The sequence below is a fragment of the Pseudomonas algeriensis genome (genome assembly GCF_048847255.1).
Lineage (GTDB): Bacteria > Pseudomonadota > Gammaproteobacteria > Pseudomonadales > Pseudomonadaceae > Aquipseudomonas.
In genome coordinates this window covers 1-112,171 of record NZ_JBKKRK010000014.1, presented here as the reverse complement: position 1 = coordinate 112,171, position 112,171 = coordinate 1, and the positions used below count along the sequence as shown (strand labels likewise).

Sequence of the window (112,171 nt, the reverse complement as noted above, 5' to 3'; positions counted from 1 at the left end):
TCGCGAACGGCACAACCTCGATTCCCTCGCGGTGGAACGCGATGATGTGCGCGGCATGCTCAAATTGCTGCGCGCGGGCCGGGCGATCTGGTATGCACCGGACCAGGACTACGGCGCCAAGCAAAGTGTATTCGTGCCATTGTTCGGCATCCAGGCGGCGACGGTCACCGCCACCAGCAAATTTGCGCGCTTGGGCAAGGCACTGGTCGTGCCGTTCGTCCAGGAGCGCCTGGCTGATGGCAGCGGCTATCGTCTGGTGATCCAGGCGCCGCTGGAGGATTTTCCGGGGGAGACCGAGGAAGCCGATTGCATTCGCATCAACCAGTGGGTAGAAAAATCGGTCAGCCAATGCCCCGGGCAATATCTCTGGGCCCATCGGCGCTTCAAGACCCGTCCGCCGGGTGAGCCGAAGTTGTACGAAAAACGCGGTTGAAATGTAGCCTAATTGACTGAGCACGGAGCAACGCGATGACCCCAGCTGAACCGGTAACAGGTTTGATTCTTTCCGGCGGCGGGGCTCGAGCGGCATATCAGGTGGGCGTATTGGCGGCCATCGCCGAGCTATTGCCAGACGGCGCAGACAACCCGTTCCCGGTGATCGTCGGCACGTCGGCTGGCGCGATCAACGCGGTCAGCCTGGCAAGCGGTGCGATGGATTTCAAAAGCGCCATCGAGCGGCTGACGGCGTTCTGGCAAGCGGTGCGCAGCCACCAGGTGATGCGCAGCGATTGGCGTGGCGTGCTCGTCCAGGCGACGCGTTTCATCACGCACAGCCTGTTGGGCCTGGGGGCCAAGTTGCCGGTGGCGCTGGTCGACAGTTCACCGTTGCGCGAATTGCTCCGGGCACAATTCCATGCGTCGGGTATCGAGCAGGCGATCGCCGAGCACCAGCTGCGAGCGGTGGCGGTGACCGCGTTCGGCTACGAGTCCGGACAGGCGGTGACGTTCTATCAAGGTCGCGGCACTATAGATGCCTGGTTGCGGCACCGGCGCATCGGTGTCCCGACGCAGTTGTCGGTGGAGCATCTGCTGGCCAGTTCCGCGATCCCCTTGCTGTTCGCACCGGTCAAGATCGGCCCCCAGTACTTCGGCGACGGCGCGGTGCGCCAATCGGCGCCGATCAGTCCAGCCCTGCACCTGGGGGCCAATCGTGTGTTGGTCATCGGCGTCAGTGGCAACCCCCGCGGCGCGGGTGGGCAAACGCCCCAGGAGCGCAGCTACACCGGCCAGCAACCCACCCTGGCGCAGATCGGCGGACACATGCTCAACAGCACGTTCATCGACAGCCTGGAAAGCGACATCGAGTTGCTTGGGCGCCTCAACCAGTTCAGTCACCTCCTGCCCGAGGGCGTGCCTGCCCATACCCTCGGTGCGGCACCGGTGGAGGTGTTGGTGATTTCGCCAAGCCAACCGATCGACGAGATCGCCGCCCGTCATCGCCAGGAACTGCCCCGTGCGTTGCGGGTGTTCCTGCGCGGGCCGGGCGCGACCAAGACCAGCGGGGCTGGGGTGTTGAGCTATCTGCTGTTCGAGGCGGGGTACTGCGGCGAGTTGATCGAACTGGGGCGCCAGGATGCGTTGGCGCAGCGTGAGGCGTTGAGCCGGTTCCTGGGCTTGGCTCAGGAGTGATGCAAGCAGATCCACCGCTTTCGTCGGATCGCCGCCCGGAGCAGGCTCGCCCCCACAGGGATTTGCAGTTGATGCCAAACCTGCGGTTGGCATGCAGCCCATGTGGGAGCGAGCTTGCTCGCGATGAGGGCGGCACATCCAGCATCTGGGCAGGCTGACCCACCGCCATCGCGAGCAAGCTCGCTCCCACAATGGAACCTTCTATGTGTGTAAATCAGAAATGGTACTTCAGCAAGAAACTGGTATTGCTCTGGTTGGTCTTGAAACTACCGCTGTCTTCGATCGCGTATTTGTTTTTCCAGTAATCGTATTCCACACCGACATACAGTTGCTTGGCGCCCAGTTTCAAGGCCTTGCCCAAGTCATATTTGATCTGCGGGACGATGTGCAGGTTGGCGTGGTAGGTGCCCTTTGAGTTGGTGTCGTTGTCCACGACCCAGTCGATAAAACCATCGATCAGGATATCGGACGACCCCACGGGCACGGTGTAGGCCCAGGCCGGTGTGATCTGCCAGACGTTGTCGCCGGCACGCGAGCCTTCGGTCTGGCGGTTGTAGAAATTGAGCTGGAAATAATCGAAACCGGGAATGGCCAGGTCCAAACCCGGGCCGATCAGGTAAGACTCGTTGTCGCCTTCGCCAAACTCATAGGTCATCGCCAGCAGCACGTCCTTGATCGGACCCAGTTCGAGCTTCTGGTCAAAAATCTTGCCGAACGACAAGCGTGGGCTGAACTCGCCGTAATAGGTATTCGGGCCGGACTGGCTGTCGTCCTGGCCGTTGTAGAAGATCCGGTCGAGGAAGAAAAAGTTGTCGCCGTATTTCCACGCATCGGCGTGCTCGAACGTCACGGTCTGCTGGATACGTGGGTTGATCTGGAAATCCTTGCCATACAGGTAGCTCAGACTGTTGCTCTGCCATTGGAGCAGGTCGCCTGCCACGGCCTGTCCCCCTGCCAACAAAGATCCCGCAACGATCAGATTGGTGCACGTGCGTTTCATTCGGTTTGCTCCCAAAGGTAAGTGGTATCGCTTTTCTTGTCGTTAGCGCTCTGGTGTGGCGCTTTTTCTACGGATAAACATCCGTTCGGTCAGCTTTTTGTTTGTGACAAGAGCTGAAAACAGCGGCGTCGGTCAGGATCCGATTGTTATTTGGAGACGTCCGGATTCGAACGGCCGCGCAGGATACGGGCTTGCATGGAGGGGCTCAAGTGCGTTGCGACAGCGCATGGGCAACGGATGCGGGGCGTGAGTGTGGAACGTGTGCATGGGGTGCTTTCCTCTTGTTGTTATTGTTGAGGCGCAGGCGGCCGCTGACGGGCGACCGGCGTGTGCCGGTCTGCCTGTCTGCGGTATTGCTGTGGATCGAGGCTTGCTCGGGTGGACTAGTTGGTCCGTGCACCTTGGGTGATCCAGGCGCCAATCAGATCGCGCTCCTGCTGGGTCATCTGGGTGATATTGCCCAGTGGCATGATCTGGGTGGTCACGGCCTGGGCCTGGATGCGCGCGGCTTCCTGCTGGATCTGCTGTGGCGTATCGAACATCACCCCGCCCGGCGCCGCGCTGAACAGCGGGCTGGTGGGCTTGGCCGAGTGGCAGACCGAGCAGCGTTCCTGGATCACGCTGTGGACTTTATCGAATGACGGGCCCTGGGCATTGGCAGCCTGGGCAGGCGCGGGCGCCTGCGCCGGTAATGCGGGTTTGGCGCCGCCGCCCACCGCCGTTTCCGGCAGTGGCTGATACTCGATCACGCCGGGCACCTTCGCGACTTCCGGCGCGCCAGGCATCGGCTTGGGACCGGTGACATAAGCCAGGCAGATCATCGCCAAGGCGCCCACCGGCAACGTCCAGGCAAACCGATTGCTGTCATGACGCGTGTTGAAGTAATGCCGCACCAACACCGCCGCCACTGCGATACCCGCCAGGATCAGCCAGTTGTATTGGCTGCCGTAGGTGCTTGGGAAGTGGTTGCTGATCATGATGAACAGCACTGGCAGGGTGAAGTAGTTGTTGTGGCGCGAACGCAACAGGCCTTTGGCCGGCAACGCCGGGTCGGGGGTGCGGTTCTCGGCGATAGCCGCCACCAGCGCACGCTGGGCCGGCATGATGATGCGGAACACGTTGCCGACCATGATCGTACCGATGACGGCACCGACATGCAGGTAGGCGCCGCGACCGCTGAACACCTTGCTGAAGCCATAGGCCGCGGCGATCAACAGCACGAACAGAATCAGGCCGAGCAGGGCGGGGCGCTTGCCCAGGGCCGAATCGCAGAGAAAGGAATAGATGAACCAGCCGACCAACAACGAGCCAAGGCCCAGGGCGACGCCTTCAGGGCCGCTCAGGCTGCTGCCGGGAGCCAGCAGGTAGACGGTCGGGTTCCAATAGAACACCACGCACAACAGCGCGATGCCCGACATCCAGGTGAAGTAGGCTTCCCACTTGAACCAGTGCAGGTTGTCCGGCATGGCCGGTGGTGCGAGTTTGTATTTTTCCAGGTGATAGATACCGCCACCGTGGATGGCCCACAAGTCGCCGGCCAGGCCGCTCTTGGGGTTGACGCGATTGAGGTTGTTTTCCAGCCAGACGAAGTAGAACGACGCGCCGATCCAGGCTACGCCAGTGATCATATGAACCCAGCGAATGCTCAGGTTCAGCCATTCCAGCATATGTGCTTCCACAGTCTTTACCTCTCGCCCGTCACGCTTGTTTTCGCGTGATCGGACCTTCTCTTATTGGTGGGGGGCGAGGATCAAAAACTCATCCTCTTTGAAAAAATGCTCATCGCAGTTATTGCCTGTGCCACTGCGATCAACCACCAGGAAGTCATCCCGCTTTTCGATCGTCAGCACCGGGTGGTGCCAGACGCCGCGATGGTAATTGATGCCCTGCCTGCCGTTGGTGACGAAGGCGCGGACCAAGCCTGATACAGGTGCATCGCCAAGTGGCGCGACCACGATCAGAAAGGGGTTGCCGAGCAGCGGAATGAAGGCCTGGCTGCCCAGCGGATGGCGCTCCAGCATGCGCACGGTCAGTGGCATCTCCAGCGCGTCGGCGCGGAAGATGCTGATGATCGCCTTGTCGTCCGGCGTGGCGGTTTCCACCGTCGCCAGGCGATGAAAGCGCATGGTCGAACCGTTGTTGATCATGAAGTGATCGCTGCCGTCGGTTTCGATCACGTCACCGAACGGGGCGAAGGCTTCTTTGGTCAACGGTTCGATCTTGAGAGTGCGCATGCTGGTCTTCTTTACCTTGAATTCATTGTTGTCTGTTCTATTGCTATCGCGAGCAGGCTCGCTCCCACATTTGACCGCATACCCTGTGGGAGCGAGCCCTGCTCGCGATTGGCTTCACCGCTATTTAGCGACCTTGCCAAGCACCCGCAGGCGACTCACGCCACCATCCGGGAACACGTTCAGGCGGATATGGGTGATTGGCCCCAGCGCCTTGATCTGTTCGGCGAAGGTGTGTTCGGCGTGCATTTCCAGCTTCTGGCTCGGCAGCAGCTCGCGCCAGAACAGCGATTGGGTTTCGATCTGGCTGTCGGTGCCACCTTTGACGAATGCGCCCTGGATTGAGCAGCTGTCCGGGTAATTGCCCTTGAAGTGCAGGGTGTCGACGACGACTTGTTCAACGATACCGGCATGGCCCAGGGCGACGATTACCCAGTCATTGCCAGGCGTGCGACGACGGGCGGTTTCCCAGCCATCGCCCATGTTGATGCCGCGGCCCGGGTTGAGAATGTTGCTCATGCGGCCGAAGTGCTCGTCGGAGCAGGCCAGGGCGCGCCCGCCATTGAGGGCGGCGGCCAGGTCGATCTGTTCGTTGTCGCCCACGGCGGACCAGTCGCGATACGGAACACCATAGACCCGCAGGCGAGCCACGCCGCCATCCGGATAAATGTTGAAGCGCAGATGGCTGAAGGCTTGCTCGTCGCTGATTTCGTGGTAGTGGTGACTGTTGCCTTGCAGCTCGACGGCCGACAGCACTTCAGTCCATTGGGTGTTTTCGTCCGGCTCGCCTTCGGCCAGGAAGCAGGCTTCCAGGGAAGCCGATGGCGGGTAGTTGCCGGTGAAGAATGAAGTGTCGATGTCCACGCCCTTGATCGAGCCCGGCACGCCCAGGCGGATCACCGCGCTGTCGTAGCCTTCGAAGCGCTTGCGGCGCGACTCCCAGCCATCCATCCACTTGCCGTTGTCATCGAACACGCCCTCCTTCCACACGGCCGGGGTCGGCTGGAACAGGCGGTTGGCGTCGGCGAACCAGTCGTCGGTGACCGAGATGATCTTGGTGCCCAGGCGGGCGTCGGCCAGGTTGACGAACTTTTCGAACGGTACGGCGTAAGCTTTCATTCTTCTTGTCTGCCTTTGATAAGTTGGCTGGGGATGCTTGCAGGACCTGTCTTCAGGAGCCGCTCGCTAAAGGGTCAGTAATCGGAACAACGCGATCTTGTTGATCTCTGCCAGCGCGCATTTGAATTCGGCGTCTGCCGAGTGGTGGATGCGCGTCTCGAACGCGGCGAGGATCTGGTGCCGGTTGCTGCCTTTTACCGCCATGATGAAGGGAAACTTGAACTTGGCTTTATAGGCCTCGTTCAGCTCGGTGAAGCGCTGGAACTCTTCGGCCGTGCATTGGTGGATACCGGCGCCAGCCTGTTCGTTGGTGCTGGCTTCGGTCAGTTGTCCCTGGACGGCGGCTTTGCCGGCCAGGTCCGGGTGAGCGTTGATCAGGGCCAGTTGGCTGGCGTGATCGGCACTCAACAGGATGTCGCTCATGCGCTGGTGCAGGGTCTCGATCTCGTCGATCGAAGGGTCCTGCCCCAGGTCGAAGGCCTTTTCGGCCACCCATGGCGAATGTTCGTAAATGTCAGCGAAGGCTTTGACGAACGCTTCGCGGCTCAAGGTGGAAGGCTTGAGGGTTTGGAAAGCGGTCATTTGGACGCTCCCTGATACGGATGGGTCTGCTGCCAATGGCGAGCGATGTCGACGCGGCGACTGAACCACACCTGCTCATGACCCTTGACGTATTCGAGGAAACGCTTGAGGGAGGCCAGGCGCGCGGGGCGGCCGATCAGGCGGCAATGCAGGCCGATGGAAAGCATCTTCGGCGCTTCGGCGCCTTCGGCATACAACACGTCGAAAGCGTCCTTGAGGTACTGGAAGAAATCGTCGCCCTTGTTGAAACCCTGCACTTGGGTGAAGCGCATGTCATTGGTGTCCAGGGTGTAAGGGATGACCAGGTGCGCCTTGCCGGTGGGGTTGTTTGGCTCCCAGTAGGGCAGGTCGTCGTCGTAGGTGTCGCTGTCGTAGAGGAAGCCGCCTTCTTCCATCACCAGGCGACGGGTGTTCGGGCCGGTGCGGCCGGTGTACCAGCCCAGCGGACGCTCGCCAGTGATTTCGGTGAGGATGCGGATCGCTTCGAGCATGTGCTCGCGTTCCTGGGCCTCGTCCATATATTGGTAATCAATCCAGCGATAGCCATGGCTGCAGATTTCGTGGCCGGCGGCGACCATGGCGCGAATCACGTCCGGATGGCGCTGGGCAGCCATGGCCACGGCGAAGATGGTCAGTGGTATATCGAACTCCTTGAACAGCTTGAGGATCCGCCAGACCCCTGCGCGGCTGCCATACTCGTACAGCGACTCCATGCTCATGTTGCGCTCGCCCTGCAGCGGTTGCGCCGCGACCATCTCCGAGAGGAACGCTTCGGACTCCTTGTCGCCATGCAACACGTTGCGCTCGCCACCTTCCTCATAGTTGAGTACGAAGGAGAGGGCGATGCGGGCATTGCCCGGCCATTGGGGATGGGGAGGGTTACTGCCGTAACCGATCAGGTCGCGTGGGTAGTCAGCGCTCACTGCAGTCTTCCTTCTTGTTCGAACCATGTAGGTGGCGCCCTGGCGATGGATATCGGGCTGGCGTCACGACGATGGACTGATTGTATACAACTTTGTCTTCGACTTGTAAGCCTGTTTTTTGCATTTTTTACCGCCAACGTTGCCGTATCGGCGCTGCAAGAAACTTGCCTACCCAGTCAGCTAATGTTGCATAAGCCCTTATATGCCCGGGGTTGGGGTAAAAACAAATGACGATTGCCGTGGTTGGCGAAGTGAAGCAGATATCTGTTTTTTATTGTGTACAATTCAGCTTTAAAGTGTCTTAATTCGCTCACTGCCGTGATCTCTCGTGCTTCGAAATGGTGCGGCTTGTCTTTCAACTGACTCAGGAGGCGCCGTGCCTGGCTGTTCCGCATCCGGGCACGCACAATCGATGGGACGTCTGACTACACACGTTTTAGATGCCGCACACGGCTGTCCAGGCAGCGCGATCAAGATCGAACTGTATCGCGTCGAAGGTTCCGAACTGCAACGGGTTGCCAGTGCAGTGACCAACAGCGATGGCCGTTGTGACGCACCACTGCTGCAAGGAGACGACTACCGCAGCGGGGTCTACCAGATCCAATTCCACGCCGGCGATTACTACCGCGCCCGTGGCGTGCAACTGTCCGAGCCGGCGTTCCTGGATGTGGTGGTGCTGCGCTTTGGCATTTCGCAAGAGCAGGAGCATTACCATGTGCCGTTGCTGATTTCGCCCTACGCCTATTCAACCTATCGAGGCAGCTGAGCCCCCAAGCAGCTGCCTTGCCCTGGAAGCGACTGCGCATAGAGCTTCTTTGGTTTTTAGCCCGCTCACACTGCGGGCTTTTTTTCGCCTATCAAATAGGCGAGGGCCTTATCGCGAGCAAGCTCGCTTCCACAATCGGATGCGTTTCAACTGTGGGAGCGAGCCTGCTCGTGAAGATTTTTTCTCAGCGGCTCAGCAAGGAAGCCGCCCCGGCCCCGCTGAACAACCCGGCGCTGACCCGGTTGAACCAGCTCTGGCCTTTGCCCGTGCGCAGATAGCGAGCAGCGCCATGGGCACCGAGGCCATACGCCAGCTTGCAGAGCAGGTCGAGCACGGTCCAAGTGGCGATCATCACCAGCAGTTGCGGCAAGAACGGCTGCTCGGCACTCAGGAATTGCGGCAGGAATGCCGCGAAGAAAAGGATGTCCTTCGGGTTGCTCGCGCCGAGTACGAACGCACGGCCGAACAGCGCGCGGAAACGCGGAATGGGGGCGGCTTGCGGTACCTCGGCACCTTGGGAAGGCTGGCGCGATTGCTGCCAGCTCTGCCAGGCGAGGTAGAACAGGTACAGCGCGCCGACGATTTTCAAGGCGCTGAACAACTGCTCCGACGCCAGCAACAGGGCACCGAGCCCCAGCGCCGACGCACTCAACAAGCAGATCGATGCCACCACTCCACCAAGGAAAGCCGGGTAGGAACGGCGCAAGCCGTAGTTCAGGCTGTTGCTGATCATCAGTAACGATAACGGGCCGGGGATAAGGATTACCACCAACGCGGCACCACTGAACAACAACCAGGTTTCCAGATTCATTGCTTTGCTCCTGACGTACAAAAGCCCCACCCGACAGGGTGAGGCGGGTAAGGCTCGTGCCGCTTACAAGAAGATGAACTTGGCGATAAAGATCGCACAAAGCACCCAGAGACTGACGGATATTTCCTTGTGTTTACCGGTGCCAGCCTTGAGCACGACGTAAGTGATGAAGCCGAGCGCGATGCCATCGGCGACCGAGAACGTCAGAGGCATCATGATGGCGGTGACGATCGCTGGAATGCTGTCGGTCGCTTCGTCCCATTCGATATGGGCCATGCCACCCATCATCAGCATGGCGACATAGATCAGGGCGCCGGCTGTCGCATAAGCAGGGATCATCCCGGCCAGCGGCGCGAAGAACATGGCGGCGATGAACAGCACACCGACCGTGACTGCGGTAAGCCCCGTGCGGCCACCGGCCGCGACTCCGGCGGCGCTTTCCACGTAGCTGGTCACGGGCGGCACGCCGACCATGGCGCCGAACACGCTGGAAGCGCTGTCCGCCTTCAACGCCTTGGACAGGTTTTCGATCTTGCCATCCGGTTTCACCAGGCCGGCGCGCTGGGCCACGCCCATCAGCGTCCCGGCGGTATCGAACATATGTACGAACAGGAAAGCCAGCACCACGCTGATCATGCTGACGTTGAATACACCGGCCACGTCCATGGCCATCCAGGTCGGTGCCAGGCTGGGCGGCGTGGACATCACGCCGTTGTATTGCACCAGCCCCAGGCCCCAACCGGCCAGGGTCACGGCGATGATGCTGATGAGGATCGCGCCGAACACGCGGTGGTAGCTCAGCACGGCAATCATCAGGAAGCATACGGCAGCCAGCAGCGGTCCCGGTTCATGCAGCGAGCCCAGCTTGATCAGCGTGGCGGGGCTGTCGACGATGATGCCGGCGGTCTTCAGGCCGATCAGCCCGAGAAACAGCCCGACCCCCGCGCCCATCGCGTAGCGCAGGCTCACCGGGATACTGTTGAGCAGCCATTCACGCACCCGTGACAAGGTCAGGAACATGAACAGCACGCCGGAAATAAACACCGCGCCCAAGGCGGTTTCCCAGTTGTAGCCCATGGTGCCGACCACGGTGTAAGTGAAAAAGGCGTTTAATCCCATGCCCGGCGCAAGGCCCACCGGCCAGTTCGCGTAGAGGCCCATCAGCAGGCAACCCAGGGCGGCGGCAATGCAGGTGGCGACGAACGCGGCGCCATGATCGATGCCCGCGTCGGCCATGATGTTGGGGTTGACGAAAATGATGTAGGCCATGGTGATGAAAGTCGTCAAGCCGGCAATCAACTCGGTCTTCACCGTGGTGCCATGCAAGCTGAGTTTGAAGATGCGCTCCAGCCAGCCACTGCGTGATGGCGGCGAAAGATCCAAGGTCTGGGCTTCGGGTTTGCGGCTTTCCACAGCGAGTACTCCTCAAGAGTTTTATTGTTATTTCCGGCACCGCACGCCCCCTGGGGGTGGCGGCGAGGCATTGAGGCAGGTAAGGCTGGCGTAGTAGTTGACTTGTTGGTCAGGAACTCGCACGAAGCGAATTATGCTTTTGTATACAAATAAAGCAAATAATGTTTTCTGTTTTGTTGACGAAATTTCGAGCGATAGGGATATATCCCTTGTGCGGACGCTATCGCGAGCGAGCTCGCTCCCACAGTGGGCTGTGATGAATGCGAGATTTGTGGTCACCGCTGAACGCTATGAGAGCGAGTTTGCTCGCGATAGCGTTGGATCAAACGCTTTCACTCGCCAGATTTACCCAAGGCCAGGTTCACCGCCAGCCAGCCATCCACCGCCGCTTCCCCGGCCTCGGCAAACACCCGCTCCAGCAATTTCACTTGTTCGCGGCGCAGCGCCTGTTCGAATCGCTGGCCCTCGGCGGTCAGCTCCAACAATCGTTTGCGCTTGTCGGCCTCGGACGCGACGCTGTTGACCAGATGCATTTCCATCAATTGCCGCAATGGCATGTTCAATGCCTGTTTGGTCACGCCCAGCAGCGCCAGCAACTCCTTGACGCTCAAGGATGGGTAACGGGCGATGAAAAAGACGATGCGCTGATGCACTCGGCTTAAGCCCCGGCGTTCGAGCATTTCATCGGCCTTGGCGGTGAAAGCCTGATAACCAAAGAAGAATGCTTCCATGGCCATTTGCTGGGAGGTGGGGTTTTTAAGGTCAAGCATATTGACGTTTCCAGAAAGAGCGGGGTAATTTCAGTCAAGCAGTTTGACTTATATTTCCAACGCTTCGCTACAGGTGACCCCATGGCTTTTTCCGAACGTGTCTCGCGCCTCAAAAGTTCTCTTATCCGCGAAATCCTCGCCGCGGCGCAGCGCCCGGAAGTGATGTCGTTCGCCGGTGGCCTGCCGGCCGAAGCCATGTTGCCAAAAGTGGAGTGGGCGGCGATGCCGTTGTCCATGGGGCAATACGGCATGAGCGAAGGTGAGCCGGCCCTGCGCGAAGCGTTGGCGGCGCAGGCGCGGTCGTTAGGGCTGGCTTGTGAGGCGAGCCAGGTTTTGGTGGTCAGCGGTTCCCAGCAAACCCTCGACCTGACGGCGAAGTTGTACATCGACGTCGGCACCGAGGTGATGCTCGAGGCACCTACCTACCTGGCGGCCTTGCAGATCTTCCAACTGTTCGGCGCCGACTGCATCACTGTTCCCCTTGAGGCGGACGGCCCGGACCTGGAGCAACTGCGGGCGCGCCTGGAGCGGCATCGCCCGGCGTTCATCTACCTGATCCCGACGTTCCAGAATCCATCGGCGGTACGCTACAGCGAGGCCAAGCGCGATGCCGTGGCGGCGCTGCTGGATGAATTCGGCGTGACCCTGGTCGAAGACGAACCCTATCGCGAACTGACCTTCGACGGTGGCAGCGCCACGCCAATCGCCAGTCGCTTGAAAACGGCCAGCTGGATCTACACCGGCACCGTGTCGAAAACCCTGCTGCCGGGGCTGCGCGTGGGTTACCTGATCGCCAGTCCGGACCTGTTCCCGCACCTGCTGCGGCTCAAGCAGTCGGCGGACCTGCACACCAATCGCATCGGCCAGTGGCAGGCGCTGCAGTGGATTGGCACGGAGCAATATCGCCGCCATATGCAGGAGTTGAGGGATTTCTATCGGGATCGGCGCGACCGCTTCGAGGCTGCATTGCAAAGGCACTTTGCCGACATCGCCGATTGGAACACGCCCCAGGGTGGGCTATTTTTCTGGCTGACGCTCAAGCAACCGCTGGACACCCGCACCTTGCTCGCCGCAGCGTTGGCGGCTGACGTGGCGTTCATGCCAGGGGAACCGTTTTTCCCTGAGCCAGACAAGCATCCTGGCCACTTGCGCTTGAACTTCAGCCACATCGATCCGGCGCGACTGGATGAAGGGTTGAAGCGGTTGGCGGGGGTGGTACGGGGGGCGTTGGCGGTCAGGGCAGCCTGAGATATCCAGTGGATGGGCCGACCCCATCGCGAGCAAGCTCCCACAGGGGACCGTGCATGATTGCAGATTTGTAATCAGCACCAGCCTCCTGTGAGAGCGAGCTTGCTCGCGATGAGGCCTTGAAGCTCACCACAAAACAATCAGACCGCCGAAAACCGCTTATCCAGATAATCAATGATCACCTTGGATTCATACATCCAGGTGGTCTCGCCATTTTCTTCAATGCGCAGGCACGGCACCTTGATCCTGCCGCCCTGTTCCAGCAGCGTCTGGCGATCCTGCTCGTTGTTCTTGGCATCGTGCAAGGCCACCGGTACGTTCAGGCGACGCAGGGTCCGGCGAGTCTTCACGCAGAAGGGGCAGGCATGAAATTGATACAGGGTCAGGCTGCGAGCGGCCTGGTCGACTTGCGCCTGGGCGTCGGCCGGGCGCTGTTTCTTGCCGGGGCGGGTGATGAAATCGATAAGGATGATGAGCTGGCCCAGGCCAACTCGAAGCGCTTTGACGATCACGTTATAGCCTCACGGCAGGGAAGAAGAGGGCGCGCAGCTTACCTGATTTTTCGCAGGCGAAAAAAAACCGGCGATCAATGCCGGTTTTCTTCGAGCGACGTTTTTATTTGATCAGGCTTAGGAATTCCATGCGGGTCGCCGCATTTTCGCGGAATTCGCCCAGCATCACTGAAGTGATCATCGACGAGTTCTGCTTTTCCACACCGCGCATCATCATGCACATGTGCTTGGCCTCGATCACCACCGCCACGCCCAGGGCACCGGTCACCTGCTGGACCGCATCGGCGATCTGGCGACTGAGGTTTTCCTGGATCTGCAGGCGACGGGCGTACATATCGACGATGCGCGCGACCTTCGACAGGCCCAATACCTTGCCGCTCGGGATGTAGGCCACATGGGCCTTGCCGATAAACGGAAGCAAATGGTGTTCGCACAGCGAGTACAACTCGATGTCCTTGACCAGCACCATCTCGCTGTTGTCGGAGCTGAACAAGGCACCGTTGGTGACTTCTTCCAGGGTCTGTTCATAACCGCGGCAAAGGTACTGCATGGCCTTGGCAGCGCGCTTGGGCGTGTCGAGCAGGCCCTCGCGGGAAACGTCCTCGCCCAATTGGCCGAGAATCGCGGTGTAATTCTGTTCCAGAGACATGAAACTACCTGTGGGATTTTACGCAAAGGGCAAGGGTACGGTGGCGGACACGGCGCTGCAAGCTCGGCAATCGAGCGGTTACTCGTCGCGGCCTTCCATCATGGTGCGCTTGAGCATCACGTAGACCGCACCGGCGCCGCCGTGCTTCGCCTGGCAGGAGGTGAAGCCGAGCACTTGCGGGTGCTGGCGCAGCCAGGTGTTGACGTGGCTCTTGATCATGGGGCGCTTGCCGTCCAGCCGCACGGCTTTGCCGTGGGTGACGCGTACGCAGCGGATTTCGAATCTGGTGGCTTCGGCCAGGAAGGCCCAGAGGGTCTCCCGGGCTTTTTCGACGGTCATGCCGTGCAGGTCGAGGCTGCCTTCGAAGGGGATCTGGCCTACCTTCAGCTTGCGCATCTGGCTTTCCTGAACGCCGTCGCGCGCCCACATCAATTCATCTTCGGGGCCGACGTCGATGACGAACTGATCGGACAAGCCATCCACGGTTGTCGCGTCGGTGCGCACGGTGGCGGCCTGGCGCAGCTTGGCGATCTGTGCGCGATCGGCCTTGGGTTTGCCCGTTTCGGCGCGATCGTGTTTGATTGGTTTTACGCCCTGGATCGCACTTTTGAACAGGGAAAAGTCGTCGTCTTGCATGTCAGCCTCCGCGAAGGCCGGCCAGTTTACCCAACTCCCGGGGATTAGGGCGCGACAAAACGTCGGATGGCGGATCAGTCGTGTTTTTTCATCAGATGCGGAGCCATGGCCAGCTCCAGGGATTGGCGGGCGCGACGGCGGCAGCGCCGCCAGAGCCAGATGCCCAACAGCAGTACCAGCAGTCCGATTGCCAGGATGACCGCCGAACCCAGCGGTGTGGCGTTCAGCTCGCCCAGTGCGGGCGGGCGGCCAAGCAGGCTTGCGGCGCCAGCCATCGCCAGTAGCACGCCGAGCGTCGCCAGCAGGGCCGCGATCCCCGCGCCGATACGAAATCGCCAGTTGCTCGGGCCCTTGGGCCGCAAGCGACGTGCGTCAAAACCATCGGATATCTTCATTCCGACCTTCCTCAATGGGTATCGGCCCTTCGACCGGAAGATGTTCGGGTTGTTCCTGATACTCCAGTAATTGAAGCAAATGAGAGGCTTTTGCGGATGAGCGGCGCAGCAGGCCGCTCATCGAGCGCTATCAGGTGAAATCGTGGGTCAAGGCCAGCGTGGCGAAGTTGTCTGCCATGATCGCCATTTCGGTCTGGTGCACGTGGTCGGCGCTGAGTACGCCGCCCTTGTGCGGCAGATCACGAGTGGCGCAGGCGTCCTCGACCAGGGTGCAACGAAAGCCCAGGTTCTTGGCTGCCCGCACCGTGGTGCTGACGCTGGAGTGGCTCATGAAACCACAGACGATCAGGTCCAGGGGACCGAGGTCCTCCAGGCGCTTCTTCAGGTCAGTGCCGTGGAAAGCGCTCGGCAGCAGTTTTTCGATCACGGTTTCGTCGCCCTGGGGTTCAAGGCCCGGAATGAATTCGCCGCGCTCGCCCTGTGGATCGAACAGCCCGCCATGGGTGCCCAGGTGGCGCACATGTACGATCGGCCGGCCGGCGGCGCGGGCAGCGCCGAGCAATTGCTTGATGTTCGCGACCGCCGCATCCATGCCGCTCAGGGCGAGGGGGCCGGCGAGGTATTCTTTCTGGGCATCGATGATGATCAGGGTCGCTTGACTCAGGTTGGCCGCTGCGTAACCGCGGCCGCTGAGTTGAAACATCGTTTTTGGAACGGACATTCTGGGGCTCCTTGGAGTGGGGCTTTTGCGACATTGTCCTCTGGCGGAGCGGTTCTGTGAATCGCTTCCATCACAAGCACCGTCGTTGCTGGCCTACAGCCTTGTCAAGATAGACATCTTGTTCAATAGGGTTGACGGAAAACGGAAGGATCCTACGATTGCAGCGATATTTACTGTCGTCCTTGGAGCGCGTTTGGGTAGGCATGCGTTTGGCTGGTAGACTCGCCCGTCGATTTTCCTGGAGTTTGCCGCCGTGATCACTTCCCGCCTTCGTACCCTGCGCGACCATATCCGTTGGGCCGTCAGCCGTTTCCATGGGGAGGATCTGTTCTTTGGCCATGGCACCGACAACGCCTGGGACGAAGCGCGCCAGCTAGTCCTGGGCGCGTTGCACCTGCCCTGGGAAATTGCCGACAGCTACCTGGACTGCCGTCTAGAAGACGAGGAGTTGGTGCATGTGCAGCGTCTGCTGCGCCGACGTATCGCTGAGCGCATTCCGGCCGCTTACCTGTTAGGCGAGGCCTGGTTCTGCGGCATGTCGTTCATCGTCGACGAACGCGTGCTGATTCCGCGTTCGCCCATCGGCGAGTTGATCGAAAAACGCTTCGAGCCTTGGCTGGGCCAGGAGCCCGCGCGAATCCTCGACTTGTGTACCGGCTCCGGTTGCATCGGGATTGCCTGCGCCTACGAGTTCCCCGAGGCCGAGGTGGTGTTGGCCGACCTGTCGTTCGAAGCGCTGGAAGTCGCCAACCAGAACATCGAGCGCCACGGTGTGGACGAACGGGTGTTTACCGTCCAGGGCGATGGTTTCGATGGGCTTCCTGGGCAACGTTTCGACCTGATCGTGTCGAACCCGCCCTACGTCGACGCGGAAGATTTCGCCGACATGCCCCAGGAATACCAGCACGAGCCTGAGCTGGGCCTGGCCTGTGGCGACGACGGATTGAACCTGGTACGCCGGATGCTCGCCGAGGCGGCCGATCATCTGACGGACAAAGGATTGTTGATCGTCGAAGTGGGCAACAGCCAGGTTCATGTCGAGGCGCTTTATCCAGAAGTCGACTTCGCCTGGCTGGAGTTCGAGCGCGGTGGGCACGGCGTGTTCATGCTCAGCGCCGAGCAGTGCCGTGAGCACCAGGCGTTGTTCGCTTCGCGGGTTTGACGCTGGCTGTGTTGGCGACCGCGTTCGTGGCGAGGGGATAAATCCCCTCGCCACGGGAGTTGCGTCAGACACTTCTGAGCAGCCATCAATGCCGCGTAGCAATCCAGATCAGCAACCCGGCCTGGAACATCGCAAACGCCACCAGGCAGGTGATGGTGAAGCGCAGGCCCGTGTCTTCACGCTTGAACTTATTGACCTTCTCTTCCTGCTTCTGCAGCTTGACTTCCTGCTCCGCCAGATTCTGCTCGGCCTGTTGCAACATCTGCGCGGCTTCGAGAATCTCGACGAACTGCAGCTTCTCGGTGTTCCAGTCGCCCAGCAGCTCGCCAACCTGGGCTTGCTTGACGCTGCCCTTGAGGTGTTGGGCATCGGCGTAGACCACTTCGAAGCCGTGGGCTTTGAGGAAGTGATCACGACGCAAGCGGGTGTCTTCGTTCAGCGCGTCCTTATTGTTCAGGTCAGTGCCGTCAACCCGATAGGTCGACCAACGCTTCTTGGCCCAAGTGATGCCTTGGGCGGCGAGGAAGCGGCCAATGCCCCGGTTCAAGGGCTCGACTTGCAAGCTGTCGGGCGAGAAGAACAGGCGTTTCTCGACGTGGTCGGCCCACACGTCAAGGTGATTCTGTTCCTTGCGCACTCGCTGGCCGGGCAACTGAATGCTCATGCGCAGCAAGCTGCGTTCCTTGCTATGGCGCTCGGCATAGCTGAACTCGACAAACCGCAGCGGCCGCGCACCGGTGGCGCGATCGGTCTTGAGCGGGGCCAGCCGAAGCATCTTGTGATGTTCGGCCTCAACGTCCGTCCAAGGCAGCTCGGGCGCCGATGGGCCTGCTGGCGCGGCCGCTTCGGCGGCGATGTCGGGAGAAGTCTGAGTCTCAGTCATAACGGCAAAAGTCCTGTCCAGGCCGGCTTGTCGGCAGCCATTGCGCTGTCCGACACCGGTTTATCGGCCGGATTTGCCAAGACTAGAGGGCTATGGGCCACCAAACGCGCTTAACGGGGGGCCAACGTGCCAATAAAACTCAGGATGTGGGCACTGAGCTCCGCCGCCAAGGGCAGGTTCGGATCCTTGTAGGAGGCCAGTTGCCGCTTGACGTCGTTGGGCACGATGCGCATCACATGGTTCATGCCCTTGATCAGCGCCAGTTCGGCGTCGGGCTTGGCCACTTTCAATTGCCGGGCATCTTCGACGCTGACCTGGATATCGTGGCTGCCCTGGATGATCAGCGCCGGCATTTTCAGGGCTGCGAAGGCCTGGGCCGGATCCTGGCGGAACAGCGAGATCAAGTAAGGCTGCACGCTGGGGCGAAAGATGACCTGCAGTTGCGCAGGAACATTCGGGTCGGGACGGCCGGCCTTGAGGCTGTCGAGCAACTCGTTGCTGCGCAGCATCAGCGGCGGTGGCAGGCGGGCGCTGAGTTGCTGGCGCAAGACCTCGTCGATGGGGCGCGCGCTGCCGGCCACCGAGATGACCGCCGCCGCGTTGGCCTGGGGCGCGGCGAGGCTGGCGATCAGCGCCCCTTCGCTGTGGCCCAGCAGGATCAGTGGGCCCAGGCGAGGATCGGCGGCAAGCTTGTGGCTCCAGGCCACGGCGTCGGCTACGTAGGCTTCGACGCTCAGGTTGCGTTCGTCCGGTGTGGCGGCGAGGCTGGCGGCCACCCCGCGCTTGTCGTAGCGCACGCTGGCGATGTTCTGCCGGGCCAACACCCAGGCCAGGCGCTTGAGGCTGTCATTGCGCCCGCCTTCGGGGTTGTTTCCGTCACGATCCGTAGGGCCTGAGCCAGAAATGATCAGGACGACGGGCACCGGCGTGTCGGACTTTGGCAGCAGCAGGGAGCCGAAAAGTTCACCGTTGCCGGTGTCGAGGCTGATGGGACGTTGCAGGACGGTGGCCTGGGCGACGCCGCAGACCAGGCCCGTGAAGAGGGTAAGGCTCAACACAAACAGTTTTAACATCATGACGCCATGAGTTGCGAAGGTGCCGGTTGGACTGGCGGGCACTGATAAGGTTCGAGGATGAACTACTCGGGGAGCCTGCGTATACTGGCGCCCATCTCGATTTCTCAGCGATTTCTCGGAGCACCCTGCATGTCCGGCAATACCTACGGCAAGCTGTTCACCGTCACCACCGCGGGCGAAAGCCATGGCCCGGCGTTGGTCGCCATTGTCGACGGCTGCCCGCCGGGCCTGGAGATTTCCCTGGACGACCTTCAGCGTGACCTGGACCGCCGCAAGCCCGGCACCAGCCGCCACACCACCCAGCGCCAGGAAGCCGATGAGGTAGAAATCCTTTCCGGCGTCTTCGAGGGACGCACCACCGGCTGTGCCATTGGCCTGCTGATCCGTAACACCGACCAGAAGTCCAAGGACTACTCGGCCATCAAGGACCTGTTCCGCCCGGCTCACGCCGACTACACCTACCACCACAAATACGGCGAGCGCGACTACCGCGGCGGCGGGCGCAGCTCGGCCCGGGAAACCGCGATGCGCGTGGCGGCCGGGGCGATCGCCAAGAAATACCTGGCCAGCCAGGGCATCGTCATCCGCGGCTACATGAGCCAACTGGGCCCGATCGAAATTCCGTTCAAGACCTGGGACTCGGTCGAACAGAATGCCTTCTTCAGCCCCGACCCGGACAAGGTGCCGGAACTGGAGGCCTACATGGACCAGCTGCGCCGGGACCAGAATTCGGTTGGCGCGAAGATCACCGTGGTCGCCGAAGGCGTGATGCCTGGCCTTGGCGAGCCGATCTTTGACCGTCTCGACGCCGAGCTGGCCCACGCGCTGATGAGCATCAACGCGGTGAAGGGCGTGGAAATCGGCGCCGGTTTCGCCTGCGTCGCCCAGCGCGGCACCGAACACCGTGACGAACTGACGCCACAAGGTTTCCTGAGCAATAACGCCGGTGGGATTCTCGGCGGCATCTCGTCGGGCCAGCCGATCGTCGCGCACCTGGCCTTGAAGCCGACGTCCAGCATCACCACGCCGGGGCGCTCCATCGATATCTATGGCAACCCGGTGGACGTCATCACCAAGGGCCGCCATGATCCGTGCGTGGGCATCCGCGCCACGCCGATCGCCGAAGCGATGATGGCCATCGTGCTGATGGATCATCTGTTGCGCCATCGCGGCCAGAATGCCGACGTTCACGTTGGCACCCCGGTGCTGGGTCAGCTTTGATGGCTGGCCTGCCGACCGCCGTGGCCTGACGACCATGGCGGCGTTGCCGTACTGGCGGCTTTCCAGTTTCTACCTGTTCTATTTCGCGTTGCTCGGTTCCACCGCGCCGTTCCTGGCGCTGTACTTCGATCACCTGGGGTTCAACGCGGCACGCATCGGCGAACTGGTGGCGATCCCCATGCTGATGCGCTGCGTGGCGCCGAATCTCTGGGGGTGGCTGGGGGACTACACGGGCCGGCGCCTGGCGATCGTGCGGTTCGGCGCGATCTGCACGCTGCTGAGCTTCTCCCTGATCTTCATCGACAAAAGCTATGCCTGGCTGGCGATGGTCATGGCGCTGCATGCATTCTTCTGGCACGCGGTGCTGCCGCAGTTCGAAGTCATCACCCTGGCTCACTTGAGCGGACAAGCCTCGCGCTACAGCCAGATCCGCCTGTGGGGCTCCATCGGGTTCATCATCACGGTCGTTGTGCTCGGCCGCCTGTTCCAATGGCTGAGCCTGGACATTTATCCGGTGGCCCTGGCCTTGATCATGGGTGGCATCGTGCTGAGCAGCTTCTGGGTGCCCAACGCTCAGCCGGTGCAGGGGCCGCGGGTGGCCGGGGACGGATTCCTGCGGCAGTTGCGCAACCCAGGGGTGCTGGCGTTTTATGCCTGCGTCGGCCTGATGCAAATGAGCCACGGGCCGTATTACACCTTCCTGACGCTGCACCTGGAGCGCCTGGGCTATAGCCGTGGATTGATCGGCGTGCTCTGGGCCGTCGGCGTCGTGGCCGAAGTGTTGGTGTTCCTGTTCATGAGCCGGATCCTGGCGCGGTATTCCGTGCGTCGGGTGCTGATGGTCAGTTTCCTGTTGGCGGCGCTGCGCTGGTTGCTGCTCGGCTCGCTGGCCGAATTCCTCTGGGTATTGTTGTTTGCCCAGGTGCTCCACGCCGCGACGTTCGGCAGCTTTCACGCCGCTGCCATCCATTTCGTGCAACGTAGTTTCGGCCCGCGCCAACAAGGTCAGGGCCAGGCGCTGTACGCCGCGCTGGCCGGCACCGGTGGAGCGCTGGGGGCGTTGTACTCCGGCTATAGCTGGAATGGCATGGGCGCCGGTTGGACATTCAACATCGCCAGCCTCGCAGCCTTCGCTGCAGCCGTTATCATTGCCACACGCATGCAAGAGGACAGGCCATGAGCCTTACCCGTGAACAGCTCGCCCAGCAGATCATCGACGCCGGGCGTTTTTTGTACGGTCGCGGTTGGTCCCCGGCCACCAGCAGCAATTATTCGACCCGTTTAGCGCCCGACCAAGCCTTGCTCACCGTGTCGGGCAAGCACAAAGGGCAGTTGGGCATCGACGATGTGCTCGCCACCGACCTGGATGGCAACAGCCTGGAGCCGGGCAAGAAACCGTCCGCTGAAACCTTGCTGCACACCCAGCTGTATCGCTGGCGCCCACAGATCGGCGCGGTGCTGCATACCCACTCGGTAAACGCCACGGTGCTGTCGCGCCTGACCGGCGAAGCGTTCCTTGACTTTGAAGACTATGAACTGCAAAAAGCCTTCAGCGGCGTCACGACCCATGAGTCCCGGGTCCGCGTGCCGATTTTCGACAACGACCAGGACATCGCGCGCCTGGCCGCCAAGGTCCAACCCTGGCTGGACGCGCATCCCGATTGCGCCGGCTACCTGATCCGTGGCCACGGCCTGTACACCTGGGGGGCGGGCATGAGCGATGCGCTGCGCCAGATCGAAGCGTTCGAATTCCTGTTCGAGTGCGAACTCAAGACCCGCGCACTCCTGAACCGATAATTGCTGGAGCCATTGCCATGAGCAGCCTGTCCGTCTACCACGTCTCAAGTCCAGAGATTCCGAACAAGGTACTGACCCACTTCGAGGACATCGCCTCGACCCTGGCCGAAAAGGGCGTGCGGTTCGACCGTTGGGAAGCCGCGACGAAAATCCAGCCCGGCGCCAGCCCGGAAGAAGTGATCGCCGCCTACAAGACCCAGATCGACCAATTGATGACCGAGCGCGGCTACGTCACGGTCGACGTCATCAGCCTCAACAGCGACCATCCGCAGAAAGCCGAACTGAGGGCCAAGTTTCTTGATGAACACCGGCATGGCGAGGACGAGGTGCGATTTTTCGTTGCCGGTCGGGGCCTGTTTACCTTGCACATCGACGATTACGTCTACGCGGTCCTGTGCGAGAAGAACGACCTGATCTCGGTGCCCGCCGGTACCCCGCACTGGTTCGACATGGGAGAGCACCCGCATTTTGTCGCCATTCGCCTGTTCAACAACCCGCAAGGCTGGGTCGCGAAGTTCACCGGCGATGACATCGCCAGCCGCTTCCCGCGCCTGGAGGACTGACGTCGTGACGATCAAAGCCATCCTCACCGATATCGAGGGCACCACCAGCGCGGTGAGTTTTGTCTTCGACGTGCTGTTTCCCTATGCCGCCGAGCACCTGCCGGACTTTATCCGCCACAACGCCGGGCGCGCCGACGTTGCTCAACAGTTGGACGCTGTGCGTCGGGACAGTGGCGAGCCGGACGCTGATATCAAACGGGTTATCGCGATCCTCTTGGGCTGGATCGCCGAGGACCGCAAGGCTACGCCGCTCAAGGCGTTGCAAGGCATGGTCTGGGAGCAGGGCTACGAGGCCGGGCAATTGAAAGGTCACGTTTATCCGGATGCGGTGGATGCGCTGAAACATTGGCATCAGCAAGGCTACCGGTTGTTTGTGTATTCCTCGGGCTCGATCCAGGCGCAAAAGTTGATTTTCGGTTGCTCCGAAGCCGGTGACTTGTCGTCGCTGTTCAGCGGTTATTTCGACACGACCTCGGGGCCCAAGCGGGACGTGCAGTCCTACCAGCGGATCAGCGAGGCGGTGGGTGTCGCGTCGGGGGAAATCCTGTTTCTGTCGGACATCGTGCAAGAACTGGACGCGGCCCGTGACGCCGGGATGGCCACGTGTGGCCTGGCGCGTGACGGGGGCGACCTGTCCGGGCACGAAACCGTGGAAAGTTTTGCTCGAATCGATCCGTCCCGGTTCGGCGCTTGAACGGCGGACAAAAAAAATCAGGCCTGGAGCCATAAGCTCCAGGCCTGATCCCAACACAGCGTGTCAGGCGCTGTGGTAGGTCGGTAGCGCGAAGCGATGCTGGCTTTGCAGCATCGCCACAGGCGGCAATTCGCTGGCTTGTTCAGCCAGATCGCGGCGAATGGCACTGATGGCCCAGGACAACTGGTCCCCGGCGTGCAATTGCGCATAGGAAATCGTGCGTTTGAACAGTTTGCCGTCGCTGTTGCGCAAGGTCAGCAGGATCCCGCCATCCGGGCGTGCCTGGGTAGTGACTTCGTAGTTGGAAAACAGCGATGCAAACTTCTCTTGAATCATGTTCATCGTTCATTGCTCCATGGTATGGCAAACCGTGGAGAGGTAGTTGCAGTGTCTGTGCCAGTATTTGATTTGTCAAAAAATCCTTTTAAAACAATAGGTTAATGAATATCTATATTTTTGCTTTCGTGCAAGTTGCATGAACGGCCATCGTGCATCCTGCATTTTGCGTGGTCCGACAATTATTTTTGGAACCAAACCGTGTCCCCGCGCTCACGCTTCGCCTGTTCCATGCAGCGGATACAAAACATTGCAAAAACCGCGTGTACAGCCTTGGAATCGCTGGCGTACTTTCGATCCAGATTTCGCATAACCCCACACAAGAACCGCGACCCATAAGGTCGGCCGGGGAAGGATCACCCATGAGTCGTACACCCAGCGACGCTATTACCTGGGGCATGATGTTGCGCAAGTTGCCCGCCATCGCCAGAGCTGTTCCCCGCATTGTCAAAGGCATGAAACTCGCCAACGTCCAGGACCCCGCGCAGCCCTGCGGCCTGGGCTGGTGCTTCGAACAAGCCACGCTACGCAACCCCCAAGGCCCGGCGCTACTGTGTGGCGATACGGTGCTGAGTTATGCACAGGTCAACGAGCAGGCCAATCGCATCGCCCATTACTTGTTGGCGCGAGGCGTCGCGAAGGGCGACTGCGTAGCGATTTTCATCGAGAACCGTCCACAATTGCTGATCACGGTGCTGGCGGTGGCGAAAGTCGGCGCGGTCAGCGCGATGATCAACACCTCGCAAACGGGGGATGCTCTGGTCCACAGCCTCGCATTGGTCGCGCCTGTTGCGGTGGTGGTCGGGGATGAGCGGGTCGCGGTGTTCAACGATGTGCGCGGTCGAACCGCGCTACCTGATGCTCGAACGTGGTGGGTGGCGGACCAGGATGCCTCCTCGGCGCCGTCCGGATTTGTCGACCTGATGGGCACAAGCCAGCAATTCCCCGGCGCCAACCCGGCCAGCAGCCAGCAGGTGTTTTTCAACGATCCCTGTTTCTATCTCTACACCTCCGGCACCACGGGGCTACCGAAGGCGGGGGTGTTCCGCCACGGCCGCTGGATGCGCACGTCCACCAGTTTCGGCCTGATCGCCTTGGACATGCAGCCCGACGACATCGTCTATTGCACGCTGCCGCTGTATCACGCCACCGGGTTATGTGTGTGCTGGGGCGCGGCGATCTGCGGTGCCTCGGGATTTGCGATCCGCCGCAAGTTCAGCGCCAGCCAGTTCTGGAGCGACGTGAGAAAGTATCGAGCGACGACCCTGGGTTACGTCGGTGAGCTGTGCCGTTACCTGGTCGATCAGCCTGCCAGCATCACGGACCGGCAGCACCGCGTGACGAAAATGATCGGCAATGGCCTGCGCCCTGGCGCCTGGGCGGCGTTCAAGACACGTTTCGGCGTTGACCACATCTGTGAACTTTACGCGGCCAGCGACGGCAACATCGGGTTTACCAACATCCTGAACTTCGACAATACGGTCGGGTTTTCACTGATGGCCTGGGAGCTCGTGCAATACGATCACGACAGCGGCGCGCCCTTGCGCAACCTGCAAGGCCGCATGCAAAAGGTCCCCAAGGGCGAACCGGGCCTGCTATTGGCGCGCATCGACGAAAAGGCGCCGCTGGATGGCTATACCGATCCGGCGAAGACCGAGAAAACCATCCACCGGGACGTTTTCGTCCCGGGCGACCGTTATTTCAACACCGGTGATTTGCTGCGCAACATCGGTTTCGGCCACGGGCAGTTCGTCGATCGTCTCGGCGACACCTACCGCTGGAAAGGCGAAAACGTCTCCACCACGGAAGTCGAGAACGTGCTGCTGCAGCATCCGCAGATTGCCGAGGCGGTGGCCTATGGCGTCGAGATCAACGGCACCAATGGTCGCGCCGGCATGGCCGCGATCACACCGGCCGAATCCCTGGCGACCCTGGACTTCAATGAACTGCTGCGGTTTCTCCAGTGCAAACTGCCCGCCTACGCGGTACCGCTGTTCTTGCGCATCAAGGTGAAGATGGACACCACCGGCACCTTCAAATACCGCAAAACCCGTCTCAAGACCGAGGCTTTCGACCCGTGCCAGACAGGCGATGAGCCGATCTACGCCTGGCTGCCCGAGACCTCGACCTATGTGCCCGTGGACCGGCAATTGGCGATGCGCATCCAAGGGGGACAGTACCGCTATTGATTCTGGCTATGAGCATCGCAGAGAAAAAAGGGATGACAGCCCCGGAGTCCCTCGGGAAACTAGCGGCTTTGTGATGAGCCTGATGGAGTTTTCCCATGTCTGATACAAGCCGCCAGATGACCCCGGAAGAAGCAGCGGAATTTGCCGAGCAGGTCTTCAACGTTGCCCGCCAGGGCGACGCCGCGATGATGGCCGCGCTGCTGAGCAAGGGCTTGCCGCCGAACTTGCGCAATCACAAGGGCGATACCTTGCTGATGCTGGCCGCGTACCACGGGCATGTCGAGACGGTAAAAGTCTTGCTGGAACACAAGGCCGATCCGGAAATCCGCAACGACAACGGTCAGAGTCCCATTGCCGGTGCAGCGTTCAAGGGTGACCTTGCGGTGGTTTCAGCCCTGGTGGACGGTGGCGCGCAAGTGGAAGGTTCCTCGTTCGACGGTCGCACGGCATTGATGATGGCGGCGATGTTCAACCGAGTCGAAATCGTCGATTACCTGATCGGCAAAGGCGCCGACCCGAAGGCCAAGGATGCCAACGGCGTCTCGGCACTGGACGCGGCCAGGACCATGGGCGCGGTGGACACCACGGCGCAATTGGAGAAGTTGTTGGGCTGACCTCGCCAAAGGGAGTGGGGGATGCGCTATCCTTCGCGCCCGAAAAAAACACATCGCCACAGGATCCGCCCATGAAAGCCGTACTCATCGAACTCATCAGCAAAATCAGCTCCGGCTGCCTGGGCGAGGCGGACATCGAGAAGATTGCCGATGAGGCGGCCCAGGCCTACGCCGACCCGGTGGCGTTCCTGGCGGCCAACCCGGACATCAATTACGACGACACTTTCCCCATCGCGCTGGGCGAGTGGGTGGTGGTGGGCAGCTTGCCCGATACCGTGTTGTTCCAGGCGGATACCTACGTCGAGTTGTTCGAGCAGATCGTCGCCTCGTTCGGCCCCGGCGTCGCGTTCAACCTCAAGCCCAAGCAACTGGCCAAGACTGAAGCCCTGACCGCACTCAACCGCATCCAGATCCAGATGAGCAGCCTGAACAAGGAAAACGGTGGCTACGTGCTGATGAATTTCAGCCAGTTGCTCGACGATGAATTGCAGATGGTGCTGGTGTACGGCAACGACGTGCCGCGCGTGCTGGAGTTGTGCGCCGAGGTGGGCATCGCCGCGGCACCGTCCTTGGAAGCGCTCAAGGTCGCGGTTCACGTCTGAAGCAATAAAACGGAACCCTTGCCCAGGGGCCGCTATCCTAAATGGGCATATCACCATTCGGGAGCGACACCATGGGTTCCACTTTCAACGGCCTGATTGGCCTGATTATCCTGGCGCTCGATATCTGGGCGATCATCAACGTACTCAAGAGTGGCGCGGGCACCGGGGCGAAAGTCCTTTGGGTACTGCTGATTCTACTGCTGCCGGTGTTGGGCCTGATCATCTGGGCGATTGCCGGGCCGCGTGGCAACGTGCGGGTCTGACCGCCCGATAAAAAAAATGCCCGACAGGTCATGACCTGTCGGGCATTTTTATTTGCGCGCCGTTATCAGGCTGTCGCCAACGAGGCCTTCTGCGAAGCGCTCAAGAAACGCAGCAAAGCCAGCAGCGGGAAGGCGCTGCCGACGATCACCACCCACAGCCAGCCGCCGTGTTCGTAGACCGCGCTGGCGATGGACGAACCGAACGCACCGCCGACGAAGATGCTGGTCATGTACAGCGCGTTCAGTCGGCTGCGACTTTTGGCGTCGAGGGCGTAGATGGTGCGTTGGCCCAGGACCATGTTCATCTGTACGCAGAAATCCAGGACCACGCCGGTCACCGCCAGGCCAATCACGCTGTAGGCCGGGTGAATGAAGGCGGGCAGGAAACTCAAGCTGGCGAACAGCATCGCCAGCAGCGAAGCGACGCGGGTGTGACCGGCATCCGCCAGGCGCCCGGCTATGGGTGCGGCGATGGCACCGATGGCGCCGACCAGGGCGAACAAGGCGATCTCCGTCTGGGTGAGACCATGGTTGCGCGCCAGCTCCAAGGGCGCGGCGGTCCAGAACAGGCTGAACGTGGCGAACATGCAAGCCTGGTAGAACGCCCGTTGACGCAACTGCGGTTGTTGGCGCAACAAGGTGCCGAGCGATCCCAGCAGCTGGCCGTAGGAAGCGCTGTGATCGGGCTGGCGCTTGGGCACGGTCAGCGCCAGGACGATGCTGATGGCCGCCATCAGCACGGCGGCGATCATGAACATCGCCCGCCAGCCGAAATGATCGGCGACGACGCTGGAGATCGGCCGCGCCAGCAGAATTCCAAGCAACAGGCCGCCCATGATCCCACCGACAACCCGTCCCCGGGATTCCTCGGGTGCCAGGTGCGCTGCCAGTGGAATCAACACTTGCACCGAGACAGAACTGAAGCCAACCAGTAGCGAGACCAGCAGGAACACATTCGGCTGATCGGTGAAGGCCGCGCCCAGTAGGCTGGCTATCGCGACCACGGTGGTGAGGATCATCAAGCGCCGGTTTTCCAGCAGATCGCCCAATGGCACCAGGAAAAACAGGCCCAGGGCATAACCGATCTGGGTCAGCGAGACGATCAGGCTGGCCATGGTGCTGGACAGGCCGACGTCGGGAGCGATCAGTTCGATGATGGGTTGGGCGTAGTAGATGTTGGCGACGATGGCGCCGCAGCAGAAGGCGAACAGCAGGACCATGCCGCGGGTCAGGGTGACGCCGGGCGAGGAGGGATGAGCACTCATAGCAATCTCGTCGATCGATTGAAAGGATGGCGTGAGGCTAAAGACTTGCAGGGCTCTGGAACAGGCTTTGCGGCTGATATCAGTCATGCCCGGGATTAATGATGGCCATCAAATTCCTGTGGGAGCGAGCTTGCTCGCGATAGCGGCTGCTTATTCAGCATCGTTGATGCAGACAGACCGTATCGCGAGCAAGCTCGCTCCCACAGGATGGGGCTTGGCTGACAGGCGGTGTTTATGTGAGTCGAGTCTTACTGTCCGCTATAGATCTGATCGAAAACCCCACCGTCATTGAAGTGAGTCTTCTGCACGGTGCGCCAGTCACCGAAGGTTTTCTCCACCGACAGGAAATCAACTTTCGGGAAGCGGTCGGTGTACTTGGCCAGCACGGCCGGATCCCGCGGACGCAGGTAGTTGGCGGCGGCAATTTCCTGGCCTTCGGGTGACCACAGGTATTTGAGGTACGCCTCGGCGGCTTCGCGGGAGCCTTTTTTCTCGACCACTTTATCCACGACGCTCACTGGCGGCTCGGCTTCGGCGGACACGCTTGGGTAGACCACTTCGAACTGGTCGCGGCCAAACTCGCGGGCGATCATTTCCGCTTCGTTTTCAAAGGTCACCAGCACGTCGCCAATCTGGTTGGTCATGAAGGTCGTCGTCGCGGCGCGGCCGCCGGTGTCCAGCACGGGGGCTTGTTTGAACAGCTTGCCGACGAAATCCTTGGCCTTGTTCTCGTCGCCGCCGTTCTTGAGCACGTAACCCCACGCCGACAGGTAGGTGTAGCGACCATTGCCGGAGGTTTTCGGGTTGGGCACGATCACCTGCACGCCGTCCTTGAGCAGATCAGGCCAATCCTTGAGGGCTTTCGGATTGCCCTTGCGCACGATGAAGACCGTGGCCGAGGTGAACGGCGCGCTGTTGTTCGGCAAACGGGTGACCCAGTTTTCCGGAACCAGCTTGCCGTTGTCCGCCAAGGCATTGATGTCGGTGGCCATGTTCATGGTGATGACATCCGCAGGCAGCCCATCGATCACCGAACGCGCCTGCTTGCTGGAGCCGCCGAAGGACATCTGCACGGTGATGTTCTCTTTGTGCTCGGCTTGCCAGTGCTTCTGGAACGCAGCGTTGTAGTCCTTGTAGAAATCGCGCATCACGTCGTAGGAAACGTTCAGCAGGGTTGGGGCGGCGTTGGCCAGGCTGCCGAAGGTCAGGCCGGCGGCGAGAAGGGAGGCGCCAAAGAAGTTCTTCACTGCGAATTCCTTTTTATAGGGGGAGGCGGGCGAGTAGCCAGCACACTAATGGCAAGTCTATAGGCCTTCAAGAATTTAAAAGTACTTTGCTTATTCCGTTTTCTTGAAAAGCGCATTACCGCAACGAGAGCAGAAAGCAGCGCCATGTTCATGGTTGTTTTTGCTGCACACCGGGCAATCGTGCTTGAGCTGGTCGCCCCGCATGGCCGTGGCGAGTTCAGCCGTGAAAATACCCGTGGGCACGGCGATGATCGAGTAACCGGTGATCATCACCAGCGACGACACCACTTGGCCCAGGGGTGTCTTGGGCACGATGTCGCCAAATCCTACGGTGGTCAATGTCACGATAGCCCAATAGATGCCCTTGGGAATGCTGGTGAAACCGTGCTCGGGGCCCTCGATGACGTACATCAGCGTGCCGAATACGGTCACTAGGGTCGAGACGCTGACGAGGAACACGATGATCTTCTGCTTGCTGCCCCGTAGCGCCGCCATCAGGTAGTTGGCTTGCTTGAGGTACGGGCTGAGCTTGAGCACCCGGAAGATCCGCAGCATGCGAATGATCCGCACGATCAACAGGTATTGGGCATCGCTGTAGTACAGCGCCAGGATGCCCGGCACGATTGCCAGCAGGTCCACCAATCCATAGAAACTGAAGGCATAGCGCAGCGGTTTCGGCGAGCAGTACAGGCGTAGGACGTACTCGACGAGAAAGATGAAGGTAAAGCCCCATTCGATGTAGGCCAGCAGGGCCGCGTAGTTCTTGTGCACGCTGTCGATGCTGTCGAGCATCACGATCACCAGGCTGGCAAGGATGATCAGCAGCAGCGTGCTGTCGAAGCGCCGGCCGGCCACGGTGTCGGTCTGGAAAATGATCACATAGAGGCGTTCACGCCAGTTGTTGCTGCTGTCCATAACCTTCGCCTGAATCGATGATCAGCGAAGCCTAGGGCGATTGCCCCGCAGAGCGCAAGGCTCGTTATCAAGGATGGCCTGGTGCCAGAGCCGCTCTGTTGAGTGAACCAGCCAGCAGGCGAGGATGAATGGCGCTGTCAGTGGGGCCAGGCCCAGGGCGGCGAAGCCCGGCGTGAGAAAGACCGCCAGTAAAATGCCCGTCAGCGGCTTCCATGGTCCACGGGCCCGTTGACCCAGGGCCACGGCCACCAGCGCCGGGTTATAGCCGCCCAATCCGGACAGGGCGAGGCTACTGTCGTGTTGTAGCCAGGCGAACCCAAGGCCGACGACGGAGCCGAACAGCGCCCAGCCAGCGGCGCGGCGATTGGCGATCAACAGGCCGATCGCGACCAGCGCTCCGGCCAACGGGTGGTCGAGAAACATGACCTGGCCCAGCCCGATCAAAGGGGCCGTCAACAGATCGGGTAACGTCATGTCCAGCGCCGCGGGTGAGGGCGATGGCGGGGGGAAACCCAGCAACAACCAGCCCATCCCCACGAAGGGCGCGGTGTAGGCGGGCAAGCAGCGAGGGCCGGTGGTTCGCTTGAGCCATTGTTGGGTCAGCATCGCACCGAGGCCGCCACCGGCGATGATCAACGGTGGCAGCAACACCGACCACGGCAGGGCCAGGCTCAACAGCAATCCCAGCAGGATGCCGTTGTAGCTGAAGAGGCCAGCTTGTCGATCTTCCTTGGTATAGCCGCGTCGTTGCGCCGTCAGCAATCCAGCCACGCCGCCCAGCAGCGCACCGCCGAGCAAGGTGGGTGCGGTGAGCAGGATGGCCAACAGGCACAGCAAGCCGCACAGCGGATGGCGCTGGAGGAAAATCTGGCTGAAGCCGTTGAGCAGGGCGGTGGCCCAGTCGGGGCAGTGGGGGTTGGGCATGATAGGTGATGTCAGAGGGACCGAGTCGCCTTCATCGCGAGCAAGCTCGCTCCCACAGGGGGTTTGTGATCGCCGCAAATCCAATGTGGGGCGAGCTTGCTCGCGATAGGGCCAGTACAGGCGCTAGAGCAGCGTCTCAATGCGCAGTGAGTTGGTGGACCCCGGCTGCCCGAACGGCACGCCCGCCGTGATCAGCAAGGTGTCGCCACGCTGGGCCATGCCCTGGGCCTGGGCGATTTCCAGCGCCGTGGAACACACTTCGTCCACCTGCCGCAGCCGATCGTTGACCACCGAATGCACGCCCCAGGCCACGGTCAGGCGGCGAGCGGCCTGCAGGTTCGGCGTGAGGTTGAGGATCGGCACTGTCGGCCGTTCCCGTGCGGCCCGCAGGCTGGAGCTGCCCGACTCGCTGTAATTCACCAGCACCGCCACCGGCAGGACGTTGCTGACCCGGCGAATCGCGCAGCTGATGGCGTCCGACACTGTTGCCTCGGCTTTCGGCCGGCTGACGTCCAGTTGCGCCTGGTAGTCGGGGCCGTTTTCCACCTGGCGGATGATCTTGCTCATCATCTTCACGGCTTCGAGGGGGTAATCGCCAGAGGCGGTTTCCGCCGACAGCATCACCGCATCGGCACCTTCGGCCACGGCGTTGGCAACGTCGGTGACTTCGGCGCGGGTCGGCGCCGGGGAGAACCGCATCGACTCCAGCATCTGCGTGGCCACCACCACCGGTTTGCCCAGGGCACGGCAGACGCCGATGATGTTTTTCTGGATCTGCGGCACGCTCTCGGCCGGCACCTCGACGCCGAGATCACCACGGGCCACCATGATCGCGTCGCTCAGTTCGGCAATCTCGCGCAACTGGGCGACGGCCGAGGGTTTCTCGATCTTGGCCATCAGGAACGCCTTGTCGCCGATCAGCGCGCGGGCTTCGCGGATGTCCTCGGGGCGCTGCACGAACGACAGCGCCACCCAGTCCACGCCCAGCTCCAGGCCGAAGCTCAAGTCGCGGCGGTCCTTGGCGGTCAGCGGGCTCAGGTCAAGCACCGCCTGGGGCACGTTCACGCCCTTGCGGTCCGAGAGTTCGCCGCCGTTGAGCACCTCGGTGTCGATGGCGTCGGCATGCTGGGTGGTTACCCGCAGGCGCAGCTTGCCGTCGTCCAGCAACAAGTCCATGCCAGGCTTCAACGCCGCGATAATCTCTGGGTGGGGCAGGTTCACCCGGCGTTGATCGCCCGGCGTCGGGTCCAGGTCCAGTCGAAGGGCCTGGCCCCGTTGCAGCAGCACCTTGCCGTCGGCGAATTTGCCGACCCGCAGTTTCGGGCCCTGCAAGTCCATCAGGATGCCCAGCGGATAATTGAGCTGCTGCTCGACTTCGCGGATCCACTGATAGCGCTGGGCGTGGTCGGCGTGATCACCGTGGCTGAAGTTCAGGCGAAAGATGTTCACACCGGCCTGCACCAGTTCGCGGATGTCATCGATGCCACGGGTGGCAGGGCCGAGAGTCGCGAGGATCTTGACCTTTTTATCAGGCGTCATTTTTTGGGGTCTCGAGGATCAGGATGGCGCGAAAGTCGTTCACGTTGGTGCGGGTCGGTTCGGTGACGATCAGCGCGTCCAACGCGGCGAAGTAGCCGTAGCCATTGTTGTTGTCCAGCTCGTCGCTGGCGTTGAGGCCCAGCTCGGCGGCGCGGCGATAGCTGTCAGGCGTCATGAGGGCGCCGGCATTGTCCTCGGAGCCGTCGATGCCATCGGTGTCGCCGGCCAGCGCATAGATGCCGGGATGGCCCTTGAGGCTGTCGGTCAGGCTCAGCAGGAATTCGGCGTTGCGCCCGCCACGGCCGTTGCCGCGCACGGTGACGGTGGTTTCGCCGCCGGAAAGGATCACGCACGGCGCCGCCAACGGTTGGCCGTGCAGGGCGATTTGCCGGGCGATGCCGGCATGGACCTTTGCCACCTCCCGGGACTCGCCTTCCAGGTCACCGAGGATCAATGGGCTGAAACCAGCCTGGCGCGCCTTCACGGCTGCGGCTTCCAAGGATTGCTGGGGGCGAGCGATCAGTTGGAAATGACTGCGGGCCAGGCTTGGGTCTGCGGGTTTGACGGTTTCCGATTCCGGGCTTTGCAGCCAGGTGCGTACCGAGGCCGGCACTTCAATGTTGTAGCGCTTGAGAATCGCCAGGGCCTCGGCCGAGGTGCTGGGGTCGGCCACGGTGGGGCCGGACGCGATGACCGTGGCGAGATCGCCGGGCACATCGGAAATCGCATAGGTGTACACCGTCGCCGGCCAGCAGGCCTTGCCCAGGCGTCCGCCTTTGATGGCCGAGAGGTGTTTGCGCACGCAATTCATCTCACCGATGGTGGCGCCGGATTTGAGCAAGGCTTTGTTGATCGATTGTTTGTCGGCCAGGGTGATGCCGGCCGCTGGCAAGGCCAGCAACGCCGAGCCCCCGCCGGACAGCAGGAAAATCACCCGGTCGTCTTCATTGAGGTTGCTGACGAGTTCGAGCACCCGTCCGGCCACTTCCAGGCCCGCGGCGTCCGGCACCGGGTGAGCGGCTTCGACCACTTCGATTTTCTGGCAGGGCGCGCCATGGCCGTAGCGGGTCACCACCAGGCCGCTGACCTCGCCTTGCCAGCAACGCTCGACCACTTGCGCCATGGCCGCCGCCGCCTTACCGGCCCCGATGACGATCACTCGGCCGCTGCGGTCGCTGGGCAGGTATTGTTCGAGGACTTGCTGCGGATGAGCCGCGTCGATGGCTGTGGCAAACAGCTCGCGCAGCAGTTGTTGCGGATCGACCGACATGGCGGGCTCCCGAGATTCTTGTTATTTGAGGGCAACGCAGACTCCTGTGGGAGCGAGCTTGCTCGCGATGGCTATTTCAGAACCAACAATGATGCTGACTGAACGACCGCTATCGCGAGCAAGCTCGCTCCCACAGGGTTGTTTGAGTGTCAGTTGTCGCGAATCGAGAAATTCGCCATATGCTCCAGCCCTTTGATCAACGCCGAGTGGTCCCAGTTGCTGCCGCCGATGGCCGCGCAGGTGCTGAACACTTGCTGGGCGTTGGCGGTGTTGGGCAGGTTGATGTTCAGTTCCTTGGCGCCTTGCAGGGCCAGGTTCAGGTCCTTCTGGTGCAGGCTGATGCGGAAGCCCGGGTCGAAGGTGCCCTTGATCATGCGCTCGCCGTGGACTTCGAGGATCTTCGACGAAGCGAAACCACCCATCAGCGCTTCACGGACCTTGGCGGGGTCGGCACCGTTTTTCGAGGCGAACAACAGGGCTTCGGCCACGGCCTGGATGTTCAGGGCAACGATGATCTGATTCGCCACTTTGGCGGTCTGGCCGTCGCCGTTGCCACCAACCAGGGTGATGTTCTTGCCCATGGCCTGGAACAGCGGCAGGGCTCGTTCGAAGGCAGCGTTGTCGCCACCGACCATGATGCTGAGGGTCGCGGCCTTGGCGCCGACTTCGCCGCCAGACACCGGGGCGTCAAGGTACTGCGCGCCCCTTTCATTGATTTTCGCCGCGAAGGTCTTGGTGGCGGTCGGCGAGATCGAGCTCATGTCGATCACTACCTTGCCCGCACCCACGCCGGCCGCGACGCCATCGGCGCGAAACAGCACGTCCTCGACCTGTGGCGTGTCCGGGACCATGACGATGATGAATTCGGCTTCCTGGGCGACTTCCCGAGGATTGGCCAATGCCACCGCGCCACCGGCCACGAGATCAGCCGGGGCGGCGTCGTGGTGCTGGGTCAGGAACAGGCTGTGACCGGCTTTTTGCAGGTTGAGAGCCATTGGGTGGCCCATGATGCCGGTGCCGATGAATCCGATTTTAGCCATGAGATAAATCCTCTCTTATTAAAGTGCCCACGGACTCTGTGGCGAGGGAGCTTGCTCCCGCTGGGCCGCGAAGCGGCCCCAGAAATCCATCGGTGAAAAAACATGCGTCTGCTTCGCAGCCGAGCGGGAGCAAGCTCCCTCGCCACACGAGCTCTCGCCAGTCAGATTGCGTTATGGGTTTTCAGCCAGCCCAGTCCCGCTTCGGTAGTGGACAGCGGCTTGTATTCGCAGCCGATCCAACCCTGGTAGCCGATGCGATCCAGGTGTTCGAACAGGAAGCGATAGTTGATCTCGCCGGTGCCCGGCTCGTTGCGGCCCGGGTTGTCCGCCAATTGCACATGGTTGATCTCGCCCAGGTGCGCCGACAGCGTCCTGGCCAGGTCGCCTTCCATGATTTGCATGTGGTAGATGTCGTACTGCAGGAACAGATTGGCGCTGCCCACCTGCTCGCGGATCGACAGGGCCTGGGCCGTGTTGTTCAGGTAGAAGCCCGGGATGTCGCGGGTATTGATGGCTTCCATGACCAACTTGATACCTTCGCCTTGCAGCTTTTCGGCGGCGTATTTGAGATTGGCGACGAAGGTTTTTTCCGCCAGTGCCTCGTCGCACTTCTGTGGACGAATCCCGGCCAGGCAATTGACCTGGGTATTGCCCAACACTTTTGCGTAGGCGATCGCCAGGTCGACCCCGGCGCGGAACTCTTCGACTCGGTCCGGCAGGCAAGCAATGCCGCGCTCACCGTCTGCCCAATTGCCAGCCGGCAGGTTGAACAGCACCTGGGTCAGGCCGTTGGCGTCGAGCAGGGCCTTGAGTTCGGCAGAGCTGTAATCGTAGGGGAACAGGTATTCGACTCCACTGAAACCGGCCTTGGCGGCCGCTTCGAAACGGGCGAGAAAATCCTGTTCGGTGAACAGCATGGACAGGTTGGCGGCGAAACGCGGCATGGTTGTCTCCTGTGGATAGTTGGCAGGCCCCCTTGTGGGAGCGAGCTTACTCGCTCCCACAAGGGGGCCACTCGGTCAGTCGAGCAATGAGATGGCCGTAGGTGCATCGTTGCCTACCAGCGCCAGGTCTTCAAATTCATTGACGGCGTTGATCTCGGTGCCCATGGAAATGTTGGTCACGCGTTCCAGAATGATCTCGACGATCACCGGCACCTTGAATTCCTCGATCATTTCCTGAGCCTTGCGCAGTGCCGGCTGGATGCCAGACGGTTCGAACACTCGCAGAGCCTTGCAGCCCAGGCCTTCGGCGACGGCGATGTGGTCAACGCCATAGCCGTTGAGTTCCGGGGCATTGAGGTTGTCGAACGACAGCTGCACGCAGTAGTCCATGTCGAAACCGCGCTGGGCCTGGCGGATCAAGCCCAGGTAGGAATTGTTCACCACGACATGGATGTACGGCAGCTTGAACTGCGCGCCCACCGCCAATTCTTCGATCATGAACTGGAAATCATAGTCGCCCGACAGCGCTACGACTTTGCGGTTCGGATCGGCCTTGACCACTCCCAGGGCGGCTGGGATGGTCCAGCCCAAGGGACCGGCCTGGCCGCAGTTGATCCAATGGCGTGGCTTGTAGACGTGAAGAAACTGCGCCCCGGCGATCTGCGACAGGCCGATGGTGCTGACATAGCAGGTGTCCTTGCCGAACACCTGGTTCATTTCCTCGTAGACACGCTGCGGCTTGACCGGCACGTTGTCGAAGTGGGTCTTGCGTTGCAGGCTGGCCTTGCGTTGCTGGCAGTCCTGCAGCCAGGCGGTGCGGTTCTTCAGCTTGCCGGCCGCTTGCCATTCACGGGCCACCTCGATAAACACAGTCAGGGCCGAAGCGGCGTCGGAGACGATGCCCAGGTCGGGGGTGAATACACGGCCGATCTGGGTGGGTTCGATGTCGACGTGAATGAACGTGCGGCCTTCGGTGTAGACATCCACCGAACCGGTGTGACGGTTGGCCCAGCGGTTGCCGATGCCCAGCACGACGTCAGACTTGAGCAACGTAGCGTTGCCATAGCGATGCGAGGTCTGCAGGCCGACCATGCCGACCATCAACGGGTGATCGTCGGGGATGGTGCCCCAGCCCATCAACGTAGGAATGACCGGGATGCCGGTCAGCTCAGCGAATTCCACCAGGAGGTCGCTGGCATCGGCGTTGATGATGCCGCCACCGGCCACCAGCAAGGGGCGCTCGGCCTGATTGAGCATTGCCAGGGCTTTCTCGATCTGCACGCGGTTGGCCGCGGGTTTGGCCAGGGGCAGCGGCTGGTAGGCGTCGATGTCGAATTCGATCTCGGCCATCTGTACGTCGAACGGCAGGTCGATCAGCACCGGGCCGGGACGGCCGGAGCGCATTTCATAAAAAGCCTTCTGGAAGGCATACGGCACCTGGCCGGGTTCCAGGACAGTGGTGGCCCACTTGGTCACTGGCTTGACGATGCTGGTGATATCCACAGCCTGGAAGTCTTCCTTGTGCATCCGGGCGCGGGGCGCTTGTCCGGTGATGCACAGGATCGGAATCGAGTCGGCCGACGCGCTGTAGAGGCCGGTCACCATGTCCGTACCAGCCGGGCCCGAGGTGCCGATGCACACGCCGATGTTGCCGGCCTTGGTCCGGGTGTAGCCCTCGGCCATGTGCGAGGCACCTTCAACGTGGCGAGCAAGGACGTGATCGATGCCACCCACCTTCTGCAGGGCGGAGTACAGCGGGTTGATCGCAGCACCCGGGATGCCGAAGGCGGTGTCCACGCCTTCACGGCGCATCACCAGAACGGCGGCTTCGATTGCTCTCATTTTGCTCATTATTTTGTGCCTCTTACGTTTTGTAATTGTATACAAGTGGCTGTGCGAAGAGTTTATTCACGGCGGATGGCGCAGGTCAATCCCTTTCCTCAAGCAGCTGTTTCATTCGTCGGCCGAGCTGGTTTATAACGGCTATTCGCTGAATAAGGTGGGTTTGCGAAAATTATTGTATACAAAAACATAACGTGTTGTGTTCTATTTGTGGAGTTCGGTTTTGCTGCAAAGTGAAGCCCGAGGCTTTCCCATGACAAAAGAAGGACAGCACCCATGAGCGCTCTGACTTTGAAAATCGCCCTCGACCTGGCTGGGCAAGCCCTTGCTATCGGTCGTGAAATAAGCGCCGCACCCCTGACCGTCGCGGTCCTGGACAGCGGCGGGCACCTGGTTGCCTTGCAACGCGAAGACGGCGCCAGCCTGCTTCGCCCGCAGATCGCCATCGGCAAGGCCTGGGGGGCCATCGCCCTGGGCAAAGGCTCGCGGCTTCTCGCCCAGGACGCCCAGCAACGCCCAGCGTTCTTTGCCGCTTTGAATGGCTTGGGCCAAAGCAACATCGTGCCGGCCCCGGGCGGGGTGTTGATCAGGGATCAGGCCGGGAAGGTGCTGGGGGCAATGGGAATCAGCGGGGATGTTTCGGATGTGGACGAGCAGGTGGCGGTGAAGGCGGTGGAGGCTTCGGCGTTGAAAGCGGATGCCGGGATGGTTGCTTGATGATGGGGTGAATGAACTGGCGCCATCGCGAGCAGGGTTTGATGTTGGACACATTATTTATGAACCTGCAAATCCCCTGTGGGAGCGAGCTTGCTCGCGATGGCGATCCTGCAGACACATCCAGCTAAAAGTTTGCCTCCCACCCAGGCATCCGCGGGTCTAGCCTTCCCGGTGAGTCAGATCATTGAAGGGGCAAGGAATGCCTGATTTACCTGCTTCACATCGACTGCGCCTCGGCCGCTACGCTGAATCCAGCCGGATCTATTTACTGACCACCAACACACTTGGCCGTGCCCCCATTTTCAAAGACGTTATTTTGGGGAGGTTGGTGGTTGATCAATTTCGAAAAGCTCAGGAGCAAGGCTGGGCCGATTCATTGGCTTGGGTGGTCATGCCTGACCACTTCCATTGGCTGATCGAGTTGCGCAAGGGATCTTTGAGTGAGTTGATGCAACGGACCAAATCATTGAGCACCAAAGCGGTAAACCTACGCTTGGACAATAAAATCAGCCTTTGGCAGCAGGGGTTTCATGACCGGGCAGTGCGGCGAGATGAAGATTTGGTGTTCATGGCTCGCTATGTCATCTGCAACCCCTTGCGGGCAGGGCTGGTGAAGAGGCTTGGTGACTATCCGCTCTGGGATGCCATTTGGCTTTGACTGGAAATCGAGTTGCCTTCATCGCGAGCAGGCTCGCTCCCACAGGGGTTTTGTGGTGAAAAAAGAATCTGCAAGCAACCTGAGTCTCGTGTGGGAGCGAGCCTGCTCGCGATGAGGGCGACTCGGTCCCGAGCCTAGCTAGCGATCCAGCTCACACCCCTTCAAAACCAACCGGATAATCGTCTGCGCCGCCGCTTCGTAATCCGCTTCATCCAGCTTGGCCTTGCCGGTCACGGCGCTGATCTGCCAGTCGAAATCGGCGTAGGTCTGGGTGGCGGCCCAGATGCTGAACATCAGGTGGTTGGGGTCGAGGGGGGCGATCTGGCCGCGGTCGATCCAGGTCTGGATGCAGTCGATGTTGTGCCGGGCCTGGGCGTTGAGCTGTTCCACCAGGTCCGCGCTCAGGTGCGGGGCGCCGTGCATGATTTCGCTGGCGAAGACTTTCGAGGCGAAGGGCAGGTCGCGTGAGATACGGATCTTGGAGCGGATGTAGTGGCTCAGCACTTCGCCCGGCTCGCCATCGGCGTTGAACGGTGTCGAGGCTTGGAGGATGGGTTCGATGATGCTTTCCAAGACCTCGCGATAGAGGTTTTCCTTGGACTTGAAATAGTAGTAGACGTTGGGTTTGGGCAGGCCCGCCTTGGCCGCGATGTCGCTGGTTTTGGTCGCGGCGAAGCCCTTGTCGGCAAATTCTTCGCTGGCGGCACGCAGGATCAGTTCTTTGTTGCGCTCGCGGATAGTGCTCATAAACCCTGGGTTTCCTTGCCGGTTCTGGCGGTTGCGCATGGTAGCACCGGCCTCGCGCGACGCTCAAGAATGCCCCTAGGATGCGCGGCTCGCGCTATGCTTCGCAGCATTATTTGTTCAAGGAGCCCCCCATGGCTGGAAGCAGTTTGCTGGTTTTGATCGACGACATCGCTACCGTGCTCGACGATGTGGCATTGATGACCAAGATGGCCGCCAAGAAAACCGCCGGCGTGCTGGGCGATGACCTGGCGCTCAATGCCCAGCAGGTGTCAGGCGTGCGTGCCGAGCGGGAGCTGCCAGTGGTCTGGGCGGTGGCGAAGGGATCCTTTATCAACAAGCTGATCCTGGTGCCGTCGGCGCTGGCCATCAGTGCCTTCGTCCCTTGGCTGGTGACGCCGTTGTTGATGGTCGGCGGCGCCTACCTGTGTTTCGAAGGGTTCGAAAAACTCGCCCACAAATTCCTTCACAGCAAGTCCGAGGACCAGGCCGAACACGCGCAACTGGTCGAGGCGGTGGCGGATCCAGCGGTCGATCTGGTCGCCTTCGAAAAGGACAAGATCAAGGGCGCGGTGCGTACCGACTTCATCCTCTCGGCGGAGATCATCGCCATTACTCTCGGCACTGTTGCCGATGCGCCGTTGACCCAGCAGGTGATCGTGCTGTCGGGCATCGCCATTGTCATGACCGTCGGCGTGTACGGTCTGGTGGCGGGAATCGTCAAGCTCGATGACCTGGGCTTGTGGCTGACCCAGAAGCCAGGGCAGGCCGCCAAGAGCATTGGTGGGGCGATCCTGCGCGCAGCGCCTTACATGATGAAAAGCCTGTCGGTGATCGGCACGGCAGCGATGTTCCTGGTGGGCGGCGGCATCCTCACCCATGGCGTGCCGGCGGTGCATCACTGGATCGAAGGCGTTGCCGCGAGTGCCGGTGGCGCCGGGTTCATCGTGCCAATGCTGCTCAATGCGGTGGCGGGAATTGTCGCGGGGGCGATGGTGTTGGCGGGTGTGCTCGTCGTGGGCAAAATCTGGAAAGCGCTGAAAGGCTGAGTCTGCCAACGCATTACAACTGTGGGAGCGAGCTTGCTCGCGATGACGGTCTGACATCCAACATTAATGTTGCCTGACAGACTGCTATCGCGAGCAAGCTCGCTCCCACAGTGGTTTTGCGGTCTCCGAACGTTACTCGGCGATCTGCAACTTCCGCGACTCGGTATACACGTACCGCACCTTTTCATACTCGAACGGCGAATTCAGCTGGCCGTAGCGGAAGCTCGTCTGGTAGCGCCTGTCCACGCCGCGCAGCAACAACAGTTCCGGGTGGTTGGAGCTGACCTCCGAGACGTTGAGGAAGTTGATCGCCGATTCCGCCGTGTAGTCCACCAACAAGCCCGACGTGTCGCGCAGGTTCGAAGGGCCGAAAATCGGCAGGACGAAGTACGCACCGCCCGGTACGCCGTAGAAGCCAAGGGTCTGGCCGAAGTCTTCGCTCTGGCGCGGCAGGCCCATGGCGGTGGCCGGGTCCCACAGGCCGGCGATGCCGACGGTGGTGTTGAGTAGCAGCCGCGCCGTGGTTTCCATCGAACGCTTGCCCTTGAATTGCAGCAGGCTGTTCATCAGGTTCGGCACGTCCCCCAGGTTATTGAAGAAATTGCTGACCCCGGTGCGCACAAAGCTTGGGGTGATGTAGCGATAGCCGTCGACCACGGGCAGGAACACCCACTGGTCGAAGCGGTAATTGAAGTGGTAGACGCGTCGGTTCCAGGATTCCAACGGGTCGTAGACGTTCAGCGCGTTGAGCGTCGAGCGTTCGAATTCCCGTTGATCCAGGCCCGGGTTGAACTTGAGTTTGGTCAGCGGCTCCTTGAAGCCGTCCGAGTCCACCACCACAGGCGCGTCGGCCTTGCTGTTATCGGCGTGGACCATGCCCGCGCTCATTAACGCGGCGATCAGCAGGAGGTATTTAGCCACGGAAGAACTCCAGCATGGCGTCGCTGTTGACGCGATAGTTAAGGTTGCCGCAATGGCCGCCCAGCGGGTAGACCGTCAGGCGATCACCAAAGGTCTTGCGCAGGAAGCCCAGGTCACCCGGACCGAGGATCACATCGTCGGCGTTGTGCATGACCGCGATCTTCGGGCTGGCCTGCAAGTAATCCTTCAGTGCATAGAGACTGACCTGGTCAACCAGTTGCAGCAGGCTGCCGCCGTCAGTGCGTGCTCGCCACATCGGGATCACCTGCTCGGTGAGATAACAATCGAAGTCGCATTGCAGCGCGCGCTTGAGGAATGGCGTCAGGCTGGTGCTCTCGGTGATCGGAAACTTGGGCGGGGTGATGAGGCCGCGACGATTGATCAAATCCGAAGTGAAGGCGATGTCGGCCGCCGAGAAACGGAACGACGTGCCGATCAGCATCGCCATCTGCTCGTTGCTCAAGTGCTGCTTGGACTGCTGAAAGTCGTAGAGCAGCGCATCGTTGAGGTCGATGTAGCCTTTTTGCTGGAAGTAGCGGGTCAGCTTGTTCAGGACCAGTTCATAGAACGTGGTGGTGCTGTTGATGCCCTTGACCTCGGTCTGGACCAGCTTGTCCAGGTTGGTGATCGAGGTATAGAGGTTCACCGGTGGGTTGAGCAGCAGCACTTTCTTGAAGTTGAAGCTGCGTCGGGTTTCGTCCAGGTGCGCGACGAACGCTGCGTCCAGTGCGCCGAGGCTGTAGCCGGTCAGGTAGTACTCGGTCACGGGCACTTTTGGATTTTGCGCGCGCACGGCCTGCATCACTCGATACATGTCTTCGGCATCTTCCTTGGTGATGCCCGGTGTGGCGAAGCGCGAAGCGGCGCTCATGAAGTCGAAGCTGGTGGGCGAAGACAGCTGCACCACGTGGTAACCGGCCTTGTAATAGAGGCGCTTGAGGTATTCGTTGAGCGTGCTGTCATACCGCGCGCCGGTGCCGGCGATCAGGAAGATCAGCGGCGCCGGTTTGTCCTGGGTGGCCATGCGGTAGGTGAGGCTTTTCACCGGCCAGAAATTGTCCGGCAGGATGAACTCCCGTTCGGGGCGCAGGGTGACGTTGTAGTCCGCCTGGTCGATGTCTTCGTTCAGCGGCAGTTCCGGTCTAAGGTCTGGCGGCGTTGTCGCGATCGTCGCCTCGAACGGGTTGGTCAGGGGGTAGCCATAGCTGGCGGCGTCGACATCCACCGCCAGCGCGGACGCACTCAGGATAAGGCCGCCGAGGAGGGCAGCGAAGCGCAAGGAACGGAGCATGACTGGATCCCTTAGAGGAAGGTGCCGAATGAGGTTCGCAGCCTATGACCATCGAAGTGAAGCCAAGTGCCATGACGGCTGCAAAACAAGCGCGTGCGAGGCGCGACAGTAGCGGGACAATACACGTTGGAGCGTGGAGGCGGCTAGTGGAGCCGCCAGCTTCCTGGTACTGGCATGCAAAGTTTGGGCGAAAATGACCCTGCTAAACCGGTTAGATGGGTTGCTGGCTTTCTGATGTCGTTTCTCGCTGCTTCGGCGTCGCAGACAGAGCAGGTTCCAGATCGGCGCAGGTTGATGATCAGTCGGTCAGTACTCCACTGGCGTTCGGAGCGGTTTGCAGGCGAGCGTGATGGGGGCGCTGGGCACCATAACAATACGTTGAAGCCGCTCGGCATCCGCCGGGCGCAGCACTTTCGGGGAAGTAACGATGAAGATGCGACGACTCTTGGGCGCAGGTGCCGCACTGGTACTGGCGATCAGCTCCACCTTGGCCAGCGCCGAAACCAAAACCCTGAGCATTGGCTACGTTGACGGTTGGTCCGACAGCGTTGCGACCACTCACGTGGCCGCCGAAGTGATCAAGCAAAAACTTGGCTACGATGTGAAGTTGCAGGCTGTCGCGACCGGGATCATGTGGCAGGGCGTTGCCACCGGAAAGCTCGATGCGATGCTGTCGGCCTGGCTGCCGGTGACCCACGGCGATTACTGGACGAAGAACAAAGACCAGGTCGTCGACTACGGTCCCAACTTCAAGGACGCGAAGATCGGCCTGATCGTACCGGAGTATGTCAAGGCCAAGTCGCTCGAAGACCTGAAGACAGATGACTCCTTCAAGAAGCGCATCGTTGGCATCGACGCCGGTTCAGGCGTAATGCTCAAGACCGACCAGGCCATCAAGGACTACGACCTGACCGGCTATCAACTCAAGGCCAGTTCCGGCGCCGGCATGATCGCCGAGCTGACCCGTGCCGAGAAAAAGAACGAGTCCATCGCCGTCACCGGTTGGGTGCCGCACTGGATGTTCGCCAAGTGGAAACTGCGCTTCCTGGACGACCCTAAAGGCGTCTACGGCGCGGCTGAAACCGTGAACAGCATCGGCAGCAAGGAATTGGGCACCAAGGCGCCAGAAGTGGCCGAATTCCTGAAGAAGTTCCAGTGGGCCTCGAAAGACGAAATCGGCGAAGTCATGCTGGCGATCCAGGAAGGCGCCAAGCCGGACGCCGCCGCCAAGGATTGGGTCGCCAAGCACCCGGACCGCGTGAAGGAGTGGACCGGCAAGTAATCGGCCTGGTTTGACTGTTCCAAAAGCCGCATGACGTTGTGTCATGCGGCTTTTTTGTGCCCGCGATTCCTGGATTCTCCTCAAAACACTGTGGGAGCGAGCTTGCTCGCGATGACGACGCAACATTCGACAGAGATGCAAGCAGACACACCGCTATCGCGAGCAAGCTCGCTCCCACAGGAGGGTGATTATGGAAATGTGCGGAAAACTGGCGCAACCGTCATGTCGTTCTAATACTAAGGTCGTCTGGAACCTGGCCTTCAGCCGCATAGAGTAGAGCGGTACCAAATAAATCTGTGCTGCGAGGATAAAAACAATGAACGACAGCATTTACCTCTCGATTCAAAACAGCCCGCGCTTCAAGGAGCTGGTGAAAAAGCGAGAGAAGTTCGCCTGGATTCTCTCGGCGATCATGCTAGGGCTGTATTCCGGCTTCATTCTTCTGATCGCCTATGGGCCGCATATTCTCGGGGCCAAGATGTCGCCCGAGTCGACCATCACCTGGGGTATCCCTATCGGGATTGGCTTGATTCTGTCGGCCTTCGTCCTGACCGGCATCTACGTGCGACGCGCCAACGGCGAATTTGACGACCTGAACAATGCGATTCTCAAGGAGGCTCAGCAATGATCCGGCGTCTACTGGCTCTTTTGAGCATTGCAGCATTTGCACCGGGTGCCTGGGCGGCTGACGCCCTGACCGGCGCCGTGCAGAGACAACCCCTCAACGTCCCGGCTATCTTGATGTTCGTGGCCTTCGTGGGCGCGACCCTGTACATCACCTACTGGGCTTCCAAGAAAAACAACTCGGCGGCCGACTACTATGCGGCCGGCGGCAAGATCACCGGCTTTCAGAACGGCCTGGCGATTGCGGGCGACTACATGTCGGCGGCGTCCTTCCTTGGGATTTCCGCGCTGGTATTCACCTCCGGCTACGATGGCCTGATCTACTCCATCGGCTTCCTGGTGGGCTGGCCAATCATCCTGTTCCTGATCGCAGAGCGCCTGCGTAACCTGGGTAAATACACTTTTGCCGACGTGGCGTCCTATCGCCTCGGGCAAACCCAGATCCGCACCTTGTCCGCCAGCGGCTCGCTGGTGGTGGTGGCGTTCTACCTGATCGCGCAAATGGTCGGTGCCGGCAAGCTGATCCAGCTGCTGTTCGGCCTGGACTACCACGTTGCGGTGATCCTGGTCGGTATCCTGATGTGCCTCTATGTACTGTTCGGCGGCATGCTGGCGACGACCTGGGTGCAGATCATCAAGGCGGTGCTGTTGCTGTCGGGTGCGTCGTTCATGGCCCTGATGGTCATGAAGCACGTCAACTTCGACTTCAACATGCTGTTTGCCGAAGCGGTCAAGGTTCACCCTAAAGGCGAGGCGATCATGAGCCCCGGTGGCTTGGTGAAGGATCCGATCTCGGCCTTCTCCCTTGGCCTGGCGCTGATGTTCGGTACCGCTGGCCTGCCGCACATCCTGATGCGCTTCTTCACCGTGAGCGACGCCAAGGAAGCTCGCAAGAGCGTGCTGTATGCCACTGGCTTCATCGGCTACTTCTACATCCTGACCTTCATCATCGGCTTCGGCGCGATCCTGCTGGTCAGCACCAACCCGGCCTTCAAGGACGCGGCGGGTGCCTTGCTGGGCGGCAACAACATGGCGGCGGTGCACCTGTCCAACGCGGTTGGCGGCAGCATCTTCCTGGGCTTCATCTCGGCGGTGGCGTTCGCGACCATCCTGGCGGTGGTAGCGGGCCTGACCCTGGCCGGTGCTTCGGCGGTGTCCCATGACCTGTATGCCAGCGTGATCAAGAAGGGCAAGGCCAACGAGAAGGACGAGATTCGCGTCTCGAAGATCACCACCATTGCCCTGGCAGTGCTGGCGATCGGCCTGGGCATCCTGTTCGAGAAGCAGAACATCGCGTTCATGGTGGGCCTGGCGTTCTCCATCGCGGCAAGCTGCAACTTCCCGGTGCTGCTGCTTTCGATGTACTGGAAGAAGCTGACCACCCGTGGCGCCATGATCGGTGGCTGGCTGGGCCTGATCAGTGCCGTGGGCCTGATGGTGCTCGGCCCGACCATCTGGGTACAGATCATGGGTCACGAGAAGGCGATCTTCCCGTACGAATACCCTGCGCTGTTCTCGATGATCATCGCGTTCGTTGGCATCTGGTTCTTCTCCGTTACCGACAAGTCGGCCGAAGGCGTCAACGAGCGGGCGCTGTTCTTCCCGCAGTTCGTGCGTTCGCAGACTGGCCTGGGGGCGAGTGGGGCGGTGAACCACTGATGCAGAGGTAAGTGCTTGAAGAAATACCCCGGTCGAGAGGCTGGGGTATTTTTTTGTGTAAGGTTTATGGAAGGCAGGCCTGCCCCCATCGCGAGCAAGCTCGCTCCCACACTGGAGCACGTTCATCCTGCGGGAGCGAGCTTGCTCGCGATGGCGCCGGGTCTGCCAATGCAGTTACCGGATCAGATTAAAAGAGGCATAAACAAAACAGCCCCCGCTCTTATATAAGAAGCGGGGGCTGTTTCAGTGCAGCTTGGGACCTATCGCAAGGCAGGTCTTACTTGCGGTCTTCCAGCTTGGTGATGTCACGCGACTCGTAGCCGGTGTACAGCTGGCGTGGGCGGCCGATCTTGTACGGGCTGGAGAGCATTTCCTTCCAGTGAGAGATCCAGCCGACGGTCCGCGCCAGGGCGAAGATCACGGTGAACATGCTGGTTGGAATGCCGATCGCCTTGAGGATGATCCCCGAGTAGAAGTCGACGTTCGGGTACAGCGAGCGCTCGATGAAGTACGGGTCGGTCAGGGCGATCTCTTCCAGGCGCATGGCCAGTTCGAGTTGCGGATCGTTCTTGATCCCCAGTTCCTTGAGCACTTCGTCGCAGGTCTGCTTCATGACGGTGGCGCGTGGGTCGCGGTTCTTGTAGACCCGGTGACCGAAGCCCATCAGCTTGAACGGATCGTTCTTGTCCTTGGCCTTGGCGATGAACTTGTCGATGTTGGAGACATCGCCGATTTCATCGAGCATGGTCAGTACCGCTTCGTTCGCACCGCCGTGGGCAGGGCCCCAGAGCGCGGCGATACCGGCGGCGATACAGGCGAACGGGTTGGCACCCGACGAACCGGCCAGGCGCACGGTGGACGTGGAGGCGTTCTGCTCGTGGTCGGCGTGGAGGATGAAGATCCGGTCCATGGCCTTGGCGAGCACCGGGCTGATCGGTTTGATCTCGCACGGGGTGTTGAACATCATATGCAGGAAGTTCTCTGCATAGGTCAGGTCGTTGCGCGGGTACATCATGGGCTGGCCCATGGAGTACTTGTAGACCATGGCTGCCAGGGTCGGCATCTTCGCCACCAGGCGGATCGCGGAGATTTCGCGATGCTGGGGGTTATTGATGTCCAGGGAGTCGTGGTAGAAGGCCGAGAGGGCACCGACAACGCCGCACATGACGGCCATCGGGTGGGCATCGCGACGGAAGCCGTTGAAGAAGGTCTTCAACTGTTCATGAACCATGGTGTGGTTCTTCACGGTGCTGACGAACTGGGCCTTTTGCTCTGCGGTCGGCAATTCGCCGTTGAGCAGCAGGTAGCAGGTTTCCAGGTAGTCCGATTTTTCAGCCAGTTGCTCGATCGGGTAGCCGCGGTGCAGCAGGATGCCGTTGTCGCCGTCGATATAGGTGATTTTCGATTCGCACGAGGCGGTCGACATGAAACCTGGGTCAAAGGTGAAACGGCCCGTGGCCGTCAGGCCCCGTACGTCGATTACATCGGGACCAACGGTGCCGGTTAAAATGGGCAGCTCGACGGGGGCTGCGCCCTCGATGATCAACTGCGCTTTTTTGTCAGCCATGTGGCCTCCTATTAATGCTTGGAATCATCAGACAGACCCCCCACGCAGGGCCCGCACCACTATAGTGAGATAAATCCGAATGTCAATTTGCCTAAAGTCTTGCTCCAGAAGGCTTTAACCGGACTTTTTCCGCGAAATTGCCTGCCGTTTACGCCTTTTGCCTCATATGTGCAATGCGCTATTAGGGGAAGGTGAACGCGTTGTCATTAGTAGCCTAACTGTCTATACTCGGCCACCGACCGCCAGGGGCTTTTGGGCCTGCTTTCTTGGGGGTCGTCACTCCCTGGGTGGTGAGTACCTGACCAGTGCGCGCCCCAACAACTTTGCCCTGATTGTTAGGGGCTCTTCAGTGTGAAAAAAAAGCCGTGAAAAGCCAACGACCTGTAAACCTAGACCTAAGGACCATCAAACTCCCAGTCACTGCTTACACGTCCATTCTTCACCGTATTTCCGGTGTCATCCTCTTCGTCAGCCTGGCCATCATGCTTTATGCATTGGACAAGTCGCTCGATTCGGAAGAAGGCTTCGGTCAGGTGAAAGCGTGTCTGACCAGTCCGCTAGCCAAGCTAGTGATTTGGGGCATCCTGTCCGCCTTGCTGTATCACTTGGTCGCCGGTGTGCGCCACTTGATGATGGACATGGGCATCGGTGAGACGCTGGAAGGCGGCAAGCTGGGCTCGAAAATCGTTATCGCCGTTTCGGTGGTGGTAATCGTTCTGGCAGGAGTCTGGATATGGTAACCAACGTCACGAACCTCTCGCGTTCTGGCCTGTATGACTGGATGGCGCAGCGTGTGTCTGCGGTCGTTCTCGCGGCTTATTTCATCTTTCTGATTGGATATGTAGTCGCCAACCCCGGCCTGGGCTACGCCCAATGGCATGAACTGTTTGCAAACAACTGGATGCGTATCTTCAGTCTGCTGGCACTTGTCGCACTGGGCGCCCACGCCTGGGTCGGCATGTGGACCATCGCGACCGACTACCTGACGCAGATGGCGTTCGGCAAGTCGGCGACTGCCGTACGTTTCCTCTTCCAGGCAGTATGCGGCGTTGCGATGTTCGCTTACTTCGTCTGGGGTGTGCAGATTCTCTGGGGTATCTGATTCATGGCTAACATTCCAACGATTTCTTTCGACGCCATCATCATTGGTGGTGGCGGTGCCGGCATGCGCGCTGCGCTGCAACTGGCACAGGGCGGTCACAAGACTGCCGTGATCACCAAGGTTTTCCCGACCCGTTCGCATACCGTGTCCGCCCAGGGTGGCATCACCTGCGCCATCGCTTCGGCCGACCCGAACGATGACTGGCGCTGGCACATGTACGATACCGTCAAGGGTTCCGACTACATCGGTGACCAGGACGCTATCGAATATATGTGTCAAGAAGGCCCGGCCGCTGTGTTCGAGCTGGACCACATGGGCCTGCCGTTCTCGCGTACCGAAACCGGCCGCATCTACCAGCGTCCGTTCGGTGGCCAGTCCAAGGACTACGGCAAGGGCGGCCAGGCGGCGCGTACTTGCGCGGCGTCCGACCGTACCGGTCACGCTCTGCTGCACACCCTTTATCAGGGCAACCTGAAAGCCGGCACCACGTTCCTGAACGAGTATTACGCCGTTGACCTGGTGAAAAACCAGGACGGCGCGTTCGTCGGTGTGATCGCGATCTGCATCGAAACCGGCGAAACCACTTACATCCGCTCGAAAGCCACCGTATTGGCGACCGGCGGTGCAGGCCGTATCTACGCCTCCACCACCAACGCCCTGATCAACACCGGTGACGGCGTTGGCATGGCCCTGCGTGCTGGCGTGCCGGTGCAAGACATCGAAATGTGGCAGTTCCACCCGACCGGCATCGCCGGCGCTGGTGTACTGGTCACCGAAGGCTGCCGTGGTGAAGGCGGTTACCTGATCAACAAGCACGGCGAGCGTTTCATGGAGCGTTATGCTCCGAACGCCAAGGACCTTGCCGGTCGCGACGTCGTGGCTCGTTCGATGGTTAAAGAGATCATCGCCGGCAACGGCTGTGGCCCGAATGGCGACCACGTGATGCTCAAGCTCGACCACCTTGGCGAGGAAGTGCTGCACAGCCGCCTGCCAGGTATCTGCGAGCTGTCGAAGACCTTCGCTCACGTCGACCCAGTCGTTGCGCCGGTTCCAGTGGTTCCAACGTGCCACTATATGATGGGCGGCGTTGCCACCAACATTCATGGCCAGGCAATCACTCAGAACGCCGAAGGCGTGGACGAAATCATCCCTGGCTTGTTCGCCGTGGGTGAAGTGGCTTGCGTATCGGTACACGGTGCCAACCGCCTGGGCGGCAACTCGCTGCTCGACCTGGTGGTGTTCGGCCGCGCTGCCGGCCTGCACTTGGAAAAAGCGCTGACCGACGGTATCGCATACCGCGACGCCAGCGACACCGACATCGACGTGGCCCTCAAGCGTCTGGCTGGCCTCAACGAGCGCACCGAAGGCGAAGACGTCGCCACCCTGCGCCGCGAGCTGCAAAGCTGCATGCAGAACTACTTCGGTGTGTTCCGTACCGGCGAGTACATGCAGAAGGGTATTGCCCAGCTCGCACAATTGCGTGAACGAATCGCCAACGTGAAGATCAACGATAAGTCGCAGGCGTTCAACACTGCGCGTATCGAAGCGCTGGAGCTGCAGAACCTGCTGGAAGTGGCCGAAGCCACCGCCATCGCCGCAGAAGTGCGCAAAGAGTCCCGTGGTGCCCACGCCCGCGAAGACTTCGAAGACCGTGACGACGAAAACTGGCTGTGCCACACCTTGTACTTCCCAGGTGAAAAACGCGTCGCCAAGCGTGCCGTGAACTTCTCGCCGAAGACTGTTCCGACTTTCGAACCAAAAGTCCGGACTTATTAAGGGTGACCGCTATGTTGCAAGTCAGTGTTTATCGCTACAACCCTGATCAGGACGCCGCGCCGTTCATGCAGGACTTCCAGGTCGATACCGGTGGTAAAGACCTGATGGTGCTGGACGTGCTGGCCTTGATCAAAGAGCAGGACGAAGGTTTTTCCTATCGTCGCTCGTGCCGCGAGGGCGTTTGTGGCTCCGATGGCATGAACATCAACGGCAAGAACGGCCTGGCCTGCATCACGCCGCTGTCGGCCGTGGTCAAGGGCAACAAGCTGATCGTTCGTCCGCTGCCAGGTTTGCCGGTCATCCGTGACCTGGTCGTCGATATGAGCATCTTCTACAAGCAATACGAGAAGGTGAAGCCATTCCTGCAGAACGACACGCCGGCTCCGGCCATCGAGCGTCTGCAGTCCCCTGAAGAGCGTGAAAAGCTCGACGGTCTGTACGAGTGCATCCTGTGTGCTTGCTGCTCGACCTCGTGCCCATCCTTCTGGTGGAACCCGGACAAATTCCTGGGCCCGGCCGCCCTGCTGCAAGCGTACCGCTTCCTGGCAGACAGCCGTGACACCAAGACGTCCGAGCGTCTGGCCGCACTGGATGACCCGTTCAGCGTATTCCGCTGCCGCGGGATCATGAACTGCGTCAACGTCTGCCCGAAAGGCCTGAACCCGACTAAGGCCATCGGTCACGTACGTAACATGCTGCTGCAAAACGGCGTGTGATTCAGCTGCTGTACCCGTAGAACCGCTGTACCCGTAGAGGCGAGGGCGTGGGCTTCAACCCACGTCCTGGCTATAACCAGAACAGCCGCTCACAAAGCGGTCGTTCTTATTTTGAAGAAATGAGACAAGCAGGGGCATCCGGGCTGGTACCCGGACTATCAGCGTGATCCTAAGTGGCTTGTTTTAGTCGCTGCACTCGGACTTCTGCAAGTTTGCTCGGTGTTTTCGCCGGTGGTGTTCCCCTAATCGAGGGTGACCAAGCATGCAAGAAAGCGTGATGCAGCGCATGTGGAACAGTGCCCACCTCTCCGGTGGTAACGCTGCCTATGTGGAAGAGCTCTACGAGCTCTACCTGCACGACCCTAACGCTGTGCCAGAAGAATGGCGCACCTACTTTCAGAAGTTGCCGGCTGACGGTAACTCTGCCACCGATGTTTCGCACTCGACGATTCGCGATCATTTCGTGCTGCTGGCAAAGAACCAGCGCCGCGCTCAACCGGTTTCCGCCGGCAGCGTGAGCTCCGAGCATGAGAAGAAGCAAGTTGAAGTGCTGCGACTGATCCAGGCCTACCGGATGCGTGGCCACCAGGCAGCCCAGCTGGACCCGCTGGGGCTGTGGCAGCGTCCTGCTCCTGCAGACCTGTCGATCACTCATTACGGCTTGACCAATGCCGATCTTGATACGACCTTCCGTGCCGGCGACCTGTTCATCGGCAAAGAGGAAGCGAGCCTACGCGAAATTCACGAAGCGTTGCAGCAGACATATTGCCGCACCATCGGCGCTGAATTCACGCACATCACCGATTCCGAGCAGCGCCAGTGGTTCCAGCAGCGTCTGGAAAGCGTTCGTGGCCGTCCGACGTACTCCGCCGACATCAAGAGCCACTTGCTCGAGCGCGTCACCGCCGGTGAAGGCTTGGAAAAATACCTGGGCACCAAATACCCAGGCACCAAGCGTTTCGGCCTGGAAGGCGGCGAAAGCCTGATTCCGATGCTGGACGAGCTGATCCAGCGCTCCGGTTCCTACGGCACCAAGGAAGTCGTCATCGGCATGGCCCACCGTGGCCGTCTGAACGTACTGGTCAACACTTTCGGCAAGAACCCACGCGAGCTGTTCGACGAGTTCGAAGGCAAGAAGAAGGTCGAGCTGGGTTCCGGTGACGTGAAGTATCACCAGGGCTTCTCGTCCAACGTGATGACCACAGGTGGCGAAGTCCACCTGGCCATGGCGTTCAACCCGTCCCACCTGGAAATCGTTTCCCCGGTGGTCGAGGGTTCCGTCCGTGCGCGTCAGGATCGTCGCAACGATCCGACCGGTGAGAAGGTATTGCCGATTTCGATCCACGGTGACGCGGCATTCGCCGGTCAAGGCGTGGTCATGGAAACCTTCCAGATGTCCCAGACCCGCGGTTTCAAGACCGGTGGTACGGTTCACATCGTCATCAACAACCAGGTCGGTTTCACCATCAGCAACCCGCTGGACTCGCGTTCCACCGAGTACGCAACCGACGTCGCGAAAATGATCCAGGCGCCGATTCTCCATGTGAATGGCGATGACCCGGAAGCCGTGCTGTTCGTGACCCAGCTGGCCATCGACTACCGCATGCAGTACAAGCGCGACGTGGTGATCGACCTGGTCTGCTACCGTCGTCGCGGCCACAACGAGGCCGACGAGCCAAGCGGCACCCAGCCGCTGATGTACCAGCAGATCGCCAAGCAGCGCACCACCCGTGAGCTGTACGCCGAGCGCCTGACCCAGAGCGGTGTGCTGGATGCCGAGCGCGTCCAGGAAAAAGTCGATGAATATCGCAACGCCCTGGATAACGGCCTGCACGTTGTGAAGAGCCTGGTCAAGGAACCGAACAAGGAACTGTTCGTGGACTGGCGTCCTTACCTGGGCCACGCCTGGACCGCTCGTCACGACACGCGCTTCGATCTCAAGACCTTGCAGGAACTGTCCGCCAAGCTGCTGGAAATCCCGGAAGGCTTTGTGGTCCAGCGTCAGGTCGCGAAGATCTACGAAGACCGGCAGAAGATGCAAGCCGGCGGCCTGCCGATCAACTGGGGTTACGCCGAAACCATGGCGTACGCGACCCTGGCGTTCGAAGGTCACCCGATTCGCATCACCGGCCAGGACGTAGGCCGCGGCACTTTCTCGCACCGTCACGCGGCGCTGCACAACCAGAAAGACGCCAGCACCTACATCCCTCTGCAACACCTGTACAAGGGCCAGCCACGTTTCGACCTGTACGATTCGCTGCTGTCCGAAGAAGCCGTCCTGGCGTTCGAATATGGCTATTCCACCACCGAGCCGAATGCGCTGGTGATCTGGGAAGCCCAGTTCGGCGACTTCGCCAACGGTGCCCAGGTGGTTGTCGATCAGTTCATCACCAGCGGCGAGCACAAGTGGGGTCGTCTCTGCGGCCTGACCATGCTGTTGCCACACGGTTATGAAGGGCAGGGGCCGGAGCACTCTTCGGCACGTCTGGAGCGTTACCTGCAACTGTGCGCCGAGCACAACGTCCAGGTTTGCGTACCAACGACCCCGGCGCAGATCTACCACCTGCTGCGTCGTCAGGTCATCCGTCCGCTGCGCAAGCCGCTGATCGTGCTGACACCGAAGTCGTTGCTGCGTCACAAACTGGCGATTTCCACGCTCGAAGACCTGGCCGAAGGCTCGTTCCAGACCGTCATTTCGGAAATCGATACCCTGGACGCAGCGAAGGTGACTCGCCTGATCCTGTGCAGCGGCAAGGTCTACTACGACCTGCTGGAAAAACGTCGTGCCGAAGGCCGCGAAGACATCGCCATCGTGCGTATCGAGCAGCTTTACCCGTTCCCGGAAGAGGACCTGATGGAGGCCATCGCGCCTTACACCAACCTCACCCATGTGGTGTGGTGTCAGGAAGAACCGATGAACCAAGGCGCGTGGTACAGCAGCCAGCATCACCTGCGTCGCAGCATCGGCAACCATAACAAGGCCCTGGGCCTTGAATATGCCGGCCGTGATGCGTCTGCGGCACCTGCTTGTGGTTATGCATCGATGCACGCCGAGCAGCAGGAAAAACTGCTGCAAGATGCCTTTACCGTTTAATGCCTTCGCGCACCTGAAACCGAATTTAAGGAACCACAGATAATGGCTATCGAGATCAAAGCCCCCACTTTCCCGGAATCGGTTGCCGATGGCACCATTGCCACCTGGCACAAAAAACCGGGCGACGCGGTCAAGCGCGACGAACTGATCGTCGACATCGAAACCGACAAGGTCGTGTTGGAAGTACTGGCCGAAGCTGACGGCGTCCTGGGCGCTATCGTCAAGAACGAAGGCGACACCGTGCTGTCCGCTGAAGTCCTGGGCTCCATCGAAGAGGGCGGTGCTGCCGCCGCCGCTCCAGCCGCCGCTGCCGCACCGGCTGCTGCTCAAGCCGACGCGCCTGCTGCCTCGGGCGAAGACGATCCAGTCGCCGCTCCGGCCGCTCGCAAGCTGGCTGAAGAAAACGGCATCAACATCGCTTCCGTTGCCGGTACCGGCAAAGGCGGTCGCGTGACCAAGGAAGATGTGGTTGCCGCCGTTGCCGCCAAGAAAGCCGCTCCAGCCGCTGCCCCGGCCAAGCCAGCCGCGCCTGCCGCTTCCGCGCCAGTGTTCGCTGCCGGTGACCGCGTTGAAAAACGCGTTCCGATGACCCGCCTGCGTGCCAAGGTCGCCGAGCGCCTGGTTGAAGCCCAGTCGAACATGGCGATGCTGACCACGTTCAACGAAGTCGACATGACCGAAGTCATGGCCCTGCGTTCTAAGTACAAGGACCTGTTCGAGAAGTCCCACAACGGCGTACGCCTGGGCTTCATGTCGTTCTTCGTCAAGGCTGCCACCGAAGCGCTGAAACGCTTCCCGGCCGTCAACGCGTCGATCGACGGTTCCGACATCGTCTACCACGGCTACGCCGACATCGGTGTTGCGGTCTCCAGCGACCGTGGCCTGGTGGTTCCGGTCCTGCGCAACGCCGAGCTGATGAGCCTGGCCGAAATCGAAGGCGGCATCGCTACCTTCGGCAAGAAGGCCCGTGACGGCAAGCTGTCCATCGAAGAGATGACCGGCGGTACGTTCACCATCACCAACGGTGGTACATTCGGTTCGATGATGTCGACCCCGATCGTCAACCCGCCGCAAGCGGCTATCCTGGGCATGCACAACATCCTGCAGCGTCCGATGGCGATCAACGGTCAGGTCGTGATTCGTCCGATGATGTACCTGGCTCTGTCCTACGATCACCGCCTGATCGACGGCAAAGAAGCCGTGACGTTCCTGGTAACCATCAAGAACCTGCTTGAAGACCCGGCTCGTCTGCTGCTGGATATCTGATTTTCGCCGCGAGGGCCGGTCTGTCGACCGGCCTCTTGCTGAAACAACCGGTTTCGTCCCTCGACGGTCATCACAAGTGATCGTCCGGTTTGATTCGAAAAGGAATGACTCATGACTCAGAAATTCGACGTGGTAGTGATTGGTGCGGGCCCTGGTGGCTACGTAGCGGCCATCAAGGCTGCGCAACTGGGCCTTACCACTGCCTGCATCGAGAAATACACCGACAAGGAAGGCAAACAGGCCTTGGGCGGTACTTGCCTGAACGTCGGTTGCATTCCTTCCAAGGCGCTGCTGGACAGCTCCTGGAAATACAAGGAAGCGAAAGAAAGCTTCAACGTTCACGGTATCTCTACCGGTGAAGTGAAAATGGACGTCGCCGCGATGGTTGGCCGAAAGGCTGGCATCGTCAAGAACCTGACCAGCGGTGTCGCCACCCTGTTCAAGGCCAACGGCGTGACCTCCATCGAAGGCCACGGCAAGCTGCTGATGGGCAAGAAAGTCGAAGTGACCAAGCCGGACGGCTCGGTTGAAGTGATCGAAGCCGAAAATGTCATCCTGGCGCCAGGCTCGCGTCCGATCGACATCCCGCCTGCTCCAGTCGACCAGAACGTGATTGTCGATTCCACCGGCGCCCTGGAATTCCAGACCGTGCCAAAACGCCTGGGCGTGATCGGCGCTGGCGTGATCGGCCTCGAGCTGGGTTCGGTATGGTCGCGCCTGGGCGCTGAAGTGACCGTGCTCGAAGCCCTCGACACCTTCCTGATGGCCGCCGACGCCGCGGTTTCCAAGGAAGCGCTGAAGACCCTGACCAAGCAAGGCCTGGACATCAAACTGGGCGCCCGCGTGACCGGCTCCAAGGTCAACGGCGACGAAGTCGTGGTGAACTACACCGACGCCAACGGCGAACAGACCATCACCTTTGACAAGCTGATCGTGGCCGTCGGCCGTCGTCCAGTGACCACCGACCTGCTGTCCGCCGATTGCGGCGTGGAAATCGACGAGCGCGGTTTCATCGCGGTCGATGACCATTGCGCAACCGCCGTACCGGGCGTCTTCGCCATCGGTGACGTGGTTCGCGGCATGATGCTGGCCCACAAGGCTTCCGAAGAAGGCATCATGGTCGTCGAGCGCATCAAGGGCCACAAGGCCCAGATGAACTACGACCTGATCCCGTCGGTTATCTACACCCACCCGGAAATCGCATGGGTTGGTAAAACCGAGCAGGCCTTGAAAGCCGAAGGCGTTGAAGTTAACGTCGGCACCTTCCCGTTCGCCGCCAGTGGCCGTGCCATGGCAGCCAACGATACCGGTGGTTTCGTGAAAGTCATCGCCGATGCCAAGACGGATCGCGTATTGGGCGTTCACGTCATCGGCCCAAGCGCTGCCGAGCTGGTCCAGCAAGGCGCGATCGGTATGGAATTCGGCACCAGCGCCGAGGACCTGGGCATGATGGTCTTTTCCCATCCGACCCTGTCCGAAGCCTTGCACGAAGCGGCCCTGGCTGTGAATGGCGGCGCCATCCACGTGGCCAACCGCAAGAAGCGTTAATAGATAATAAGAAACCACGGCGGTATCGGCCCGTCGTGAGCCTTGCGCGCAAGACTCACCGCGGAATGTCCGCTGGACGCAGCCTTGCGTAGCAGCACCGGTTGACCGGAACGCTACGCAAGCAGCAGTCACAGGTGGTGCGGCACCACAACGGTGCAGCACCGAATGCGCAGTACCTAACGAAGACGGTAATAAGCATGAATCTTCACGAGTATCAGGGTAAGCAGCTGTTCGCTGAGTACGGCCTGCCAGTATCCACCGGCTACGCTGTAGACACCCCGGAAGCGGCAGCAGAAGCTTGCGACAAAATCGGCGGCAGCGAATGGGTCGTCAAAGCCCAGGTTCACGCCGGTGGTCGCGGTAAAGCGGGCGGCGTCAAGCTGGTTCGCAGCAAAGAAGACGCCAAAGCCTTCGCACAGCAGTGGCTGGGCAAGCGTCTGGTGACCTACCAGACCGACGCCAACGGTCAGCCAGTCACCAAGATCCTGGTTGAATCGTGCACTGATATCGCTAAAGAGCTGTACCTGGGCGCTGTCGTTGACCGTTCGAGCCGCCGCATCGTGTTCATGGCTTCCACCGAAGGTGGCGTGGACATCGAGAAAATCGCTCACGACACCCCTGAGAAAATCCTCAAGGCCACCATCGATCCACTGGTTGGCGCACAGCCGTTCCAGGGTCGCGAGCTGGCATTCCAGCTGGGCCTGGAAGGTAAGCAGGTCACTCAGTTCGCCAAGATCTTCGTAGGCCTGGCCAAGCTGTTCCAGGACCACGACCTGGCACTGCTGGAAGTGAATCCGCTGGTGATCAAGGCCGACGGCGATCTGCACTGCCTCGATGCCAAGATCAACATCGACGCCAACGCCATGTACCGTCAGCCTAAGCTGAAGACTTTCCACGATCCGTCGCAAGACGATCCGCGCGAAGCGCACGCTGCCAAGTTCGAACTGAACTACGTAGCCCTGGAAGGCAACATCGGCTGCATGGTCAACGGTGCCGGCCTGGCCATGGGTACCATGGACATCGTCAACCTGCACGGCGGCAAGCCAGCCAACTTCCTCGACGTGGGCGGCGGTGCTACCAAGGAACGCGTTACCGAAGCGTTCAAGATCATCCTGTCCGACACCAACGTCGCTGCAGTATTGGTCAACATCTTCGGCGGCATCGTTCGTTGCGACATGATTGCCGAAGGCATCATCGGCGCCGTGAAAGAAGTCGGCGTGAAAATCCCGGTTGTTGTTCGCCTCGAAGGCAACAACGCTGAGCTGGGCGCTAAAGTACTGGCAGAAAGCGGTTTGAACATCATCGCTGCTACCAGCCTGACCGACGCTGCTCAACAAGTCGTTAAAGCTGCGGAGGGCAAATAATGAGCGTCCTGATCAACAAAGACACCAAGGTTATCTGCCAGGGCATTACCGGTTCGCAAGGTAGTTTCCACACCCAGCAAGCCATCGAGTACGGCACCCAGATGGTTGGCGGCGTAACTCCGGGCAAGGGCGGCACCGAACACCTGGGCCTGCCTGTCTTCAACACCGTGAAAGACGCCGTAGCGGCCACTGGCGCCACCGCCAGCGTGATCTACGTTCCAGCTCCTTTCTGCAAGGACTCCATCCTTGAAGCAGCGTTCGGCGGCATCAAGCTGATCGTTTGCATCACCGAAGGCATCCCGACCATCGACATGCTGGAAGCCAAGGTCAAGTGCGACGAACTGGGTATCACCCTGATCGGCCCTAACTGCCCAGGCGTGATCACTCCAGGCGAATGCAAGATCGGCATCATGCCAGGTCACATTCACTTGCCAGGCAAGGTCGGTATCGTTTCCCGTTCCGGTACCCTGACTTACGAAGCCGTGAAGCAGACCACTGACGCCGGTTTCGGTCAGTCGACCTGCGTCGGCATCGGCGGTGACCCGATCCCAGGCTCCAACTTCATCGACATCCTGAAGCTGTTCCAGGAAGACCCGAAGACCGAAGCAATCGTCATGATCGGTGAGATCGGCGGTTCCGCTGAAGAAGAAGCCGCTGCCTACATCAAGGCCAACGTGACCAAGCCGGTTGTTTCCTACATCGCGGGTGTGACTGCTCCTCCAGGCAAGCGCATGGGCCATGCTGGCGCAATCATCTCTGGCGGCAAAGGCACTGCAGACGAGAAGTTCGCTGCGCTGCAAGACGCAGGCGTGAAAACCGTGCGTTCGCTGGCAGACATCGGCAAGGCCCTGGCCGAGCTGACTGGCTGGGAAATGAAGAAGTAAGCTTCGGCTGACTTTTTTGTTTCAGCAACAAAGGCCACCTTCGGGTGGCCTTTGTCGTTTCTGGCATTGGGTCGCGTTTGCCCTTGTGCGAACCCGGTTAGCCGGAAAAATAGATACGTAAACGCGACACAGAAACGTCGTGTATCGGATAGTTCGCCCTGTAACAGTGCGTTTTTCCGCCAAATTCGTTAGTCTGGCGGCCAATTTTGCGACTGCGGCCCACAAGGCGGCGATGCGCTCAACGGGTCGATCCCATACGGATCGGCAGCATTTCCCTCACCCTTCAGGGAAATCCCTCTCTAAATTCCGATTCAGTAGTGTGGTTTCCTTAATGAAAGTGTTGAAAGGTCAGGACATCCTGGCGCTTGGTTTCATGACATTTGCCCTGTTCGTCGGGGCCGGCAATATCATCTTCCCGCCTATCGTTGGTTTGCAGTCCGGGCCTCATGTCTGGATGGCGGCGTTGGGCTTCCTGATCACTGCGGTTGGGTTGCCGGTGATCACCGTCGTTGCGCTGGCGAAAGTCGGTGGCGCGATGGACGCGTTGAGCAGCCCAATCGGCAAGATTGCCGGTGGCTTGCTGGCGGCAGTCTGCTACCTGGCGGTCGGCCCGCTGTTCGCCACGCCCCGAACCGCCACCGTATCGTTTGAAGTAGGCCTGGCGCCGCTGACCGGCGAAAGTCCGTTGGCGCTGTTTCTCTATAGCGCGGTGTACTTCCTGCTGGTGTTCTTCATTTCGCTCTATCCAGGGCGCCTGCTCGATACCGTCGGGCGCTTTCTCGCGCCGCTGAAAATCATCGCCCTGGCCGTGCTCGGCATCGCTGCGTTTGCCCTGCCCGCAGGCGATATCGGCGTGGCGACACCCGAGTACGTGGCGGCTCCGTTTTCCCAAGGCTTCATCAATGGTTACCTGACCATGGATACCCTCGGCGCTCTGGTGTTCGGCATTGTTATCGTCAACGCCATCCGTTCTCGGGGCGTCGAGTCGCCGGCCTTGATCACCCGTTACGCCATCATCGCCGGGCTGATTGCCGGTGTGGGGCTGGCGCTGGTCTATGTCAGCCTGTTCCGCCTGGGCTCCGGTAGCCACGAAGTGGCGGCGGGCGCGACCAACGGCGCCGCTGTGTTGCACGCCTACGTACAGCACACCTTCGGCAGCCTGGGCAGCGGCTTCCTTGCGGTGTTGATTTCCCTGGCATGCCTGGTGACCGCCGTCGGCCTGACCTGCGCCTGCGCCGAGTACTTCAGCCGTGTACTGCCGCTGTCCTACAAGACCTTGGTGATCATCCTCGCGGCATTTTCGCTGCTGGTGTCCAACCTGGGCCTGACCAAGCTGATTGCCTTCTCGATCCCGGTCCTGACTGCGATCTATCCACCTTGTATCGCGCTGGTGGCCTTGAGCTTCTGCAAGGATTTCTGGCACGAGCAAGGTCGGATCGTCGGCCCGGTCATGCTGGTGTCGTTCCTGTTCGGCTTGATCGATGCGCTCAAGGGGGCAGGGCTGGCGGATTGGATGCCGGCGCAACTGGCCCATCTGCCGTTGAGCGAGCAAGGCCTGGCGTGGCTGGTGCCTTCGGTCATGACCCTGGCGGTCGCTGTGGTGTGCGATCGGTTGCTGGGCAAGCGCAGCGAAGCCTTGGCTTAAGCGTCTCGCTGCAGCTCACCGATAAGACCGAAATGCCCCGTATCAGTCGATACGGGGCATTTTTTTGCCCGCGGTGTCTCCCACAGGGTTCGCTGATACTATTGCCACCGATTTTGTTTCTGCCACAGGGAATTGCATGTCATTCATCCAAGCCAACCTGATCCATCTCCTGGCCGCGGTATGGTTCGTCATCTGCTGGGCCGGTTATACCCGGTATGCCTCCTGGAAGGCTCGCGACACGGCATGCTTGGCCAGCGTTATGCATTTGTACCGTGAAGACTGGATGCGACGCATGTTGCTGCGCGACAACCGCATCGCCGACGCCAGCGTGATCGGCAACCTGGAGCGCAACGCGTCGTTTTTTGCCTCCAGTACGTTGATTATCCTGGCGGGTATCCTGACGGTGCTCGGAGCGTCTGATCGAGCGGTTTCGTTGCTGGCTGACCTGCCGCTGGTGCAGCAGGCCTCCCAAGGCATGGCGGAAGTGAAGCTGCTGTGTCTGGCGTTGGTGTTCGTCTATGCGTTCTTCACGTTCAGCTGGTGCATGCGCCAATACAATTTCGCCGCCGTCCTTGTGGGGTCGGCGCCGATGATCGGTGAGCGGCACGTGTCCGAGCTTGAGCGCAAGGCCTTTGCTTCGAGGGCGGCGCGGGTTATTTCCATGGCGGCCAACCAGTTCAACTTCGGTTTGCGTTCCTATTATTTCGGCATGACCATGTTGGCCTGGTTCGTCAGCCCGTGGTTGTTCATGTTGATGAGCGCCGGCGTGGTCTTTGTGTTGTATCAGCGCGAGTTCCATTCGGACGTGCTGGACGTCATGGTCTATACGCCTACCGAGGCGCCAGCGCCCGAAACCGGCAAGGAAACCGCCTGACGGCGTGACTGGTTGAATCGCAGGCAAAAGAAAACCCGCACCAGGCGGGTTTTCTTTTACTGCTAAAACCGTATCAGTTGGTTTTAGGCGCGTCGGCAGGGGCTTGTTCCTGTTGCGCGGCATTGTTCGATTCAGCCTGATCTTTGGCGGCTTCGGCGTTTTCTTTCGCCGCGTCGTTCACTTTATCCTGTGCTTTGTTCATGTCTTGCTGAGCTTGTTCAGCGTGTTGTTGGGCATCTTGAGCCTTGTCCTCGGATTTTTTATCGCAGGCAGCGAGACCGAGAGAGGCGGCCAACATCAAGGCAATAGCTAAAGTCTTACGCATGGGGTGTTTCTCCTTATGGATATAACTACTGGCCTTTTGAACCGTGCCCTCAGGGTTAAGTTCCTCTCGCTCGTTAGATATATAACTTTGCACACCGATGGAACTTTGCCGGGTGCACCTGAAAGTCCCTGAAGGAGTTATCGGTCAATGGCTGAAGATCCCGTTTTTGAGCGCGCGACCCGTTTTTTATCGGCGCTCAGGCATTGCCACGTGCTGGGCATCAAACTGCACAGCGCCAGTCGCGATGGGTTGACGCTGGAGTTGCCCTACAGCGCGCATCTTGTCGGCAATCCCCTGACGGGCATTGTCCATGGCGGAGCGCTGACTTCATTGATGGACACCGCCTGCGGCATGTCGACCTTATGTGTACTGCCGCAATTCGAAGTCTGCCCGACATTGGACCTGCGCATCGACTACATGCACGCTGCCAGGCCCAACAAGGCCATCTATGGCTTCGCCCAATGCTATCGGGTGACGCCGGATGTGATTTTCAGCCGGGGATTTGCCTATCAGGATGATCCCGAGCAGCCCATTGCCCACGTTGTGGGTACTTTCATGCGCCTGGGCGATAGCGCCCGGGGACTCAAGGGAGGCGGCCCCACGGCTGCCGCGCTGACACCATGACCGATCTTACCGAGGTGCAACTGCGCCAGGCTTGCGAGCAGGGTGACGTCGCGATGCTGCTGGCTTCGATTCCCTATGCGCGGCTCATCGGCGTCGAATGCACCCGCCAGGGTGATGATCTGCTGTTTCGCCTGCCGGCCAATAAAGACAACATCGGTAACCCTTTACTGCCCGCTATCCACGGCGGGGTCATCGCCGGATTCATGGAGCTGTCGGCCGCCGTTCATCTGCTGATTGCCACCCGTGCGACCGGTGTGCCGAAGATCATCGATTTTTCCCTGGATTACCTGCGTGCCGGGCAGTTCCGCGACACCTTTGCCCGGTGCCAGGTCTGGCGCCAAGGGCGGCGCGTGGCCAACGTGGCGGTCACGGCCTGGCAAGAGTCCGAAGCCGAACCCATTGCCACCGCCCGTGCCCATTTCAAGATCCCGGCGCCCTCAAGGTCCAGCGGCCCTTGAAATCATCAACGTTGCCCCCACCTTGTGGACATCCCGCCGCCATTCTCTGCGAGGCGGACACCACCATCCACTTGGAGTTTGATGACCATGAGCGTGGAAACTCAAAAGGAAACCCTGGGCTTCCAGACCGAGGTGAAGCAACTGCTGCACCTGATGATTCACTCGCTGTATTCGAATAAGGAAATTTTCCTCCGCGAGCTGATTTCGAACGCCTCCGACGCTGTCGACAAATTACGTTTCGAAGCGCTGTCCAAGCCAGAACTGCTGGAGGGCGGCGCCGAGCTGAAAATCCGTGTGAGCTTCGACAAGGACGCCAAGACCGTCACCCTCGAAGACAACGGTATCGGCATGAGCCGCGACGAGGTGATCACGCACTTGGGCACCATCGCCAAGTCCGGCACCGCCGATTTCATGAAAAACCTGTCTGGCGACCAGAAGAAGGATTCCCACCTGATCGGTCAGTTCGGCGTCGGATTCTATTCCGCGTTCATCGTTGCCGATCACGTTGAAGTGTTCAGCCGCCGTGCCGGCCTCGCCCCGAGCGAAGGCGTGCACTGGTCCTCCAAGGGCGAGGGCGAGTTTGAGGTCGCGACCATCGACAAGGCCGATCGTGGCACCCGCATCGTCCTGCACCTCAAGTCTGGCGAAGACGAGTTCGCCGATGGCTGGCGCCTGCGCAACATCATCAAGAAGTACTCCGACCACATCGCGCTGCCGATCGAGCTGCCGAAGGAAGCCACCGCTGCCGAAGGCGAAGAAAAGCCCGAAGTGGAATGGGAAACCGTCAACCGCGCCAGTGCCTTGTGGACCCGTCCGCGCACCGAGGTAAAGGACGAGGAATATCAGGAGTTCTACAAGCACATCGCCCACGATTACGAAAATCCGCTGAGCTGGAGCCATAACAAGGTCGAAGGCAAGCTGGAATACAACTCGCTGCTGTACGTGCCGGCCCGCGCGCCGTTCGACCTGTACCAGCGCGAAGCGCCACGTGGCCTGAAGCTTTACGTGCAGCGCGTGTTCGTAATGGACCAGGCCGAATCGTTCCTGCCGCTTTACCTGCGCTTCATCAAGGGTGTGGTGGATTCCAATGACCTGTCGCTGAACGTTTCGCGGGAAATCCTGCAGAAAGATCCGATCATCGACTCCATGAAGTCGGCGCTGACCAAGCGCGTGCTGGACATGCTGGAGAAACTGGCGAAGAACGAGCCCGAGCAGTACAAGAGCTTCTGGAAAAACTTCGGCCAGGTCATGAAAGAAGGTCCGGCCGAAGACTTCGCCAACAAAGAGAAGATCGCTGGCCTGCTGCGCTTTGCCTCGACCCAGGGTGAGGATGGCGAACAGATCGTTGGCCTGGCCGACTATCTGGCTCGCGCCAAGGAAGGACAGGACAAGATCTACTACCTGACCGGCGAGACTTATGCACAGGTCAAGAACAGCCCGCACCTGGAAGTCTTCCGCAAGAAAGGCATCGAAGTGCTGCTGCTGACCGATCGCATCGACGAGTGGCTGATGAGCTACCTCAACGAGTTCGACGGCAAGAGCTTCGTCGACGTGGCCCGTGGCGATCTCGACCTTGGCAACCTGGATTCGGAAGAAGACAAGAAAGCTGCCGAAGAAGTCGCCAAGAGCAAGGAAGGCCTGGTCGAGCGGATCAAGACTGCCTTGGGCGAAGCCGTCAGCGAAGTGCGGGTTTCCCACCGCTTGACCGATTCCCCGGCGATCCTGGCCATCGGTGAGCAAGACCTCGGTTTGCAGATGCGCCAGATCCTCGAAGCCAGCGGACAGAAAGTCCCGGACTCCAAGCCGATCTTTGAATTCAACCCGGCCCACCCGCTGGTGGAGAAGCTCGACAACGAGCAGAACGAAGAGCGTTTCGGCGACCTGTCGCACATTCTCTTCGACCAGGCGGCCCTGGCGGCTGGCGACAGCTTGAAAGACCCGGCTGCGTATGTACGTCGCCTGAACAAGCTGTTGGTTGAACTGTCAGCTTGATCAAGTGAGACAAAACCCGCTTCGGCGGGTTTTGTCATTTCTGGTGTTCACTCAAAGAGGAGTCCGTCATGAGTCAGGTTACGGTTCGTTCGCTGGTCTATCAGGTCGATGGTCAAAGTTATGAGGGGCGCCTGGCCTTTGATGTCAACCAACAGGGCCCACGTCCGGGTTTGCTGATGGCGCCGAACTGGATGGGTGTTGGGGCGGGGGCCGAGGAGATCGCCAGGTCTGTGGCGGCAAACGGATATGTGGTGCTGATTGCCGACCTTTACGGGCAAACAGTGCGCCCGAGCAATGCCGATGAGGCGGGAGCGGCGATGATGCCGCTCAAGAACGACCGGGCGTTGTTGCGCAAGCGCATGCAGGCAGCGTTCGAGCAACTGCAGAGCCAGGACCAAGCGAAGGTCGACACGGCGAAGCTGGCCGCTTTTGGTTTTTGCTTTGGGGGATGCTGCGCCTTGGAGTTGGCTCGCACTGGCGCACCCTTGAAAGCGACGATCTCATTCCACGGCACCCTGGATACGCCGAACCCGGCTGATGCGCAGAACATCGAGGGCGCGGTATTGGTCCTGCACGGCGCCTCCGACCCGCTGGTGCCAAAGGAACAGCTGCCGGCCTTCGAAGATGAAATGAACGCGGCTGGGGTGGATTGGCAATTGCTGAGCTACGGCGGTGCGGTGCACTCGTTCACCGACCCGCAGGCCAATGTGCCTGGCAAGATGATGTACGACGCCAAGGTCGCCGGACGGGCGTTCCGGTCGATGCATAACCTGCTGGATGAAGTGTTCAAGGGCTGAAGTCGGGCCCGGATCTCTTTTGTCTGGTACAAAGCCATCGCGAGCAAGCTCGCTCCCACATTGGATCAAGTTGTTCTCGGCATTTGTGAACCGCACCGATTCAGTGAGGGCGCGAGCTTGCTCGCGATGTCTGCCTGACAGGCTACCCTTGAATCAGGGCAACTCGATCCGCTCGCTTTCCCCTGGTACGGTTGGCCAGTTCCCGGCCGCCCAGCGTCGGCGGGCTTCGTCTATGCGGGCCGGGTCGCTGGAGACGAAATTCCAATTCATCCGCCGTGGCCCATCCAAGGGCGCACCGCCGAACAGCACGGCATGGCACTCGGTGTCAGCAGACAGCGTCATTTCTTCCCCGGCAGGCAATATCACCAGCGAATGGGGCTCAAGCGGCTCACCGTCCAACTGCGCCTCGCCGCCCAGGATGTACAGTGCGCGTTCTTCATGTTCCGTGGGAATCAGCAACGTCGTTGCGGTCTGCAGGTTCAGTTCGGCATAAAGCGTAGGAGACAGCACCGGCACCGGCGATTCCAGGCAAAAGCCTGACCCGGCGATCATGCGGATGCTCACCCCCAGGTTCTCACTGACCGGCAGGCTCTGTGCCGGATGATGGCTGTAGTGCCCGGGACCTTCCTCGTGAGACTTGGGCGAGGCCAGCCAGATTTGCAGCCCATGCAGCACGAAGCCGCTCTCCAACAACGCTTTCGGTGTCCTCTCGACGTGGGCAATGGCGCTGCCGGCGGTCATCCAACTGACATCCCCGGCGTTTACCACCTGATCGGAACCGAGGCTGTCCTTATGCTGGATCTGGCCCTCGAACAAGTAGGTGAGGGTGGACAGACCGATGTGTGGATGTTGGCGAATGTTCATGCCTCGGCCGGCCGGGTAGGACGTTTGCAGCATATGGTCGAAAAACACGAAAGGTCCGACGCTGCGGCATTTAGCGGACGGCAAGGGCCGAAGAATCGGCTGGCCTTCCACGTCTTCTGCGCGGGGACGAACGATGAGGGGAGCGGTCATGGTGTCTTCCAGGTTGAACGACGGATGGGCAGAGCATAACCCGAGGTTGCAACGGACGGCAGCGCCGGCTTGAACCCAGGCGGGACGGCTGGGGTCTATGCTGCTCATGGCCTATGGAGAATGCCCGTGCCCTCGATCCGTTTGATGTTCGCCTGCCTGCTGGCCGTTACGTGCAGCACCGCCTCGGCTCGCGAATATGCCTACAGTGATGCGCACCTGCATTACGTCGATTTCTTCCAGGAAACCGCCGGCATGGCCAAGCTCCTCAAGGCCATGGCGGACAATCGCATCGAGCATGTGATGATTTCCGGCGTGCCCGTGGCGAAGAAATGGCACGAAGACGAACCCAAGCGACCGCGTTACTACGCCGGTGACGATGCGGACGCCTATTGGTACAGCGCCACCGATGTGATTGTCGCTGCCGCGGTGTCCAAGCTCCCCGCTGAGCAACGCCAGCATTTCCATCCATTCCTGTCGGGCTTCAACCCCAATGACAAGAACTCCGATGCGCATATCCAGCGCATGCTCGATCTCTATCCGGGGCTGTGGCAAGGCATCGGCGAAGTGTTCACCCGTCATGACGACCTGACGGCGCTGACCTCCGGCGACACGCCGCGCGCCAACAACGAAGCCATGACCCGCATCTATCACCTGGCGGCGGAGAATGATCTGCCCGTGATGCTGCATTCCAACATCACGTCCAAGCGTGAGAGAAATCCGCTGTACCTGGCAGAAATCGAAGAACCGCTGCGCAACCATCCACACACACGGTTCATCTGGGCCCATGCCGGCACGAGCATGGAGATTCACCGGCACCAGACCCGGCTGGATTTTCTGCTGCCGACCCTGACGCGGATGCTGGAGTCTTATCCCAATCTTTTCATCGACCTGTCCTGGAGCATGCTCACGCCGTATCTACTGGATGAGGCGGGCAAGCCCCGGGATGAATGGTTGAAACTGGTGGAGCGCTTCCCGGAGCGGTTCATGGTGGGATCGGACGTGGTAGGACGATTCAACAAATTGGGTAAGGAGTTGCACAGCTTCGATCCGTTCCTGGATGCCTTGCCTGAGGATGTGGCGCGGAAGGTGGCGCGGGACAACTTTCTGGCCGTGTTGCCGCGCTCAGTCGCCCGCTGAGCCCGCTCTTGTCGCGAGGGAGCAAGCTCCCTCGCCACAGGTCAACCCTGTATCCGGGCTTTAGCTGGCCTGGTGAACACCGCTTTGTCATCAGCCTGTCACCCCCGCGTCATACCCTCGCGCTCATCTCAATCAAGGAGCGCACCATGCACCTCACCCGTTCAAGCGCACTGCTCGCGCTGTTGTTGACCTGCGGTCTGGCCCAGGCGGAAGTTCGTGTCGAAGGCCCGGTGGAATATGGGGTATTCGAAGGGCCGAAGGCCGAGTTGCAATCGGGCGAGCGGGTCTTGCGTCGCAGCAATGAGCAGATCCGCCAGACCGAAAGTGTTCCGGCCAAGCTGGGCACCAAGTTCGGCATGCGCTATCAATTGGCGGGCAAGGTCGCTGACGACCAGCCGTTGACCCTGTTGTACTTCACCCCCGGTATCCGCACACCCGATGGCGTACGCCACGACAAATTCGAAGTCATCCAGAAACTGGTGCCCGGCGCGCCCCAGGACGTCATGGCCTATGAATTTACCGAAAGCCACGAAGTGGTGCCGGGGGAGTGGCGGTTCATGGTGTTCCAGGGGGATCGGCTGTTGACGCAGCAACGGTTTGTCGTGCGCTGAAACTTCATTTGCACAGATCAAAGTGTGGGAGCGAGCCTGCTCGCGAAGGCGGTATGACAGTCAGAGCGTTGTTGCTTGATACTAGGCTTTCGCGAGCAGGCTCGCTCCCACAAGGAATTTAGGCAATCCGCCGGACAAAAAACGCCCCGAACCAGTCGGGGCGTTTTTGTGTGTGGCGTACCAGCGGGAATTACTTGCCCTGCCAGCGCTTCATCACCAGGGTAGCGTTGGTGCCACCGAAGCCGAAGCTGTTGCTCATCACGGTGTTGATGGTGGCGTTCTCGCGAGTCTGGGTCAGGATAGGCAGGTCGGCCACTTCCGGATCCAGTTCGTCGATGTTGGCGGAACCGGCCATGAAGTTGCCTTCCATCATCAGCATGCAGTAGATCGCTTCGTGAACGCCGGCGGCGCCCAGGGAGTGACCCGACAGGCTCTTGGTGGAGCTGATGGCCGGGGCCTTGTCGCCGAACACTTCGCGCACACCCTTCATTTCCGCGACGTCGCCGACCGGGGTCGAGGTGCCGTGGGTGTTCAGGTAGTCGATCGGTGCATCGACGGTGGACATGGCCATCTGCATGCAGCGCACGGCACCTTCACCGCTCGGTGCGACCATGTCATAGCCGTCGGAGGTGGCGCCGTAGCCGACGATTTCCGCGTAGATCTTCGCGCCACGGGCGAGGGCGTGTTCCAGCTCCTCGACCACGACCATGCCACCACCGCCGGCGATGACGAAACCGTCACGGTCGGCGTCGTAGGCACGGGAGGCTTTTTCCGGCGCGTCGTTGCGCTTGCTGGACAGGGCGCCCATGGCGTCGAACAGGAACGACTGGCTCCAATGTTCTTCTTCACCGCCACCGGCGAACACGATGTCCTGCTTGCCCATCTGGATCTGTTCCATGGCGGTACCGATGCAATGGGCACTGGTGGCGCAGGCGGAAGCGATGGAGTAGTTCAGGCCCTTGATTTTGAACGGCGTGGCCAGGCAGGCCGAAACGGTGCTGCTCATGGTCCGCGTGACGCGGTACGGGCCGACACGCTTGACGCCTTTTTCGCGCAGGATGTCCAGCGCTTCCATCTGGTTCAAGGTGGAGGCGCCGCCGGAACCTGCTACGAGGCCGGTCCGTACGTTGGAGACCTGCTCTTCGGTCAGGCCGGAGTCAGCGATGGCGTCTTTCATGGCCAGGTAGGCATAAGCCGCTGCGTGGCCGACGAAACGGTAGATCTTGCGATCGATCAGCTCTTCGAGGTTCAGGTCAATGGAGCCGGAAACCTGGCTACGCAGACCCATTTCGGCATATTCCGGATTGAACCGGATGCCAGGGCGACTTGCACGCAGGTTAGCGGAGACGGTCTCTTTGTCATTGCCCAGGCACGAAACGATGCCCAGACCAGTGATAACGACGCGGCGCATGCGGATAACCCTTAGAAGTTGTCAGTGGAAGTGAAAACGCCAACCCGGAGGCCTTCGGCGGTGTAGATCTCGCGACCGTCGACAGCCACCGAACCATCGGCGATGGCCATGTTCAGCTTGCCCTTGAGGACGCGTTTGATATGGATGTTATAGGTGATCTTCTTCGCAGTCGGCAGTACCTGACCGAAGAACTTCACTTCGCCCGAACCCAGGGCGCGGCCGCGACCCGGCAGGCCTTGCCAGCCGAGGAAGAAGCCGACCAGTTGCCACATGGCATCCAGGCCCAGGCAGCCGGGCATCACCGGATCGCCTTCGAAATGGCAGGCGAAGAACCACAGGTCCGGAGTGATATCCAGCTCGGCGACCAATTCACCTTTGCCGTACTTGCCACCCTCATCGCTGATATGGGTGATGCGATCCACCATCAGCATGTTCGGGGCGGGCAGTTGCGCGTTACCTGGGCCGAACAGCTCACCGCGACTGCAGCGCAGCAGATCTTCCCGAGTAAAGGCGTTTTGTTTGGTCATGCGAGCTCCTCAATAGTCCCATGCGGCAGGGTGGGGCAAATCTTCCCGACCGATCGAAGCGTTCATGCCTCGAGTCGGCAGCCTACTCATAGACTATTGCGTTGTAGTGAAAGTCACAGCACACGGGAAAATCAATGTACACCTGTGCACTGAAATAGTTATTCCTTCCCCGATCGACGCGTGGCCGGGTGCTTAAGACTGCCGCACTTTCGCCTTTCACGCCAGTCGCAGATAGTCCTAAGCCCTGCATTTACCCGACCCAGCGTTGCAGAATCTGCTGCAAGTCGATTCGTTTGAAGGGTTTGGCCAGGTAATCGTTCATGCCCGCTGCCAGGCACGCTTCGCGATCACCCTGCAGCGCATTGGCGGTCAGGGCGATGATGGGCACGTCGGTGCAGCCGGGCAACTGGCGGATCTGCCGCGTGGCTTCGTAACCGTCGATGACCGGCAACCGGCAGTCCATCAGGATCGCTTCGAAAATCAGGCTCTCGGCGCTACGTACGGCCTGGGCGCCATCGGTGGCGACGCTGACCTTGAAGCCGAGGCTGCGCAGCATCGCTTCGATCACCGTCTGGTTAACCGGATTGTCTTCCACCAACAAGACATTGCGGCCTTCTCCGTCGCTACCGCCGCCGGGCAGGCGGGGGGGCAGGGTCGGTGGCGCCAGGCGCGACAGGGCCAGCGGGATTTCCAGGGTAAACACCGAGCCCTGGCCTTCCTGGCTCTGGGCCCGCAGCGTGCCGCCCATGCGTTCGGCCAGGGTGCGGGCGATCGGCAGGCCGAGGCCCGTGCCGCCGTAGCGTCTTGAAATGGAACTGTCGGCCTGCTGGAAGGCGTCGAACATGCGCTCCAGGCTTTCGGCCGGGATGCCAATGCCGCTGTCGCGCACGGTGCAGGTGAACCACAGCAATTCGTGATCAAGGGCCTGCCACTGGCACTGCACCGTAACGCGGCCCTGGTCGGTGAATTTCAACGCGTTGCCGATCAGGTTCACCAGGATTTGCCGGATCCGCGTCGGGTCGCCTTGTACCTGCAGCGGCTTCATGTCGTCGGGGACCAGCAGGTCCAGGCCCAGCTTGCGCTGCGCGGCGCTGTGCTGGAACGACTGCGCGCAACTGCCCACCAGCTCGGCCAGGTTGAACGGGATGTGCTCCAGCTCCAGCGCCGAACGCTCGATGCGCGAGAAGTCGAGAATGTCGTTGATGACCTTCAACAGGTGCTCGGTGGATTCCGATGCCAGCGCGGTGTATTCATGCTGCTCATCGGTCATATGGGTGGTTTCCAGCAATTGCAGCATGCCCAATACGCCATTCATGGGCGTGCGCAGTTCGTGGCTCATCATCGCCAGGAATTCCGACTTGGCGCTGTTGGCCTTTTCTGCTTCCTCCCGGGTCTTGATCAATTGAGCCATGGCCTGGTGCTGTTCGCGGCTTGCTTGTTCGAGGCCCGCGGCCAGGTTGTTGATGTGCCGCGACAGGGCGCCCAATTCCCCGTCGTCGACAATAGGCAAGGGCCTGCTGTAATCACCCTGCTGGATGGCCTTGACCGCATGGCCGATGTCGCGAATCGGCTGCGACAGGCTCGCTGCCAGGCGGCGCGCCACCAGGAACGTGAACAGCAGCGCAAACAGGGCCAGGACCGCTGCCTTGAGCAGGATCTCCTGCTGCCGCTGGCTGAAGGCGTCGCTGGACATGCCGACAATGACGCGGCCCAGGTAATCCTCGCCGGCCGCCTCGATGGGCGGACTGTTGCCTTGCAGGAAATCATTGTTCAAGGCAATGCGCTGCAGGCGAACGGGGGCCTGGAATACTTCGACCTGCTGGGAATGGTTGCGGGTTTGCAACGGCTGTTCCACGTACACGAGAACCCGCTCGGTGCGGTCCTGGACTTCCAAAAAGCGCACGTGAGGCGTGGCGAGCGTGGCCGTCAGCAGGCTTTCCAGAACATCATTGTTACCGGATATGACGCCATACTCCGCAGCTGGAGCGAGTTGGTTGGCGATCAGCTGCCCGGTGTGGTTGAGTTCCTGGCGCAGGTCCTGGATTCGCACGAAGGTGAAGAAGCTGATCAACAGCACCGTCAGCAGCAGTGCCGGCCCCAGGGCGATGAGCTGGGTACGGGTATTGATATCCCAGCGGCGACGCAAGGTCATGGACGGTGTTCTCCTTCTGCCAGCTGCGTAGCGACGGATTCGACGTCAATCGGTTCGATCCCCAACGAGCGAGCGACCTGTTGATTGCTCAAGACTTTGAAGCGGGGCGGATACAGGCTGCGCGGCCACGTGGCGGCGGGGCGGTCCAGCAATTCGTCGAGAATCGCCAGCCAGTCTTCCTGGTCGCTGTAGGTGCTGGCCAGGCTGCCGGCCTTGACGAAGGCGGCGCTTGGCCCGATCAGCGCGCGTTGCCGGGCGTAACTGCTCAGCAGCAGGTTCTTCACGGTCTTGGGGTTATAAAGGTCGGGGTCGTCGAGGCCCAGCAAGACGTCGCTTTGGCCCAGCAGGTTTTGCAAAGGGCGGCTGTCGTTGATGTCGTCCCAGCGTTCGCTGACGATTTGCAGGCCCAGCGGCAACGCTGCCTGCTGAAGGTCCTTGAGCAGGAACTCGCTGTGCCTGTCGTACAGCACGCCGACCCGCCGTACTTGGGGCAGGACCTGACGAATCAGGCGCAACTGCCGGCCCATCGGTGGATCGCTCCAGAGCAGGCTCAGGTGTCCGGGCGTCCCGTCACCCAGGCGTTCCCGGGCTTGCTGACGGCTGATCCGCAGCACCAGAGTGGCCGGCCCGCGAGGCGTTTGCAGGCGCCAGTCGAGGCTCGGCGGGTCGAGCAGGATCAGGCGCACGTCATCCGGCAACCGATCCGGCGCCGGCAGGTTGGCCAATGGGGTGAATCGCACGCGGTCCTGGGGACGCCGGGCCTGCAAGGCCTGGGTGAATGACTGCACGCCGGGGCTGTCCTGGGCGCCTGTCAACAGGACCTCGGCGGCCCGAGCCTCGAGCGTGACCAGCAGGCCGGCAAATGCCAGGCACAGTAACCACCACAGGCGGCCACGAAAGGGCGTCGTGCGGGGTTGGCATCGGGACATCTAGAAGGACAACTCCGCGCTGAAATACACCACATGGCGGGAATCGTAGCGGTTGTCGACGAACGTGGTCGGCTGGTCATCGAGGCGTTGCTGCAGGGTCCCCGCGACTTCCAGGCTGGCTTTGCCCAGGGGGATGCGCCGGGCGAGGCGGGTGTCGATCCGTTCGTAGCGGTAACCGTTGAGGGCGTCGGCGGCGTAATAGAAAACCGCGCTGTTCCAGCCCCGGCCCCAATCGCGCAGCCAGCCGGCCGAACCGCTGTTGCGGGCGGTCAGCTGTTCGTCGAGGGGGTTGCTGGCCAGCGCATCGACATAGGCGTAGGTCAGGCGCAGCCGGTCGGCCGCTGTCATACGCCAATCGAATTGGGTTTCGGCGCCGGTGAACTGCGATTCGTTGCTGTTGCTGGCGATGTACTGGTTGTTGCGCAATGGTTCGCTGATCATTCCGGTGATTTGGTCGTGGAACAGCTTCACGTCCACCGCCAGGCCCAAATCCATGAAATAACCGTTGTAGCCAAGCTCACGCGAGCGCATGTGCTCCTGATCCAGGTTGCCAGGGCCGCGCGTTCGAACGAAATAACGGGCGCTGTCCTGACCAAAGGCGGCCGGCCGTAGATTGGTGACTTGATAACTCCAGTTGACGTTGTTCTCGAACATGTCCGGCGAGCGCACCGCCTCGGAATAGACCGCCCGGAGGCCGTGTCGCGGGGTGATCAGGTAGTTGATTGCCATCCGAGGGGTCAGCGAGCTGCCCGTCAGGCGTGCGTCCTCGAACATCGCGCCGCCCTGCAACAACCAGTGTTCGCTGGCCCGCCATTCGAGCTGGCCGAACAAACGGTAGGTGGTGTCGTCCAGGGTGCCGTTGAAGTACGTCTGCGAATCGGCCCGGTCGTAACGATAATTCACGCCGGTGACCAGCCGCAGGCTGTCGGAGAGACTGAGGGTGTCCTGGACCTCAAGGTCATAGCGCGACTCCCGGGCGCTCTGGTCGATATCGCCACACAGTGTCCGGGAAGCACCGTTTCGCCATTGATCGAGCACTTGATTGGCCAGTGCCTGTTCCTGGGCCGTGCCGGCGGGGACCCCGGTATTCAGGAAACTGGGAATATTGCGCGCCAGCTTCTCGGCATAGTTGGGGTTGAGCTGCCACAGATCGGTCAATTGCGGGCTGAACGACACCTCGGCATCGCAGGCGCGCCAAGTCTGCTGGCGATCCCAATGCTGCATCGAACCCTGGATATAAAGGCTGTGGTTAGGATTCAGGTCCAGGTTCCAGCGCAGCGAAGCGGCGTAATCCTTGGCGCTGACGTCGGAGTTATCCCCAGCTTCGGTAATCCCGGCGAACACCGGACGGTAGGTGTAGGGCCGCTGGTTGGTCCCTTCCTTGGCATTCAACTGCCAGTCAATGCTCTGGTATTCATCCAGGGTTTGGCTGACGGACAGGTTGAAGCGGTTCAGGCGACGGCTGTCGCGGTAGTCGGCCCCGTTGCGGTTGCTGTCAAAACCGTCGTCTTGCTGGCCGGACACCGACAATCGCATGTCACCGTCTTCCCAACCTGTGCCCTGGCTGGCGTACCAGTCGCTGATGCCGTTCTGGCCTCGGGTAACCTTGAAACGGGTGCCGTGGCTGTCGGCCGGGGCGCGGGTGATGATGTTGACGACGGCCATCAGTGCATTGGCGCCATAGCTGACGGTGTTGGGGCCGCGAAAGACTTCGATCCGCTCGATGTCTTCCATGGCGACCGGTATATCGCTCCAGTCCACCGTCGCCAGGCCGGCCCGGTACACCGAGCGACCATCGATCAGCACTTGCATGCGCCGCGCTTCACTGGCACTGGTGCCGTGGTAGTTGGCGGTGGGCTGGTTGCCGCTGATGTTGCCGACCATCATGCCTGGCACCAGGCGCAACAATTCGCTGATGTCCCGAGCGCCGCTGGCCTTGATCAATTCACGGTCCAGCACGGTCATGCTGCCCGGTACCGCCGCCGGCGACTGCTTCAGGCGCGTGGCGGTCAATACCTGGGGGAGGGGCTGGTTGTCCACGAACAAGTCGTCGGCCACCGCTGGCGGGCTGATGATCAGCGCCAGTAGCAGTGATGAGCCTGGACGGGTGGGGCCAACGAACACGGCACAGCCTTTGGATAGAAGTAGGATGGCGGGCATGTTAACCGAGCCGAACGACTTTTCCATTCACGTTGACAGCATTTTCCTAGGAATTGGTGGTCAGCTTCCTACAGCGATGGGTAATTGCGGACGGGGCTGGTCGCGCTCTGGCTGCTCCGTATAATGCCCGGCATTGCCACTTGGTATGGAAGAGCGGATTGCATATGACTGAACAGCGCCCGATTGCGGTCCTGGGAGGCGGGAGTTTCGGCACCGCCGTGGCTAACCTGCTGGCGGAGAATGGCCACGCGGTGCGCCAGTGGATGCGTGACCCGGAGCAGGCCGAGGCCATCCGGGTCAACCGGGAAAATCCGCGTTATCTCAAAGGCATCAAGGTCCGCCCTGAAGTCGAGCCGGTGACCGATTTGCAGGCCACGCTCCAAAATAGCGATCTGTTTTTTGTCGCCTTGCCCTCTAGCGCCCTGCGTTCGGTGCTGGCACCTCACGCCGAGCGCTTGAGCGGCAAATTGCTGGTGAGCCTGACCAAAGGCATCGAGGCGCAAACGTTCAAGCTGATGAGCGAGATTCTTGAGGACATCGCCCCCAAGGCGCGAATCGGCGTGATATCCGGGCCTAACCTGGCGCGGGAGATTGCCGAACACGCCCTGACCGCCACCGTCGTCGCCAGCGAAGATGAAGAGCTGTGCCAGCAGGTCCAGGCCGCGCTGCATGGCCGCACCTTCCGGGTCTATGCCAGCGCGGATCGTTTCGGCGTGGAGCTGGGCGGTGCGCTGAAGAACGTTTATGCGATCATCGCCGGCATGGCGGTCGCCCTGGGCATGGGCGAGAACACCAAGAGCATGCTGATCACTCGGGCGCTGGCGGAAATGACCCGTTTCGCCGTGAGCCAGGGCGCCAACCCGATGACCTTCCTCGGCCTGGCCGGCGTGGGCGATCTGATCGTCACCTGTTCCTCGCCCAAGAGCCGCAACTATCAGGTCGGTTTCGCACTCGGCCAAGGCCTGAGCCTGGACGAGGCCGTCTCGCGCCTGGGCGAAGTGGCCGAAGGGGTCAACACCCTCAAGGTGCTCAAGGCCAAGTCCCAGGAAGCCGGCGTGTACATGCCGCTGGTCGCCGGTCTGCATGCGATCCTGTTCGAAGGGCGCACGCTGGAGCAGGTGATCGAACTGTTGATGCGTGGCGAACCCAAGACCGACGTCGATTTTATTTCCACCAGCGGTTTCAACTGATTCCGTTGACCGCAAGCAGGAGCGAACCATGAACGATCCGAAAGGGCAGCCGCAATACGAATCCATCCTGCTGCGAGTGCTGTGGATGGTGATTTACCTGCTGGTCTGGCAGGTGGCGCAATTGATCCTCGGCGCCGTGGTGCTGGTGCAATTGATCTACCGGCTGATCTACGGCGCACCGAGTGCCAGCCTGATGAATTTTGGCGACAGCCTGAGCCAGTTCCTGGCGCAGATCGGTCGCTTCGGCACTTTCCATAGCGACCAGAAGCCTTGGCCATTCGCCGACTGGCCAACCCCACGCACACCGGAAGGTGAAACGCCCCACACCGTTGCACCGGCACCGCATCCCGCCCGGGACGAGGAGCCGAAGCTATGAAATTGTGGGTGTTGCGTCACGGCGAGGCCGAGCCCCACGGTGTTCGTCCCGACCCTGAACGGGTGCTGACCATTCATGGCCGCGAGGAAGTCTTGCTCAGCGCCGGTCGGTTGATGGGCGAGCCCTTGCGGGCCATTTTTGCCAGCCCCTATGTACGTGCCCAACAGACCGCGCAATTGGTTCGCGAGGCGCTGGGGTTCGAGCCGGAGTTGGTCACGGTTGATTGGCTCACGCCGGAAACCCGTCCGGCCGAGGTATTGAAACACCTGGATGATCAAGACAACGTGCTGCTGGTCAGCCATAACCCACTGGTGGGCAGCTTGCTGGGGCTTTTGCAGCACGGTCATCTGCAGCAACCGGAACAAGTATCGACGGCAGGCCTGGCCGAGCTGGAGGGCGACCTGCCGCTGGCCGGTTCGATGAAACTCAAGAGCCTCAGGCACCCCTGAGAACAACCGTCCCAAGACAAAACAAAAACACAAAGGAAGGGCAGCGATGAGTCTGTGGCGCACCACCCCCAACATTGAACAACTGAACGCGGCCGGTAAGAACACCATCAGCGAAGTGCTGGACATCCGTTTCGAATCTTTCGACGACGAATCCCTGACCGCGAGCATGGTGGTCGATCATCGCACCCATCAACCGTTCGGCCTGTTGCACGGCGGCGCGTCCGTGGTGCTGGCTGAGACAGTCGGCTCCATGGCGGCCTATCTGTGCGTCGACACGAGCAAGTTCTACTGCGTCGGCCTGGAAATCAACGCCAACCACTTGCGTGGCGTGCGCAGCGGGCGAGTAACCGCGACGGCCCGGATGGTTCACCTGGGCCGCACCACCCAGGTCTGGGACATCCGCCTGGTCAATGATGACGGCAAGGTCAACTGCGTATCGCGCCTGACCATGGCGGTGGTTCCATTGGGTGAGCAGCCGCCGGCGCGCTAAGAGACGTTACAAGCTAAGCAGTCCCGCTTTTACTTGTAGCTTGCAGCTCGAGGCTCAATGTTGCTGTCATCATTCCTGTCAGTTCCGGTCATTGCCGCACCATCAGGTTCTGCGCAAAATCGGTCGCAGTTCTCGCAATGGATCGGCCAATATGTCGCAACAGGTGTTTTTCGCCCACGCCAATGGTTTCCCCTCCGCCACCTACGGTAAGTTGTTTGCCGCGCTGGCGCCGCAGTACGAGGTTTCCCACCTCGAACTGCACGGCCATGACCCGCGATTCCCAGTCGACGACAATTGGAACAATCTGGTGGACGAACTGATTCACCACCTTGAGCGGCAATCGCAGCCGGTGTGGGGCGTCGGGCATTCTCTGGGCGGCGTACTGCATTTGCATGCGGCGTTGCGCTGCCCGCAGTTGTATCGTGGTGTGGTCATGCTCGATTCCCCGGTCCTGACCCGCGCCGACCGCTGGCTGATTCTTGCCGCCAAGCGCCTGGGCTTCATCGATCGCTTGACGCCGGCCGGGCGAACCCTGGGGCGGCGGGAAGAATTCAACGACCTGGCGTCGGCGCGGGAATATTTTGCCGGCAAGACGTTGTTTCGCTGTTTCGACCCGGAGTGCTTCGAAGCGTACCTGCAACATGGCTTGCAGCCGGTTGGTGATCGGTTGCGGCTGCGCTTCGACCCGGCCACGGAAATCAGCATCTACCGAGGCGTGCCGCACACCAGCCCCGGGAGGGCTCGAAAGCTCGACATCCCGTTGGCGGTAGTGCGGGGCCGACAGAGTCGGGTGGTGATGCGCCATCACGCCCGATCCGTGAGCCGCATGCCCTTGGGCGAATCCTTGACCATGCCGGGTGGTCACATGTTTCCACTCGAATATCCCCAGGACACGGCCAACTTGCTCAAGGGCCTGCTGCAGCGCTGGCAGGGTCGTAGCCCATGAGCGTCGTCGAAGAAATTCGCCTGAGCCTGCCCCACATCGAGTTGGCGGCCCATTTGTTCGGGCCGGAAGATGGCCGGCCGGTGATTGCCCTGCATGGCTGGCTGGACAACGCCAACAGCTTCGCCCGGCTGGCGCCTATGCTCCAGGGCGTACGGGTGATTGCCTTGGACATGGCCGGTCACGGACATTCCGGGCACCGTCCGCCCGGCGCCGGCTATGCCCTGTGGGATTATGCCCACGATGTGCTGCAAGTAGCCGAGCAACTGGGCTTGAAGCAATTCGGGCTGCTGGGGCATTCCATGGGGGCCATTGTCTCGCTGGTCCTGACCGGTGCCTTGCCGGAGCGGATCAGTCACTTGGCATTGATCGATGGGGTGATTCCTCCTACAGCGAAAGGCGACAATGCGGCCGAGCGCATGGGCATGGCCCTGCAAGCGCAACTGGATTTGCAGCAAAAACGCAAACCCGTCTACAAAACCCTCGACCGGGCCATCGAAGCGCGTATGAAGGGACTGGTGGCAGTCAGTCGCGAAGCCGCCGAGCTACTGGCCCAGCGCGGCTTGATGCCGGTGCCGGGAGGGTTCACCTGGCGCACCGACAATCGCCTGACCTTGCCCTCGCCGCTGCGCCTGACCGACGAACAGGCCATGGCCTTCGTCGCGCGGGTCGCTTGCCCCGCGCACTTGGTAGTCGCGGCCGACGGCATGCTTGCCCAGCACCCCGAATTGCTGGAGCGTCTACCCTTCAGTCATGAACAGTTACCTGGCGGCCATCATCTGCACCTGAACGACGAGGTCGGTGCCGCTCTTGTAGCAGACTGTTTCAATCGGTTCTTCAGCGTTTCTTGACTTGCGCCGGGCAAGTGTCGAGGCTGGGCGGGTTGAAAGGGAGCCAACCATGACAGATATCCATTCACTTGCCTTGTTGTGCATTGATGAACGCCTTTGCGTCGCGCGGACCCAGGCCAAGCCGATCCAATGAAACTATCCATTCGTTCATTCGTCCTGCTGGCACTGGCCGGTTTCAGCCCGCTATCCCTGGCTGCCGATGTACCCGGCAGCCGGGATCTGGAACGCGTGCCGCGCATGCCCGACGCGCAAATCGTCGATTATCGGCAAACCAGCGACCTTGAGCGTATCTACCCCATGGGGTCGATTCGCAAGATCAGCGGCCAACTGCGTTTCGACGGGCAGGTCGATGCCCGTGGCAACGCCACCTCGGTGACCTACGAACTGCCGCCGGAACATACCGCCACACAAGCGTTCACCGCCGCCCGCGAAGCCTTGCAGAAACAGGGCGCGGAGCTGCTGTTCTGGTGCCAGGCCCGCGATTGTGGCGAAAGCAGCCTGTGGGCCAACGAAGTGTTCGGCAATGCCAAGCTCTATGGCGCCGACAATGGCCAGGCCTACCTGTTGCTGCGCCTGGCGCCGCCGGCGGACAACACGCTGATCGCGCTGTATGCCATCACCCGTGGCAACCGCAAGGCCTACCTGCATGTCGAGCAGTTCGAAGCGAGCACGCCCCTGGGGGATGTGCTGCCGACTTCTGCCACGTTGTTGCGCCAGCTCAAGGACACCGGCGTGCTGGACTTGCCGCGTCTTGCCGGCGAACCGGAGGAAGCCTGGCTACGCCTGTTGTCTCGGGCCTTGAACCTGGACACCGGCCTTCGGGTCAGCGTCGCCGGCCCACACGCCGAGGCGTGGCGCCAGGCGCTGGTCGAGCAGGGCGTCCGGGCGGCAAGAATGGAAGCGGCCGGCGGTAACACGGCGGGCTTGCACCTGGAGCTGTTGCGATAAGCTGACGTGGCAAACGCGCGTGTCGTCCTAGCCCGGCCTTGTTCATTTCTCGAGACCTTACATGCTCAATAACGATCGGCTGTTGGTGCAAATACTGCTCCTGGTGTTGTTCGGGGCCAGCCTCTGGGTGATGGCTCCGTTCTGGTCGGCGCTGTTCTGGGGGGCTGTGCTCGCTTTTGCCAGTTGGCCACTGATGCGCCTGCTGACCCGTTGGGTCAACGGTCGCGAATCCTTGGCGGCGGCCTTGCTGACGGTCGGCTGGATGTTGCTGGTGGCGGTGCCGCTGGTGTGGCTGGGCTTCAATCTCGCCGATCATGTGCGCGATGCCACGGCCTTTGTCAGGGATGTGCAGGTCGATGGCCTGCCCGAAGCCCCCGACTGGCTCGCCGGCGTACCGCTGGTGGGCGGGCGCCTGGTAACGCTCTGGAACAGCATCGACCAGCAGGGCGCGGCGATGATGGTGTCCATCAAGCCCTACCTGGGACGTGTCGGCAACTGGTTGCTGGCCCGTAGCGCGCAGATCGGCGGCGGAATCCTCGAACTGACCCTGAGCATCGTGTTCGTGTTCTTTTTCTACCGGGACGGCCCGCGATTGGCGGCGTTTGTCCAGGGGCTGCTGGAGCGGCTGATCGGTGATCGTGCCGGGTACTATGTCGAATTGGTGGCCGGCACGGTGCAGCGAGTGGTCAACGGGGTGATCGGTACCGCCGCGGCTCAGGCGGTACTGGCGCTGATCGGCTTTTTGATCGCCGGGGTGCCGGGTGCGCTGGTACTGGGTATCGTCACCTTCCTGCTCAGCCTGATTCCCATGGGGCCGCCGCTGGTCTGGATACCCGCCACGGCCTGGCTGGCGTGGAAGGGCGAGTATGGGATGGCGGTGTTCCTGGGTATCTGGGGCACGTTCATCATCAGTGGCGTGGACAACGTGCTCAAGCCCTACCTGATCAGTCGTGGTGGAAACCTGCCGCTGGTGATCGTGTTGCTCGGGGTGTTCGGTGGCTTGATCGCGTTCGGTTTCATCGGGTTGTTCATCGGTCCGACCCTGCTGGCGGTGGCGTACAGCTTGCTGACGGATTGGAGCAAAAGCCAGGCGCGGTAACGCAGCGGTTCAGGCCACACGGGGCACGCGAATCACCGCCGTCAACCCGCCGCCGGGTGTTTCTTCCAGGCTCAAGTGCCCGCCCAGGCGTTCGGCGGCCTCCCGGGCGATGGTCATGCCCAGGCCGACGCCTCCCGAGTTGCGGTTGCGCGAACCCTCCAGGCGAAAGAATGGCTCGAATACCGCTTCGCGCTTGTCCGCCGCGATGCCAGGGCCGTGGTCAATCACCCGGATCAGCAACTGGTGCTGCTGATCGTCCAGCACGATCGATGCGTCGCCCGCGTAACGCACGGCATTGTCGATGAGGTTGTTGATGCATGAACGCAGTGCCATCGGTTGCACCCGCAAGGGCGCGCAGGTACCGCTGGCATGCACATTGGCGCCGTGGTCCTGGGCGTTTTCGCTTAATGATTCAACCAGCGCCTGCACGTCCATCCATTGCAACGCTTCGCTGGTGCGTTGTTCGTGGAGATAGGTCAGGGTCGCGTCGAGCATGCCGATCATATCGTCCAGGTCTTGACGCATCTGATCCTGCAACCGGGGGTCGTTGATCTGCTCCAGGCGCAGTTTGAGTCGCGCAAGTGGGGTGCGCAGATCATGGGATACCGCGCCAAGCATGCGCGAGCGTTGCTGCACCTGCTCGCGGATCCGTTGTTGCATCAGGTTGAACGTATGGGCGGCTTGGCGGGCCTCCCGTGGACCGTTCTCCTCCAATGGCGGGCTATGGAGATCCTCGCTCAGCCGTTGGGCGGCGTCGCTCAGTCGCTGGATGGGCCGAGTCAACAGCTTGGCGCCGTACCAGGCCGCAACGATCAGGAACACAAATTGAAACGTCAGGGGCACCACAGGCCCGCCAAACCGGGGGCGTGGGTCGGGTGGCGGGCCGGAGTGCGAGGGACCTGCGGTTTGATGGGAAAATTCCGGGGGCGGCCCGGGAGGTGGCTTGTCGTAATGAAAAAACCAGGCGAAGGCCAGCAGGTGCGCCAGCACGATCGCCACCAGCAGCACGCCGAACAGGCGGCCAAACAGGGAATCGAAGCGCAGGCGCATCAACCGATTTCCCGCGCATCGAACAGGTAGCCTTCACCGCGCACGGTCTTGATCAACTGCGGAGCCTTCGGATCGTCCCCCAGTTTCTGGCGCAAGCGCGAGACCAGCAGATCGATACTGCGGTCGAAGGCCTCGATCGAGCGACCGCGCGCGGCGTCCAGCAATTGTTCACGGCTGAGCACTCGGCGTGGTCGCTCGATGAACACCCACAACAGGCGGAATTCTGCGTTGGAGAGGGGCACTACCAGCCCGTTGGCGGAAACCAGTTGGCGCAGCACGCTGTTGAGCCGCCAGCTATCGAAGCGAATGTTGGCGCGCTGCTCGCTGCGATCGTCGCGCACCCGGCGCAGGATGGTCTGGATTCGCGCCACCAGCTCCCGGGGTTCAAAAGGTTTGGCCATGTAATCATCCGCGCCCAACTCCAGGCCGATGATGCGGTCGGTGGGTTCGCAGCGGGCCGTCAGCATCAGGATTGGAATATTCGACTCGGCGCGCAGCCAGCGGCACAGTTGCAAGCCGTCTTCGCCCGGCAGCATCAGGTCCAGCACGATCACGTCGAAGTGTTCGGCCTGCATCGCCTGGCGCATGGCCGCGCCATCGGTTACGCCACTGGCGCGAATGCCGAAGCGGCCCAGGTAGTCGATCAGCAGCTCGCGGATCGGTACGTCGTCATCGACGATCAGCGCGCGGGTGCTCCAGCGCCTGTCGTCGTCGGACACTTTCTGATCGCCAGAATTTGCTACAGGGGTGTACTGCATGAGATGCATCATCTGCCATTGGGGCTGCCAACCGAAAGAAGGCGGCGGGGGTGTGGGGTGAGCATAAGCTTCGCGGCGGTGGGCCGTGAAGCGTTGAAAGAGCGGCGTTCGGCGGCTGAGGGTAGCGTCCCGTCGTGTTATGCGCATGTCATGAATGTATCGGCGTTGACACACATGACGGTAGGGCCGATCAATGATTTGCCGATCATCGGGTCCCGCTAGGGCGCTGGTTCCGCTACAATGCGCGCCGATTTCGACTTGCCTGAGAGCTCATCCATGTCCGCCTGCCAGACGCCTATCATCGTCGCCCTGGATTTTCCTACCCGTGACGCCGCCCTGAAGCTGGCCGACCAGTTGGACCCCAAGCTCTGCCGGGTCAAGGTCGGCAAGGAGCTGTTCACCAGCTGCGCGTCGGAAATCGTCGGAACCTTGCGGGACAAGGGTTTCGAAGTGTTCCTGGACCTCAAGTTCCACGATATCCCCAATACCACCGCCATGGCCGTCAAGGCCGCTGCGGAAATGGGCGTGTGGATGGTCAATGTGCATTGCTCCGGTGGCCTGCGCATGATGGCTGCCTGTCGTGAAGTGCTGGACCAGCGCAACGGCCCCAAGCCGTTGCTGATCGGCGTGACCGTGCTGACCAGCATGGAGCGTGAAGACCTGGCGGGCATCGGCCTGGACATCGAGCCGCAGGAGCAAGTGCTGCGCCTGGCGGCGCTGGCGCAAAAGGCGGGAATGGACGGCCTGGTTTGCTCGGCCCTGGAGGCCAACGCCCTGAAAACGGCCCACCCCTCGTTGCAACTGGTGACCCCGGGCATTCGCCCGGCGGGCAGTGCCCAGGACGACCAGCGCCGCATCCTGACCCCGCGCCAGGCTCTGGACGCTGGCTCCGACTACCTGGTGATCGGCCGGCCGATCAGCCAGGCAGCCGATCCGGCCAAGGCGCTGGCGGCGGTAGTGGCGGAGCTGGCCTGACCCAACTACGCGGGCCCCTGTGGGAGCGAGCTTGCTCCCACAGTTGTTTTGCGTCGGCCACTCACAGTGATGTGCCTCAGACCTTCAACACCAACTTCCCAAAATTCTCACCACTGAACAATTTGGTCAGCGTCTCGGGGAATGTCTCCAGCCCTTCGACGATGTCTTCCTTGCTCTTGAGCTGCCCCTTGGCCATCCAGCCGGCCATTTCCTGCCCGGCGGCGGCGAACTGCGAGGCATAGTCCATGACCACGAACCCTTCCATCCGCGCGCGGTTGACCAACAGCGACAGGTAGTTGGCCGGGCCCTTGACCGCTTCTTTGTTGTTGTATTGGCTGATGGCGCCGCAGATCACCACGCGGGCCTTGAGGTTCAAACGGCTGAGCACCGCATCGAGAATGTCGCCGCCAACGTTATCGAAGTACACATCCACGCCTTTGGGGCATTCGCGCTTCAGGCCGGCGTGAACGTCTTCACTCTTGTAATCGATGGCACCGTCGAAGCCCAGCTCATCGATCAGGAATTTGCATTTGTCGGCGCCGCCAGCGATGCCGACCACGCGACAGCCTTTGATCTTGGCAATTTGCCCGGCAATGCTGCCTACCGCCCCGGCGGCACCGGACAGGACTACGGTTTCGCCGGCCTTCGGTGCGCCGACATCCAACAGGGCGAAATAGGCGGTCATGCCCGTCATCCCCAGCGCTGACAGATAACGTGGCAGCGGCGCCAGTTTCGGATCGACTTTGTAGAAGCCTCGCGGCTCGCCGAGGAAATAATCCTGCACACCCAAGGCACCGTTCACGTAGTCGCCTACCGCGTATCCGGGGTTATTCGAGGCGACGACCTGGCCTACGCCCAAGGCGCGCATGACCTCACCAATGCCGACCGGCGGGATGTACGATTTTCCCTCATTCATCCAGCCACGCATGGCCGGGTCCAGGGACAGGTACTCGTTCTTGACCAGGATCTGGCCGGGTGCCGGCTCGCCGACCGGGACTTGTTGATAAGTGAACGTCTCACGGGTAGCGGCGCCCACCGGGCGTTTGGCGAGCAGGAACTGGCGGTTGGTCAGGGCGGTCATGACAGGCACTCAAGATGAATGAAGCCTTGTTGATAGACGCTTGGAGCCTTCGCTGCAAGGTTTGCCGATACAGCGAATGCACATCGATCCAACCCAGTGATAATCCGCCGGGTATCGTTATCACTGGCGTTCATGCGACGCCAACCGGCGGTTGGATAGTGCTGCCGCACCGAAGCGATGGATGGCTATATTGCAGCGACAACGGTAATTCTTCGAGGCATTGACGATGAGCATGACGTTTTCCGGACAGGTTGCCGTGGTGACGGGCGGCGCGGCGGGCATTGGTCGCGCCACGGCCCAGGCGTTCGCAGCACAGCACCTGAAGGTAGTCGTCGCCGACCTGGACGTCGCGGGTGGCGAAGGCACGGTGCAGTTGATTCGCGATGCGGGTGGCGAGGCTGTGTTCGTGCGCTGCGACGTGACACTGGACAGCGACGTGCAAAATCTCATGAATGAAGTCATCGGCGCCTACGGTCGCCTCGATTACGCATTCAATAACGCGGGCATCGAAATCGAGAAGGGCAAACTGGCTGACGGGACGCTGGATGAGTTCGACGCGATCATGGGCGTCAACGTTAAAGGCGTCTGGTTATGCATGAAATACCAACTGCCCTTGCTGCTTGCCCAGGGCGGCGGCGCGATCGTCAATACGGCCTCGGTGGCAGGGCTTGGGGCGGCGCCAAAGATGAGCATCTACGCGGCGTCCAAGCATGCGGTGATCGGCTTGACCAAGTCTGCGGCGATTGAATATGCCAAGAAGAAAATCCGCGTTAATGCGGTGTGCCCGGCGGTGATCGATACAGACATGTTTCGTCGGGCCTATGAGGCGGACCCGAGAAAAGGCGAATACGCCAACTCGATGCATCCGGTGGGCAGAATCGGCAAGGTCGAGGAAATCGCCAGCGCCGTGTTGTATTTATGCTGCGACGGCGCGGCATTCACCACGGGCCAGGCGTTGGCGGTGGATGGGGGGGCTACGGCAATCTGATACCGACAAGCGCTTTTCTCGCTGCAGGACAAAGCCCGCACTGGTTGCGGGTTTTTCTTTGGAGGGCAAAGGTTCCCCTGATGGGTTTGCCATTGTATTTCAAGAAATGAGAATCAGCCGTTTTTGCGTGTTCTCTTACATCGTCCAGCATCGCCCTGTGCTTAACTGTTTGTGGAAATAAAACAAACGCTTAGGAGCTTGGTTACTCATGGAGTTGAGAATCGACCGGCAGGCCCTGGTGCCCGTCGTGCAGCAAATTGTCGATGCGTTGGCCTGCTGGATTCGACAGGGCGCGGTGGAGCCGGGGACTCGCCTGCCATCGATCCGCCAGCTGGCACGGGAGAACCTGCTGAGTCAGGCGAGCGTCCATGAAGCCTGCCAGCGTTTGGTCGCCCAGGGCTTGCTGGCGTCGCGCCACGGTTCGAGTTTTGTCGTGGCTCCGGCCGCTTGCGCAACGGAAGAAGCCTTGGCCCATGGCTGGCTGCAAGGTGTATTGGCCGATCATGACGCCCCGGCAGGCGTTATGTATCAAGCGCTGAAGCTGGGCGGCGGCGGGCTGCCTGAAAGCTGGCGCGAAAGTGATGACCTGGGGTATGCGATACGTCAGGTGACTCGCACCGACATGGCGGGGTTGTTCAACTACAGCACGCCACTGGGACTGCCAGCCCTGCGTGAGCAGCTGTCCAGGCGATTGAAACAGTTCGATATCGATGCCGATGAAAAACGCATCCTGACCACCCTGGGCGCTACTCACGGGCTCGACCTGATCGTGCGCACGCTTCTGCGACCGGGCTGCTGCGTGGTGGTGGAGAGCCCCGGTTACTCGAAGCTGTTCGACCTGCTCAGGCTGCACAAGATAGACATGATCGAGCTGCCCAGGACACCGCGTGGTCCGGACGTCGACGCCCTTCAACGCCTGCTGGCGATTCATCGACCCAGCGCTATTTTCGTCAACAGCGCCTGCCACAACCCAACCGGCAGCAGCCTGGCGCCGGCGGTGGCCCAGCGTCTGCTGCAACTGGCGCAAGAGCACGCGATGCTGGTCATCGAAGATGATGTCTACGCCGATTTCCAGGGGCCAACGCGGGCCCGATTGGCGGCGCTGGATACCGACGTGGTCTACCTGGGCAGCTTCTCCAAGACCTTGAGCAGCTCTTTACGCGTTGGGTTCATGGTGGCGGCGCCCTCCGTCATCGCGCGTCTGGGCGAGATCAAGGAGATCACTTGCCGGGGCGGTTCCCGATTCGCCGAGTCCGTGCTGGCCAGCCTCCTGGCCAATGGCGCCTATCGCAAGCTGGTCCAGCGCCAGCGCCAGCGCCTCAATGCCGATATGGCGGTGGCGTTGCAGCTTTTGGAGGATGCCGACTGGAAAGTATTCGGCAGACCGGCGGGAGGCCTGTTCATCTGGGCACGTCCGCCGCTGTGTGACCATGCTGAGGTACAGCGTCTGGCCAGGCGGTGCGGCATTCAGTTGTCATCCCGCACGGCGTTCAGCCCATCGGGTGCCGAGACGGATTGGCTGCGGGTCAACGTCGCCTATGCCCGGGATCCCAGGGCCTTGGCTTTCTTCCGGGCCACGGCTCTGGATCGACCTCAAATGTCCTGAAAACGACGCGGCTGTAGCTTTTTGCCATTATTCCGACGCCAGCATCTTGTGTTGCGGGGCGTCTCGTTGCGAATCTGCAATCAACACACACCGGCAGAGGACTGGGCGCAATGATTTCGGCCGTGCAAGGACGTTTTGCCAACCTGGGTATGGCAAAGAAATTGGGTATCGGCTTTGTCCTGGTGCTGCTGCTTACCGCAGTAGTGGCGGCCATTGGCGTCTGGTCCCTGCAAACCATCAGCCATCGCTTCGACGGCTTGAAGCAGATGTCATCCCTCAACAGCCGGTTGCTCAAGGTCCGGCTGCTGGAGCAGGAATTTGCCTTGCGTTCAGACCCCAAGTCCGCCGATGCCCTGCGACAGGGGGTCGATGGCTTGCTGGCCCTGGCGAACGACCTCAGGGCACGGTCAGACGGCAATGCGGCGGTGATGAATGAGGTGGAGCAGGCGCTGACGGCGTATCGCAAGGCCTTCGATGAGTTCGTCGGGCTGAGCCAGAGCAAGGACCTGGCGCTGGAAATGGCCAGCTGGTCGGTGTCCAGTGTCGCCAACAACCTGGATGTATTGCAGGCCGGACTCGCCGATGACGGCGCCTATACCTTGAAGGATTCCGAGGGCAAGGAGGGTGCAGAGTTCATCGAGCAGGCCAACCAGGTCAGCGAAGTATCGCGACTTATGCTGCAGTCGATGAACGAAGCGCGCGTTCGGTTGGACCAAAGCCGTAAAGGCAGTGATGAGGCTGCCGGGCAGGGCAATATCGAACAGGCCGAACAGGCCATGAAGTTGGCGGAAGCGCTCAAGGGCGCGGTCAAGGATCCGGGTTACCAGACCGTACTCAACGAGGTCGCCGGGCACATCGGCGGGTTCAATCAGCAACTGGCGGAATACACCGCGCTGCTGGCCAAGGAAAAAATCGTCTACCAGCAATTGCATGAGCGCGCCGATCAGGTGATGGCGCGGGTCGACCAGGCCTACAGCGCCGAAGACAGTGCCATGCAGGCGGAACTTAAGAAAAATTCGTTGATGATCATCGGCTCGTCGGCTTTGGCGCTGCTGGTTGGATTGATCGCGGCCTGGGTGATTACCCGGTTGATCGTCGCCCCGCTGCGCAGTGTGATCCGTGTCGCCCAGCGGATCGCCGCCGGGGACCTGAGCGCCAAGGTCGAAGTGATGCGCCGGGATGAGATTGGCCAGCTGATGTTGGCGATGCAACAGATGGGTGCCGGCTTGAGCAGTATCGTCAGCGGTTTGCAGGCTGGCATCGACCAACTGGCCAGCTCCGCCCAGTCGCTGTCGTCCGTCACTGAGCAGACCAACCTGGAAGTCAGCAGCCAGAAGGAAGAAACCGAGCAAGTGGCCACGGCGATGAACCAGATGACTGCCACGGTTCACGATGTAGCCCGCAATGCGGAGGAGGCGGCGCAAGCGGCCCAAACGGCTGATGATAAAGTCGAAAGCGGCCAGCAGGTCGTGCGCCAGAGCATGGTCCGTATCGAGCAACTGGCTGACTCGGCGACCATGGCGAGCACCAGCATCGAAAGCCTGAGCGCCGAGATACAAAACATCGGCACCGTGCTGAGCGTGATCAAGAGTGTCGCCGAGCAAACCAATCTGTTGGCGCTCAACGCAGCTATCGAGGCGGCGCGGGCTGGCGAACAGGGCAGGGGGTTCGCGGTGGTGGCCGATGAAGTGCGGGCCCTGGCCAGGCGCACGCAACAGTCCACCGAGGAAATCGAGCGCCTGGTCAGCGCGCTACGCTCTGCCGCTCAAGCGTCCGTACAGCAAATCCAGAGCAGTGGCGAGCTGGTAAAAATGGCGGTCAGCGATGCATTGCAGACCGAAAGCGCGCTAGGCAGCATCGCGGCGGCGGTGTCGTTGATCCAGCAAATGAACCAGCAGATCGCAGCGGCCGCCGAACAACAAAGCTCCGTGGCCGAAGAAATCAACCGCAGCGTCACCAGCATCCGCGCCAGCGCCGATCAATCATCCGTGGCCATGCAGGGTAATGCTGCCTCCAGCGTTGAACTGGCGCAGTTGGGCGTTGAGTTGAAAGCAATGGTGGGGCATTTCAAATTGTGAGTTGGGGAGCTGTTGCTGCCACTATCGCCAGCAAGCTGGCCCCCACGTGGGATGTCCGGTGAACACAAGGTTCATGTCGCCGCAAATCCTGTAGGAGCGGGCTTGTCCGCGAAGAGGCCAGCACGTTCCAACCTTCTCACCCCATCCCGCTCCGCATCCCAGCCTCAGTCGTAGACCTTCTTTTTCTTCCACTCGTCGTTCGCTTCGTCTTCCTTCAACCCCTCGGTCAACTGGTTCACCTCACCCTCCACAGGCTGAGTGCTCGCCAGGACCTGGGCATTGGCCCGAGCCAGAAGCTTTTCCAGATAAGCCAGCTGTTCAGCATAGACCTGCGGTTCCTGCTGCTTGCGCAAATACTGGACACCACGCTCGAACGCCAGGCGAGCCTGCCCGGGCTGTTCCTGCTGCAGCGCCTGCTGGCCGAGGTTGTTGAAGAATTCGATGTGCAGCAGCACCAGAATGTGCCGGACCTCGCGAACCCAGCGCTTGGCCTCGTTGGGCGGCAGGAAACCGTCCTGGGCCGCGCGGGTGATCTGGCCGTGCAAGGCCTCGAGCAGGAACCGAACGTCCTTGGCCTTCGCTTCGGTCTGGATCGGCGCCGGCGGGTTGTTGACCGGAATCGATTCACCCTGGGCGGCCAGTGCAGTCAGTTCGTCCAGGCGTGCCTTGACCTGAGCGTTGGACTTGTCGAGATTCAGCAGGCGCTGGCAGACGTTCAGCTCAAGACGCGTGATCAACAGCTTCAGGGCAGGGCTCATCAACTGGCCGGGGAAGGTTTCGGTGAGCTCGCCACAACGACGCAGGCGGTCGTTGAGCTCGACCTTGGTGCGGGCCTTTTCCAGCTTGTTGTTTTCCACCACATGGTTCATGTAGCCAATGGCGATCAACAGTGCGATCCCGGCTACGACGAGCAGGGTGATCATGAGTGGTGTCACCGGTAAGACCTCTTTAATGGGGAACGCATGTCATGAGTGTAGTGGCTTGGCTTTTAAGCGCATAGGCCCGAGCGACGCGATTAGACGGGCGTCGTGCTGTTTATAGGGCCTACAGCGGAGTAGATGCACATTGCCACTATTTTGCCTGGTGCGACTATAGCGCCTTGGCGGGTGACAGAATATAGGCGTCAGAGACCGGGCGGACAAAATTCGCGAAGCCGCTTCAAAGCGGGGGAAGTCATTGATTTAAATAAATTTATATCTGGGGGTTGACGACCCTCCAATCCATCCATAGAATGCGCGCCACTTACAGCGTAAAGCACCTAGCCAAACGCGATAAGCAGTGAATGTTGTACGTGTGTCCCCTTCGTCTAGTGGCCTAGGACACCGCCCTTTCACGGCGGTAACAGGGGTTCGAGTCCCCTAGGGGACGCCAATGCGGGAATAGCTCAGTTGGTAGAGCACGACCTTGCCAAGGTCGGGGTCGCGAGTTCGAGTCTCGTTTCCCGCTCCAATTTTAAACAGCGTTGCTTTCGGGCAGGGCTGAGTGAAGCCAGAGCCGACATCTTCGGATGCGGATTTGGGCACTGGAATACACACCATGTGTTCCAGTTAGTGTGTCCCCTTCGTCTAGTGGCCTAGGACACCGCCCTTTCACGGCGGTAACAGGGGTTCGAGTCCCCTAGGGGACGCCATTTGCGGGAATAGCTCAGTTGGTAGAGCACGACCTTGCCAAGGTCGGGGTCGCGAGTTCGAGTCTCGTTTCCCGCTCCAAATTCAAGAAAACGCCGCTCATTCGAGCGGCGTTTTTTTATGCGCCTATAAAAAGTCTCCTAGCCCTCCAGGCGGTCGCGAGCCGCGATGACTCAGCGATCGGGCTGGGTTGCGCTGCTCCACAGCAAAGAAAAAGCCCGCAAGGTGTAAGCCGTGCGGGCCTTTTTTTTACTGGCTGCGATCAGTGTTTGCTGTCCTGGTCCGACATCGCCAGCAATTGCTTTTCCTGGTTCCAATCGAAGGGCTCGTCGTTCTGCTCAGCTTCGAACCGACGTTCCTCCAAGGCCTGGTACAGGTTGATTTCTTCGTCGGGCATGTAGTGAAGGCAATCGCCGCCGAAGTACCACAGCAGGTCGCGAGGCACCAAGTGGGCAATCTGTGGATATCGGACGATCACTTGGCACAAGAGGTCCTGGCCCAGGTATTGGCTTTCGATCGGATCGACCGGCAACTGCGCGCGCAAATCATCAAAGCGTTCCAGAAACAGCGCATGGCTTTCTTCGGGCACCTGTTCGGCCTCACCCACGGCGACCAGGATGCTGCGCAAGTGGTCAAGCAAGACGAGGTGATCGGCAACGACGTTGGACACGAGATAAGTCCTCAAGAGCAAAACGGGCGCAGGAGTATAAAGCGCCTGCGCCCGCTTTTACATGCTGGTCGTCCGGATCAACGGACTTTGTCCTCAGTGAGCGTCAGCGCTTGCGGGTCGAAGTCGTCCACGTCGATGACCTTGCGGCGTGCCGTTTCAGCGGCTCGCAGGGTCTGCGCTTCAGTTGCATTCAGCACGCCCGCTTCGAGCGCTGCATCGAGAAGGGGCTCTCCAGGTGCCGGGTCGAGCTGACCCTGCTTCAATGCAACGTGCAATTTCTTGTGCAGCGGATGGGCGGTGGCCAGCAGGTCGGCGGCGTATTGCAGCGCACCGACAGGATCATCCTGTGACTGTGGGCGATAGCAGCCTTGAAGCAACTCCTCCAAAGTCGGATCGCCCTTGGCGCGACCGATAACCGCTGCCACCTCGGCATCGAGCCGGTCGCTCGGACCTTTATGACGCCGGCCGAAAGGAAACACCACCACACGCAACAGGCAGCCCAGCAGCCGGCTTGGGAAGTTGGCCAGCAGCTCGTCCAACGCCCGCTCCGACTGACCCAGGCTTTCTTCCATGGCCCACTGGAACAGTGGCGCCATATGGTCCGGCGAATCGAGATCGTGGTAGCGCTTGAGTGCAGCCGAGGCCAGGTAAAGGTTGCTCAACACATCACCCAATCGGGCAGACAAGCGCTCGCGGCGTTTGAGCTCACCACCCAGCAACATCATGCTCAGGTCCGCCAGCAAGGCAAATGCCGCCGCTTGCCGGTTGAGGGCGCGGAAATAGCCTTGGCTCAAGGCGTTGCCTGGCACGTTATCGAAATGCCCCAGGCCGAGATTCAGCACCCAGGTGCTGGCGGCATTGCTGACCGCGAAACCGATGTGCTTGAGCAGCAGTGCGTCGAATTCGAGCAATGCCTGGTCTTTGTCCTCGCGGGTGGCCAGGGCCATTTCCTTGAGCACGAACGGATGGCAGCGGATGGCACCCTGGCCGAAGATCATCAGATTGCGCGACAGGATATTCGCGCCTTCGACCGTGATGAAAATCGGCGCGCCTTGCCAACTGCGTCCCAGGTAGTTGTTAGGACCCATGATGATGCCTTTGCCGCCGTGAACGTCCATGGCGTGGCTGATGCATTCGCGGCCACGTTCGGTCAGGTGGTACTTGAGGATCGCCGACAGCACCGAAGGTTTTTCGCCGAGGTCCACCGCGTTGGCCGTCAGCATGCGCGCGGCGTCCATCAGCCAGGCGTTGCCACCGATGCGCGCCATGGCTTCCTGGATGCCTTCGAAGGCCGACAACGGCACGTTGAATTGTTCACGCACCTGGGTGTACTGGCCGGTGACCAGGCTGGTGAACTTCGCCGCGCCGGTACCGACCGCGGGCAATGAAATCGAGCGCCCGACCGACAGGCAGTTCATCAGCATCATCCAGCCCTTGCCGAGCATGGCCTGGCCACCGATCAGAAAGTGCAGCGGGATGAAGACATCCTTGCCCCAGTTCGGCCCGTTCATGAAGGCGGCGCCGAGGGGCAGATGGCGACGGCCGATCTGAACGCCGGGCGTGTCGGTGGGGATCAGCGCCAGGCTGATTCCCAGGTCTTCTTCGTCGCCCAGCAAGTGGTCCGGGTCATAGGCCTTGAAGGCCAGGCCGAGGAGGGTGGCGACCGGGCCTAGGGTGATGTAGCGCTTTTCCCAGTTCAGGCGCAGGCCAAGGGTTTCCTCGCCTTGCCACTCGCCTTTGCAGATGATCCCGGTGTCGGGCATCGCCCCGGCGTCGGACCCGGCCAGTGGGCCGGTCAGCGCGAAGCAGGGGATGTCGTCGCCACGGGCCAGTCGCGGCAGGTAATGGTTGCGTTGTTCGTCGGTGCCGTAATGCAGCAACAGTTCCGCGGGGCCGAGGGAATTGGGGACCATGACGGTGGAAGCCAGGTCGCCGCTGCGGGTGGCGAGCTTCATTGCCACCTGGGAGTGGGCATAGGCGGAGAACCCCTTGCCACCGTATTCCTTGGGAATGATCAGGGCGAAAAAACCATGCTCCTTGATGTGTGCCCACGCTTCGGGCGGCAGGTCCATCGCCTGGCCGATCTGCCAGTCGCTGACCATCGCACAAAGCGCTTCGGTAGGGCCGTCGAGGAACGCCTGCTCCTCGTCGGTCAGACGAACCTTGGGGTAAGCCAGCAGCGTGTCCCAGTCTGGCCGTCCACTGAAAAGCTCGCCATCCCACCATACCGTGCCAGCGTCGATGGCGTCGCGCTCGGTCTGGGACATGGGCGGCAGGGTTTTCTGGAACCAGTCGAACATCGGCGCGCTGAAGTATTTGCGGCGCAGGTCCGGTAGCAGCAGCGGTGCCGCGATGGCGGCGAGCACCAGCCAGAGAACGAGCATCAGCCAGCCGGGTGCATGGCTGGCGGTGCCCATCACCAGCAGGTAGACGGCGACGATGCCCAGCGCCGGTAGCGGGGCGGTGCGACGATGCGCCAGCCAGGCTACCCCGACGACCAGAACCAGTATCCACAACAACAGCATAAGTGATCCTCCGTGAACCAAGGCAAAACCGACCTTCAGAGCTTAGACGGCCCCTGCAAAACCGGCAGTCGGCGCGATGTGATTGATTTCGTGGGAAACCCTCGACGTATCGCGCCAGTCTGGTTGGCAACAACCGTGGGAAATCGTTCGTTGCCAGCGTGAGAAAACGCCATTGTTTGGCACAAATGCCTTGTCGGCCCCGGCTGGGTCGACAGCGCGCGTCGGCTCCGTGGCGGGTAATGATTTGAGCCGTTCCTCATCCGGCGTATGCTGCTGCGGCATTTATCCTTTGAGGAAGCCGAGATGCTAAAGATTTGGGGCCGGAAGAACTCATCGAATGTTCGAAAGGCGTTGTGGTGTGCCGAGGAACTGGGACTGGCCTACGAGGCCATCGATGCCGGCGGGGCCTTCGGTGTGGTGGATACGCCGCAGTACCGCGCCAAGAACCCCAACGGTCGGGTTCCGATGCTGGAAGACGAAGGCTTCGTGCTCTGGGAGTCGAATACCATCGTTCGGTACCTGGCCGCCCGTCATGCATCGGGTTCGGCTTGGTACCCCGACGATGTCCAGGCCCGGGCCAAGGCAGAGAAGTGGATGGACTGGACCACGTCCAGCTTCGCGGCCCCGTTTCGCACGGTATTCTGGGGCGTCCTGCGCACCCCGCCCGAGCAGCAGGACTGGGTTGCCATCAAGGCGGCGATCAAGGAGTGCGACGACCTGCTGGCGATGGTCGACCAGGCCCTGGCCGAACAGCCTTACCTTGGCGGTGATGAAATCGGCATGGGCGACATTCCCCTCGGCAGTTTCATTTATGCCTGGTTCGAGATGCCCATCGAGCGCGCCGCGCTGCCGAACCTCCAAGCCTGGTATGCACGGCTCAGGCAGCGTCCGGCCTATCAGAAAGCTGTCATGACCGCGTTGACTTAATAGTTACTATCGACACACTTCACTGTACTTGTGCGGCGACGCCACGCACCATTGCCTTCGTGCGCCATGGTTGCATTGCTCGCCGTGCGCCCTTATCTAGTGTTCTTCTTCCCCCTTCTTGGTGCGTAATCCGATATGAGTTCCGCTCTGTCCATACGGCAGTTAACCAAAACCTACGGCAACGGTTTCCAGGCCCTGAGTGGTATCGATCTGGACGTCGCCGAAGGTGATTTCTTCGCCTTGCTTGGCCCGAACGGGGCAGGCAAATCCACGACCATCGGCATTCTTTCCACTCTGGTGAACAAGACCGGCGGCACGGTCAATGTCTTCGGCCACGATCTGGACCGCGCGCCCGCCGCGCTCAAGCGCTGCATCGGCGTGGTGCCTCAGGAATTCAATTTCAACCAGTTCGAAAAGACCTTCGACATCGTCGTGACCCAGGCCGGCTACTACGGCATCCCGCCGAAGATTGCCAACGAGCGCGCCGAACAGTACCTGACCCAACTGGGCTTGTGGGACAAGCGCGACGTGCCGTCCCGTTCGTTGTCCGGTGGCATGAAGCGACGTTTGATGATTGCGCGCGCGCTGGTGCATGAACCGCGCCTGCTGATCCTCGATGAACCGACCGCGGGCGTGGACATCGAGCTGCGCCGTTCGATGTGGACCTTCCTGACCGAGCTGAACCAGAAAGGCATCACCATTATCCTCACGACGCATTATCTGGAAGAAGCCGAGCAGCTGTGCCGCAATATCGGCATCATCGACCACGGTACTATCGTCGAGAACACAAGCATGCGGCAGTTGCTGAGCCAATTGCACGTGGAAACCTTTTTGCTGGATCTCAAGCATGACTTGAGCGTCACCCCTCAGCTCGTAGGCTATCCGGCCCGGCTGCTGGACGGCCACACCCTGGAAGTCCAGGTCGACAAATCCGTCGGCATTACCGGGCTGTTCACCCAGCTGGCCCTGCAAAACATCGAAGTGCTGAGCCTGCGCAACAAGACCAATCGCCTTGAGGAGTTGTTCGTGTCCCTGGTGGAAAAAAACCTGGCGAAGGTGGCGGTATGAGTTCGGAACTGCGCCCCAACCTGATCGCCCTCAATACGATCGTTTATCGCGAAGTCCGACGCTTCATGCGGATCTGGCCGCAGACCTTGCTGCCCCCGGCCATCACGATGGTTTTGTACTTTGTGATCTTCGGTAACCTGATCGGCCGGCAGATCGGCGACATGGGCGGCTTTACGTACATGGACTACATCGTGCCGGGGCTGATCATGATGTCGGTGATCACCAACTCCTACGGCAACGTCGTGTCGAGTTTCTTCGGCAGCAAATTCCAGCGTTCGATCGAAGAACTGATGGTCTCACCGGTTTCGCCCCATACGATCCTGATCGGGTTTGCCTTGGGCGGTGTGTTGCGAGGATTGGCGGTGGGCCTGATCGTGACCCTGCTGTCGCTGTTCTTCACCGACCTGCAGGTGCATCACCTGGGCGTGACGATCCTGGTGGTGGTGCTGACGGCTACGATCTTTTCGCTGCTGGGTTTCATCAATGCCGTGTTTGCGCGCAACTTCGACGACATCTCCATCATCCCGACCTTCGTACTCACGCCGCTGACCTACCTGGGTGGGGTGTTCTATTCGATCTCCTTGCTGCCCCCGTTCTGGCAGACCGTATCGCTGGCCAACCCGGTGTTGCATATGGTCAACGCGTTTCGCTACGGGATCCTTGGGGTGTCGGACATTCGCATCAGTATCGCGATCACCTTCATGCTGGTGGCGACCGTGGTGCTTTACGTGGGGTGCGCGCGGTTGCTGGTGAGTGGGCGGGGAATGCGTACCTGAGATTGTCTTGGGTTCTTCGTTTTTTTGGGGTGCGTGAATACACATACCCCAAAATCATCACATCCGACTCCGCTTGCGCCGCCTCCATTGTCTGGTAACCCACCAGCGCCAGTACGCCATCGTCACGAAGTATGCCAGCGCCCCAAGCACCAACCCAGTCACCACCGAACCCAACAGAAACGGCTGCCACAACGTCGCCAGCTGGTGGGTGATCCACTCCCAGGTCAATTCGTCCGGCAACGTCCGGGCTGGCACATCCATCAGCCAGGCGCCGGTTTGATAAGTGCAGAAGAACACCGCCGGCATGGTGATGGGGTTGGTCAGCCAGACCAGGCTCACGGCAATCGGAATGTTGCCGCGAACCGTGATGGCCAGCGCCGCGGCCAGCAGCATTTGCAGGGGAATAGGCAAGAAAGCGGCGAACAGGCCGACGGCCATCGCCCGGGCGACCGAATGGCGATTGAGGTGCCAAAGGTTGGGGTCGTGCAGCAGCGTACCGAGAAAGCGTAAGGATTTGTGTTCCCGAATGCTCGCTGGGTCAGGCATGTAACGTTTGAATAGGCGCCGGGGCATAAGGCTTCTCGGTCGGATCACAGCAGTCAGGCCGCAAGTATGTCCGGATTCTACGACTGACAGATTCAGACTTTGTGACAATTGATAACGCGCAGGGTGCCATCGAGCGTCTAAGCCTGGAGAGGGAACTCTCAAGGATGGGCTTATGCGCACGGCAATGGTCGCGCTTGCACTGGGGCTGCTGGCCCCGATTTTTCTACCGGCCTTGCCGCCGTCCTGGTTGATTGCAGCCATGACTGTGGCGGCGTTGTTGGTGTTGCCGACGCGTACGTACTGGGCAGGCTTGTTCTTCATCGGGCTGGCCTGGGCCTGTTTTTGCGCACAGCTCGCATTGGACGATCGGTTGTCCGTCGCGCTGGAGGGTGAGACTCGCTGGGTCGAGGGGCGGGTCGTCGGTTTGCCGCAACAGGGTGATGGCGTCGTGCGTTTCGAGCTCGCCGATGCGCATTCCCGGCGTACGCGTTTGCCGGCGTCGATGCGCCTGGCCTGGTATGGCGGGCCGCTGGTCAGTAGTGGAGAGACGTGGCGCCTGGCGGTGAAACTCAAGCGACCCGCGGGGTTGCTCAATCCCCATGGCTTCGACTATGAGGCCTGGCTGTTGAGCAGGGGGATCGGTGCGACCGGCACCGTCAAGGATGGTTCGCTGCTACAGCCGGCCAAGGGCGCCTGGCGCGATGGGGTGCGCCAGGCACTGGCAAAGGTCGATGCCCAGGGCCGTTCCGGTGCGCTGCTGGCGTTGATCCTCGGCGACGGCGCCGGGTTGAGCCGCGAAGAATGGCGGGTGCTGCAAGACACCGGCACCGTCCATCTGCTGGTGATTTCCGGGCAGCATATTGGCCTGCTTGCCGGCCTGGTCTATCTGCTGGTGGCGGGCGCGGCGCGTTATGGCGTCTGGCCGGCGCGTTTGCGGTGGTTGCCCTGGGCGTGCGCCCTGGCATTTGCCGCGGCCCTGGGGTACGGCCTGCTCGCCGGGTTCGATGTGCCGGTGCGACGGGCCTGCGCAATGATTGGCCTGGTGCTGTTGTGGCGCTTGCGTTTCCGCCAGGCTCAACCCTGGTGGGCCTGGATGGCGGCGTTCGTCGGGGTGCTGGTGCTGGATCCGCTGGCCAGCCTGCGGCCAGGCTTCTGGTTGTCGTTCGCTGCGGTGGCGATATTGATGTTCACTGTTGGCGGTCGCCTGGGGCCGTGGCGCTGGTGGCAGACGTGGACCCGCGCCCAGTGGTTCATTGCCCTGGGGCTGTGCCCGCTGTTATTGATCCTGGGACTGCCGGTCAGCCTCAGCGGTCCTTTGATCAACCTGCTGGCGGTACCCTGGATCAGCCTGTTGGTGTTGCCCTCGGCACTGCTTGGCACGGCGTTGCTGCCGATCCCCTTCGTCGGTGAAAGCCTGCTCTGGATCGCCGGCGGGCTGCTCGATCTGCTGTTCAATGGGCTCGGCTTGGCTGCCGGGCAGGTGCCGGCCTGGGTGCCTCTCGCCATACCGCTGTGGGCGTGGTGCATTGCAGCGACCGGTGCTCTGCTGTTGTTGCTGCCCGAGGGCGTGCCCCTACGCCTCCTCGGATGGCCGATGTTGTTGCTGATGGTTTTTCCTCCCAGGGACGAAGTGCCTCCGGGCCAAGCGGAAGTCTGGCAATTGGACGTCGGCCAGGGATTGGCGATCCTGGTGCGCACCCATCGGCATACCTTGCTTTACGACGCAGGGCCGCGCTTTGGCGAGGCGGATTCAGGCGAGCGCGTGGTCGTGCCGACCTTGCACAAGCTTGGTGTGGAAAAGATCGACCTTCTGTTGCTTAGCCACGCCGATGCCGATCACGCCGGCGGAGCCCAGGCCGTGCGCAACCGATTGCCAACGACTCGGGTCATCAGCGGTGATCCGCAAGCGCTGCCCGGGGATTTGCAGGCGGGTTCATGCGATAGCGGCGAGAGCTGGGCATGGGACGGGGTCAGGTTCGAGCTCTGGCGCTGGGATTCAGCTGTCGAAAGCAATCAGAAATCCTGTGTCTTGCTGGTCATGGCGGGCGAGGAGCGACTGCTGTTGACCGGCGACATCGATACCCACGCCGAGCGCGCCTTGCTCGAAGGTCCCTTGGCGGGACCGATCCAATGGCTGGCGGCACCGCACCATGGCAGCCGCAGCTCATCGTCGATGGCGCTGCTGGCACGGCTCAAACCTCATTCGGTGTTGATATCCAGGGGGCGGAGCAACGCGTTCGGCCATCCGCACCCCTGGGTGATCGAGCGATACAGGAGGTTGGGCCTGTCGATTTTCGACAGCGCCGAGCAGGGCGCCATTCGTCTGCAACTGGGCGCCTTCGCGCCAGCGCGCACCCAGGCAGGTGTTCGGCGTTACTGGCGTGACCGGCTGGCCGCGGGGGCTTGGACAGAACATTGACCCAGCTCGTCAGTCATGGTCGTGTTGTCGGCGGCACGGGTCTGCACCGCGCGTCTGTATGATAAAGTGGCGCACTTTTTCGAGGGGGCAGTCACTGTGTGGGAATTGGTCAAATCCGGCGGCTGGATGATGTTGCCGATCATTCTGAGTTCCATCGCGGCATTGGGAATCGTTGCCGAACGCCTGTGGACCCTGCGGGTCAGCCGCGTGACCCCGGAGCATCTGCTCGGGCAGGTCTGGGTCTGGATCAAGGACAAGCAGTTGAACAAGGACAAGCTCAAGGAGTTGCGTGCCAGTTCGCCGCTGGGCGAAATCCTTGCGGCGGGCCTGGCGAACTCCAAGCATGGCCGCGAGATCATGAAGGAGTGCATCGAAGAGGCGGCTGCCCGGGTCATCCATGAGCTGGAGCGCTACCTCAATGCCTTGGGAACCATTGCCGCCATGGCCCCGTTGCTGGGATTGCTGGGCACGGTGCTGGGCATGATCGATATTTTCAGTGCATTTACCGGGACCGGCATGACCACCAATGCATCGGTGCTGGCCGGTGGCATTTCCAAGGCGTTGATCACCACCGCAGCCGGTTTGATGGTGGGAATCCCCTCGGTATTCTTCCATCGTTTCCTGCAACGTCGCGTCGATGAGTTGGTGGTGGGCATGGAGCAGGAAGCTATCAAGTTGGTCGAGGTGGTGCAGGGCGACCGCGATGTGGACCTGGCCGGGGGGAAGAAGTGAAATTCCGCCGCAAACCACGGGAAAACATCGAGATCAATCTCGCGTCGCTGATCGACGTGGTATTCATCCTGCTGCTGTTTTTCGTCGTGACCACCACGTTTACCCGGGAGACCCAGCTCAAGGTCGAATTGCCGCAGGCCGTCAGTGGCTCGCCGGCCGAAGACCAGCAACTGAAGAACCTGGAGGTCACCATCAGCGCCGAAGGGACGTTCTCGGTCAACAACAATCTGTTGCCCAAAAGTGACCTGGCGAGCCTGATCGAGGCCCTGCAGAGGGAGTCCGGCGGCGATACCAGCCTGCCGCTCTCCATCAGCGCCGACGGCAAGACGCCTCATCAATCGGTCATCACCGCCATGGACGCCGCCGGCAAGCTCGGCTTCAGCCATCTGCGCATGACCACCGTCGAGGCGGCGCCCGCACCCTGATGGCCATGTCCGATCGATTGCTTGCCGCCTGGTATGAAGGGCATCCCGCCCTCGCGCTACTGCGGCCACTTGAATGGCTGTACCGACGCGTCGTGGTCGGCAAACGCGAGCGTTTCCTGGCAGGCGAGGGTGAGGTTTACCAGCCGCCCGTGCCGCTGATCGTGGTTGGCAATATCACCGTTGGCGGCACTGGCAAGACGCCGCTGATTCTGTGGATGATCGAACATTGCCGGCGCAGTGGCCTGCGGGTCGGCGTGGTCAGCCGGGGCTACGGCGCCAAGCCGCCGCAAGTGCCCTGGCGGGTCGCGGCGGACCAGGGCGCCGACATCGCGGGCGACGAGCCGCTGCTGATCGTCCAGCGCACCGGCGTGCCATTGATGATCGATCCCGATCGCAGCCGCGCTGTCCGGGCTTTGTTGGAAACCGAGCCGCTGGATCTGATCCTGTCCGACGATGGCATGCAGCATTATCGCCTGGCGCGGGACCTTGAACTGGTATTGATCGACAATGCCCGGGGCCTGGGCAACCGGCGTTGCCTGCCTGCCGGTCCGCTGCGCGAGCCGGCCGAGCGCCTGCAATCGGTCGACGCCGTACTGTTCAACGGCGCCAGCGCTGATCGCGAGGACGGCTTCGCCTTCCAGCTCCAACCCACCCTGCTGGTCAACCTGGCCAGCGGCGAACGGCGCCCCCTCGATCATTTTCCACCCGGCCAGGCCCTGCACGCCGTGGCCGGCATCGGCAATCCGCAGCGTTTCTTCACGACCCTTGAAACGCTACACTGGCGGCCAATACCGCACGGGTTTGCCGATCACGCCGAATACAGTGCCCAGGCGTTGAATTTTACGCCGTCCCTGCCGGTGGTCATGACGGAAAAGGACGCGGTCAAGTGCCGTGCCTTCGCCGCGCCCGACTGGTGGTACCTGGCGGTGGACGCAGCACCTTCGCCGGCCTTCGCGGCCTGGTTCGATACGCAGCTGATGCGCCTGTTGCCGGATCGGCTCTTGCCTTAAACGTTTTTCCAGGGGATTTTTCATGGACACCAAACTGCTCGATATCCTGGCTTGCCCGGTCTGCAAAGGCCCGCTCAAGCTCAGCGCCGACAAGACCGAGCTGATCAGCAAGGGCGCCGGCCTGGCCTATCCGATTCGCGACGGCATCCCGGTGATGCTCGAGAGCGAAGCCCGCACCCTGACCACCGATGAGCGCCTGGATAAATGACCACAGCCTTTACCGTCGTCATTCCGTCGCGCTTCGCCTCGACGCGCCTGCCTGGCAAGCCGTTGTTGTTGATCGCCGGCAAGCCGATGATCCAGCATGTCTGGGAACAGGCCAGCAAGAGCAGCGCCCAGCGCGTAGTGGTCGCGACGGACGATGCGCGCATCGTTGAGGCGTGCGAGGGCTTTGGCGCCGAGGTGGTGATGACGCGCGAGGACCACAACTCTGGTACTGATCGCCTGGCGGAAGTGGCCGCGAAGCTCGGGCTGGCGCCCGATGCCATCGTCGTCAACGTGCAGGGCGACGAGCCATTGATACCGCCAAGTGTCATCGACCAGGTGGCCGCGAACCTGGCGGCCCATCCCGAGGCGCGCATGGCCACCCTGGCCGAGCCGATCGAGGACGTGCCGACGCTGTTCAACCCCAATGTGGTCAAAGTGGTCAGCGACCTCAACGGCCTCGCGCTCACGTTCAGTCGCGCCACCTTGCCCTGGGCCCGGGAGGCCTTCGCGCAGAGTCGCGACGTGCTGCCCGACGGTGTGCCGTACCGCCGCCATATCGGCATCTATGCCTACCGTGCCGGTTTCCTCCAGGACTTCGTCGCGTGGGGGCCGTGCTGGCTGGAAAATACTGAGGCCCTGGAGCAACTGCGCGCATTGTGGCATGGCGTGCGGATCCACGTCGCCGATGCCTTGATCGCGCCTCCGACCGGGGTGGATACCCCCGAAGACCTTGAGCGCGTTCGTCGCCTGCTGGAGGCTTGATGCGGGTTCTGTTCGTCTGTCTTGGCAATATCTGCCGGTCGCCCACAGCCGAAGGTATCTTGCGCCACAAATTGCGCGAAGCCGGGCTGCAAGAGCAGGTGGAAGTCGCTTCCGCCGGCACCGGCGACTGGCATGTCGGTAAAGCGCCGGACAAACGCAGCATGGCCGCGGCCCTGCGTCGCGGCTACGATTTATCGGCCCAGCGAGCCCGGCAGGTGACCCGCGCCGATTTCGCCACCTATGACCTGATCCTGGCGATGGACAGCAGCAACCTGCGCAACCTCAAGGTCTTGCAACCGGCCAATGCCCGAGCAGAGCTGGACCTTTTCCTGCGTCGCTACGAAGCCGAACTCGATGACGTGCCTGACCCTTACTACGACGGTGAGCAAGGTTTCGAGCAGGTGCTGGATCTGATCGAGCGCGCCACGGATCGTCTGGTGATCGAATTGAAGGGGCGGTTATGACCTTGCAAGTCCAGACGGGCGTCAGCCTCAAGCCGTACAACAGCTTCGGCGTGGATGTCGGCGCCCGGCTGTTCGCCGAAGCCCACAGCGATACGGATGTTCGGGAAGCCTTGGCCTATGCCGCCGGCCACGACGTGCCGCTGCTGGTCATTGGCGGCGGCAGCAACCTGTTGCTGACCGGCGACATCAACGCGCTCGTGTTACGCATGGCCAGCCGGGGGATTCGCTTGCTCGTCGATGACGGCGAGCGGGTGGTGATCGAGGCCGAGGCCGGGGAGCCGTGGCATCCGTTTGTCCAGCACACGCTGGCGCAAGGTTGGTCGGGCCTGGAAAACCTCAGCCTGATTCCCGGTACGGTGGGGGCGGCGCCGATGCAGAACATCGGTGCCTACGGTGTGGAAATAAAGGATGTTTTCGCCGGCCTCACCGCGTTGGATCGCTACACCGGCGAGCTGCGCGATTTCACCGTCGACGAATGCGCCTTCGCCTACCGCGACAGCCTGTTCAAGCAGCAGCCGGACCGCTGGTTGATCCTGCGGGTGCGCTTTGCCCTCAGCCGTATCGCGCATTTGCACCTGGAATACGGCCCGGTGCGCCAGCGCTTGACCGAACAAGGCATCGACCAGGCGACGCCTGCCGATGTCAGCCGGGCGATCTGCAGCATCCGCAGCGAGAAACTCCCAGACCCCGCCGTACTCGGCAACGCCGGGAGTTTTTTCAAGAATCCATTGGTGCCGGCCGCTCACGTGGCATATCTCAAGGCCCAATACCCCGACCTGGTGGCTTATCCACAGGCTGGTGGGCTGATGAAAATCGCCGCCGGCTGGCTGATCGAGCGGGCCGGTTGGAAAGGGTTCCGCGAAGGCGACGCCGGAGTGCATAAGTTGCAGGCGCTGGTGTTGGTCAACTATGGCAATGCCACGGGGCTGGAGCTGCTGGATCTGGCTCGACGGATTCAGAAAGACATCGCCGAGCGTTTCCAGGTCGAGTTGGAAATGGAACCTAATCGGTATTGATAGCCCTCGCAATCGCGTCAGGAAAAACGCCCTGCACCGCCCGCACAATGTGATTTGTGCAGGATTGTGCAGGGCGTTTTGCGTGTTCCTGGGTTAATTTAACTGGCTGATGATGCGAGCATTCGCGTCCCAAGGCCCGGTGCAGACGCTTGCTTGCGTATGCGCAACGAAGAGCCCGATTAGCCTGAGCCAATCTGCGATACCGAACCGATTACCCAACGGCAGATGGCTCGACCCTCATAACTCGATAACGATGCGGGCGTGCCCATGATTACCCTGAAACTCAATGGAAAAGATCACTCACTGGATGTGACCGAGGACATGCCTCTGCTATGGGCGATCCGAGACGTGGCCGGCTATAACGGCACCAAGTTCGGCTGCGGCATGGGCCTGTGCGGCGCCTGCACCATCCACATCGACGGCGCCCCGGCGCGCAGTTGCATCACGCCGATCGGCTCAGTGAAAGGCCAGAACATCAGCACCATCGACGCGCTTCACGTCGATCCGGTCGGGCAGGTCGTGCAGAAGGCCTGGCTGGATACCGCCGTCGCCCAATGCGGCTATTGCCAGGGCGGGCAAATCATGTCCGCCACGGCGTTGCTCAAGACCAATCCCAACCCCAGCGACGAGCAGATCGAAGAAGCCATGGCTGGCAACATCTGCCGCTGCGGTACGTATAACCGGATCAAGACCGCGATCCGCCAGGCTTCCACTCACTTGAAGGAGGCCAAGGCATGAGCCGCTTGCCCGCTGATTTCGCGCTGAGCAACCTCAGCCGTCGTGGATTTCTCAAGGGCGCCAGCGCCACCGGCGTGCTGGTCCTGGCCGCCACTTGGGGCCTGCCGGATGCCTTTGCCGAAGAGAAGAAGTTCGGCGCTGAGGGCATGCCCCATGGCGCGGTCGATGATCCGAAGGTGTACGTCAGTATCGCCGCCGACGGCAGCGTGACAGTGATCTGCAACCGTTCGGAAATGGGCCAGGGCGTGCGTACCAGCCTGAGCATGGTAGTAGCCGACGAACTGGATGCCGACTGGGCACTCGTCAAGGTCCAGCAGGCGCCGGCGGACGAGGCGCGTTTCGGCAACCAGGACACCGACGGTTCACGCAGCATGCGTCACTGGTACGAGCCGATGCGTCGTTGCGGTGCCGCGGCCCGGACCATGCTCGAACTCGCCGCCGCTGCGCAGTGGAAGGTGCCGGCGCAAGAATGCCGTGCACAGCTGCACAAAGTGGTGCATCAACCTTCAGGGCGCGAGTTGGGTTATGGCGAGCTGGCTGCCGCCGCCAGTGCCTTGCCGGTACCGGCTCGCGACAGCCTACGCCTCAAGCAGCCCTCGGAGTTCCGCTACATCGGCAAGCCAGCGAGCCGCGCCATTGATGGCGCAGACATCGTCAACGGTCGTGCGGTCTTTGGCGCCGATGTGCATTTCGACGGAATGCTCTACGCCGTCGTGGCCCGTCCGCCGGTCTATGGCGGCAAGGTCAAGTCCGTGAATAGCAGCGCAGCGCTGAAAGTACCTGGTGTGGTCAAAGTGCTGCAGATCGAAGGGCGCCCGTTGCCTTCCGAGTTCCAACCCCTGGGCGGCGTCGCTGTGGTGGCGAAGAACACTTGGGCGGCGATCAAGGGCCGCGATGCACTGAAGATCCAGTGGGACGATGGCCCGAACGCTGGTTATGACTCCATTGCCTACCGCAAGGAACTGGAAGCGGCCGCCCTCAAGCCCGGAAAAGTCCTGCGCAGCACCGGCGATCTCGACGGTGCGCTGACCCAGGCTGATTCAACTCTTGACGCGTCGTATTACCTGCCGCACCTGTCCCAGTCGCCCATGGAACCGATGGTGGCCGTCGCCCGGTTCAAGGACGGTCAATGCGAGGCCTGGGCACCCAGCCAGGCACCGCAGGTGACCCGTGAACGCGTGGCCGAGCGCCTGGGCATTCCTTTCGAAAAGGTCACGGTGAACATCACGCTGCTGGGCGGCGGTTTCGGACGCAAGTCGAAACCCGACTTCGTCGTCGAAGCGGCTGTCCTCGCCAAGGAATTTCCCGGCCAGGCCGTACGGGTGCAATGGACCCGCGAGGACGATATCCATCACTCGTATTTCCATACGGTATCGGCTGAATACCTGAAGGCCGGCCTGGACAAGAACGGCATGCCCTCCGCTTGGCTGCACCGCACCGTGGCCCCGACCATCACCGCGCTGTTCGCGCCCGGCATGACCCATGAAGCACCATTCGAAGTGGGCATGGGCGTGACGAACATGGCCTACGCCATTCCCAACATGCGCCTGGAAAACCCCGAGGCGGTGGCCCATACCCGGGTTGGCTGGTACCGCTCGGTCTCGAACATTCCCCATGGCTTCGCGATCCAGAGTTTCATTGACGAACTGGCCCACAAGGCCGGCCAGGATCCGCTGAAATACCACCTCAAGTTGCTGGGCCCGGACCGCAAGATCGATCCGAATTCCCTGAATGACGGTTGGAACTACGGCGAATCCCCCGAGCGTTATCCCATCGACACGGCGCGGATCCGTACCGTGCTGGAAACCGCCTCGAAGGCCGCCGGTTGGGGACGTGAGCTACCCAAGGGGCGGGGATTGGGATTGGCGGTGCACTACAGCTTCGTCACTTATGTGGCAGCGGCGATCGAAGTCGAGGTCAAGGACGATGGCACGGTGATCGTGCACAAGGCGGACATCGCCGTGGACTGCGGCCCGCAGATCAACCCTGAGCGCATCCGCTCGCAGTTCGAAGGCGCCTGCGTCATGGGCCTGGGCAATGCGATGGTCGGCGAGATCAGCTTCAAGGATGGCAAGGTGCAGCAGGACAATTTCCATATGTACGAAGTGGCGCGAATGTCCCTGGCGCCCAGGGAAGTGGCGGTGCATCTGGTCACTCCGCCGGGCGAGGTGCCGTTGGGCGGTGTTGGCGAACCGGGCGTGCCGCCCATTGCGCCGGCCTTGTGCAACGCGATTTTCGCTGCCACTGGCAAGCGTATCCGCAATCTGCCCGTGCGTTATCAGCTGCAAGGCTGGCAACAGGCCAAAGCCTGATGGACAGCGTTGACCTGAACGTATTGCGCAGCGTCCTGGAATGGCGCCGCGCTGGGCAGCGGGTGGTGTTGTTCACCGTGGTTCAGACCTGGGGCACCGCGCCCAGACCCCCGGGGGCCATGTTGGCCCTGCGCGAGGACGGCGTGGTGATCGGTTCGGTATCGGGCGGTTGTGTCGAGGATGACCTGATCGCCCGGCTGCACGACGGCCGTATTCCCGAGGACGGTCCGCCGGTGCAACTCATCACCTACGGCGTCACCCGTGAAGAGGCGGCGCGCTTCGGCCTGCCGTGTGGCGGTACGTTGCGCCTGACCGAAGAGCGGGTCGGCGATCCTGCCTGGGTCGCCGAATTGCTTGAGCGATGCGAGGCCCATGAAATCGTCGCCCGGGAGCTGACGATCGCCAGTGGCAATGTGACTCTGGCGCCGGCGAGCAAAACCGACGCCCTGATGTTCGATGGGCAGCTGTTGCGAGCCATTTATGGCCCACGTTGGCGGTTGCTGCTGATCGGTGCTGGGCAACTGTCCCGTTACGTGGCGGAAATGGCCCGATTGCTGGATTTCGAGGTACTGATCTGCGATCCGCGCAAGGAGTTTGTCTACGGTTGGGAAGAACAGCATGGCCGCTTCGTTACCGGCATGCCCGACGAAGCGGTTCTGGACATCCAGACCGACGAACGTACGGCGATCGTGGCCCTGACCCATGATCCGCGCCTGGACGACATGGCACTGCTCACCGCCCTGGATTCCAAGGCCTTTTACGTCGGCGCCCTGGGCTCGCGGGTCAACAGCCAGAAGCGCCGAGATAACCTGGCTCAGCTAGGCTTGTCCGCAGAGGCGATCGGACGCTTGCATGGACCAATCGGCCTGCACATTGGCAGCCACACGCCGGCGGAGATCGCTTTGTCGCTGTTGGCTGAAATCGTGGCCATCAAAAATGGAGTGGAACTGCGGCAGAAAAAAACGTTGTAGGCCGTGGACGAGGAGGGCGTATGGAAAAGTCGATTGGCGTGATCATCCTGGCGGCGGGATCGGGCAGTCGCTTTCGTCAGGTAGCCGGCGCGGACAAGGATAAGTTGCTGGCCGACTGCACGGGGCGTGACGGCGCCGTCAGATCGGTTATCGAGCATGTGTTGGTCAACCTGCCGGCATCCTTGGAACGGCGCGTTCTGGTGGTGAACAACGACCGGCCGCAAGCCATTCGCATGGCCCAGGCCTATGGCTGCGATATCGTGGAACTGAACTCCCCCGGCCTGGGGGATAGCATTGCCGCGGGTGTCCAGGCCTGCCCGGATGCCGATGGCTGGCTGATTATGCTGGGCGATATGCCTTTCATCCTGCCGTCGAGCATCGAGCAAGTGGCCGCGGTAATTAGCGAGGAGGGCATCAGCGTGCCGGTCCTCACCGGTGAGTACGGACACCCGGTGGGATTTGGTCGTGGGTTCGGGCCGAAACTGATGGCACTGACCGGGGATTTTGGTGCCAAGGCGCTGTTTACCGGAGCGCAAGTGCTTGAGGTTCCGGTGGACGACCCTGGCGTAACCTGGGATGTCGATGTGCCAGAGGCGCTGGCCTTCAAATAAACCGTCGACGATGGACCATGACTGGTGTCGGCTGCACATCCTTTCTGGGAGCTTAGTGGATATAAATCCTGTGCCTGGCCCGAATCCCCTGTGGGAGCGAGCCTGCTCGCGATAGCCGTCTGGCATCCACCATGGTTGCAAGCTGAGCTGGCGCCATCGCGAGCAGGCTCGCTCCCACATTGGATCTTCAGTGGATATAAATCCTGAGGCCGGCCCGAATCCCCTGTGGGAGCGAGCCTGCTCGCGATAGCCGTCTGGCATCCACCATGGGTGCAAGCTGAGCCGGCGCCATCGCGAGCAGGCTCGCTCCCACATTGGATCTTCAGTGGATATAAGTCCTGAAGCCGGCCCGAATCCCCTGTGGGAGCGAGCTTGCTCGCGATAGCGGTCTGCCATTCACCCTGGTTGCAAGCTGAGCCGGCGCCATCGCGAGCAGGCTCGCTCCCACATTGTGGATCTTCAGTGGATATGAATCCTGAAGCCGGCCCGAATCCCCTGTGGGAGCGAGCCTGCTCGCGATAGCCGTCTGGCATCCACCATGGGTGCAAGCTGAGCCGGCGCCATCGCAAGCAGGGATGTGTTTGTATATCTGCGTGCATGAAAAAGCCCCGCCTGGCATCACCAGGCGGGGCTTTTTTACTGGGCGTGTCTCGTCCTGAATAAGGTTTACACCTTCTGACCTATCCTCAGGAGGAACCAATGGAATCAGGAAAAAGGCGCAGTCAGCGTGATTACACGCTGGGCTTTAAATTGGCGGTCGTCGATCAAGTTGA

General features: G+C 61.0%; 108 protein-coding genes, 4 tRNA genes and 1 pseudogene (1 of these 113 cut by a window edge). 69 read left to right on the top strand and 44 right to left on the bottom strand.

The genetic code is table 11. From position 1 onward, the window contains the following. Both ACLK1G_RS19890 and ACLK1G_RS19885 read left to right on the top strand, forming a co-directional pair. A protein-coding gene (locus ACLK1G_RS19890) for a lipid A biosynthesis lauroyl acyltransferase (RefSeq protein ID WP_420766979.1) crosses the window boundary here: on the top strand, positions 1-433 show its 3' end. It extends 500 nt beyond the left edge of the window; 433 of the gene's 933 nt are visible here — the last part of the coding sequence; its start codon lies off the left edge, out of view; the stop codon is at positions 431-433. A gap of 35 nt (positions 434-468) precedes the next feature. After that, positions 469-1,629 (top strand): patatin-like phospholipase family protein, encoded by a 1,161-nt coding sequence (locus ACLK1G_RS19885; RefSeq protein ID WP_420766978.1) that lies wholly within the window; start codon positions 469-471, stop codon positions 1,627-1,629. 214 nt (positions 1,630-1,843) lie between these two features. Here the strand turns inward: ACLK1G_RS19885 and ACLK1G_RS19880 are convergent, their stop codons facing one another. The 6 genes from ACLK1G_RS19880 to puuE form a co-directional block, all read right to left on the bottom strand. Beyond that, entirely contained in the window at positions 1,844-2,629 is a 786-nt protein-coding gene (locus ACLK1G_RS19880; protein WP_420766977.1) for an outer membrane protein OmpK, read from the bottom strand. Between the two features lie 383 nt (positions 2,630-3,012). Beyond that, entirely contained in the window at positions 3,013-4,308 is a 1,296-nt protein-coding gene (locus ACLK1G_RS19875; protein WP_420766976.1) for a urate hydroxylase PuuD, read from the bottom strand. Between the two features lie 51 nt (positions 4,309-4,359). Beyond that, a complete protein-coding gene (locus ACLK1G_RS19870; RefSeq protein WP_025214983.1) occupies positions 4,360-4,863 on the bottom strand; it encodes an ureidoglycolate lyase in 504 nt (167 codons plus the stop codon). A 120-nt stretch (positions 4,864-4,983) separates the two neighbouring features. Next, positions 4,984-5,979, bottom strand: coding sequence for an allantoicase (gene alc, locus ACLK1G_RS19865; RefSeq protein ID WP_420766975.1), 996 nt, complete (start codon positions 5,977-5,979; stop codon positions 4,984-4,986). Positions 5,980-6,045: 66 nt separating this feature from the next. Beyond that, on the bottom strand, positions 6,046-6,561 hold the full coding sequence (gene uraD / locus ACLK1G_RS19860; RefSeq protein ID WP_420766974.1) for a 2-oxo-4-hydroxy-4-carboxy-5-ureidoimidazoline decarboxylase: 516 nt from the start codon (positions 6,559-6,561) through the stop codon (positions 6,046-6,048). Next, on the bottom strand, positions 6,558-7,484 hold the full coding sequence (gene puuE, locus ACLK1G_RS19855) for an allantoinase PuuE (RefSeq protein ID WP_420766973.1): 927 nt from the start codon (positions 7,482-7,484) through the stop codon (positions 6,558-6,560). Before puuE ends, uraD begins: the two co-directional genes overlap by 4 nt. Positions 7,485-7,896: 412 nt before the next feature. Between puuE and uraH the strand changes: the two genes are divergently transcribed. Next, entirely contained in the window at positions 7,897-8,250 is a 354-nt protein-coding gene (gene uraH, locus ACLK1G_RS19850) for a hydroxyisourate hydrolase (RefSeq protein WP_420766972.1), read from the top strand. Between the two features lie 184 nt (positions 8,251-8,434). Here the strand turns inward: uraH and ACLK1G_RS19845 are convergent, their stop codons facing one another. The 3 genes from ACLK1G_RS19845 to ACLK1G_RS19835 all read right to left on the bottom strand — a co-directional run bounded on the left by ACLK1G_RS19845 (position 8,435) and on the right by ACLK1G_RS19835 (position 11,244). Then, positions 8,435-9,061 carry a LysE family translocator gene (locus ACLK1G_RS19845; RefSeq protein WP_420766971.1) on the bottom strand — a complete coding sequence of 209 codons (627 nt, stop codon included), beginning with the start codon at positions 9,059-9,061 and terminating at the stop codon, positions 8,435-8,437. A gap of 63 nt (positions 9,062-9,124) precedes the next feature. Beyond that, the gene (locus tag ACLK1G_RS19840; protein ID WP_420766970.1) at positions 9,125-10,474 is read right to left on the bottom strand and encodes an NCS2 family permease; all 1,350 of its coding nucleotides are present in this window, start codon (positions 10,472-10,474) and stop codon (positions 9,125-9,127) included. 332 nt (positions 10,475-10,806) lie between these two features. Next, positions 10,807-11,244 carry a MarR family winged helix-turn-helix transcriptional regulator gene (locus ACLK1G_RS19835; protein WP_420766969.1) on the bottom strand — a complete coding sequence of 146 codons (438 nt, stop codon included), beginning with the start codon at positions 11,242-11,244 and terminating at the stop codon, positions 10,807-10,809. Positions 11,245-11,325: 81 nt separating this feature from the next. On the opposite strand from ACLK1G_RS19835, the gene ACLK1G_RS19830 reads away from it, so the two are divergent. Next, the gene (locus tag ACLK1G_RS19830) at positions 11,326-12,492 is read left to right on the top strand and encodes an aminotransferase-like domain-containing protein (protein ID WP_420766968.1); all 1,167 of its coding nucleotides are present in this window, start codon (positions 11,326-11,328) and stop codon (positions 12,490-12,492) included. A gap of 140 nt (positions 12,493-12,632) precedes the next feature. On the opposite strand, the gene ACLK1G_RS19825 is transcribed toward ACLK1G_RS19830, so the two are convergent. The 5 genes from ACLK1G_RS19825 to ACLK1G_RS19805 all read right to left on the bottom strand — a co-directional run bounded on the left by ACLK1G_RS19825 (position 12,633) and on the right by ACLK1G_RS19805 (position 15,405). Further along, positions 12,633-13,004, bottom strand: a complete 372-nt coding sequence (locus ACLK1G_RS19825) for a glutathione S-transferase N-terminal domain-containing protein (RefSeq protein ID WP_420766967.1) — start codon at positions 13,002-13,004, stop codon at positions 12,633-12,635. A gap of 103 nt (positions 13,005-13,107) precedes the next feature. Next, on the bottom strand, positions 13,108-13,653 hold the full coding sequence (folE, locus tag ACLK1G_RS19820; RefSeq protein ID WP_030142335.1) for a GTP cyclohydrolase I FolE: 546 nt from the start codon (positions 13,651-13,653) through the stop codon (positions 13,108-13,110). 78 nt (positions 13,654-13,731) lie between these two features. Further along, positions 13,732-14,289, bottom strand: a complete 558-nt coding sequence (locus ACLK1G_RS19815) for a Smr/MutS family protein (RefSeq protein ID WP_045156639.1) — start codon at positions 14,287-14,289, stop codon at positions 13,732-13,734. 74 nt (positions 14,290-14,363) lie between these two features. Further along, positions 14,364-14,684, bottom strand: coding sequence for a hypothetical protein (locus ACLK1G_RS19810; RefSeq protein WP_420766966.1), 321 nt, complete (start codon positions 14,682-14,684; stop codon positions 14,364-14,366). A 130-nt stretch (positions 14,685-14,814) separates the two neighbouring features. After that, on the bottom strand, positions 14,815-15,405 hold the full coding sequence (locus ACLK1G_RS19805; RefSeq protein ID WP_420766965.1) for a cysteine hydrolase family protein: 591 nt from the start codon (positions 15,403-15,405) through the stop codon (positions 14,815-14,817). 253 nt (positions 15,406-15,658) lie between these two features. On the opposite strand from ACLK1G_RS19805, the gene prmB reads away from it, so the two are divergent. After that, positions 15,659-16,567: a 50S ribosomal protein L3 N(5)-glutamine methyltransferase gene (gene prmB, locus ACLK1G_RS19800; RefSeq protein ID WP_420766964.1), complete on the top strand. Its 909-nt coding sequence runs from the start codon at positions 15,659-15,661 to the stop codon at positions 16,565-16,567. A gap of 85 nt (positions 16,568-16,652) precedes the next feature. On the opposite strand, the gene ACLK1G_RS19795 is transcribed toward prmB, so the two are convergent. Both ACLK1G_RS19795 and ACLK1G_RS19790 read right to left on the bottom strand, forming a co-directional pair. Beyond that, entirely contained in the window at positions 16,653-17,450 is a 798-nt protein-coding gene (locus tag ACLK1G_RS19795; RefSeq protein WP_420766963.1) for a hypothetical protein, read from the bottom strand. 110 nt (positions 17,451-17,560) lie between these two features. Continuing rightward, positions 17,561-18,526 carry an alpha/beta hydrolase gene (locus tag ACLK1G_RS19790; protein WP_420766962.1) on the bottom strand — a complete coding sequence of 322 codons (966 nt, stop codon included), beginning with the start codon at positions 18,524-18,526 and terminating at the stop codon, positions 17,561-17,563. 129 nt (positions 18,527-18,655) lie between these two features. On the opposite strand from ACLK1G_RS19790, the gene aroC reads away from it, so the two are divergent. From aroC to mtnC, 5 genes are read left to right on the top strand one after another with little or no spacing between them, the layout of a single operon-like run. After that, positions 18,656-19,747: a chorismate synthase gene (gene aroC / locus ACLK1G_RS19785; RefSeq protein ID WP_420766961.1), complete on the top strand. Its 1,092-nt coding sequence runs from the start codon at positions 18,656-18,658 to the stop codon at positions 19,745-19,747. A gap of 34 nt (positions 19,748-19,781) precedes the next feature. Beyond that, positions 19,782-20,927 carry an MFS transporter gene (locus ACLK1G_RS19780; RefSeq protein WP_420766998.1) on the top strand — a complete coding sequence of 382 codons (1,146 nt, stop codon included), beginning with the start codon at positions 19,782-19,784 and terminating at the stop codon, positions 20,925-20,927. Continuing rightward, a complete protein-coding gene (locus tag ACLK1G_RS19775) occupies positions 20,924-21,544 on the top strand; it encodes a methylthioribulose 1-phosphate dehydratase (RefSeq protein WP_420766960.1) in 621 nt (206 codons plus the stop codon). Before ACLK1G_RS19780 ends, ACLK1G_RS19775 begins: the two co-directional genes overlap by 4 nt. 17 nt (positions 21,545-21,561) lie before the next feature. Further along, complete coding sequence (locus ACLK1G_RS19770) at positions 21,562-22,107, top strand: 1,2-dihydroxy-3-keto-5-methylthiopentene dioxygenase (RefSeq protein ID WP_420766959.1); 546 nt, start codon at positions 21,562-21,564, stop codon at positions 22,105-22,107. A 4-nt stretch (positions 22,108-22,111) separates the two neighbouring features. Continuing rightward, positions 22,112-22,801: an acireductone synthase gene (gene mtnC, locus ACLK1G_RS19765; RefSeq protein WP_420766958.1), complete on the top strand. Its 690-nt coding sequence runs from the start codon at positions 22,112-22,114 to the stop codon at positions 22,799-22,801. 63 nt (positions 22,802-22,864) lie between these two features. On the opposite strand, the gene ACLK1G_RS19760 is transcribed toward mtnC, so the two are convergent. Next, positions 22,865-23,143, bottom strand: a complete 279-nt coding sequence (locus tag ACLK1G_RS19760) for a DUF3509 domain-containing protein (protein ID WP_030142324.1) — start codon at positions 23,141-23,143, stop codon at positions 22,865-22,867. A 356-nt stretch (positions 23,144-23,499) separates the two neighbouring features. Here ACLK1G_RS19760 and ACLK1G_RS19755 point away from each other — a divergent pair, with 356 nt between their 5' ends. The 4 genes from ACLK1G_RS19755 to ACLK1G_RS19740 all read left to right on the top strand — a co-directional run bounded on the left by ACLK1G_RS19755 (position 23,500) and on the right by ACLK1G_RS19740 (position 26,805). Next, positions 23,500-25,326 (top strand): long-chain-acyl-CoA synthetase, encoded by a 1,827-nt coding sequence (locus ACLK1G_RS19755; RefSeq protein ID WP_420766957.1) that lies wholly within the window; start codon positions 23,500-23,502, stop codon positions 25,324-25,326. Positions 25,327-25,421: 95 nt separating this feature from the next. Then, positions 25,422-25,940, top strand: a complete 519-nt coding sequence (locus tag ACLK1G_RS19750; protein ID WP_420766956.1) for an ankyrin repeat domain-containing protein — start codon at positions 25,422-25,424, stop codon at positions 25,938-25,940. A gap of 71 nt (positions 25,941-26,011) precedes the next feature. Then, the gene (locus tag ACLK1G_RS19745; RefSeq protein ID WP_420766955.1) at positions 26,012-26,542 is read left to right on the top strand and encodes a hypothetical protein; all 531 of its coding nucleotides are present in this window, start codon (positions 26,012-26,014) and stop codon (positions 26,540-26,542) included. Between the two features lie 71 nt (positions 26,543-26,613). Further along, positions 26,614-26,805, top strand: a complete 192-nt coding sequence (locus tag ACLK1G_RS19740; protein ID WP_053149901.1) for a PLDc N-terminal domain-containing protein — start codon at positions 26,614-26,616, stop codon at positions 26,803-26,805. 65 nt (positions 26,806-26,870) lie between these two features. Here ACLK1G_RS19740 and ACLK1G_RS19735 read toward each other — a convergent pair whose 3' ends face one another. From ACLK1G_RS19735 to gcl, 9 genes are all read right to left on the bottom strand, one after another. Continuing rightward, entirely contained in the window at positions 26,871-28,070 is a 1,200-nt protein-coding gene (locus tag ACLK1G_RS19735; protein WP_420766954.1) for an MFS transporter, read from the bottom strand. A gap of 248 nt (positions 28,071-28,318) precedes the next feature. Then, positions 28,319-29,317 carry a sulfate ABC transporter substrate-binding protein gene (locus tag ACLK1G_RS19730; RefSeq protein ID WP_420766953.1) on the bottom strand — a complete coding sequence of 333 codons (999 nt, stop codon included), beginning with the start codon at positions 29,315-29,317 and terminating at the stop codon, positions 28,319-28,321. A 90-nt stretch (positions 29,318-29,407) separates the two neighbouring features. Further along, entirely contained in the window at positions 29,408-30,232 is an 825-nt protein-coding gene (locus ACLK1G_RS19725) for an ion transporter (RefSeq protein WP_420766952.1), read from the bottom strand. A gap of 21 nt (positions 30,233-30,253) precedes the next feature. Beyond that, positions 30,254-31,156 (bottom strand): urea transporter, encoded by a 903-nt coding sequence (locus ACLK1G_RS19720; protein ID WP_420766951.1) that lies wholly within the window; start codon positions 31,154-31,156, stop codon positions 30,254-30,256. Positions 31,157-31,279: 123 nt separating this feature from the next. Next, positions 31,280-32,695 (bottom strand): pyruvate kinase, encoded by a 1,416-nt coding sequence (gene pyk, locus ACLK1G_RS19715; RefSeq protein ID WP_420766950.1) that lies wholly within the window; start codon positions 32,693-32,695, stop codon positions 31,280-31,282. Next, positions 32,685-33,965 carry a glycerate kinase type-2 family protein gene (locus ACLK1G_RS19710; protein ID WP_420766949.1) on the bottom strand — a complete coding sequence of 427 codons (1,281 nt, stop codon included), beginning with the start codon at positions 33,963-33,965 and terminating at the stop codon, positions 32,685-32,687. Before ACLK1G_RS19710 ends, pyk begins: the two co-directional genes overlap by 11 nt. 149 nt (positions 33,966-34,114) lie before the next feature. Continuing rightward, positions 34,115-35,005 carry a 2-hydroxy-3-oxopropionate reductase gene (locus tag ACLK1G_RS19705; protein WP_420766948.1) on the bottom strand — a complete coding sequence of 297 codons (891 nt, stop codon included), beginning with the start codon at positions 35,003-35,005 and terminating at the stop codon, positions 34,115-34,117. A gap of 161 nt (positions 35,006-35,166) precedes the next feature. Next, positions 35,167-35,949, bottom strand: a complete 783-nt coding sequence (hyi, locus tag ACLK1G_RS19700) for a hydroxypyruvate isomerase (protein ID WP_420766947.1) — start codon at positions 35,947-35,949, stop codon at positions 35,167-35,169. A 75-nt stretch (positions 35,950-36,024) separates the two neighbouring features. Next, positions 36,025-37,800 carry a glyoxylate carboligase gene (gene gcl, locus ACLK1G_RS19695; protein ID WP_420766946.1) on the bottom strand — a complete coding sequence of 592 codons (1,776 nt, stop codon included), beginning with the start codon at positions 37,798-37,800 and terminating at the stop codon, positions 36,025-36,027. Positions 37,801-38,067: 267 nt separating this feature from the next. Between gcl and ACLK1G_RS19690 the strand changes: the two genes are divergently transcribed. Beyond that, the gene (locus tag ACLK1G_RS19690) at positions 38,068-38,508 is read left to right on the top strand and encodes a GlcG/HbpS family heme-binding protein (protein WP_420766945.1); all 441 of its coding nucleotides are present in this window, start codon (positions 38,068-38,070) and stop codon (positions 38,506-38,508) included. Between the two features lie 199 nt (positions 38,509-38,707). Then, positions 38,708-39,166, top strand: coding sequence for an REP-associated tyrosine transposase (locus tag ACLK1G_RS19685; protein WP_420766944.1), 459 nt, complete (start codon positions 38,708-38,710; stop codon positions 39,164-39,166). 138 nt (positions 39,167-39,304) lie between these two features. On the opposite strand, the gene ACLK1G_RS19680 is transcribed toward ACLK1G_RS19685, so the two are convergent. Beyond that, positions 39,305-39,913 (bottom strand): TetR/AcrR family transcriptional regulator, encoded by a 609-nt coding sequence (locus tag ACLK1G_RS19680; protein WP_420766943.1) that lies wholly within the window; start codon positions 39,911-39,913, stop codon positions 39,305-39,307. A 131-nt stretch (positions 39,914-40,044) separates the two neighbouring features. Between ACLK1G_RS19680 and ACLK1G_RS19675 the strand changes: the two genes are divergently transcribed. Then, positions 40,045-40,959, top strand: a complete 915-nt coding sequence (locus ACLK1G_RS19675; RefSeq protein ID WP_420766942.1) for a DUF808 domain-containing protein — start codon at positions 40,045-40,047, stop codon at positions 40,957-40,959. 132 nt (positions 40,960-41,091) lie between these two features. Here the strand turns inward: ACLK1G_RS19675 and ACLK1G_RS19670 are convergent, their stop codons facing one another. Together ACLK1G_RS19670 and ACLK1G_RS19665 are read right to left on the bottom strand one after the other, a co-directional pair. Then, positions 41,092-41,880, bottom strand: coding sequence for an MlaA family lipoprotein (locus tag ACLK1G_RS19670; RefSeq protein ID WP_420766941.1), 789 nt, complete (start codon positions 41,878-41,880; stop codon positions 41,092-41,094). Further along, positions 41,873-43,171 (bottom strand): serine/threonine protein kinase, encoded by a 1,299-nt coding sequence (locus ACLK1G_RS19665; protein WP_420766940.1) that lies wholly within the window; start codon positions 43,169-43,171, stop codon positions 41,873-41,875. The genes ACLK1G_RS19670 and ACLK1G_RS19665 overlap by 8 nt, the downstream gene beginning before the upstream one ends. 427 nt (positions 43,172-43,598) lie before the next feature. On the opposite strand from ACLK1G_RS19665, the gene ACLK1G_RS19660 reads away from it, so the two are divergent. From ACLK1G_RS19660 to ACLK1G_RS19650, 3 genes are all read left to right on the top strand, one after another. Next, complete coding sequence (locus tag ACLK1G_RS19660) at positions 43,599-44,453, top strand: glycine betaine ABC transporter substrate-binding protein (protein ID WP_420766939.1); 855 nt, start codon at positions 43,599-43,601, stop codon at positions 44,451-44,453. Positions 44,454-44,769: 316 nt separating this feature from the next. Continuing rightward, the gene (locus ACLK1G_RS19655; RefSeq protein WP_420766938.1) at positions 44,770-45,081 is read left to right on the top strand and encodes a DUF485 domain-containing protein; all 312 of its coding nucleotides are present in this window, start codon (positions 44,770-44,772) and stop codon (positions 45,079-45,081) included. Further along, positions 45,078-46,736: a cation acetate symporter gene (locus ACLK1G_RS19650; RefSeq protein WP_420766937.1), complete on the top strand. Its 1,659-nt coding sequence runs from the start codon at positions 45,078-45,080 to the stop codon at positions 46,734-46,736. The genes ACLK1G_RS19655 and ACLK1G_RS19650 overlap by 4 nt, the downstream gene beginning before the upstream one ends. 277 nt (positions 46,737-47,013) lie before the next feature. Here the strand turns inward: ACLK1G_RS19650 and gltA are convergent, their stop codons facing one another. Continuing rightward, positions 47,014-48,303: a citrate synthase gene (gltA, locus tag ACLK1G_RS19645; RefSeq protein ID WP_003172803.1), complete on the bottom strand. Its 1,290-nt coding sequence runs from the start codon at positions 48,301-48,303 to the stop codon at positions 47,014-47,016. 365 nt (positions 48,304-48,668) lie between these two features. Between gltA and sdhC the strand changes: the two genes are divergently transcribed. The 11 genes from sdhC to ACLK1G_RS19590 all read left to right on the top strand — a co-directional run bounded on the left by sdhC (position 48,669) and on the right by ACLK1G_RS19590 (position 62,572). Next, positions 48,669-49,043, top strand: coding sequence for a succinate dehydrogenase, cytochrome b556 subunit (sdhC, locus tag ACLK1G_RS19640; RefSeq protein ID WP_420766936.1), 375 nt, complete (start codon positions 48,669-48,671; stop codon positions 49,041-49,043). Then, positions 49,037-49,405, top strand: a complete 369-nt coding sequence (sdhD, locus tag ACLK1G_RS19635; protein ID WP_003179222.1) for a succinate dehydrogenase, hydrophobic membrane anchor protein — start codon at positions 49,037-49,039, stop codon at positions 49,403-49,405. Before sdhC ends, sdhD begins: the two co-directional genes overlap by 7 nt. 3 nt (positions 49,406-49,408) lie before the next feature. After that, positions 49,409-51,181, top strand: a complete 1,773-nt coding sequence (gene sdhA, locus ACLK1G_RS19630) for a succinate dehydrogenase flavoprotein subunit (protein ID WP_420766935.1) — start codon at positions 49,409-49,411, stop codon at positions 51,179-51,181. A gap of 11 nt (positions 51,182-51,192) precedes the next feature. Next, positions 51,193-51,897 (top strand): succinate dehydrogenase iron-sulfur subunit, encoded by a 705-nt coding sequence (locus ACLK1G_RS19625; RefSeq protein ID WP_039594133.1) that lies wholly within the window; start codon positions 51,193-51,195, stop codon positions 51,895-51,897. Positions 51,898-52,159: 262 nt separating this feature from the next. After that, positions 52,160-54,991, top strand: a complete 2,832-nt coding sequence (locus tag ACLK1G_RS19620) for a 2-oxoglutarate dehydrogenase E1 component (protein ID WP_420766934.1) — start codon at positions 52,160-52,162, stop codon at positions 54,989-54,991. A gap of 42 nt (positions 54,992-55,033) precedes the next feature. Beyond that, complete coding sequence (gene odhB, locus ACLK1G_RS19615) at positions 55,034-56,257, top strand: 2-oxoglutarate dehydrogenase complex dihydrolipoyllysine-residue succinyltransferase (RefSeq protein WP_420766933.1); 1,224 nt, start codon at positions 55,034-55,036, stop codon at positions 56,255-56,257. 111 nt (positions 56,258-56,368) lie between these two features. Further along, complete coding sequence (gene lpdA / locus ACLK1G_RS19610; RefSeq protein ID WP_420766932.1) at positions 56,369-57,805, top strand: dihydrolipoyl dehydrogenase; 1,437 nt, start codon at positions 56,369-56,371, stop codon at positions 57,803-57,805. Positions 57,806-58,002: 197 nt separating this feature from the next. Further along, positions 58,003-59,169 (top strand): ADP-forming succinate--CoA ligase subunit beta, encoded by a 1,167-nt coding sequence (sucC, locus tag ACLK1G_RS19605; protein WP_003179235.1) that lies wholly within the window; start codon positions 58,003-58,005, stop codon positions 59,167-59,169. Then, complete coding sequence (gene sucD / locus ACLK1G_RS19600; protein WP_039594137.1) at positions 59,169-60,053, top strand: succinate--CoA ligase subunit alpha; 885 nt, start codon at positions 59,169-59,171, stop codon at positions 60,051-60,053. The genes sucC and sucD overlap by 1 nt, the downstream gene beginning before the upstream one ends. Before the next feature lie 331 nt (positions 60,054-60,384). After that, the gene (gene brnQ, locus ACLK1G_RS19595; RefSeq protein ID WP_420766931.1) at positions 60,385-61,698 is read left to right on the top strand and encodes a branched-chain amino acid transport system II carrier protein; all 1,314 of its coding nucleotides are present in this window, start codon (positions 60,385-60,387) and stop codon (positions 61,696-61,698) included. A 136-nt stretch (positions 61,699-61,834) separates the two neighbouring features. Continuing rightward, entirely contained in the window at positions 61,835-62,572 is a 738-nt protein-coding gene (locus tag ACLK1G_RS19590; protein ID WP_420766930.1) for a DUF599 domain-containing protein, read from the top strand. Between the two features lie 73 nt (positions 62,573-62,645). Here ACLK1G_RS19590 and ACLK1G_RS19585 read toward each other — a convergent pair whose 3' ends face one another. Beyond that, the gene (locus tag ACLK1G_RS19585) at positions 62,646-62,897 is read right to left on the bottom strand and encodes a hypothetical protein (RefSeq protein ID WP_420766929.1); all 252 of its coding nucleotides are present in this window, start codon (positions 62,895-62,897) and stop codon (positions 62,646-62,648) included. Positions 62,898-63,044: 147 nt separating this feature from the next. Here ACLK1G_RS19585 and ACLK1G_RS19580 point away from each other — a divergent pair, with 147 nt between their 5' ends. From ACLK1G_RS19580 to ACLK1G_RS19565, 4 genes are all read left to right on the top strand, one after another. Next, entirely contained in the window at positions 63,045-63,521 is a 477-nt protein-coding gene (locus ACLK1G_RS19580; RefSeq protein ID WP_420766928.1) for a PaaI family thioesterase, read from the top strand. Then, positions 63,518-63,979, top strand: a complete 462-nt coding sequence (locus tag ACLK1G_RS19575; protein WP_420766927.1) for a PaaI family thioesterase — start codon at positions 63,518-63,520, stop codon at positions 63,977-63,979. The genes ACLK1G_RS19580 and ACLK1G_RS19575 overlap by 4 nt, the downstream gene beginning before the upstream one ends. An 87-nt stretch (positions 63,980-64,066) precedes the next feature. Then, complete coding sequence (gene htpG / locus ACLK1G_RS19570; RefSeq protein ID WP_420766926.1) at positions 64,067-65,971, top strand: molecular chaperone HtpG; 1,905 nt, start codon at positions 64,067-64,069, stop codon at positions 65,969-65,971. A 68-nt stretch (positions 65,972-66,039) separates the two neighbouring features. Further along, entirely contained in the window at positions 66,040-66,768 is a 729-nt protein-coding gene (locus tag ACLK1G_RS19565; RefSeq protein WP_420766925.1) for a dienelactone hydrolase family protein, read from the top strand. A gap of 153 nt (positions 66,769-66,921) precedes the next feature. Here the strand turns inward: ACLK1G_RS19565 and ACLK1G_RS19560 are convergent, their stop codons facing one another. Next, the gene (locus ACLK1G_RS19560; RefSeq protein WP_420766924.1) at positions 66,922-67,782 is read right to left on the bottom strand and encodes a pirin family protein; all 861 of its coding nucleotides are present in this window, start codon (positions 67,780-67,782) and stop codon (positions 66,922-66,924) included. Between the two features lie 120 nt (positions 67,783-67,902). Between ACLK1G_RS19560 and ACLK1G_RS19555 the strand changes: the two genes are divergently transcribed. Continuing rightward, positions 67,903-68,919: an amidohydrolase family protein gene (locus ACLK1G_RS19555; RefSeq protein ID WP_420766923.1), complete on the top strand. Its 1,017-nt coding sequence runs from the start codon at positions 67,903-67,905 to the stop codon at positions 68,917-68,919. A gap of 146 nt (positions 68,920-69,065) precedes the next feature. Continuing rightward, complete coding sequence (locus ACLK1G_RS19550) at positions 69,066-69,530, top strand: DUF3859 domain-containing protein (RefSeq protein ID WP_420766922.1); 465 nt, start codon at positions 69,066-69,068, stop codon at positions 69,528-69,530. A 190-nt stretch (positions 69,531-69,720) separates the two neighbouring features. On the opposite strand, the gene fabB is transcribed toward ACLK1G_RS19550, so the two are convergent. The 5 genes from fabB to ACLK1G_RS19525 form a co-directional block, all read right to left on the bottom strand. Next, a complete protein-coding gene (gene fabB, locus ACLK1G_RS19545; protein ID WP_420766921.1) occupies positions 69,721-70,941 on the bottom strand; it encodes a beta-ketoacyl-ACP synthase I in 1,221 nt (406 codons plus the stop codon). Positions 70,942-70,952: 11 nt separating this feature from the next. After that, complete coding sequence (fabA, locus tag ACLK1G_RS19540; protein WP_030138344.1) at positions 70,953-71,468, bottom strand: 3-hydroxyacyl-[acyl-carrier-protein] dehydratase FabA; 516 nt, start codon at positions 71,466-71,468, stop codon at positions 70,953-70,955. Positions 71,469-71,718: 250 nt separating this feature from the next. Further along, positions 71,719-73,620: an ATP-binding protein gene (locus tag ACLK1G_RS19535; RefSeq protein ID WP_420766920.1), complete on the bottom strand. Its 1,902-nt coding sequence runs from the start codon at positions 73,618-73,620 to the stop codon at positions 71,719-71,721. Continuing rightward, positions 73,617-74,549 carry an ABC transporter substrate-binding protein gene (locus tag ACLK1G_RS19530; protein WP_420766919.1) on the bottom strand — a complete coding sequence of 311 codons (933 nt, stop codon included), beginning with the start codon at positions 74,547-74,549 and terminating at the stop codon, positions 73,617-73,619. Before ACLK1G_RS19530 ends, ACLK1G_RS19535 begins: the two co-directional genes overlap by 4 nt. Next, positions 74,550-76,709: a TonB-dependent receptor plug domain-containing protein gene (locus tag ACLK1G_RS19525; RefSeq protein WP_420766918.1), complete on the bottom strand. Its 2,160-nt coding sequence runs from the start codon at positions 76,707-76,709 to the stop codon at positions 74,550-74,552. It abuts the gene before it with no gap. Positions 76,710-76,873: 164 nt separating this feature from the next. On the opposite strand from ACLK1G_RS19525, the gene ACLK1G_RS19520 reads away from it, so the two are divergent. The 8 genes from ACLK1G_RS19520 (at position 76,874) to ACLK1G_RS19485 (ending at position 83,055) form a co-directional block, all read left to right on the top strand. Continuing rightward, on the top strand, positions 76,874-77,899 hold the full coding sequence (locus tag ACLK1G_RS19520; protein WP_420766917.1) for an NAD(P)H-dependent glycerol-3-phosphate dehydrogenase: 1,026 nt from the start codon (positions 76,874-76,876) through the stop codon (positions 77,897-77,899). 28 nt (positions 77,900-77,927) lie between these two features. Then, entirely contained in the window at positions 77,928-78,275 is a 348-nt protein-coding gene (locus ACLK1G_RS19515; RefSeq protein ID WP_420766916.1) for a DUF4389 domain-containing protein, read from the top strand. Beyond that, positions 78,272-78,724 carry a phosphohistidine phosphatase SixA gene (gene sixA, locus ACLK1G_RS19510; protein WP_420766915.1) on the top strand — a complete coding sequence of 151 codons (453 nt, stop codon included), beginning with the start codon at positions 78,272-78,274 and terminating at the stop codon, positions 78,722-78,724. Before ACLK1G_RS19515 ends, sixA begins: the two co-directional genes overlap by 4 nt. Positions 78,725-78,770: 46 nt before the next feature. Continuing rightward, positions 78,771-79,214: a hotdog fold thioesterase gene (locus ACLK1G_RS19505; protein ID WP_420766914.1), complete on the top strand. Its 444-nt coding sequence runs from the start codon at positions 78,771-78,773 to the stop codon at positions 79,212-79,214. A 151-nt stretch (positions 79,215-79,365) separates the two neighbouring features. Next, positions 79,366-80,160, top strand: a complete 795-nt coding sequence (locus ACLK1G_RS19500; RefSeq protein ID WP_420766913.1) for an alpha/beta fold hydrolase — start codon at positions 79,366-79,368, stop codon at positions 80,158-80,160. After that, entirely contained in the window at positions 80,157-81,008 is an 852-nt protein-coding gene (locus tag ACLK1G_RS19495) for an alpha/beta hydrolase (RefSeq protein ID WP_420766912.1), read from the top strand. The genes ACLK1G_RS19500 and ACLK1G_RS19495 overlap by 4 nt, the downstream gene beginning before the upstream one ends. Positions 81,009-81,137: 129 nt before the next feature. Next, positions 81,138-81,956, top strand: coding sequence for a DUF4892 domain-containing protein (locus ACLK1G_RS19490; RefSeq protein WP_420766911.1), 819 nt, complete (start codon positions 81,138-81,140; stop codon positions 81,954-81,956). A 61-nt stretch (positions 81,957-82,017) separates the two neighbouring features. Continuing rightward, on the top strand, positions 82,018-83,055 hold the full coding sequence (locus ACLK1G_RS19485; RefSeq protein ID WP_420766910.1) for an AI-2E family transporter: 1,038 nt from the start codon (positions 82,018-82,020) through the stop codon (positions 83,053-83,055). Between the two features lie 9 nt (positions 83,056-83,064). On the opposite strand, the gene ACLK1G_RS19480 is transcribed toward ACLK1G_RS19485, so the two are convergent. Together ACLK1G_RS19480 and ACLK1G_RS19475 are read right to left on the bottom strand one after the other, a co-directional pair. Then, on the bottom strand, positions 83,065-84,105 hold the full coding sequence (locus tag ACLK1G_RS19480) for a sensor histidine kinase (protein ID WP_420766909.1): 1,041 nt from the start codon (positions 84,103-84,105) through the stop codon (positions 83,065-83,067). Continuing rightward, positions 84,105-84,863 (bottom strand): response regulator, encoded by a 759-nt coding sequence (locus ACLK1G_RS19475; protein WP_420766908.1) that lies wholly within the window; start codon positions 84,861-84,863, stop codon positions 84,105-84,107. The genes ACLK1G_RS19480 and ACLK1G_RS19475 overlap by 1 nt, the downstream gene beginning before the upstream one ends. 276 nt (positions 84,864-85,139) lie before the next feature. Between ACLK1G_RS19475 and pyrF the strand changes: the two genes are divergently transcribed. Beyond that, the gene (gene pyrF, locus ACLK1G_RS19470; RefSeq protein WP_420766907.1) at positions 85,140-85,838 is read left to right on the top strand and encodes an orotidine-5'-phosphate decarboxylase; all 699 of its coding nucleotides are present in this window, start codon (positions 85,140-85,142) and stop codon (positions 85,836-85,838) included. A 76-nt stretch (positions 85,839-85,914) separates the two neighbouring features. Here the strand turns inward: pyrF and ACLK1G_RS19465 are convergent, their stop codons facing one another. Continuing rightward, positions 85,915-86,919 carry an NADP-dependent oxidoreductase gene (locus ACLK1G_RS19465; RefSeq protein WP_420766906.1) on the bottom strand — a complete coding sequence of 335 codons (1,005 nt, stop codon included), beginning with the start codon at positions 86,917-86,919 and terminating at the stop codon, positions 85,915-85,917. Positions 86,920-87,145: 226 nt separating this feature from the next. On the opposite strand from ACLK1G_RS19465, the gene ACLK1G_RS19460 reads away from it, so the two are divergent. From ACLK1G_RS19460 to ACLK1G_RS19445, 4 genes and pseudogenes are all read left to right on the top strand, one after another. Continuing rightward, a complete protein-coding gene (locus tag ACLK1G_RS19460) occupies positions 87,146-87,907 on the top strand; it encodes an SDR family oxidoreductase (RefSeq protein ID WP_420766905.1) in 762 nt (253 codons plus the stop codon). A 208-nt stretch (positions 87,908-88,115) separates the two neighbouring features. Beyond that, positions 88,116-89,513, top strand: coding sequence for an aminotransferase-like domain-containing protein (locus ACLK1G_RS19455; protein WP_420766904.1), 1,398 nt, complete (start codon positions 88,116-88,118; stop codon positions 89,511-89,513). A gap of 110 nt (positions 89,514-89,623) precedes the next feature. Next, positions 89,624-90,730: pseudogene (locus ACLK1G_RS19450) on the top strand (HAMP domain-containing protein); the annotation flags it as partial. Then, on the top strand, positions 90,710-91,591 hold the full coding sequence (locus ACLK1G_RS19445; protein ID WP_420766997.1) for a methyl-accepting chemotaxis protein: 882 nt from the start codon (positions 90,710-90,712) through the stop codon (positions 91,589-91,591). The pseudogene ACLK1G_RS19450 and the gene ACLK1G_RS19445, both read left to right, overlap by 21 nt. A gap of 164 nt (positions 91,592-91,755) precedes the next feature. Here the strand turns inward: ACLK1G_RS19445 and ACLK1G_RS19440 are convergent, their stop codons facing one another. Then, on the bottom strand, positions 91,756-92,514 hold the full coding sequence (locus ACLK1G_RS19440; RefSeq protein WP_420766903.1) for a VHS/ENTH/ANTH domain-containing protein: 759 nt from the start codon (positions 92,512-92,514) through the stop codon (positions 91,756-91,758). Positions 92,515-92,886: 372 nt separating this feature from the next. Between ACLK1G_RS19440 and ACLK1G_RS19435 the strand changes: the two genes are divergently transcribed. The 4 genes from ACLK1G_RS19435 to ACLK1G_RS19420 all read left to right on the top strand — a co-directional run bounded on the left by ACLK1G_RS19435 (position 92,887) and on the right by ACLK1G_RS19420 (position 93,300). After that, positions 92,887-92,962: transfer RNA gene (locus ACLK1G_RS19435), tRNA-Glu, on the top strand. Between the two features lie 2 nt (positions 92,963-92,964). Then, positions 92,965-93,040 (top strand) — tRNA-Gly (locus tag ACLK1G_RS19430). Positions 93,041-93,145: 105 nt separating this feature from the next. Further along, a tRNA-Glu gene (locus ACLK1G_RS19425) sits at positions 93,146-93,221 on the top strand. Positions 93,222-93,224: 3 nt separating this feature from the next. Next, positions 93,225-93,300, top strand: a tRNA-Gly gene (locus tag ACLK1G_RS19420). Between the two features lie 181 nt (positions 93,301-93,481). On the opposite strand, the gene ACLK1G_RS19415 is transcribed toward ACLK1G_RS19420, so the two are convergent. Both ACLK1G_RS19415 and ACLK1G_RS19410 read right to left on the bottom strand, forming a co-directional pair. Next, a complete protein-coding gene (locus ACLK1G_RS19415; protein ID WP_420766902.1) occupies positions 93,482-93,889 on the bottom strand; it encodes a PA2817 family protein in 408 nt (135 codons plus the stop codon). Between the two features lie 77 nt (positions 93,890-93,966). After that, positions 93,967-96,414, bottom strand: a complete 2,448-nt coding sequence (locus tag ACLK1G_RS19410; RefSeq protein ID WP_420766901.1) for an acyl-CoA dehydrogenase — start codon at positions 96,412-96,414, stop codon at positions 93,967-93,969. 303 nt (positions 96,415-96,717) lie between these two features. Between ACLK1G_RS19410 and ACLK1G_RS19405 the strand changes: the two genes are divergently transcribed. The 3 genes from ACLK1G_RS19405 to ACLK1G_RS19395 all read left to right on the top strand — a co-directional run bounded on the left by ACLK1G_RS19405 (position 96,718) and on the right by ACLK1G_RS19395 (position 99,185). Then, entirely contained in the window at positions 96,718-97,341 is a 624-nt protein-coding gene (locus tag ACLK1G_RS19405) for a glutathione S-transferase family protein (RefSeq protein ID WP_420766900.1), read from the top strand. A 135-nt stretch (positions 97,342-97,476) separates the two neighbouring features. After that, positions 97,477-98,409, top strand: coding sequence for an ABC transporter ATP-binding protein (locus tag ACLK1G_RS19400; protein WP_420766899.1), 933 nt, complete (start codon positions 97,477-97,479; stop codon positions 98,407-98,409). Beyond that, positions 98,406-99,185, top strand: a complete 780-nt coding sequence (locus tag ACLK1G_RS19395; RefSeq protein ID WP_420766898.1) for an ABC transporter permease — start codon at positions 98,406-98,408, stop codon at positions 99,183-99,185. Before ACLK1G_RS19400 ends, ACLK1G_RS19395 begins: the two co-directional genes overlap by 4 nt. 57 nt (positions 99,186-99,242) lie before the next feature. Here the strand turns inward: ACLK1G_RS19395 and ACLK1G_RS19390 are convergent, their stop codons facing one another. Then, complete coding sequence (locus ACLK1G_RS19390) at positions 99,243-99,758, bottom strand: DUF2062 domain-containing protein (protein WP_420766897.1); 516 nt, start codon at positions 99,756-99,758, stop codon at positions 99,243-99,245. A 145-nt stretch (positions 99,759-99,903) separates the two neighbouring features. Here ACLK1G_RS19390 and ACLK1G_RS19385 point away from each other — a divergent pair, with 145 nt between their 5' ends. The 12 genes from ACLK1G_RS19385 (at position 99,904) to ACLK1G_RS19330 (ending at position 111,398) form a co-directional block, all read left to right on the top strand. Beyond that, entirely contained in the window at positions 99,904-102,150 is a 2,247-nt protein-coding gene (locus ACLK1G_RS19385; RefSeq protein WP_420766896.1) for a DNA internalization-related competence protein ComEC/Rec2, read from the top strand. 96 nt (positions 102,151-102,246) lie between these two features. Beyond that, complete coding sequence (locus ACLK1G_RS19380; RefSeq protein WP_420766996.1) at positions 102,247-102,882, top strand: MotA/TolQ/ExbB proton channel family protein; 636 nt, start codon at positions 102,247-102,249, stop codon at positions 102,880-102,882. Then, positions 102,879-103,307 (top strand): ExbD/TolR family protein, encoded by a 429-nt coding sequence (locus ACLK1G_RS19375; RefSeq protein ID WP_420766895.1) that lies wholly within the window; start codon positions 102,879-102,881, stop codon positions 103,305-103,307. Before ACLK1G_RS19380 ends, ACLK1G_RS19375 begins: the two co-directional genes overlap by 4 nt. Continuing rightward, entirely contained in the window at positions 103,307-104,317 is a 1,011-nt protein-coding gene (lpxK, locus tag ACLK1G_RS19370; protein WP_420766894.1) for a tetraacyldisaccharide 4'-kinase, read from the top strand. The genes ACLK1G_RS19375 and lpxK overlap by 1 nt, the downstream gene beginning before the upstream one ends. 22 nt (positions 104,318-104,339) lie before the next feature. Continuing rightward, positions 104,340-104,525, top strand: a complete 186-nt coding sequence (locus ACLK1G_RS19365; protein ID WP_003179363.1) for a Trm112 family protein — start codon at positions 104,340-104,342, stop codon at positions 104,523-104,525. Beyond that, positions 104,522-105,286 carry a 3-deoxy-manno-octulosonate cytidylyltransferase gene (gene kdsB / locus ACLK1G_RS19360; protein ID WP_420766893.1) on the top strand — a complete coding sequence of 255 codons (765 nt, stop codon included), beginning with the start codon at positions 104,522-104,524 and terminating at the stop codon, positions 105,284-105,286. The genes ACLK1G_RS19365 and kdsB overlap by 4 nt, the downstream gene beginning before the upstream one ends. After that, on the top strand, positions 105,286-105,750 hold the full coding sequence (locus tag ACLK1G_RS19355) for a low molecular weight protein-tyrosine-phosphatase (protein ID WP_420766892.1): 465 nt from the start codon (positions 105,286-105,288) through the stop codon (positions 105,748-105,750). Before kdsB ends, ACLK1G_RS19355 begins: the two co-directional genes overlap by 1 nt. Beyond that, positions 105,747-106,766, top strand: coding sequence for a UDP-N-acetylmuramate dehydrogenase (gene murB / locus ACLK1G_RS19350; protein WP_420766891.1), 1,020 nt, complete (start codon positions 105,747-105,749; stop codon positions 106,764-106,766). Before ACLK1G_RS19355 ends, murB begins: the two co-directional genes overlap by 4 nt. A 267-nt stretch (positions 106,767-107,033) precedes the next feature. Next, on the top strand, positions 107,034-107,504 hold the full coding sequence (locus tag ACLK1G_RS19345) for a (2Fe-2S)-binding protein (protein ID WP_420766995.1): 471 nt from the start codon (positions 107,034-107,036) through the stop codon (positions 107,502-107,504). Continuing rightward, positions 107,501-109,816 (top strand): xanthine dehydrogenase family protein molybdopterin-binding subunit, encoded by a 2,316-nt coding sequence (locus ACLK1G_RS19340; RefSeq protein WP_420766890.1) that lies wholly within the window; start codon positions 107,501-107,503, stop codon positions 109,814-109,816. Before ACLK1G_RS19345 ends, ACLK1G_RS19340 begins: the two co-directional genes overlap by 4 nt. Then, the gene (locus ACLK1G_RS19335; RefSeq protein ID WP_420766889.1) at positions 109,816-110,787 is read left to right on the top strand and encodes an XdhC family protein; all 972 of its coding nucleotides are present in this window, start codon (positions 109,816-109,818) and stop codon (positions 110,785-110,787) included. Before ACLK1G_RS19340 ends, ACLK1G_RS19335 begins: the two co-directional genes overlap by 1 nt. A gap of 20 nt (positions 110,788-110,807) precedes the next feature. Then, positions 110,808-111,398 (top strand): nucleotidyltransferase family protein, encoded by a 591-nt coding sequence (locus ACLK1G_RS19330; RefSeq protein ID WP_420766888.1) that lies wholly within the window; start codon positions 110,808-110,810, stop codon positions 111,396-111,398. Positions 111,399-112,171: the final 773 nt, after the last annotated feature.

Coding starts and splice junctions, on each gene's coding strand:
- pyrF (WP_420766907.1), top strand. CDS start 85,140: ATGTCCGCCTGCCAGACGCCTATCATCGTCGCCCTGGATTTTCCTACC.
- ACLK1G_RS19880 (WP_420766977.1), bottom strand. CDS start 2,629: ATGAAACGCACGTGCACCAATCTGATCGTTGCGGGATCTTTGTTGGCA.
- ACLK1G_RS19775 (WP_420766960.1), top strand. CDS start 20,924: ATGAGCCTTACCCGTGAACAGCTCGCCCAGCAGATCATCGACGCCGGG.
- ACLK1G_RS19575 (WP_420766927.1), top strand. CDS start 63,518: ATGACCGATCTTACCGAGGTGCAACTGCGCCAGGCTTGCGAGCAGGGT.
- sucD (WP_039594137.1), top strand. CDS start 59,169: ATGAGCGTCCTGATCAACAAAGACACCAAGGTTATCTGCCAGGGCATT.
- ACLK1G_RS19475 (WP_420766908.1), bottom strand. CDS start 84,863: ATGCAGTACACCCCTGTAGCAAATTCTGGCGATCAGAAAGTGTCCGAC.
- folE (WP_030142335.1), bottom strand. CDS start 13,653: ATGTCTCTGGAACAGAATTACACCGCGATTCTCGGCCAATTGGGCGAG.
- ACLK1G_RS19710 (WP_420766949.1), bottom strand. CDS start 33,965: ATGTCGGTCGATCCGCAACAACTGCTGCGCGAGCTGTTTGCCACAGCC.
- fabA (WP_030138344.1), bottom strand. CDS start 71,468: ATGACCAAACAAAACGCCTTTACTCGGGAAGATCTGCTGCGCTGCAGT.
- ACLK1G_RS19760 (WP_030142324.1), bottom strand. CDS start 23,143: ATGAACATGATTCAAGAGAAGTTTGCATCGCTGTTTTCCAACTACGAA.
- gltA (WP_003172803.1), bottom strand. CDS start 48,303: ATGGCTGACAAAAAAGCGCAGTTGATCATCGAGGGCGCAGCCCCCGTC.
- ACLK1G_RS19725 (WP_420766952.1), bottom strand. CDS start 30,232: ATGGACAGCAGCAACAACTGGCGTGAACGCCTCTATGTGATCATTTTC.
- ACLK1G_RS19460 (WP_420766905.1), top strand. CDS start 87,146: ATGAGCATGACGTTTTCCGGACAGGTTGCCGTGGTGACGGGCGGCGCG.
- ACLK1G_RS19400 (WP_420766899.1), top strand. CDS start 97,477: ATGAGTTCCGCTCTGTCCATACGGCAGTTAACCAAAACCTACGGCAAC.
- ACLK1G_RS19505 (WP_420766914.1), top strand. CDS start 78,771: ATGAGTCTGTGGCGCACCACCCCCAACATTGAACAACTGAACGCGGCC.
- ACLK1G_RS19805 (WP_420766965.1), bottom strand. CDS start 15,405: ATGTCCGTTCCAAAAACGATGTTTCAACTCAGCGGCCGCGGTTACGCA.
- gcl (WP_420766946.1), bottom strand. CDS start 37,800: ATGAGCAAAATGAGAGCAATCGAAGCCGCCGTTCTGGTGATGCGCCGT.
- ACLK1G_RS19625 (WP_039594133.1), top strand. CDS start 51,193: ATGTTGCAAGTCAGTGTTTATCGCTACAACCCTGATCAGGACGCCGCG.
- ACLK1G_RS19835 (WP_420766969.1), bottom strand. CDS start 11,244: ATGCTTGACCTTAAAAACCCCACCTCCCAGCAAATGGCCATGGAAGCA.
- ACLK1G_RS19810 (WP_420766966.1), bottom strand. CDS start 14,684: ATGAAGATATCCGATGGTTTTGACGCACGTCGCTTGCGGCCCAAGGGC.
- ACLK1G_RS19675 (WP_420766942.1), top strand. CDS start 40,045: ATGGCTGGAAGCAGTTTGCTGGTTTTGATCGACGACATCGCTACCGTG.
- ACLK1G_RS19815 (WP_045156639.1), bottom strand. CDS start 14,289: ATGCAAGACGACGACTTTTCCCTGTTCAAAAGTGCGATCCAGGGCGTA.
- ACLK1G_RS19440 (WP_420766903.1), bottom strand. CDS start 92,514: ATGATCACCCTGCTCGTCGTAGCCGGGATCGCACTGTTGATCGCCATT.
- ACLK1G_RS19365 (WP_003179363.1), top strand. CDS start 104,340: ATGGACACCAAACTGCTCGATATCCTGGCTTGCCCGGTCTGCAAAGGC.
- ACLK1G_RS19390 (WP_420766897.1), bottom strand. CDS start 99,758: ATGCCCCGGCGCCTATTCAAACGTTACATGCCTGACCCAGCGAGCATT.
- lpdA (WP_420766932.1), top strand. CDS start 56,369: ATGACTCAGAAATTCGACGTGGTAGTGATTGGTGCGGGCCCTGGTGGC.
- ACLK1G_RS19620 (WP_420766934.1), top strand. CDS start 52,160: ATGCAAGAAAGCGTGATGCAGCGCATGTGGAACAGTGCCCACCTCTCC.
- ACLK1G_RS19455 (WP_420766904.1), top strand. CDS start 88,116: ATGGAGTTGAGAATCGACCGGCAGGCCCTGGTGCCCGTCGTGCAGCAA.
- odhB (WP_420766933.1), top strand. CDS start 55,034: ATGGCTATCGAGATCAAAGCCCCCACTTTCCCGGAATCGGTTGCCGAT.
- ACLK1G_RS19720 (WP_420766951.1), bottom strand. CDS start 31,156: ATGCCCAACCCCCACTGCCCCGACTGGGCCACCGCCCTGCTCAACGGC.
- ACLK1G_RS19770 (WP_420766959.1), top strand. CDS start 21,562: ATGAGCAGCCTGTCCGTCTACCACGTCTCAAGTCCAGAGATTCCGAAC.
- lpxK (WP_420766894.1), top strand. CDS start 103,307: ATGGCCATGTCCGATCGATTGCTTGCCGCCTGGTATGAAGGGCATCCC.
- ACLK1G_RS19525 (WP_420766918.1), bottom strand. CDS start 76,709: ATGCCCGCCATCCTACTTCTATCCAAAGGCTGTGCCGTGTTCGTTGGC.
- aroC (WP_420766961.1), top strand. CDS start 18,656: ATGTCCGGCAATACCTACGGCAAGCTGTTCACCGTCACCACCGCGGGC.
- ACLK1G_RS19735 (WP_420766954.1), bottom strand. CDS start 28,070: ATGAGTGCTCATCCCTCCTCGCCCGGCGTCACCCTGACCCGCGGCATG.
- ACLK1G_RS19445 (WP_420766997.1), top strand. CDS start 90,710: ATGTTGGCGATGCAACAGATGGGTGCCGGCTTGAGCAGTATCGTCAGC.
- ACLK1G_RS19750 (WP_420766956.1), top strand. CDS start 25,422: ATGTCTGATACAAGCCGCCAGATGACCCCGGAAGAAGCAGCGGAATTT.
- fabB (WP_420766921.1), bottom strand. CDS start 70,941: ATGCGCCGCGTCGTTATCACTGGTCTGGGCATCGTTTCGTGCCTGGGC.
- sdhD (WP_003179222.1), top strand. CDS start 49,037: ATGGTAACCAACGTCACGAACCTCTCGCGTTCTGGCCTGTATGACTGG.
- ACLK1G_RS19520 (WP_420766917.1), top strand. CDS start 76,874: ATGACTGAACAGCGCCCGATTGCGGTCCTGGGAGGCGGGAGTTTCGGC.
- ACLK1G_RS19660 (WP_420766939.1), top strand. CDS start 43,599: ATGAAGATGCGACGACTCTTGGGCGCAGGTGCCGCACTGGTACTGGCG.
- ACLK1G_RS19555 (WP_420766923.1), top strand. CDS start 67,903: ATGCCCGTGCCCTCGATCCGTTTGATGTTCGCCTGCCTGCTGGCCGTT.
- sdhA (WP_420766935.1), top strand. CDS start 49,409: ATGGCTAACATTCCAACGATTTCTTTCGACGCCATCATCATTGGTGGT.
- ACLK1G_RS19495 (WP_420766912.1), top strand. CDS start 80,157: ATGAGCGTCGTCGAAGAAATTCGCCTGAGCCTGCCCCACATCGAGTTG.
- ACLK1G_RS19355 (WP_420766892.1), top strand. CDS start 105,286: ATGCGGGTTCTGTTCGTCTGTCTTGGCAATATCTGCCGGTCGCCCACA.
- ACLK1G_RS19335 (WP_420766889.1), top strand. CDS start 109,816: ATGGACAGCGTTGACCTGAACGTATTGCGCAGCGTCCTGGAATGGCGC.
- alc (WP_420766975.1), bottom strand. CDS start 5,979: ATGAAAGCTTACGCCGTACCGTTCGAAAAGTTCGTCAACCTGGCCGAC.
- ACLK1G_RS19845 (WP_420766971.1), bottom strand. CDS start 9,061: ATGAATCTGGAAACCTGGTTGTTGTTCAGTGGTGCCGCGTTGGTGGTA.
- ACLK1G_RS19685 (WP_420766944.1), top strand. CDS start 38,708: ATGCCTGATTTACCTGCTTCACATCGACTGCGCCTCGGCCGCTACGCT.
- ACLK1G_RS19585 (WP_420766929.1), bottom strand. CDS start 62,897: ATGCGTAAGACTTTAGCTATTGCCTTGATGTTGGCCGCCTCTCTCGGT.
- ACLK1G_RS19780 (WP_420766998.1), top strand. CDS start 19,782: ATGGCGGCGTTGCCGTACTGGCGGCTTTCCAGTTTCTACCTGTTCTAT.
- ACLK1G_RS19885 (WP_420766978.1), top strand. CDS start 469: ATGACCCCAGCTGAACCGGTAACAGGTTTGATTCTTTCCGGCGGCGGG.
- ACLK1G_RS19410 (WP_420766901.1), bottom strand. CDS start 96,414: ATGCTGTTGTTGTGGATACTGGTTCTGGTCGTCGGGGTAGCCTGGCTG.
- uraH (WP_420766972.1), top strand. CDS start 7,897: ATGGGACGTCTGACTACACACGTTTTAGATGCCGCACACGGCTGTCCA.
- ACLK1G_RS19650 (WP_420766937.1), top strand. CDS start 45,078: ATGATCCGGCGTCTACTGGCTCTTTTGAGCATTGCAGCATTTGCACCG.
- ACLK1G_RS19535 (WP_420766920.1), bottom strand. CDS start 73,620: ATGACCTTGCGTCGCCGCTGGGATATCAATACCCGTACCCAGCTCATC.
- ACLK1G_RS19870 (WP_025214983.1), bottom strand. CDS start 4,863: ATGCGCACTCTCAAGATCGAACCGTTGACCAAAGAAGCCTTCGCCCCG.
- ACLK1G_RS19490 (WP_420766911.1), top strand. CDS start 81,138: ATGAAACTATCCATTCGTTCATTCGTCCTGCTGGCACTGGCCGGTTTC.
- htpG (WP_420766926.1), top strand. CDS start 64,067: ATGAGCGTGGAAACTCAAAAGGAAACCCTGGGCTTCCAGACCGAGGTG.
- ACLK1G_RS19680 (WP_420766943.1), bottom strand. CDS start 39,913: ATGAGCACTATCCGCGAGCGCAACAAAGAACTGATCCTGCGTGCCGCC.
- ACLK1G_RS19480 (WP_420766909.1), bottom strand. CDS start 84,105: ATGCGCCTGCGCTTCGATTCCCTGTTTGGCCGCCTGTTCGGCGTGCTG.
- ACLK1G_RS19830 (WP_420766968.1), top strand. CDS start 11,326: ATGGCTTTTTCCGAACGTGTCTCGCGCCTCAAAAGTTCTCTTATCCGC.
- murB (WP_420766891.1), top strand. CDS start 105,747: ATGACCTTGCAAGTCCAGACGGGCGTCAGCCTCAAGCCGTACAACAGC.
- ACLK1G_RS19755 (WP_420766957.1), top strand. CDS start 23,500: ATGAGTCGTACACCCAGCGACGCTATTACCTGGGGCATGATGTTGCGC.
- ACLK1G_RS19385 (WP_420766896.1), top strand. CDS start 99,904: ATGCGCACGGCAATGGTCGCGCTTGCACTGGGGCTGCTGGCCCCGATT.
- pyk (WP_420766950.1), bottom strand. CDS start 32,695: ATGACGCCTGATAAAAAGGTCAAGATCCTCGCGACTCTCGGCCCTGCC.
- ACLK1G_RS19740 (WP_053149901.1), top strand. CDS start 26,614: ATGGGTTCCACTTTCAACGGCCTGATTGGCCTGATTATCCTGGCGCTC.
- ACLK1G_RS19690 (WP_420766945.1), top strand. CDS start 38,068: ATGAGCGCTCTGACTTTGAAAATCGCCCTCGACCTGGCTGGGCAAGCC.
- ACLK1G_RS19500 (WP_420766913.1), top strand. CDS start 79,366: ATGTCGCAACAGGTGTTTTTCGCCCACGCCAATGGTTTCCCCTCCGCC.
- ACLK1G_RS19345 (WP_420766995.1), top strand. CDS start 107,034: ATGATTACCCTGAAACTCAATGGAAAAGATCACTCACTGGATGTGACC.
- sixA (WP_420766915.1), top strand. CDS start 78,272: ATGAAATTGTGGGTGTTGCGTCACGGCGAGGCCGAGCCCCACGGTGTT.
- uraD (WP_420766974.1), bottom strand. CDS start 6,561: ATGACCGCTTTCCAAACCCTCAAGCCTTCCACCTTGAGCCGCGAAGCG.
- kdsB (WP_420766893.1), top strand. CDS start 104,522: ATGACCACAGCCTTTACCGTCGTCATTCCGTCGCGCTTCGCCTCGACG.
- ACLK1G_RS19590 (WP_420766930.1), top strand. CDS start 61,835: ATGTCATTCATCCAAGCCAACCTGATCCATCTCCTGGCCGCGGTATGG.
- ACLK1G_RS19515 (WP_420766916.1), top strand. CDS start 77,928: ATGAACGATCCGAAAGGGCAGCCGCAATACGAATCCATCCTGCTGCGA.
- ACLK1G_RS19795 (WP_420766963.1), bottom strand. CDS start 17,450: ATGACTGAGACTCAGACTTCTCCCGACATCGCCGCCGAAGCGGCCGCG.
- ACLK1G_RS19330 (WP_420766888.1), top strand. CDS start 110,808: ATGGAAAAGTCGATTGGCGTGATCATCCTGGCGGCGGGATCGGGCAGT.
- ACLK1G_RS19665 (WP_420766940.1), bottom strand. CDS start 43,171: ATGCTCCGTTCCTTGCGCTTCGCTGCCCTCCTCGGCGGCCTTATCCTG.
- ACLK1G_RS19565 (WP_420766925.1), top strand. CDS start 66,040: ATGAGTCAGGTTACGGTTCGTTCGCTGGTCTATCAGGTCGATGGTCAA.
- ACLK1G_RS19530 (WP_420766919.1), bottom strand. CDS start 74,549: ATGTCCCGATGCCAACCCCGCACGACGCCCTTTCGTGGCCGCCTGTGG.
- ACLK1G_RS19340 (WP_420766890.1), top strand. CDS start 107,501: ATGAGCCGCTTGCCCGCTGATTTCGCGCTGAGCAACCTCAGCCGTCGT.
- ACLK1G_RS19580 (WP_420766928.1), top strand. CDS start 63,045: ATGGCTGAAGATCCCGTTTTTGAGCGCGCGACCCGTTTTTTATCGGCG.
- ACLK1G_RS19705 (WP_420766948.1), bottom strand. CDS start 35,005: ATGGCTAAAATCGGATTCATCGGCACCGGCATCATGGGCCACCCAATG.
- ACLK1G_RS19465 (WP_420766906.1), bottom strand. CDS start 86,919: ATGACCGCCCTGACCAACCGCCAGTTCCTGCTCGCCAAACGCCCGGTG.
- ACLK1G_RS19560 (WP_420766924.1), bottom strand. CDS start 67,782: ATGACCGCTCCCCTCATCGTTCGTCCCCGCGCAGAAGACGTGGAAGGC.
- brnQ (WP_420766931.1), top strand. CDS start 60,385: ATGAAAGTGTTGAAAGGTCAGGACATCCTGGCGCTTGGTTTCATGACA.
- ACLK1G_RS19405 (WP_420766900.1), top strand. CDS start 96,718: ATGCTAAAGATTTGGGGCCGGAAGAACTCATCGAATGTTCGAAAGGCG.
- ACLK1G_RS19655 (WP_420766938.1), top strand. CDS start 44,770: ATGAACGACAGCATTTACCTCTCGATTCAAAACAGCCCGCGCTTCAAG.
- ACLK1G_RS19550 (WP_420766922.1), top strand. CDS start 69,066: ATGCACCTCACCCGTTCAAGCGCACTGCTCGCGCTGTTGTTGACCTGC.
- ACLK1G_RS19485 (WP_420766910.1), top strand. CDS start 82,018: ATGCTCAATAACGATCGGCTGTTGGTGCAAATACTGCTCCTGGTGTTG.
- ACLK1G_RS19395 (WP_420766898.1), top strand. CDS start 98,406: ATGAGTTCGGAACTGCGCCCCAACCTGATCGCCCTCAATACGATCGTT.
- hyi (WP_420766947.1), bottom strand. CDS start 35,949: ATGCCGCGTTTCGCCGCCAACCTGTCCATGCTGTTCACCGAACAGGAT.
- sucC (WP_003179235.1), top strand. CDS start 58,003: ATGAATCTTCACGAGTATCAGGGTAAGCAGCTGTTCGCTGAGTACGGC.
- ACLK1G_RS19745 (WP_420766955.1), top strand. CDS start 26,012: ATGAAAGCCGTACTCATCGAACTCATCAGCAAAATCAGCTCCGGCTGC.
- ACLK1G_RS19790 (WP_420766962.1), bottom strand. CDS start 18,526: ATGATGTTAAAACTGTTTGTGTTGAGCCTTACCCTCTTCACGGGCCTG.